Origin of the sequence: Agromyces sp. S2-1-8 (assembly GCF_021129215.1) — a bacterium.
Taxonomy (GTDB): domain Bacteria; phylum Actinomycetota; class Actinomycetes; order Actinomycetales; family Microbacteriaceae; genus Agromyces; species Agromyces chromiiresistens.
The window spans coordinates 1,139,469-1,252,397 of record NZ_JAJOLP010000001.1 but is presented as its reverse complement, the minus strand read 5'-3'; the positions used below and the strand labels follow the sequence as shown (position 1 = coordinate 1,252,397).

Genomic DNA, 112,929 nt, shown 5'->3' with positions numbered 1-112,929 from the left:
CACCGCCGCCATGCTCAACAGCACCTGGCCCGACGGCGTTCGGCTCTGGGACTACCCGGCGCAACCGTTCATCGCGCTCATCATGGCCTTCGCCGCGATCGCCGCCGCGATCATCCGCCAGCGCGTGACGTCGGTACTGCTCGTGAGCGTGACCGGGTACGGACTCGTGCTGCTGTTCGGCATGTCGGGCGCGCCCGACCTCGCGCTCACGCAGGCGCTCGTCGAGACCATCACGATCGTCGTGTTCGTGCTCGTGCTGCGTCGCCTGCCGAAGCAGAGCGCCGTGCACCCGACGGCGCTCGGTCGCGTCACGCGCACCGTCATCGGGGTGCTCGCCGGTCTCGTCATGGCCGTGATCGGCCTCGTCGCCCTCGGCGCCCGCATCGAGCCGACGATCGCCGGCGGGCTGCCCGCGCTTAGCCTCGAGGCGCACGGCAAGAACATCGTCAACGTCATGCTCGTCGACATCCGCGCGTGGGACACCCTCGGCGAGATCTCCGTGCTCGTCGCCGTCGCGACGGGCGTCGCGAGCCTCATCTTCGTCTCGGGCCGCACGGGCGGCGCACCCCGGCTCGACGAGCCCGATCGCCGCAACCGCCTGCAGCCGGTGCTCGAGCCGGCGTCGAGCATCCGCGCGGCGAAGCCGCGGCTCGCCGACGTCGACGACGAGACCGACGCGCGAGCCGAGGCCCACGAGAACCGGCAGACGTGGCTGCTCGCCGGCCGCACGCTGTCGCCGCGCAACCGGTCGATCCTCATCGAGGTGCTCGTGCGGCTGCTGTTCCACCCCGCGATCATCGTGTCGGTGTACCTGCTCTTCGTCGGGCACAACGCGCCCGGCGGCGGCTTCGCCGGCGGCCTGCTCGCGGGGCTCGCGCTCGTCGCCCGCTACCTCGCGGGCGGCCGCTACGAACTCGGCGAAGCGGCGCCCGTCGACGCCGGGCGGCTGCTCGGCACCGGCCTGCTGCTCGCGGCCGGCACCGCGACGTCCTCGTTGCTGTTCGGGCTCACCGTGTTCGAGTCGACGTGGTTCGAGGCCGACGTGCCCCTGCTCGGCCACCTCTCGATCGGCACGTCGACGCTCTTCGACATCGGCGTGTACCTCGTGGTGGTCGGGCTCGTGCTCGACATCCTGCGTTCGCTCGGGGCCGAGGTCGACCGGCACCAGGAGGAGTCGGAGGCCGACCCCGAGGCATCCGACCCGACCGCCGCCGACCGCGAGGGGGCCCCCGCGTGACCGCCTCCCTGACCCTCGTCCTCCTCATGGCGGTGCTCTTCGGCGCCGGCATCGCCGTCATGCTCGAGCGCAGCCTGACGCGCGTGCTCATCGGGTTCCTGCTCGTCGGCAACGCCGTGAACATCCTCATGTACCTCATGAGCGGCGCCCCCGGCCTCGCGCCGATCCTCGGCGAGGGCGTCGACGAGGGCGAGATCTCCGACCCGCTGCCGCAGGCGTTCGTGCTCACCGCGATCGTGATCAACCTCGGCATCACCGCCTTCATGCTCGCCCTCATCTACCGCTCGTGGTGGCTGGCGCAGCTCGGCGCGAAGGGCGACCTCGTCGACGACGAGGCCGAGCTGGCCGAAGACGCCGAGGAGGCGGCCGACCTCATCCGCTCCTCCGCGGCCGACGACGAGGCGATCCAGTCGCTCATCGACGCGAGCGACGAGGAGTTCGACGAGCTCGTCGCCGCCATCGACGACGAAGAGCTCGAGCGCGAGGCATCCGCCCGCGACCGAGACGACGAACGGGGCCGCCCGTGACCGCGACCCTCGTTCCCCTCGTCGTCCTGCTGCCGATGCTCGGCGCTGCGGTCACGCTCATGCTCGGCCGTCGGCGCCGCGCGCAGATGGCCGTCGGCGTCGCCGTGCTCGCCGCGGTCACGGTGATCGCCGCGGTGCTGCTCGTCGCGGTCGACACGACCGGCCCGGCCGTCGTCTACATCGGCGCGTGGGACGCCCCATGGGGCATCACCCTCGTCGTCGACCGGCTGTCGGCCATCATGCTCGTGATCTCGGCGATCATGCTGCTCGTCGTGCTCGTCTACTCGGTCGGGCAGGGCATCGCCGACCAGCACCGGGAGACGCCGGTGTCGATCTTCCACCCGACGTACCTGATCCTCGCGGCGGGCGTGTTCAACGCGTTCATCGCGGGAGACCTGTTCAACCTCTACGTCGGGTTCGAGATCCTGCTTGCCGCGAGCTACGTGCTGCTGACCCTCGGCGGCACGGGCGAGCGCATCCGCTCGGGCGTCACGTACATCATCACGAGCCTCGTGTCCTCGCTCTTCTTCCTCAGCGCGATCGCGCTCATCTACGGGGCGACGGGCACGGCGAACATCGCCCAGCTCTCGGTGCGCATCGCCGAGCTGCCGCAGGACGTGCAGCTCATCCTGCACCTGCTGCTGCTCGTCGCGTTCGGCATCAAGGCGGCCGTGTTCCCGCTGTCGTTCTGGCTGCCCGACTCGTACCCGACGGCGCCCGCACCCGTGACGGCGGTCTTCGCCGGCTTGCTGACCAAGGTCGGCGTGTACGCGATCATCCGCACCGAGACCGTGCTGTTCACCGAGAACGACCTGTCGACGCTGCTCATCGTGATCGGCGGGCTGACCATGCTCATCGGCATCCTCGGCGCGCTCACGCAGGCCGACATCAAGCGACTGCTCTCGTTCACCCTCGTGAGCCACATCGGCTACATGATCTTCGGCATCGGGCTGTCGAGCGTGCTCGGCCTGACCGCGACGATCTACTACGTCGTGCACCACATCACGGTGCAGACGGCGCTGTTCCTCACGACGGGGCTCATCGAGCGATTCGGCGGTGCGACCTCCATCAACCGGCTCGCGGGGCTGCTCAAGGCCTCGCCGCTGCTCGCGATCCTGTTCTTCATCCCGGCGCTGAACCTCGGCGGCATCCCGCCGTTCTCGGGGTTCCTCGGCAAGGTCGGCCTGTTCGTCGCGGGCGCGCAGGGCGCAGCACCCGACGCCTCGACCGCGCCCGACTGGCTCATCTGGGTCGTGATCGCGGCCGGCGCGGCGACCTCGCTCATCACGCTCTACGCGCTGACCCGGTTCTGGAACATGGCGTTCTGGCGCCGGCGCGACGAGCTCGAGGGCTACGAGTCGGTGCTGCTCGGCTCGGTGCTCGAGGCCCCCGAGGGCGCGACGGTCACCGCGACCCGGACGACGCCGGTGCTCATGGTCGTCGCGACGGCGGCGCTCGTCGCGGTCACCGTCTGCCTCACGGTGTTCGCGGGCCCGCTGTTCGAGTTCGCGGGGCGCGCGGCCGAAGGGCTCAGCGACCCGTCGGTGTACGTCTCGATCGTGTTCCCCGGAGGCACCCGATGACGCACACGAACGAACCCGTGTCGCGCTGGCGGTCGGTGTGGCGGCAGCTGCCGCTGCTCGTCGGGCTGCTCGTGCTGTGGCTGCTGCTGTGGGACCACATCGACGTGCTGAGCATCGTCACGGGCGTGGTGCTCGCGATCGCCGTGACCCGCCTGCTCTACCTGCCCCCCGTGCTGCTGAGCGGCCGGTTCAACCCGTGGCGGGGGCTGCTGCTCGGCCTCCGCATGATGTTCGACGTCGTGCACGCGTCGCTGCAGGTCGCCGTGCTCGCGATCTGGCCGTGGTGGAAGCCGATGAACTCGATCATCGTCGTGCAGCTGCACACCCGCTCCGACCTCGTGACGACCCTCACCGCCGAAGCGATCTCGGTCGTTCCCGGCACGGTCGTCGTCGACATCGACCGCGAGCGCGGGCTGCTCTACCTGCACGCGCTCGGCACCCGCACGCAGGCCGACATCGACCGCACCCGGCGACAGGTGCTCGGCACCGAGGAGCGCATCGTGCTCGCGATCGGCACCCGGGAGCAGGCCGAGGTCGTGCGCGCCGAGCGGCGGGCCCGCCGGGCGGGCGCCGGCCACGAGGCATCCGGCACGCGTGGATCGAACGGAGGCACTGCATGACCTTCCTCACCGTCGTCTCGATCGCCGCCGGCGTGATGTTCGGCATCGGCGCGATCGCCGCCGTGGTGCGCATCATCAAGGGGCCGTCGATCCTCGACCGGGCGCTCGCGACCGACGTGCTGCTCGCGATCGCGATGTGCGCGCTCGGCGCCGAGATGGCGATCAACCGGCACACCGACACGCTCGTGGTGCTGCTCATCCTCGCGATGTTCGCGGTCGTCGGGTCGATCTCGATCGCCCGGTTCATGGCGAAGCAGGATGCCTCGTGAGCGGCGTCGACGTCGCGCGAGATGCGCTGCGCGCTGAGCCGGGAGGTGGGCGATGACCGGCGCGGACGTCGCGGTCGGGCTGCTCATCCTGGTGAGCGCCTTCCTCTCGATGGCGGCCGGGCTCGGCATCCTGCGGTTCCCCGACGTGCTCACCCGGCTGCACGCCGCGACGAAGCCGCAGGTGCTCGGGCTCGCCGCCGTGCTGCTCGCGATCGCGCTGCGCGCGCCGACGTGGGGCGTGATCTCGACGGTCATCGTGATCATGACGTTCCAGCTGCTGACCCAGCCGATGACCGCGCACATGCTCGGTCGCTCGGCCTACCGCACCGACCACGTGCGCCGCGACCTGCTCATCGAGGACGACCTCGGCCGCGACATCGCCGAGCACGACGAGCACCCGGCGGGTCGCTGAGCTCGGGCGCAGGTCGATGAGCGGTCGAGCGCCCGTCTCGAGATCCGCCGATACGATCGGCGGATGAGCGAGAAGGCCGCCGACCGCGCCCCGTCAGACTTCGCCCCGCTGTCGGGCCCGGTCGACCGCGGGGCGGTGCGCGCATACGAGTCCGACAACGGCTTCGCGCCGACCGACGGCCGCTCGGGGGGCTTCGGCGTCGTCGTCGGGGTCGTGCTCGGCGGGGTCGCGGCCTTCGTCATCGCCCTGCCGCTCGCGCTCGTGGTGATGCTCGCCTCCCCCGTGCTCGAGCAGCTCGGCGTCGACATGTCGTCCGACCGCGTGTTCCAGATCGCGTTCCTCGGGGCCGCGACCCTCATCGCGTGCCTCGCCTGGTTCATCGTGAAGGACCGCCGCCGCGCCGGCGAGGAACGCTACCGGGTGAGCCGATTCGCCGCCGCCAACGGGCTCGAGTTCGTGCCGCGCATCGCCGACCCCGAGTCCCCCGGCATGATCTTCGGCATCGGCGGCGACCGCGTCGCGAGCGAGGTCGTTCGCCTCACTCGCCCCCGCCCCGTCGAGATCGCGAACTACCGCTACGTGCAGAAGACCGCGAAGACGCACGAGACGTTCTCGTGGTCGTACGTCGAGATCACGCTCGAACGCCGGCTGCCGCACATCGTGCTCGACTCGAGGCGCAACAACTCGCCGGCACTCGGCTCGAACCTGCCGGTACCGCTCGCGACCGCTCAGCGGCTGTCGCTCGAGGGCGACTTCGATCGCTACTTCGACCTGTACTGTCCCGAGGGCTACGAGGCCGACGCCCTGTACCTGTTCACTCCCGACGTCATGGCGCGGTTCGTCGACACCGTCGCGGAGTTCGACATCGAGATCGTCGACGACCGGCTCTACCTCTACTCGCACGGCTCGCGCCCGCTCTCCGGCACCGACCCCGCGACGTGGGAGTGGGTCTTCGCGACGATCGACGTGCTCGACGCGAAGCTCGAGCGCTGGGAGCGCTGGCGCGACGACCGGCTCGCCGAGCCGGACGACGGCGTGTCTGCCTCGACGGCGAACCCGACGCCCGGCATCCCCAGGGGCGTGGCGCCGCAGGGTCGACGGCTGAAGCACCGCATCCCCGTGCTCGCCGTGCTGCCGCTCGTCGTCATGGTCGGCATCTGGTTCGTCATCCCGCTGCTCGAATCGCTCACGGGCGGCGACTGAGCTGACGAGCCGCGCCGCGGCGCGCCCGACCTCCGCCGAGTGTTGCCGTTCGCACTGAGCGTGTCGGTTCTCCGGGCAACGTTCGGTGCAAACGGAAACCGTCGACGAGCGACTCAGCCGCGACCGGTGAACTGCGGCTTGCGCTTCTCCTGGAAGGCGGCGAAGCCCTCACGGTAGTCGGCCGTGTCGCAGAGGGCGGCCTGCGCGCGGTTCTCCTCGGACATCGAGGCCCAGAGCCCCAGCCGGTCGTCGCGCAGCGACGCCACGAGCATCTTCGAGGCGACGAACGCCTGGGTCGCTCCCGTCGCGGCCGCCCGGGCCGCCGCGCGGGTGGCATCCAGCACCTCGGTGGCTTCGAAGACGCGGCTGAACAGGCCCGAGGCGACCGCCTCGTCGCCCGTCATGAGCCGGCCCGTGACGATGAGGTCCATCGTCTTGTGGGCTCCGAGCCGCTCGACGAAGAGCGCGTGGCCGCCCGAGTCGAGCGTGGCGCCGAGGTTCGCGAACGGCGAGCCGATCTTCGCGGTGTCGGCGACGTACACGATGTCGCTCGCGATGAGCAGGCCCAGCCCGACGCCGAGGCACGCACCGTGCGCGACGGCGAAGGTCGGCACCGGCAGGCCGGCCATCGTGTGCAGCAGCGGCTCGACCCGGCCGCCGAGGTAGCCGAGCACGTCGTCCTCACGCGGGTCGACGCCCGAGATGTCGCGGCCGGCGCAGAACGCACGCCCCTCGCCGCGCAGCACGAGGGCGCGCAGGTCGCCGGACTGCGCGAGCCGGCCCGCCTCGGCGTACGCCGCCGCGAGCTCGCCGAGCGCGTGCTCGTCGAGCGCGTTGAGCTTGTCGGGCGCGTTCAGCACGACCTCGCCGACCCGGGTCGTCCCGTCGACCGTGAACTCGATCATCGCTGCTCCACTCCTTCGTGCTGGTGTCGCCGAGCGTTGCCGTTTGCGCCGAACCGGGCTGTTCGCTCGGCCACATTCTGCGCGAACGGCAACACTCGGCGGGCGTCGACGCCGGTGCGGGCGAGCCCGACCGCACCGCTACACGTCATAGTCGACCACGACGCGCTCGGACTTCGGGTGCGACTGGCAGGTGAGCACGTATCCGCGCTCGAGCTCGTCGGGCTCGAGCGCGTAGTTCTCGGTCATGTTCACGCTGCCCTCGACGACCCGTGCGCGGCACGTGCCGCAGACGCCGCCCGCGCACGCGAACGGCACGTCGGGGCGCACGCGCAGCGCCGCGTTGAGGATCGACTCGTTCGCCGACACGGGGCTCTCGACCGTCGACGACTGCCCGTCGAGGGTGAACTCGATCGACACCGTCTGCTCGCCCTGCTGCACGACGACGGGGCGACCGTGCCGCGGCTCGACCTGGTCGGCGTCGGTCGTGAAGAGCTCGTAGCGGACGTGGCCGACCGGCACCCCGCGCTCGGCGAGGGTGTCGCGAGCGAGCTGCACGAGCTCGAACGGCCCGCACAGGAACCACTCGTCGACGGTCTCGGGGCGAATCAGCACGTCGAGCATCGTGCCGAGCTTCTCGGCGTCGATGCGGCCCGAGAGCAGCGGCGCGGTGCGCTGCTCGCGCGAGAGCACGTGGTGCAGGGCGAGCCTCGACGGGTAGCGGTCCTTGAGTTCGGCCAGCTCTTCGAGGAACATCACGTCGAGCGTCGACCGGTTCGTGTAGACGAGCTCGAACTCGGATGTCTCGGAGCGGGCGAGCACGGCCTGCGCGAGTGCCATCAGCGGGGTGATGCCGGAGCCGGCCGCGATGCCGACGACGTGCTTGCCGTCGAGCGCGTCGAGGGTCGAGGTGAAGGTGCCCTGCGGGCTCATCACGTCGAGCGTGTCGCCGGCCCGGAGCTCGGAGTTCGCCCACGTCGAGAAGACCCCGCCGAGGTCGCGCTTGATCGCGACCGACAGGCTGCCCCGCTCGGGGGGACGGCAGATCGAATAGCTGCGGCGGCGCTCGTAGCCGTCGAGCTCCTTGCGCAGCGCGACGTACTGGCCCGGCAGGTACGAGTACTCGTCGGCGAGCTCGTCGGGCACGGCGAAGGTGACCTCGACCGAGTCGCTCGTGAGCGGACGCACCTCGGCCACCTCGAGCGAGTGGAAGCGAGCGCGGCGCCGCTTGGGCACGTGCTCGCCGCCCACCGTCGACGCGAGGAACGCCTCGGCGACCTGCTCGGGGCGGGTGGAGCCGAGGTTCTTCGCCGCCATCAGAGCACCTTGAAGTAGTCGAAGGGCTCGAGGCAGTCGCGGCACTCGTAGAGCGCCTTGCACGACGTCGAGCCGAAGCGGGCGAGCTCGCGGGTGTTGAGCGAGTCGCAGCGGGGGCACTTCACGCCGAGCTGCACGCGCACGGGCCCCGCATCGCGGGCCGCTGCGCGGCCGGTCGGCGCCTGGATGCCGTATCGGCGGAGCTTCTGCTTGCCGGCTTCGCTCATCCAGTCGGTGGTCCAGGCGGGGGCGAGCACGAGCTCGACGCGCACGTCGTCGTAGCCGGCGTGCGTGAGCGCGAGCAGCACGTCGTCGCGGATGGCGTCCATCGCGGGGCATCCGCTGTAGGTGGGGGTGATCTGCACGCGCACCGCACCGTCGTCGCCCACCTCGACCGAGCGCAGCACGCCGAGGTCCTCGATCGTGAGCACGGGGATCTCGGGGTCGGTCACCGTCGCGGCGACCGACCAGGCGTGGTTCTCGGTCGAGCGAGTGGCGCCCGACGTAGGAGGACGCGTATCGAGACCATCGGTGACAGCCGCAGTCACCACGACGCACCCCGATGCTGCCGGGCGAGCACCTGCATCTCGGCGAGCAGCGGCCCGAGTCGTTCGGTGTGCGATCCGCCGCGCCCGCCGCCCGACGCGGTGTACGCCGTACGCCCGCTCGGCCGTTCGAGCTCTGCCTCGGCGAACACGGCGTCGATCGCCGCCTCGAACGCGGGTCGCAGCGACGAGGGCAGCACGGCGACGCCGTCGGCGGCGAGGCGCTCGACGAGGTCGTCGTCGGCGAAGAGCTCGTCGACGTACGGCCACGTGACCGTGACGCCCTCGATCATGCGGCGGCGCGACTCGTCGGTGCCGCCCGCGAGGCGCAGGGTCCACTGCACGGCGTGGTCGCGGTGGTAGTCGACCTCCTTCACGGCCTTCGCGGCGATCGCGGCGAGGGTCGGGTCGGTCGACTCGGTGAGCGCGCCGTACAGTTCGAACCAGTACAGGGATGCCACGAGCTGCCGCGCGATCGTGCAGGCGAAGTCGCCGTTCGGCTGTTCGAAGAGCCAGGCGTTGCGCCACTCGGGCTCGTCGCGCCAGTAGGCGAGGTCGTCCTCGCTGCGGTCCGACGCGGTGCCCGCGTAGTGCAGCAGCGAGCGGGCGTGCCCGAGCAGGTCGAGCCCGATGTTCCCGAGTGCGACATCTTCTTCGAGCTCGGGCGCACGGGTGATCCACATGCCGAGCTGCTGGGCGTTGACGAGTGCGTCGTCGCCGAGGCGCAGGGCGTACTCGGCGACCTCGGGCGAGGCGACGCGGGCGATGCCGTCGGCCGCCGATCCGGCGAGCTCGTCGGCGAGCGCGAGCCGATCGACGGTGACGTCGCCATGGGCGGTGTCGCTCACAGGTGCTTCACCCCCTCGCTCTTCGTGTAGTAGACCGCGTGGCGGTAGTTCTTGCCAGCGGGGCTCTCGAAGAAGGCGCCCTTCGCATCGGGGTCGCTCGTCGTGATCGCCACGGCCGGAACCACCCAGATCGACACGCCCTCGTTGCGGCGCGTGTAGAGGTCGCGCGCGTTGCGCACGGCCATGTCGGCGTCGGGCGCGTGCAGCGAGCCGACGTGCACGTGGCTCAGGCCGCGGTTGGCGCGCACGAAGACCTCCCACAGGGGCCAGGCCTCGGTTCCGGTCTCACCGGGAGTCGACATCACGCCACCGCCTTCTGCTTCAGCGCCTGCTTGCGGGCGTACTCGGCGGCGGCCTCGCGCACCCAGGCGCCCTCCTCGTGGGCCTCGCGGCGCCGGCGCAGCCGCTCGGCGTTCGCGGGACCGCGACCGCCGAGCACCTCGTTGAACTCGGTCCAGTCGATCTCGCTCATGTCGTAGGCCTGCTTCTCCTCGTTCCAGGCGAGGTTCGGGTCGGGGAGGGTGACCCCGAGCACCTCGGCCTGCGGCACGAGCATGCCGACGAAGCGCTGGCGCAGCTCGTCGTTCGAGAACCGCTTGATGTTCCACGCCATCGACTGCGCCGAGTTCGGCGACTGGTCGTCGGGCGGGCCGAACATCTGCAGGCTCGGCCAGTACCAGCGGTTCACGGACTCCTGCGCCATCTCGCGCTGCGCCTCGGTGCCCTGCATGAGCTCGAGCAGGATCTCGAACCCCTGCCGCTGGTGGAACGACTCCTCTTTGCAGATGCGCACCATCGCCCGCCCGTACGGGCCGTACGAAGCGCGGCACAGCGGCACCTGGTTGCAGATCGCGGCACCGTCGACGAGCCAGCCGATGGCCCCCATGTCGGCCCACGTCGGCGTCGTGTAGTTGAAGATCGACGAGTAGCGAGCGCGCCCCTCGATGAGCTGCTGCATCATCTCCTCACGCGAGATGCCGAGCGTCTGCGCCGCCGAGTAGAGGTACAGGCCGTGGCCCGCCTCGTCCTGCACCTTCGCCATGAGGATCGCCTTGCGCTTGAGGCTCGGCGCCCGCGTGATCCAGTTCGACTCGGGCTGCATGCCGATGATCTCGGAGTGCGCGTGCTGCGAGATCTGGCGGATGAGCGTCTTGCGGTAGGCCTCCGGCATCCAGTCGCGGGGTTCGATGCGCGAGTCGGCGGCGATGATCGCGTCGAACGCGGCCTGGCCGTCGGCATCGGATGCCTCCCCGGTCACCGGGCGGAGGTCTGCTGGTGCGGTCATCATCGACTCCTGGGTTCTGCGGCGGTCGGCGCCGATCGGGCCGCGGCGCGTGCCGGGGCATCCCGATATTACCAACCGATCGTTCAGTTAGTATATATTCGATCTCGGCGCCGCAGCAACGGCGCCGCCGACTCGATGAGGAGTGCGAGATGACCGATGCCGACGCCGACACCCTCAACCGCGCGATGATGCAGCGCGACCGCGCCTCGGCCTGGCTCGGCCTCGTCGTCGAGCGCGACGACCCCGGCCACGCCGTCGTGAGCATGGTCGTGCGCGAGGAGATGACGAACGGCTTCGGCATCACCCACGGCGGCCTGGTGTTCGCCCTCGCCGACACCGCCTTCGCGATCTCGTGCAACGAGGACGACCGGGTCACCGTCGCCGCCGGCGCCGACATCACGTTCCTCAAGTCGACGCATGCCGGCCAAACTCTCACCGCCACCGCCGTGCGACGAACCCGTTCGGGCCGCACCGGCCTCTACGACGTGTCGGTCGTCGACGAAGACGGCGACGCGGTCGCCGAGTTCCGCGGCCGCTCGATCTCCACCAACCGCACCTTCTGATCCCCCGCACAGGAGCCACCGTGTCGACGACGACCAACGCCCCCACCACCAGCGTCTCCGTCTCGGGCCTGCAGCCGCCGGCGCTCGACGAGCTCGACCCCGAGGAGCGGCTGAGCCGCGCCGAGATCGAGACGCTGCAGCTCGAACGGCTGCAGCAGACCGTGGCGCACGCGTACGAGCACGTGCCCCTCTACACCCGCAAGTTCGACGAGGCGGGAGTGCACCCGCGAGACATCCGGTCGCTCGCCGACGTCGCGAGGCTGCCGTTCACGACCAAGGCCGACCTGCGCGAGACCTACCCGTTCGGCATGTTCGCCGTGCCGATGTCCGAGGTGGCGCGCATCCACGCCTCGAGCGGCACGACCGGCCGGCCGACGGTGGTCGGCTACACGAAGGGCGACCTGGAGCGCTGGGCGTCGCTCGTCGCCCGGTCGCTCCGGGCGAGCGGCATCCGCGCCGGCATGAAGGTGCACAACGCCTACGGCTACGGCCTGTTCACCGGCGGGCTCGGCGCCCACGCCGGCATCGAGGCCCTCGGCGCGACCGTCATCCCGATGTCGGGCGGGCAGACCGCTCGGCAGGTGCAGCTGATCATGGACTTCGAGCCCGACGCGATCCTCTGCACGCCGAGCTACCTGCTGACGATCGCCGACGCGATGGCCGAGCAGGGCATCGACCCGCGCTCGACGTCGCTCAAGGTCGCCGTGCTCGGCGCCGAGCCGTGGACGAACGAGATGCGCCACGAGCTCGAGCAGCGCCTCGGGCTCGACGCGCTCGACATCTACGGGCTCAGCGAGGTCATGGGCCCGGGCGTCGGCAACGAGTGCCTCGAGACGAAGGACGGCCCGCACCTCTGGGAGGACCACTTCCTGCCCGAGATCATCGACGGCGACACGGGCGCGGTGCTCGCCGACGGCGAGATGGGCGAGCTCGTGTTCACCTCGCTCACCAAGGAGGCGTTCCCGGTCATCCGGTACCGCACCCGCGATCTCACGCGCCTGCTGCCCGGCACCGCGCGCCCCGGCATGCGCCGCATGGAGAAGATCACCGGGCGCAACGACGACATGATCATCCTGCGCGGGGTCAACCTCTTCCCGACGCAGATCGAGGAGCTCGTGCTCGGCATCGAGCAGCTCACGCCGCACTTCGTCCTCGAGCTGACGAAGGAGGGGCGCATGGACGCGCTCACGGTGCGCATCGAGCGCCATCCCGACCTCTCGGTCGAGACGTGCGAGGCCGCAGCGGTCGTGCTCGCCCAGCGCATCAAGGTGCACGTCGGCTCGACGGTGGTCGTGCAGCTCGAAGAGCCGGGGGCACTGCCGCGCAGCGAGGGCAAGTACAAGCGGGTCTACGACCTGCGCAACGGGTGACGTCGGCGGGTCGGGGAGCGCGCGGCGAAGGAGCACGCGTCTCGGAACCCGAGGTGCGAGGATGGGGGCGATGAGCGAGAACGGAAGCCTGCGACGGGGCCGCCCCGGCTACGACCGGCAGGGCATCCTCGACGTCGCCGTGGCGGCGTTCAACGAGTTCGGGTACGACGCGACCTCGATGGGCGTGCTCGCCGAACGGCTCGGACTGTCGAAGTCGGCGATCTACCACCACTTCGCCTCGAAGGACGAGATCCTCGACCAGGCGCTCGAGGCCGCGCTCGGCGGGCTCGAGGGCGTCGTCGACGAGAACGACGCGGCGGGCGGCCGCGCGGCCGACCGGCTCGACCGGGTGCTGCGCGGTGCCGTGCACGTGCTCGTCGACGAATTGCCGTCGGTCACGCTGCTCCTGCGCGTGCGCGGCAACACCGACGTCGAGCGCCGAGCCCTCGCCCGACGGCGCGACTTCGACAAGCGCGTGACCGCGATCGTCGCCGAGGCCCAGGCCGAGGGCACCCTGCGCAGCGACATCGACGCGAGCGTCGTCTCGCGCCTCGCGTTCGGCATGATCAACTCGATCGTCGAGTGGTACCGCCCGGGCGGCCGCGAGAACGCCGACCGCCTGGCCGACGACGTCATCGCGATCGCGCTCGACGGCCTGCGCATGCCGACCGAGAACCGGGTCGAAGAGCTGCTGGGCTGACCCGAGGCATCCATCGGCGGTGATCGCCGCCGACCGGCTCACGCCGTCGCGGCGAGCGGCGAGTGCGCGGGCACGGCCGAACGCTGGAACCACGCCCGCCGGGTGCCCCGCCCGAGGCGGCGGGAGTGCTCGCCCGTTTCGGCGAGGCGCTCGGCGATCACGCGACGCCGCTCGAGCTCGCGAGCGAGGCGCGCGTCGGCTTCGGCGGCGAGGTGCGGGAATGCGGTCTCCGAGATGTACATGGTGTCGACTCCTTCGATCGACACCCAGCCTCCGCCCTGAGGTGGGGGCGCGACATCAGGACATCGCCCTAACTTCGGCGAGGGCGGGCACTGAGGTGCCCGCCCTCGCCCGCCGTCAGCCCGTGACGGGGGCGGATGCCTCGGTCTCGGCCTTCTTCGCGGCCGTGATGCCCTTGCGCAGCGCCATCATCAGCAGGATGAGTCCCGCGGTGACGATGATGTGCCCGAGGCCCGCGACGCCGGCGATCGCGGCGTTCGACTCCTCGCCGAGCACGGTGAGCGAACCGTGCCAGACCATCATCGCGCTCGTCAGCAGCACGCCCGCGTTGTAGACCCAGAAGAACCAGCCGAACAGCGGGCTCGCGCTGAGGGTGAACGACTTCTCGAGCGCGAGCACGATGAGCATCACGAGCAGCCCGAGGGCGAGCAGGTGCGTGTGCACGACGGAGAGCTGCGTCGGGGCGCCCTCGAGGAAGTCGTTCGCCTTCGTGAACTCGCGGTAGTACAGGCCCGATCCGAGCCCGAGCACGACGTAGACGACGGCGGCGGTGAAGAGACGGTTCATGGATGTCGCTCCTTCGGTCGCGCCCGGTCGGCGCGTTCGCGCCCAGTCTGGCGCAGGCGCGCCGTCCGCCGCATCGTTCGAAGGTTCGAACCGGTCGCGCGACCTACGCGGGCTGCGGCTCCGTCCGCTCCTTCGCGACGAGCGTCAGCACGTCGTAGGTCGCGACGAGCTCGTCGTTCTGGTTCTTCAGCACCGCGTCCCAGCGCACCTCGCCGTACTCGTCGGTCTCGCGCGGCGAGATCTGCTTGGCCGTGAGTTCGACACGGATCTCGTCGCCTGGCGACACGGGCGTGATGAAGCGCAGGTTCTCGAGGCCGTAGTTCGCGAGCACCGGGCCCGGCTCGGGGTCGACGAAGAGGCCGGCGGCCCACGACACGAGCAGGTACCCGTGGGCGACCCGGCCGGGGAAGAACGGGTTCGCGGCCGCCGCCTCCTCGTTCATGTGGGCGTAGAACGTGTCGCCCGTGAAGTTCGCGAACGTCTCGATGTCGTCGAGGGTCACGACGCGCGGCGCCGACGCGACCTGGTCGCCGATGCGCAGCTCGGCGAGCGACTTGCGGAACGGGTGCGGCTCACCGCTCGCCTCGTACGGCCGGGCCGCGGCGCCCGCGTGCCACACGCCGGTGAGCGCGGTCAGCATCTCGGGCGAACCCTGCACCGCGGTGCGCTGCATGTGGTGCAGCACGGCGCGGATGCCGCCGAGCTCCTCGCCGCCACCGGCCCGCCCGGGCCCGCCGTGCACGAGGTTCGGCAGCGGCGACCCGTGACCGGTCGAGCTGCGCGCGTCGTCGCGGTCGAGGAAGAGCACGCGCCCGTTGTAGGCGGCGATGCCCGACGCGAGCGCGACGGCGACGTCGGGGTCGTGCGTCGCGACGCTCGTCACGAGGGATCCGCCGCCCCGCGCCACGAGCGCGACCGCCTCGTCGAGCGAGTCGTAGCCGACGATCGACGACACCGGGCCGAAGGCCTCGACCTCGTGCAGCGCCGGGCTCGAGGCATCCGCGAACCGCAGCAGCACCGGCGAGACGAAGGCGCCGTCGGATGCCTCGCCGCGCGTGCCGTCGGCGAGGGTGACGGTGGGTGTGCCCGTCGACCCGACGACGACCTCGCCGCCGGCCTGCTCGAGGCGGCCCACCTGGCGCAGCACCTCGTCGCGCTGGGCGAGCGACGCGAGCGGGCCCATGGTGACGCCCTCGGTGCGCGGGTCGCCGACGACGACGCGCTCCGCGATGCGCGCGCGCACCGCGTCGATGACGGCGTCGATGGATGCCTCGGGCACGATCGCCCGGCGGATGGCCGTGCACTTCTGCCCGGCCTTCGTCGTCATCTCGACGACGAGCTGCTTGACGTACGCGTCGAACTCGGGGGTTCCGGCGACGGCGTCGGTGCCGAGCACCGAGGCGTTGATCGAGTCGGTCTCGCTCGTGAAGCGCACCCCGCCGGTCTGCACGGAATCGTGCGCCCTCAGCCGCTCGGCGGTCGACGCCGAACCGGTGAAGCCGACGAGGTCGCCGAGGCGCAGCTCGTCGAACAGGGTGGGCACGCTGCCCGACACCAGCTGCAGCGAGCCGTCGGGCAGGAGGCCCGACTCGACGAGGATGCGCACCATGTGCTCGGCGAGGTAGCCGGTGGGCGTCGCGGGCTTCACGACCGTCGGCATGCCGGCGAGGAACGCCGGGGCGAACTTCTCGAGCGACCCCCAGACCGGGAAGTTGAAGGCGTTGATCTGCACGGCGACACCCGGCAGGCGGGTGTAGATGTGCCGGCCGAGGAATGAGCCGTCCTTCGAGAGCGGCTCGACCGCGCCGTCGACGTAGACCTTCGCGTTCGGCATCTCGCGGCGGCCCTTGCCCGAGTAGGTGAAGAGCACGCCGATGCCGCCGTCGATGTCGACCCACGAGTCCTGCTTCGTGGCGCCGGTGCGGCTCGAGATCTCGTAGAGCTCGGCCTTGCGCTCGGTGAGCGCGAGCGCCATCTGCTTGAGCAGCACCGCCCGCTGGTGGAAGGTCAGCTCGCCGAGGCTCGCCTGCCCCACCGTGCGCGCGTAGTCGAGCGCGCCGCCGAGGTCGAGGCCCTCGGTCGAGACCCGGGCGACGACCTCGCCCGTCGAGGCGTCGCGCACCTCGGTCGCGCCGGCCGCGGCATCGGCGTCGGGCGTCCACCACTCGCCGCGGACGTAGCTCGGCAGGATCTCGGTCATCAGTGAATCCTCTCGGGGGTCGGGGAGCGACGATGGAGCGTGTCGAGACCGCTCACGAGGCATCCCATCGGTAGAAGCCCTCGCCGGCCTTGCGGCCGAGCTTGCCCTCGGCGACCAGGCGGCGCAGCAGGGCGGGCGGTTCGAATCGGTCGCCGAGCGTCTCGGCGAGGTACTCGGCGATGCCGAGCCGCACGTCGAGTCCGACGAGGTCGGTGAGCCGCAACGGCCCGACCGGGTGCTTGTAGCCGAGCGTCATCGCGGCGTCGATGTCCTCGGCGCTCGCGACCCCCGCCTCGAGCATGCGGATCGCCTCGAGCCCGAGCGCGACGCCCAGGCGCGACGAGGCGAACCCCGGGGCGTCGGCGACGACGATCGGCGTCTTTCCGATGGCACGCACCCAGTCGCGCGCGTCGTCGACGAGCGAGGGGTCGGATGCCTCGCCGCGCACGATCTCGACGAGGGTCGAGGCCGGCACGGGGTTGAAGAAGTGCAGGCCGACGAACCGGTGCGGGCGCTCGAGCAGAGCGGCGAGCTGGTCGATCGAGATCGACGACGTGTTCGACGCGAGGGCGGCGCCCGGTGCGAGCACCGCCTCGACCCGGGTGAGGGCGTCGATCTTGAGCTCGAGGTCCTCCGGCACCGCCTCGACGACGAGATCGCAACCGGCGAAGGCGTCGACGGCGGTGCTCGTCGCGAAACGGGCGGCGTACGCTGCGACATCCTCGTCGGCGGTGCCGCGCGCGATCGAGGCGTCGACCGACTCGAGCACACGGGTCGCGGCGGCCGTCGCGGCATCGGCGTCGCGCTCGACGACGGTGACCCGCGAGCCCGCGAGCAGGAAGGCGTGGGCGATGCCGGCGCCCATGCGACCGCCGCCGAGCACGCCGACACGGCCGGGGGCACCAGAGGCGGTGCTCGACGAGGGAGTCGTCTCGGGACCGCGGGACTCGTCGTTCACTGCTTCCTCTCCAGGAACTCGGTCATGCGCCGCATCTTCTCGGGGCTCTCGAAGAGCACGGCCTGCTCGTCGAGGTCGACCGCGGGGTGCGCCGAGCGCGGAGCGCGGAAGACGCGCTTCGTCGCCATCGTCGCGGCCCGGTCGTTGCGGGCGATGCGGTCGGCGACCTCGTGCGCGGCCGCGAGCAGGTCGCCGGCCGGGTGCACCGACGAGACGAGCCCGATCGAGAGCGCCTCGGCCGCGTCGATCGTGCGCCCCGTCAGCAGCAGCTCGGCGGCGCGGGCGTCGCCGACGATCTCCTTGAGGCGCCAGCTGGCGCCGGCCGCGGCGATGATGCCGAGCCCGGTCTCGGGATTGCCGATCTTGAGCGACGGGGTCGCGATGCGGATGTCGGCGGCGTACGCGAGCTCGGCGCCGCCGCCGAGGGCGTACCCGTCGAGGGCGGCGATGACCGGCATCGGCAGGTCGGCGATGCGGATGAAGGCGTTCGCGTTGATGCCGCGGCGGGCGTCGTGCGCGCGACGATCGCGGAGCTGGGCGATGTCGGCGCCCGAGGCGAAGACGCCGCCGGCACCGGTGATGACGAGGATGCGCGGCTCGGCCTCGAGCTCGGCGCACAGCGCGTGCAGGGCGTCGATCGTGGCCTGGTCGATCGCGTTGCGCTTCTCGGGCCGGTCGAGCGTGGCGACGACGCGATCGGCCGACCGCTCGACGCGGAGCGGCCCCTCGGCGACGCCGTTCGTCGAGTCGCCCATCACACGCGCTCCACGATGAGGGCCGAGCCCTGGCCGACGCCGACGCACATGGTCGCGAGGCCGTAGCGAGCGCCCTCGCGCTCCATGCGGCCGAGCAGGGTCACCACGAGACGCGACCCGCTCGACCCGAGCGGGTGCCCGAGCGCGATGGCGCCCCCGTCGGCATTGACGAGCTCGTCATCGAGCCCGAGCCGGCGGATGCAGGCGATCGACTGCGTCGCGAACGCCTCGTTGAGCTCGATCGAGCCGATCTCGTCGAGGTCGATGCCGGCCCGCTCGAGCGCCTTCTCGGTGGCCGGCACCGGTCCGAGCCCCATGATCTCGGGGGCGATGCCCGCGCTCGCGCCGACCACGATGCGGGCCCGCGGGGTGAGCCCGTAGCGCTCGACCGCGGCGGCGCTCGCGACGACGATCGCCGAGGCGCCGTCGTTGAGCGAGCTCGAGTTGCCGGCCGTCACGACCTCGCCGCCCGGCACGACCGGGCGCAACCGCGCCAGAGCCTCGAGCGTGGAGTCGGGCCGCGGTCCCTCGTCGACGAGCACGTCGCCGCGATGCGTGGGCACGCCGACGATCTCGGCCTCGAACCGGCCGGCGGCGATCGCCGCGGCGGCCCGATGCTGCGAGCGCAGCGCGAAGGCGTCGGCCTCTGCACGGGTGATGCCGTCGACGCGCGCGACCTCTTCGGCCGTCTCGGGCATCGAGTAGGTCGCCTTGTCGCGGGCGACGAGTTCGGGGTTCGGGAACCGCCAGCCGATCGACGTGTCGTACGCCGCGCCGGGCTTCGCCCACGCCGAGCTCGGCTTCTGCTGCACCCAGGGCGCGCGGGTCATCGACTCGACGCCGCCGGCCACGATGAGGTCGGCGTCGCCGGCACGGATCGCCTGCGCGGCCATCGTGATGGCCGACATGCCCGAGGCGCAGAGCCGGTTGACGGTGACGCCCGGCACCTCGTCGGGCAGGCCGGCGAGGAGCACGGCCATGCGAGCGACGTTGCGGTTGTCCTCGCCGGCCTGGTTGGCGGCGCCGAGGATCACCTCGTCGATCTCGGCCGCCTCACCGGGTGCGAGGCCCGAACGGCGCACCGCCTCGCCGACGACGAGTGCGGCGAGGTCGTCGGGACGTACCGTCGCGAGGGCGCCGCCGTAGCGACCGACGGGCGTGCGCGCCCCTCCGACGAGATAGGCCTCGGCCATGCGGCTCTCCTGACTACGTTGTCCGACGGGGCACCGTGAGCACGGTATCGCCCGGTCGAATTCCTGACCGAGCGTTCGGGAAGTAATTATGTCACGTCGCGGCATCCGCCGCGACCTCGCGACCGCTCCGGCGAGCCTCGAAGACGACGGATGCCTCGGGGCGGCGATCACCCCGAGGCATCCGCGCTCATCGACGGTTCAGTCGAGCAGGTCGACGTCCTTCGTCTCCTTCACGAGCGAGACGCCCACGAGCGAGATGACGGCGGCGATCGCGATGTAGACGCCGATCGTCCACGAGGCGTGGAACTGGTTCATGAGCGCCTCGGCGATCATCGGGGCGAACGCGCCGCCGAGGATCGCGCCGAGCGCGTACCCGATCGAGACGCCCGAGTACCGCACGTTCGCCGGGAACATCTCGGCGTAGAGCGCCGCCTGCGGCCCGTACGAGAGGCCCAGCCCGAACGTCATCACGAACAGCGCGACGAAGTACCAGAGGATCTCGCCCGTGTCGATGAGGAACCACATCGGCACGGCCCAGAGCGCGAGGAAGACGTAGCCGATCTGGAACGTGCGCACGCGACCCAGCCGGTCGGAGACCCGGCCGCCCCAGAGCGTGAAGATCAGCCAGCCGAACGAGGCGAGGGTCGTCGCGAGCAGCACCGTCGGGCGGTCCATGCCGAGCGCCGTGACCGCGTAGGTCGCGAAGTACGCGATCAGCAGGTAGCCGGCCGCATTGTTCGCGATGAAGATGACCGCCGTGAGCACGACCTGCTTCGTGTTCTTGCGGAACAGCTGGCCGAGCGGGGCCGAGGCCTCCTTGCGGCGGCGCAGCAGCTCCTCGAACACCGGGCTCTCCTCGACGGCCTTGCGGATGACGTAGCCGACGATGATCAGCACGATCGAGAGCAGGAACGGGATGCGCCATCCCCACGCCATGAACGCCTCGGGCGACATCGAGCTCGTGAGCACCCACAGCGTGAAGGTCGCGAGGATCATGCCGATCGGCACGCCGATCTGCGGGAAGGCGCCGAAGAACCCGCGCTTGCCGTTCGGCGCGTGCTCGACGGCCATGAGTGCGGCGCCGCCCCACTCGCCGCCCGCCGAGAAGCCCTGCAGGATGCGCAGCAGGATGAGCAGGACGGGCGCCGCGATGCCGATCGCGGCGTAGGTCGGCAGCACGCCGATGAGCGCGGTCGACAGGCCCATCATGACGAGCGTGAAGACGAGCATCTTCTTGCGGCCGAGCTTGTCGCCGAGGCGACCGGCGACGACGGCGCCGAGCGGCCGGAACAGGAACGAGATGCCGATCGTCGCGAACGAGAGCACCTGGGCGAGGCCCGGGTTCGACTCGGCGACGGGGGCGAGGAAGAGCGGCGCGAGCACGAGGCCGGCGGCCTGCGCGTAGATGAAGAAGTCGTACCACTCGATCGAGGTGCCGACGAGGGTGCCGGCGAGGACCTTGCGTTCTTCGGCCGTGGTGCTTCCGGCCCGGGGGCGGTCGGTGACAGCGGTCATGCGAACTCCGTTGTTCAGGGGGCGGGCGGGGACAGGCCGGCCGGCGCGACCGGGACGCGTCGCGCCGGAGACCTATTTCCTGACCGATTGTTCGGTAGGGAATCCAGAGCGTATCGCATCCGGCCGCCCGTGCGGAAGGCTGTCAGCGGCATCGGGCAGGCTTGAGGGCATGAGCGACCTGCGTCCGTCCGCCCTCGAAGCCCTGCGCGAGCTCGTCGGCCGCGACGACGCCGTCTTCCACGACGGCCAGTTCGAGGCGATCCAGGCGCTCGTCGAGGGGCGGCGTCGCGCCCTCGTGGTGCAGCGCACCGGCTGGGGCAAGTCGGCGGTCTACTTCGTCGCGACGCTCCTGCAGCGGCGCGCCGGCGCCGGCCCCACCCTGCTCGTCTCCCCGCTCATCGCGCTCATGCGCGACCAGATCGCCGCCGCCGAGCGAGCAGGCGTGCGCGCAGTGGCCATCAACTCGACGAACGCGCACGAGTGGCGCGACGTCGAGCAGCAGCTCGCGGCCGACGAGGTCGACGTGCTGCTCGTCTCCCCCGAGCGCCTCAACAACCCGGCGTTCCGCGAGACGCAGCTGCCGGCGCTCGTCGAGCGCATCGGCCTGCTCGTCGTCGACGAAGCGCACTGCATCAGCGACTGGGGGCACGACTTCCGTCCCGACTACCGCCGGCTCCGCGAGCTCATCGCCCGGATGCCGGCCGACGTGCCCGTGCTCGCGACCACGGCGACCGCGAACAGCCGCGTCGTCGCCGACGTGGCCGAACAGCTGGGGGCGACGACGGGCGGTCCGGCGCCCGCCTCCGGCCCTGATGCGGATGCCGCGGCCGGCGTGCTCACCATCCGCGGTCCGCTCGCCCGCGCCTCACTGCGGCTCGGCGTGCTGCGGCTGCCCGATTCGCCGAGCCGGCTGGCGTGGCTGCTGAACCACCTCGACGACCTGCCGGGCTCCGGCATCATCTACACCCTCACGGTCGCCGCGGCGAACGACACCGCACGCCTGCTGCGCGAGCACGGCCACGCCGTGCGCGCCTACACGGGCCAGACCGACCCCGACGAACGCGCCGAGTCCGAGACGATGCTGAAGCGCAACGAGGTCAAGGCGCTCATCGCGACGAGCGCGCTCGGCATGGGCTTCGACAAGCCCGACCTCGGTTTCGTGCTGCACCTCGGCGCTCCATCGTCACCCGTCGCCTACTACCAGCAGGTCGGCCGCGCGGGGCGGGCGACCGAGTCGGCCGACGTGCTGCTCATGCCCGGCACCGAAGATCCCGACATCTGGCACTACTTCGCCACCGCGTCGATGCCCGATGAAGAGCGCGCGAGCCGCGTGATCTCGGCCCTCTCCTCCGACGCCCCGACCTCGACGCCGTCGCTCGAGGCCATGGTCGACATCCGGCGGACCCCGCTCGAGCTCCTGCTCAAGGTGCTCGACGTCGACGGGGCGGTGCGCCGGGTGCAGGGCGGCTGGGTCGCGACCGGTGCGCCATGGGTCTACGACGCCGACCGATACCGCCGCATCGCCGCAGAGCGCCTCGCCGAGCAGCAGCACATGCTCGAGTACGAGACGACCGACGGCTGCCGCATGGAGTTCCTGCAGCGCTCGCTCGACGACGACACGGCGACCCCGTGCGGCCGGTGCGACAACTGCGCGGGCGCCTGGTACCCGACGAGCGTCGGCGGCGAGGCATCCGCCGCCGCCCGGGGAGCGCTCGACCGGGTGGGCGTTCCGATCGAGCCGCGTGCGCAGTGGCCCACCGGCGCCGACCGCCTGGGCGTACCGGTGAAGGGCCGCATCGCGCCCGAGGCGCGAGCCGCCGAGGGGCGGGCGCTGGCCCGGCTCACCGACCTCGGCTGGGGCGGCACGCTGCGCGAGCTGTTCGCGGCCGGCGCCCCCGATGCACCGGTGCCGCCCCGCGTGCTCGACGGCTGCGTGCGGGTGCTCGCCGAGTGGGGTTGGGCCGAGCGCCCGGTGGCCGTGGTCGCGATGCCGTCGCGCTCGAAGCCGCAGCTGGTCGATTCACTCGCGCGCGGCCTCGCCGAGGTGGGGCGGCTGCCCTACCTCGGTGCGCTCGAACTCGTCGACGGCGGTCCGACCGGCCAGCCGGGCGGCAACAGCGCGTTCCGGCTCGCGGGCGTGTGGCAGCGCTTCAGCGCCGGCGGGCTCGGTGTGCCGGCTGGGCCGGTGCTGCTCGTCGACGACCAGGTCGACAGCCGATGGACCCTGACGGTCGCCGCACGCGAACTCCGCGCAGCCGGGGCGACCGAGGTGCTGCCTTTCGCGCTGGCTGTGCGAGGGTAGCGGGCGCGCTGCGTCAGTACGTCTGGTGCACGATCGCCTGCGCGACGGCGGACGCGCCGTCGCCCTGGATCCGGTAGAGGCTGTCACCCACGACGAGGTAGGCGGGCGACGACGGTCCGTCGTCGTATCCACGGACGACCGCCTCCGCCGTCGACCCCGCGGGTACGTCGGCGAGCTCGATCGGCTCGAACGCCACGTCGCCGTCGGGCTCGCGCAGGCGCTCGAAGAGCGGCCCGAATCCGCGGGCGGTCGTGATCGAGACGAGCGGCACGGCTCCGCCATCCACGACGACGTCGCAGTCGAAGGCACGGGCCGCCGCCTCGACGGCGCCCGTGAAGCCCTCGACCGGCGCGGTCGTCGCGTCGACCGCCGTGTATTCGACGGCGCTGCCGTCGGGAAGCTGCTCGGCCGCGACGATGCCCTGCTCGTCGAGCCCTCCGGTGCAGGCGGCCTCGCCCTCGCGCGACGGCATCGCCGGCCAGGCGAGCTGCTCGGGCGACGCGCCCGCGATGCTCGTGAAGACCGGCTCTGCTGCGGCGGCGAGGCGGTCGAGCATGTCGCCACCGGGCACGCCGAGGAAGCGCGATCCCGCACCGGTCAGTCCGGCGGCGCTGATGCTCAGCCGCACCCACGCGTCGCCCACCGGAGCCGACAGCCGCCACCCGCTGTCACCGGCGGCGATCGATGCGGTGATCCCGGCCACGTCACGGGTATCGGTCGACGGGGCGTCACCGGCCCACTCGGGTTGCCACTCGCCGGCCGCCTCGGGGAGCACGTCGACGCGCAGGTACGCCCAGTCGGAGCCGTTGCCGTAGTCCGGCATCCCGCTGCCGACCCGCCACGAACAGGGCAGGCCGCCGACGCCCTCGAGCAGGACGCCGGTGAAGACGTCGTGCTCGTACGCCGCGGCGACGGGCTCGACCGGGTTGCCGTCGCCGCCCTCGAGGGTCGCCGCGACGAGCTCGGGCGCGACGAGGTCGTCGCACTCGAGCGGCGTCGCGACGGGCTCGGGAGATGCGGCGGCCGTCGGGTCGGGAGAAGCCGCGGGTGCCGGCTCGGGGGTGCATCCGGCGAGGCCGGCGACGAGGACGGCGGTCGCGACGACTCCGGCGAACAGTTCGAGACCCGATGAGCGCATGGGTCCGAACATAGCGCGCCGGTGGGGTCGGCGGATTAGTGTGTGCACGGTGACGGGCGCGGCATCCTGCCCTCACCGCCCGTCTTCCCGCCGTCCGCGACGGCTCACTCCCCGGTGGAGTCCTCAGGGGCGGCGGGCGTCTCCGTCGGAGCGGGCTCCTCGGTCGGGACGGGCGCCTCGGTCGGAGTCGGCGTGCTCGGCGGCCCGAAGAGCCGCCACGATCCGGCGGCGCATTCGTAGAACTGCACGGTCGAGGTGTCGATGTAGACGTCGCCGTTCGTCGTGCACGTGTCGGCCGCCGGAGCGCCGACGCCGAGCAGGACCTGGGTCCCCGGAGTGCCGGCTTCGCCTTGCGCTCCCTGCTCGCCCTGCTCGCCCTGTTCGCCCTGTTCGCCCTGCGCGCCGGTCGCACCCGTCTTTCCGGTGGCGCCCGTCAGGTTCTCGGCGGCCGACTCGCGGATGTTGCCGACGAGCGTCCACTCGCCGTCCTCGAAGAGGTACACGTCGGAGGTGGTGATGTCGATGTAGACGTCGCCCTCGTAGCCCTTGCCGGCCTCGGGCGCCCCGCTGCCGGCGCGAACGGCCGATCCCGCGGGCAGGATCTCCTCGAGCGCCTCTTCGTAGGCGGCCTCGTCGACCGTCGCCGTCGGCGTCGGGCTGGGAGCCGCGGCCGTCGAGTCACCGGATCGAGCGAGCCACGAGCCGAGGAACGCCGCGACGAACGACAGCACGACGATGACGACGCCGAACCAGATGAGCATCGAACGCGTCGCGGCCGCGGGTGGAGCTGCAGTCGCGGCACCGGCGGGCGCGCCGGCCGGTGGCGCACCACCCTCGGACGGAGCAGGGGTCGAGGTCGGTTCGTCGGTCATGCGGTTGCGCCTCCCCAGCGCGCTCCCGCCCGAGCCCGGGCGGCCGCGCCGGGGAGTCGCGTCGCGCTCATGCTAGCGCCGCGACTCCCGCGGGCTCAGGAGGCGGGCTCGACGTCAGTCGTGTCGGCCACTGACGCGGTCACGTCGGACGACTCGACCTCGACGACCTCGACCGTCTCGACCTCGACCGCGGCGGCACCGCGCTCGAGCTCGCCGTGCAGGTCGTCGCCGAGGCGCACGTCGACGAAGTCGACGTCGATCTCGGCGCGACCGAGCAACTCGCTCATGCGACGCTGACGGTTGCGCGGGATGAGGGTGACGACGCGACCCTCCTTGCCGGCGCGGCCGGTACGGCCCGCACGGTGCAGGTAGGTCTTGTACTCGTCGGGCGCGTCGGCCTGGATCACGAGGTCGATGTCGTCGACGTGGATGCCTCGCGCCGCGACATCCGTCGCGACGAGCACGTCGACGCGACCGCTCGTGAGCTGGTGCAGGTTGCGCGTGCGCTTGGCCTGGTTGAGGTCGCCGTGGAGGGCGACCGCGCGGATTCCGTAGTCCTCGAGGTGGTCGGTCAGGTCCTCCGCGAAGGCGCGGGTGCGGCTGAACACGAGGGTCTTGCCCTCGCGCTGCGCGAGCTGGGCGACGATGTCGCGCTTGTCGCGGTTGTCGATGACGAACACGCGGTGGTCGATCGTCGACGAGGCCTGGTCTTCACCGGCGACCTCGTGCACGGCCGGCTCGACGAGGAATTCGTCGACGAGGGCGGCGACGCCCTTGTCGAGGGTCGCCGAGAACAGCAGCTTCTGGCCGCCGGGGGCGGTACGACGGATGATGCGCTGCACCGGCTCGAGGAACCCGAGGTCGCACATGTGGTCGGCCTCGTCGAGCACCGTGATGACGACCTCCGAGAGGTCGAGGCGGCCCTGCTCGATCAGGTCCTCGATGCGACCGGGGGTGCCGATCACGATGTCGACGCCGCGCTGCAGCGCACCGACCTGGCGCCCCTGCGGCACGCCGCCGTAGATCTGGGTCGTGAAGAGGCCGACACTCTGCGCGATCGGCTGCACGGTGCGGTCGATCTGCAGCGCGAGCTCGCGGGTCGGGGCGAGGATGAGGGCGCGGGGCTTGCGGCCCATCTGGCGGCGTCCGCCGGCCTTGCCCGACTCGGTCCAGAGCTGCATGAGCCGCTCGACCGCGGGGGCGCCGAACGCGATCGTCTTGCCCGAGCCGGTCTTGCCCCGGCCGAGCACGTCGCGGCCCTCGAGCACGACGGGGATCGTCGCGGCCTGGATCGGGAAGGGCGACTCCGCCCCGAGCTCGCGGAGCGCGCGGACGACGTTGCCGCCGAGGCCGAGATCGGCGAAGTCCACACCCTCGACGGCGTCGGCCTGGATGGCCTCGGCCTCGAGGCGCTCGAGCACGACGTCGTCGTTCGACGAGAAGCGCGGCGCCGCGTCGCGAGCGGGGAAGAAGTTCGAGGGCCGGCGACCGGAGTCGCGGAAGCCGGGCCGGTCGAACTCGCGACGCTGGCCGCGATCGTCGCGGCCATGGACGCGCGCGGGGCGGTCGTCGCGGTCGAAGCGGCGCGGTGCACGATCGTCGCGATCGTGCGAGCGGGCCGGGCGGTCGTTGCGGTCGTACGAACGCGGGGCGCGGTCGTTGCGGTCATGCGAGCGCGGCGCACGGTCGTCGCGATCGAAGCGGCGCGGAGCCCGATCGTCCCGATCGTAGGAGCGGGCCGGACGGTCGTTGCGGTCGTTGCGGTCGAACGAACGCGGGGCGCGGTCGTCACGATCGTAGGAGCGGGCCGGACGGTCGTTGCGGTCGTTCCGGTCGAACGAACGCGGAGCGCGGTCGTCGCGATCGTACGAACGAGCCGGACGGTCGTTCCGGTCGTTCCGGTCGTTCCGGTCGAACGAACGCGGAGCGCGATCGTCACGATCGTACGAACGGGCCGGACGGTCCTCGCGGTAGTGGGGGCGCGCGGGGCGGTCGCCGTATCGACGGTCGTCGCGCGAGCGCGGGTCCCGGGACGCACCGCTGCGCTCGGCTCCCCAACCGGCCGAGGAATCGGCGCGGCCCTCGCGGTCGGCACGGTGCGGTGAGCGGCCCGAGGCGACGCGCTCGTCGCGCGACCAGCGCTCCTTGCGGGGCGCCTCCTCCTCGGGACGGTAGCCACGGTGGCCGGGGCTGCGCGATCCGGCCTTCTGCGTTCCGCGACCCTTGCCGCCCTTCGCGTACGACGGGTCGAAGTTGGCGGCGGGACGGCCGCCCTTGGGCTTCTTGTTCTTGGGCATGGTGATGACTTCCTGGGTTGTACGAGAGGTACATGGCGGCGCAGCTGCGAGCGCAGCACGCCGAGAACCCGGAACATCGTCGACCGGGGCCGTTCACATACGGTGACTATCCGAGACCAGTCGCCCCGGAACCGGCCCTTTTGACTCACAAACCCATCCGCGCGAACGCGGTGTCAAGAACCGACCCGTCGAGAATACCGGAATCCGGCTGGGAAACCTCCGTGCAGCGCGCGAAACCGGGATCGACCACCGGTTCCGCCTTCGCCAGTGGGCCGAAAGGAGGACTATCCCCCGAACGGGGGCGCTGGCAGACTCGGCCACGGGCCGCCCCCCGTGGCCTGTTCTGGAGGGAACTGTCCAATGAAGCACACCGAACTCCGTCTGACACGCGCGACCGCGCTGTTCGCGAGCGCCCTGCTGATCCCCGCCGTCGCGGTGGTCCCAGCGGCGGCCGCAGCGGCCTCGCCGCAGACCTCCGCCTTCGCCGCGGCATCCGCGACGGCCGACTGCTCGGCCGACCCGAACGCCCGGCTCGATTCCGTCCCGTCGCCGGAGGACGCGCTCGGCACGCCGCTCGGCCTCGGCCAGGCCGAGCCGGTCACGGTCGACCAGATCCAGGCGTACGTCGCCGCGATCGACGCCGCCAGCGACCGGGTCGTCTCGGGCACCGTCGCGACGAGCAACGGGGGCGAGGAGATGCCCTACGCGATCGTGTCGAAGTCGGCGAACGTCACGAAGCCGGCGCTCGACAAGATCGCCAGGCAGATCCGCGAACTGCGCGATCCGCGTGCGCTGAACGACGCGAAGGCGGCCGAGTACGCCGACGAGCTGCCCGCGATCGCGTGGATCGCCGGCAACGTGCACGGCGGCGAGAAGTCGGGCGCCGATGCTGCGCTCAAGACGCTCTACGAGCTGTCGTCGGGCCTGTCGTGCGACGTCGAGAACCGGCTCGACAACCTGATCACGGTCATCATGCCGACGCAGAACCCCGACGGTCGCAACGCGAACCGCCGCCAGAACGACTTCGGCTTCGACCTCAACCGCGACTGGTTCGCGCGCACCCAGGTCGAGACCGACGCCAAGCTCGAGCTGCTGCGGGCCTTCCCACCGCAGGTCTTCATCGACGCCCACGAGATGGGCGGCCGCCAGTACTTCTTCCCGCCGAACGCCGACCCGATCCACCACGAGATCGCCGACCAGCCGGTCGACTGGATCAACCGCATCGGCGCCGAGAACGCCGAGACGTTCACGGAGAACTACAACGGCATCTGCACCGACACGGTCACGACCGAGTGCTACTTCAACTACCGCTCGTACGACATGTTCTACATGGGGTACGGCGACACGGTGCCCGCGACCGGGTTCGGTGCGGCCGGCATGACCTATGAGAAGGGGTCGGCGTCGGCCACCGAGGACCGGGTGCAGCAGCAGTTCCTCACGCAGTGGGCGACGACCGGTTGGGCTGCCGACAACCGGCACGAGATCCTGTCGAGCTGGTACCAGATCTGGAAGACCGCGCTCGCCGAGGGCGAGGCCGGCACGCTCGAGCCCAACGAGGTCGTGCAGCCGACGAACACCGTGCAGTTCCCGGTGCCCGACCTGACGGTGCGCAGCTATTTCCTGCTGCCCGACCGGCAGCTCGGCGACGTGCGCGAGCTCGTCGACCGGCTGCGCCGCATGGACGTCGAGGTCTACGAGGTCCAGAAGCCCCTGACCCTCGACTCCGCGCGCCTGTTCGGCGGCCGCGACGCCTCCGAGGTGACGGTGCCGGCCGGCTCCTACTGGATCCCCATGGCCCAGCCGCAGAAGCACTGGATCCAGGCGACGCTGGGTGAGGACCCGTACGTGCCGTTCCCGTACTTCTACGACGTCTCGTCGTGGAGCAACCCGCTGCTGGCGGGCATGAACGCCCTCTCGACGGGCGACGAGGTCACGCCCAAGGCGAAGCGCGTGACCGACACCTCGGGCGGCATCGCGAACACGGCGAAGAAGGGCGAGGCGTACGCCTACCCGCTCGACTCCTCGAAGGCGGCCGACCTGACGTTCGCCCTGCTGGGCGAGGGCGCCGAGCTGCAGCGCACGGCCGACGGGCTCGTCGTCGTGCCGCCGTCGGCGATGCGCTCGGTCGACCTCGACCGTCTGGCGCGATCGTTCGGCATCAGCCTCACGAACACGACGGCGCCGACGGATGCCTCGCCGCTCGGCCTGCCCGACGTCGGCCTGTTCGGCGGCACCGGCATCTCGCTCACGGCGGGATCGCACGGCGAGACGCGGTTCGTGCTCGGCGAGCGCTGGGGGCTCGACCTCGCGCCGGTGACGACGGCCGACATCAACGACAACACGGCGGCGTTCACCGACCGCGACGTGCTCGTCGTGCCCGACGGCTCGAACGCGACGGGCGGGCTCACCGCGACCGGTCAGGCGAACCTCAAGGCCTGGGTCGAGAACGGCGGCGTCTACCTGGGCTTCCGCAACGAGGGCACCCGCGTGGCGCGTTCGGCGGGGCTCACGAGCACGACCGAGCGGGCGAAGCCGGCGGGTTACCAGGTCGTCGGCTCGCACTTCCGGGTCGACACGGATGCCTCGAGCACGATCGGCCTCGGACGCCCCGACGAGGACTTCGCGTTCAACAACGGCGACCCGATCCTCGAGCCGTCGACGACGGGCACGAACGTGGTGACCTACCCGACGGGCGACACGTTCTGGACGAACGGCTACTCGGTCGGCGCCGACGCGCTCCGCGGTTCGGCCGCCGTCGTCGACGAGCCGGTCGGGTCGGGGCACGCGGTGCTCTACGCCTTCAACCCGCTGTTCCGCGCGTACAACGACTCGGGCATGCAGCTCGTCGCGAACGCGCTGCTCATGCCGGCGGGCGAGACCGCGGCGTCGTCGAACCGGGCGACCGCCGCCCGTGAGGCCGCGCAGGCGGCACCGGTCGCAGCCGACCTCGGCGGCGAGTGGCGCCCGATCTCGATCACGGTGGCGCCGAACGACGCGAAGAAGGTCGCCGCGCTCGTCGCGGAGTACGCCGACGACGCGACCAGGGCGACCGCCGGGGGCAGCACGGTGTTCACGATCGCGAACCCCGACGGGCTGAGCGCCGACGAGCACCCCTTCCTGCGCGAGCTCGTGCAGCGCATCCACGACGCGGGCGTCACCCCCCAGGCGATCGTCGGCTGAGGCCGCAGCCGCCTGTTCGGACGGCGTCGGCTCCGCGATCCGGTATCGCGGAGCCGACGCCGTGCAGCCGGGCGTCCGCCGTGAAACGTGCGCGAAACGCGCGGTCCGTACGCTCGTCGCATGCCGGCCGAACGACCCAGCACCGAAGCATCCGTCGCGATCTCGATCGAGCCGCCCCGACAGCCCGAGGTGGAGCGCCTGCTCGAGGGCAGCACCGAGTATTCGCGCAGCCTGTACCCGCCTGAAGCGTGCTTCCTGCTCGACGTCGCCCAGCTCGAGCGACCCGAGGTGCGGCTGTACGTCGCGCGCGACGCGCTCGGCGCCGCAGTCGGCATCGCGGCACTCGTCGACGAGACGCCGGGCGATGCCGCGGGAAGGCGCGGCGAGCTGAAGCGCATGTTCGTCGATCCGGCCGGACGCGGACTCGGCGTCGCGGGCGCCCTGCTCACGCGAATCGAGGCCGACGCGGCCTCCCGCGGCCTCGGCGAGATCGTGCTCGAGACGGGGCCGCGGCACCTGCCCGCGCTCGCCCTCTACGAGAAGCACGGGTACCGGCGGATCGAGCAGTTCGGCCAGTACATCGGCGAGGAGTTCAGCGTGTGCATGGCGAAGGAGCTCACCCCGGCCTGAGCATCGCGCCGCGGGCGAATGAGCAATCGCTACCCATCCGCGCTCGAGGCGCGCCGGGCCATCGTGGGAGCCGAACCCGCGAAAGGACCCGCACCATGCTCCGCCTCCTCTCCGCCATCGGACTCGGCGCCGCCGCCGGCGGCCTGATCGGCTGGATCGCGACCGGCGACCCGCGCTACTCGATGTTCTGGGGCATCGCCCTCACGATCGGGCTGCTCGCCGGCACCGCGTCGGTCTTCACGACGAGCCGCCGTGCGGTCGCCGCCGCGACCGACCCGACGGGCGAGCTCGCCCTCGCCCGGGTCGAACGCATCCGCCGGACCGGCATGACGATCAACGACCAGCCGCAGTGCGTGCTCGTGCTCACCGTGGCGCCTCGTCACCGCGCGGCCTATACGACCGTGCACCGCGAGATCGTCGACCTCGTCGCGCTGCCGCGCCTGCAGCCGGGCTGCGTGGTCGTGGTGCGCCGGCCGGTCGAGTCGAAGGCGAACGTCGTGCTCGTGATGGACCCGCCCGACGACTGGGAGCGGCTGCGGGAGGCCGAGCGGCTGCGCGCCGGCGCCGATCGCACCATCCCGCTCGCCGCCACCGCGCAGGCCTGGCCGAGCGAGCCCGAGACCCTGCTCGGCGTTCCGAAGGCGACGTCGAATCCGTTGCACGCCGTCGTGTTCGCGCTCGTGCTCGTCATCGCCGCCGCGGCGACGCTCGTGCCCGCGTACGGCACGATCGGCCGATCGATCACGGCGATCGCGGCAGGCGACCCGGCCGCCGCCGGAGTCGTCGAGGGCGACCGGCACGACGAGATCGTCGACGCGCTCGTGCGCGAGGTCGGCGGACCGCAGTTCACGAGCGTCGGCTTCTACGACGGCTACGCCCTCGCGACCGCGCCGTCGACACCCGGTGCGCTCACGATCGACGACTACCAGTACCGGTACGACCGCACCGAGCACCAGGGGCCCGAGCTCATCCAGCCCGATGATCCGGCCGCCGAGCTGTTCGACGTCACCGCCGTCGACTTCACGCAGGTCCGGGAGCTCATCGCGGCGGCGCAGCACGAGAGCGGCATCGCCGACCCCGAGTCGGTGATCGTGCGGTTCCAGCGGGCCGGGGTCGCCGACGAGTCGGGCAGCCGGCCGGTGCAGGCGATGGTCCTCCTCGACTCCGCGTACGAGGACGCGTCCGTGACGTTCGACGCGACGACGGGAGCGGTGGTCTCACGGTCGTGAGCAAGCGTTTCCAGATCGGCCGATCGTGGGTTAGCATCGCTCCACCCCTGAATCCCGGAGCCCGGTGTGACCTCGACCCGACGCACAGGCGGCTCCGGCGTCCGCCGCAAGCGGGTCGCGGTGGCCGCAGCGGCCGTGACGGCCGCGATCGTGGGCATCGTCGCGCTCTCCGGCTTCCACCAGCAGCTGCGCGAGATCGACCCGCCCGGCCCCGATGCCGCGAGCGAGGTCGTCGGTGACGAGATCATCGGCATCCGCACGTTCACGCCGCCCGAGGGGCTGCAGGTCGACGCCGATCTCGAGTACGGCGTCCGCGAGGACGGCACGCTGCTGACGCTCGACGTGTGCCGGCCGGCCGCCCCGGTCGAAGGACCCGAGCAGGCGGCCGCCACGACGGCGACGTCGCTGCTCCCGGCCGTCGTCTCGATCCACGGCGGCAGCTGGACCCGCGGCGACAAGGCGAACACCGACTGGCGCAACGTCTGCATGTGGCTCGCCAGCGAGGGCTTCGTCGCCGTCTCGGTGAACTACCGGCTGGTGCCCGACACCGTCTTCCCCGGGGCGATCGACGATGTCGCCCTCGCCGTCGAGTGGCTGCGCGCACCCGAACAGGTCGAGCGGTTCGGCATCGACCCGGCTCGCATCGGCGCGTTCGGCGGTTCGGCGGGCGGCAACCTCGCCGCGCTCCTCGGCACGACCGGCGACGGCGCGCTCGACGCGGGGTCCCGCGTCGCCGCGGTCGCCGAGCTCTCGGGCCCGGTCGGACTCGGCTCGGCCGCGCTCGACGCCGACGGGGCATCCGCCTGGTTGCGGGGCATCGTCGCCGACTACCTGGGGTGCGAACCTCGCGCCGCCGACGCGCACTGCCCGCAGGCGATGGATGCCTCGCCGGCGATGCACGTCGACCCGAGCGACCCGCCCGTGTTCATCGGGCACTCCGAGCACGAGATCGTGCCGCTCGGGCAGTCGACGCGGTTCGCCGCCGTGCTCGAGGCCGCCGGCGTGCCCGTCGAGCTCGCGGTCGTGCCGGGCGGCGAGCACTCGATCGGCATCCTCGACGAGGCGCTGCGGGTGCGGGTCGCGGCGTTCCTGCACGCGCACCTGGGCTGAGCCGAGCGCCGCGCGCAACCCCCTCCCTCCGCGACCGACCGCGCCGTAGGCTCGGATCCGATCGGAGGCCGCATGCCCGACTCCCCCGTGCAGCTCTCGCGCGACGACTGGCGCGTCATCCTCACGCGCACCGCGCATGAGTACCGCATCAACCAGGTGCAGGATATCGCCGCCGCGCTCACCTTCTACGCAGTGCTCGCAGCGCTGCCGGCCCTGCTCGCCGCACTCGCCGCGATCGGGGTGTTCGGCAGTGCGGAGGCGGTCGTCGCGCTCGCACTCCGCGTCGTCGAGGAGCTCGGGGGCGCCGAGACGGTCGACGCCGTGCGCACCCCGCTCGAGCAGCTCCTGGATGCCTCGCACGCGGGCCTCGCGCTCGTGACGGGCCTGCTCGGTGCGCTGTGGGCGACGTCGGGCTACGTCGGCTCGCTCGGGCGAGGGCTGAACCGCATCTACGGGGTCGAGGAGGGCCGCCCGTTCTGGGCGATGCGCCCGGCGATGCTCGCCGTCTCGGCGGCCCTCCTGCTGCTCGCGGCCCTCGCCGTGGTCGGCCTCGTCATCACCGGCCCGATCGCGACCGCGACGGCACGGGCGCTGGGGTTCGACGAGGGCGTCGCCTTCTGGTGGGACCTCGGCAAGCTGCCGCTGCTCGCCGCGATCGGCATCGTCGCGATCGCCCTGCTCTGCTGGGCGGCGCCGAACGTGCGACGACGCCACCTGCGCTGGTTCAGCGTCGGCGCAGTCGGGGCGCTCCTCGTCTGGGTCGCGGTGAGCGCATTGTTCGCCATGTACGTCTTCGGCGTCGGCTCGTACTCGCGCACCTACGGTGCGCTGGGCGGTGCGATCGCCTTCCTGCTCTGGGTGTGGCTGTCGAATCTCGCCCTGCTCTTCGGCGGGGTGCTCGACACCGAGGTCGAGCGCGCCCGGCAGCTGCGAGCCGGCGTCGTCGCCGAGGAGCAGGTGCAGCTGCCGCTGCGCGACGACCGCCTCATCGCGAAGAACCGCGAGGAGCGGCTGAACGACATGCGGGCGTCGCGGCACCTGCGGCTCGATTGAGCGGGCGCCCGACGAGGCCGGTGCTCGGGCACCCGTCGACGGCGCGGCCATGCCAGCGGAAGTCACCGCCCCCTACCGGAGTATCGCCCTGAGACCCCTCCGCCGAGGGATGTGCACCCCGACCGGCCGTGACAGGCTGGCTGGCACCATGAACCTCTCGCTGTCCACCACCCGGTCCGGCGGCGCGCCCGCGCCGACCGACGCCGATCGGCGCCTCCGCGCTTGGGCGTGGCTCGCGACATCCGCGCTCGCCCTCGTGCTGTTCGCGGTCTCGGTGCCGCTCGCCGCGACCATCTACGGGGTGCACCTGCTCGGCGCCTTCGCGACCTGCCTCGCGCTCGCGGGGGCGCTGCCCCTCGCGATGCGGTTCCCGAGGACCGCCGCGGTCGTCGCGACCTGGGGCATCCTGATGTTCGCCCTGCTCTCGGCCGGGTCGGAGGGTGCTCCATGGCCGTGGCCGGTGACGACGATCATCGGCCAGACCGCCCTGCTGCTCGTGCTCGGCATGAACGGCATGAGCTGGTTCGGCATGTTCGTGGTCTGGCTCGCCGGCGTGGTCGTGACGGTGCCGTTCGCGTTCGTCGACGCCGGCGCGACCGCGAACGAGATCGCCGCGGCGAGCCTCACGGCGGTCGCGCTGCCGATCGCGCTCCTCATCGCGCAGCGACGGGTGATCGCGGGGGAGCTGTTCCGCGAGCGCGCCGTGTCGGCCGCCGAGCAGGAGCGGCGGGTGCTCGTCGAGGAGCGCAACCGCATCGCCCGGGAGCTCCACGATGTCGTGGCGCACGGGCTCTCGATCATCCACGTGCAGGCGACGAGCGCGCCGTACCGCGTCGACGGGCTGAGCGACGCGGCCCGCGCCGAGTTCGCCGAGATCGCCGAGTCGGCTCGCGTCGCCATGACCGAGATGCGGCAGCTGCTCGGCGTGCTGCGCAGCTCGGACTCGACCGCCGAGACGGCACCGCAACCGGGTCTCGACGACCTGCCCGCCCTCGTCGCCTCGGTCGAACGCGGCGGGGTGCCCGTGACCCTCGAGCTCGGCGACCGACTGCCCGAAGGCGGGCTCGCCGCGACGGCCGCCTTCCGCATCGTGCAGGAGGCGCTGAGCAACGTCGTCCGCCACGCGCCGGGGGCGTCGACCCATGTCTCCATCGAGGTGCTCGCCGACGAACTCGTCGTCGGCGTCGAGAACGAGGCGCCGCCCGCCGCGTCGCCGACCGCGGGCCCCGGATCCGACGCCGGCTCCGAAGCCGATTCCGCGGGCGCGGGCGCTCACGGCGGGCACGGCCTCGTCGGCATCGACGAGCGCGCCGCCCTGCTCGGCGGGCGTGCCGAGCACGGACCGCGCCCGGGCGGCGGCTACCGTGTACTCGCGACCCTTCCGCTCGGGTCGGACGGAGGCCCGTGGTGACGATCTCGGTGCTCATCGCCGACGACCAGGCGATGGTACGCGCCGGATTCGCCGCGGTGCTCGGCGCCCAGCACGGAATCGAGGTCGTCGGCCAGGCCGCCGACGGCCGTGAGGCGGTGGCGCTCGCGCACGAGCTGCGACCCGACGTCGTCGTCATGGACGTGCGGATGCCGCAGCAGAACGGCATCGAGGCCACGCGCGCGCTGCAGTCGCCGCCGCGGAGCTCCGACTACGTTCCGAAGGTGCTCATGCTCACGACGTTCGACATCGACGAGTACGTCTACGACGCGCTGCGGGCGGGCGCGAGCGGATTCCTGCTGAAGGACGCGACGCCCGAAGAGCTCGTCGCCGCCGTGCGCGTCGTCGCCGGCGGCGATGCACTGCTCGCACCGAGCGTCACCCGTCGGCTGATCGAGGACTTCGCCCGCTCGGGCCCGCCGCCGAAGCCCGCCGGCAACCGGCTCGCCGCGCTGACCGAGCGCGAGCTCGAGGTGCTCACGCTCGTGGGGCGGGGCATGTCGAACACCGAGATCGCGGCGGCGCTCTTCATCGCCGAGCAGACCGTGAAGACGCACGTCTCGAAGATCCTGCAGAAGCTCGGCCTGCGCGACCGCGTGCACGCCGTCGTGCTCGCCTACGACACCGGCCTGGTCACCCCCTCGGCAGGCTGAGCCCCGCCGTACCCCGGTAGGGCCCGCGAACCGCTCCGCGGGGTGATGCCCCGGCGCCGACCGCGTTCGTAGCCTGCGGCACATGACCGACACGCTCGAACGCCAGCACGCGAGATCGACCCGCCCCGAGGCATCCACGAGGCCGCGCACCGGGGTGCGGCGCGATGCGAGCGTCGACGCGATCCGGGTGGTGCTGCTCGGCATGGTGTTCGTGCTGCACGCGATGATGGTCGGCGTCGGCGTCGGCCCCGACGGACCGGTGCTCGAGAACGCCCTCGAGCACCAGGCGTGGTTCGGCCCGGTCAGCTGGGTGGTGCAGATCATGCCGCTCTTCTTCATCGTCGGCGGATTCTCGAGCCTCACCCATTGGCGGTCGATGCGCGCCCGCGGCGCGACGCCCGCCGAGTACGTGGTCGCCCGGATCGAACGGCTGGTGCGCCCGGCCGTCGCGCTCGTGGCGGTCGTCTCGGGCTCGCTCGTCGCGCTCTCGCTCGCGGGCATGCCCGCCGAGCTCGTCGGCATCGCGGGGTTCCGCATCGGCCAGCCGCTGTGGTTCCTCGGCGTGTACCTCGCGGTGTCGGCGCTCGTGCCGGCCATGGTGCGGGCGCATGAGCGCGCCCCCGTGCTGGCGCCCCTCGCCCTGCTCGCCGGCGTCGTCGCGGTCGACGTCGTGCGGCTCTCGACCGGTGTCGACGCGATCGGCTTCGTCAACCTGCTGCTCGTGTGGCTGCTCGTGCAGCAGCTCGGATTCCACCTCGCCGACGGCGCCCTCGACCGGCTGGCCCGGCCGACGCTCGCGGGCATCGCGGGCGCCTCGCTCGCGCTGCTCGCGGTGCTCACCGTGGCCGGCCCCTACCCGGTCGACATGCTCGTGAACCTCAACCCGCCGACCGTCTGCCTCGTCGTGCTCGGCGTCGCGCAGCTCGCCCTCTTCCAGCTCGCACGCCCGCGCATCCGCGCGTGGGTCGAACGGCGGGATGCCGCGCGGCCGATCTCGTTCGTCGGGGAGCGGGCCATGACCGTGTACCTCTGGCACATGCCGGTGCTCGTCGGGCTCGCGGGCCTCGCCCTCATCGCGAACGCCGCGGTCGGGCTGCCGCTGCCCGAGCCGCTGAGCTTCGGCTGGTGGGCGAGCCGGCCCCTCTGGCTCGTCGTCGCCGCGGCGGTCGTCGCGATCGTCGTGCTCGTGTTCTCCCGCTTCGAGCGGACGAGCCGGCCGCGGGCCGGCGGGCGGAGCACTCGTGGCGCTGCGCCCGGCAACGGGGCGACCGCGATCGCGGCGGTCAGCGCCGTCGCGGGGGTCGCGGTGCTGCTCGTCGCCGGATTCGGCCCGCTGCCGGCGTTCCTCTCACTCGTGCTGCTGTGGTTCGCGAGACGGGCTCCGTCGCGGCCCGTGCGCCGCCCGGCGGTCCGCGTGTCACGGGCGATTCCGTAGGCGCCGAGCCTCTCGTGCGGGCGGCGGTCCCGCTGCCGACGATGTGGTCGAGTGGTCATGTGGTCGCGGCCGCCGACCGAGGACCGAAGACCGAAGACCGAAGACTCAGCCGACGAGCAGAACGCCACCGAGCGCGATGGCCGAGACGACGAGGGTCGACGCTCCGGCGAGTACGAAGGGCTTCACGCCGACCCGGCGGAACATGCTGAACCGCACGCCCGTGCCGAGCGCGAACATGGCCGCGGCGAGCAGCACGGTCTGCGCGACGCCGGCGCCCGCGACCACCTGGGGCGGCACGACGCCGAGGGACCGGATCGCCACCATGGCCACGAAGCCGACGACGAACAGGGGGACGAGCGGCGGCAGCTTGCCGCCGCGTGCGCCCGAGGCATCCTCGCCCGCCTTCGCGAGCGCACGGCGGCGCTGCAGGCCGATGACCGCCATGACCGGGGCGAGCATGAGCACGCGTGCGAGCTTCACGACGACCGCGACGCCGAGCGCGGTGCCGCCGAGGGCCCCGCCGATCGCGACCACCTGCGCGACCTCGTGCACCGACCCGCCGGCCCACATCCCCGCCTCGTCGGCGTCGAGGCCGATGAGCCCCGCGACGAACGGCACGATCGGGATCATGAGGGTGCCGAAGATCACGACGAGCGCGACGGCGGTGACGACCTCCTCCTCCTCGGCCTCGACGACGCCGTCGACCGCGGCGACCGCCGCCGCACCGCAGATCGAGAAGCCGCACGCGACGAGCAGTCGCTGCGTCGAGCCGATGCCGAGCCACCGGCCGATGAGGATCGTCGCGGCGATGCCGCCGACGACGATCGCGATGACGACGACGACCATGCCGGGGCCCAGGGCGAGGATGTCTCCGACGACGAGCTGCAGGCCGAGCAGCACGATCCCGAGGCGCAGCAGCGGCTTCGCCGCGAACGCGATGCCGGGCTCGAGGCGCCTGGGCAGGCGCATCGTGTTCCGCACGACGACGCCCACGACGATGGCGACGAGCAGGGCGCTGATCGTTGGCACCACGAGGGTGACGGCGAGCGCGAGGCCGGCGACGACGGCGCAGAGCGCGAGGCCGGGCGCGAGCGTCGCGACCCGGGCGCCGAAGCGGCCGGCGAGGCGGCGACGGGGCACGGGGGCTGACCGGGGAGCGGGGGTGGGGCGGTACATCTCCTCCACGGTCGCAGGCGGACCGGCGGCGCGGTAGCCGTGATTCCGGCATCGAGGCATATCATTCCGATATGCCGACTCGCTGGCCCGACCTCGCGGTGCTCGAACTGCTCTCGGCGATCGGCGAGCACGGCAGTCTCGGTGCGGCGGCACGCGCGGTCGGGATGGCGCAGCCCAACGCGAGCCGCGCGATCGCGACCCTCGAGCGAAACCTCGGGCTCTCGCTCGTCGAGCGCCACCCGCGCGGCTCGCGACTGACCGCCGACGGCGTCGTGGTGGCCGAGCTGGCCGCCCGCCTCGTCGACGGGGCCGGCGAGTTGCTCGCCACGAGCCGCGCGCTTCGCGAGCGCCACGAGGCCCGGCTCGACCTGGCGGCGAGCCTCACCGTCGCCGAGTACCTGCTGCCCGCCTGGATCGCCGGCCTCCGGCACGCGCACCCCGAGCTCGACGTGCGGGTGCGGGTCGAGAACTCGACGCAGGTCTTCGACCTGCTCGCAGACCGGGCGATCGACCTCGGCTTCGTCGAGTCGCCCTCGGTGCCGCGCGGCCTGCACAGCCGCACCGTCGCGCGCGACCGGCTCGTCGTCGTCGTGGCGCCGTCGCATCCGTGGACGCGGCGCACCCACGTCACCGCGCACGAGCTCGCGACCACCCCGCTCGTCAGCCGCGAGCCGGGCTCGGGCACACGCTCGACCCTCGCCGAGGCGCTCGGCGCGGGCGGCGTCGACGGCGCGGGCGTCCCGGAGCTCTCGCGGCCCGCGATGGTCGTCTCGAGCAATGCCGCCGTGCTCATCTCGGCGGCCTCGGGCGCCGGGCCAGCCGTGCTGAGCGAGCTCGCGGTGCGCCCGTGGGTCGCCCGCGGCGAACTCGTCGAAGTCCCCGTCGAGGGGCTCGACCTCCGACGGCGGCTGCGAGCGGTGTGGCGGGGCGGCGAGCCGCTCGCCGCCCCCGCGGCCGCGCTGCTCGGCGAGCTGCAGGGGTAGGGCCCGCGTCGCGACGACGCGGGCCCGGTGCCGGGATCACCTCACATCGCGACGGAGCGGCACCGCCACCGCGACGACGGCGGCGATCGCCGCGTATCCGAGCAGCACGAGCGCACCGCCGATCGGCGAGATCGCGACGGGCATCGAGATCGGGAGCTGCGCGCCGATCGCGTCGCTCAGGAAGGTGAAGTCGGTCAGCGCGGCCGTCGCACCGCCCGGGAGGAAGGGGTGGATGACGTTCACCCCGGGAATGAGGAGCAGCACGTGCTCGAGGAAGTAGAAGTACCCGAGCACGATGCCGACGGCGACGAGTTGCTGCCGCGCCAGCGCCCCGATCGCGACACCGAGCACCGCGTAGACCGCGGCCGCGAGGGCGAGCTGGGCGAGCATCGCGACGAGCGCACCGGCGGGCACGCCGAGCGCGACGCCGCGGAGCGCGGCGCTCCCGACGAGCGCGACCGCGGTTCCGACGGCGGCGACGGCGCCGTACGCGAAGCCCAGCCCGCCGAACACGACGAGCTTGGCGACGAGCGCGCGGCCTCGGCGCGGGACGGTCAGGAACGTCGTGCCGATCGAACGGTGCCGGTACTCGCCCGTGACGGCGATGGTGCCGATCAGCGCGGGCACGAACAGCAGCAGGCCGCCCATGCCGACGACGAGGCTCACGCCCTCCGGCGTCTCGATTCCGGGCAGGGGCGGGGTCGAGTTGCCCGGCCCGGCGAGCGCGAGCAGTGCGGTGAACCCGAGACCGCAGCCGAGCGCCGTGAGCAGGGTCGCGACCGGCAGGCGGGTCGCGAGCAGTTTGGCGAGTTCGCCTCGAACGAGTGCGATCACGGGTGCACCTCCATGGTGTGGGCGAGGAAGGCCGACTCGAGGCTCGAGGCGGCACCGGTGAATTCGTCGAGCGGACCCGACCAGGCGACGCGTCCCCGGTCGATGAGGACGAGGTCGTCGATGCTGTGCTGCAGCTCGGTGAGGACGTGGCTCGAGAGCAGCACGGTGCCGCCGCGGCCGGCGAAGGCGCGGAGGAACTCGCGCAGCCACACGATGCCGGCCGGATCGAGGCCGTTCGACGGTTCGTCGAGCACGAGCACCGAGGGCTCGCCGAGCAGGGCCGTCGCGAGCGCGAGCCGCCGGCGCATGCCGGTCGAGTAGCCGCGGATGCGTCGATCGAGGTATTCGGTGATGCCGGTGGTGAGGGCGACGTCGTCGACCCGACGGCGCGCATGCCCGCCGAGCTCGGCGTAGGCCCGCAGGTGGCCGCGGCCGGTCATCGAGGGGTGCGCGCCGGTCGAATCGAGGACCGCGCCGACCGTCCCGGTCGGGTCGTCGAGATCGCGATAGGCGGCTCCGCCGATGCGGGCCGTTCCCGCGTCGGGCCGGCTGAGACCGAGCACCATCGCGAGCGTCGTCGACTTGCCGGCGCCGTTCGGGCCGAGGAAGCCGGTGACCCGGCCCGGCTCGGCCCTGAAGCTCGCGGCTCGGACCGCCTCGACCTCGCCGAACCGCTTCGACAGCCCCGTGACCTCGATCGCATGGGAGTTCATGTGGACATCCTTCGGTGGGATACTTCGTTGGGAGTTTGAGAATGTTCTACTAGTGCGAATGTTCGCACGCTGAGAATAATGGAAGGAGTCAGCGATGCGCAAGACCTCGCCGATCGCCGACGTCGTCATGCACCCGGTTCGGCTGCGGATCGTCCAGCAGCTCGGCGAGGGCCGACGGGTCACGACCTCCGACCTCCGGGACGCACTGCCCGACGTCGCGCAGGCGACGCTCTACCGCCACATCGCCGCGCTCGTCGACGCCGGGATCGTCGCCGTCGTCGACGAACGCCGGGTCCGCGGTGCCGTCGAGCGCACCTTCGCGCTCGGCGATCGCATGGCCCACGTCGACCACGACGAGCTTCGCGAGATGGGCGAACGCGAGCTGCAGCAGTCGTTCCTCACCTTCCTCGCCCACCTCGGCGAGGACTTCGACCGCGCGTCAGCCGGTGCCGACTTCCGCGAGTTCCTCGGATTCGGACAGGTTCGGCTGCACGTCGGAACCGACGACCTGTCGCGCATCCAGGCCGGCCTCGGCGAGCTGCTCGCCCCCTACCTGGCTCCGCAGGTCGATGACGAGCAGGGCGGGGCGAGCGGCCGGCGCACGGTGATGCTCTCGACGGTGCTCATGCCCGATCCGGCCGATCAGCCCGCGCCGTTCTCCGCCTCGTAGCTCGCCGACCCCGGCGCCCCGCCGCGCATCGAGACGACCTCGCCCTCGAGGGAGAACGTGATCCAGGCGTCGTAGTACTCGCCGTAGACCGGCACGTCGAGGACGACGGGCGGCGGCCCGCTGTCCGATGACCCCGAGCGCGAGACGTACACCCACTGGTCGGTGCGCGTCGGGTCGGGCTCAGACAGGCCGCTGAGCTCCTTCGCCTGCGCGATGAGATCGGGCATCAGCGAGGTGTCGACCGACCTCGCGTCGAAGAGCTGCAGCTCGAGCGCGGCGGGGTCGGGCTGGCTGCCCGCCGGACCGCTGTTCGTCACCTCGCCGGCGACGACGTCCCAGCTGTCGAGCGTCGCCGCACCGGGGCCGCTCGGCGCGATCGCCGAGAGGTGCTCGCCCCAGAACGAGAGCTGCACGACCTGCCCGGCGCCGATCGCGTCGACGAGCGCGTCGACGGCTCTCGCCGCGTTGTCGCCGACGAACATGCTCGCCGCCGCCGCGGCCTCGGCTTCGGCGGCCTCGGCGTCGGCCCGCGCCTGCTCGTCGGCGGCCATCCGCCCCTCCCACGAGTTCGCGTAGCGGACCTCGCCGAGCGTCGTCTCGCCCGACGCGATCGCAGCGATCGTCGGATACGCCGGGATGAGCGCGAGCGCCGCGCCGACGAGCACCGCGACGACGTAGAAGGCCGGATGGATGCGACGCAGCCCGCCCGCGGCCTTCCCCGCCGCAGCGGGCGCCGGCGTGAAGGGCGCGGCGGTCCGCGTCGAGCGCACCCGCTCGTCGCGTTGCGCGAGCTGCACCCACTCGTCGGGCGGGTCCAAGACGATCGAGACCGGCGACGGCGCGGCCTCCTGCATCACGACGACCACGACGCACTCGGGCTGCAGGCGCGGGATCTCGACGAGATCGACCAGCCGGCGGGTGCGCACCTCGAACGGAGCGCCGAACCGCGGCACGACGACGAGGTCGAGGTCGCAGATCGGCTGGTCGTTGATCATCGTGCCCGTGCGCCGGATCGACCGGACGCGCGCGAGGGCGAGCCGCCCCTCCGAGTCGGCGCGCTGCAGCTCTTCGGCGCTCAGGGGGCCGGCGAGCGCGCCCCCGAGTCCCGCGCACGCGAGGCTGCGCACGACGAGCACGATCGGGCCGAGGACGCTGAGCGCGACGACGCACGGCACGAACATGCCGACCCATGCTTCGTCGGCCGAGAGGGCCCATGCGGCGGCGCTGGCGATCACGGCGCCGAGCAGTGCGAAGCAGAGGAGTCGGATCACGCGACCACGCTATCGGCGGGTGGACCGCCCGCGCGGCGCACGACACGATCTCGAAACATCCTCGAACTACACTCGACTACCGGCGCGACCGCACCCCGTCGTCGCCGACCGACCCATCCCACCCCGGCCAGAAGCCCGCGAGGAACCAGCAGCATGTCCGAACCCATCACCGTGTCGATCCGGCGCGAGGTCGACCCGTCGCGCATCTCGGAGGCGACCGCCTGGGTGCAGACCGGCGTGAACCTCGCGAACAAGTACCCGGGCTTCCTCGGTTCCGGATGGGTGCGCGCCGGCGAGTCGTCGCAGGTCTGGCACATGCTCTACCGCTTCGCGAGCGAGGAGACCCTCGAGTCGTGGGAGCGCTCGGACGAACGCGCGTGGTGGCTCTCGATGGGCGAGGGCTTCGTGCGCAGCGAGCGGTCGAAGCGCCGCACGGGCATCGAGGGCTGGTTCGACGATCCGGCCACCGGCTCGATTCCCGCGACGGATGCCTCGGGCGGCATCGACCTCGAGGCCGCCGTGCCGTTCGCACCGCCGCGCTGGAAGCAGGCCGTCGCCATCTGGGTCGGCTTCTTCCCGGTGAACCTCGTCTTCTCGTACCTCGTCGCACCCCTGCCGGGCTTCGACGGGTTGCCGATCTGGCTCCGATCGCTCGTGTCGACGCTCATCCTGACGCCGATCATGACGTACTGGGTGCTGCCGTGGGTCACCCGCATGCTGCACCGCTGGCTGCACCGGCAGCGCCCGTCGACCGAGTAGCCCGAAGCGCGCATCGAGACCATCGGCACGTCCGTGGTCCCGATGCGCTCCGCCACTCGACCGACGGCCGGGTCAGTCGCCCCAGGGCATCGGCTTCTCGGGCAGCCGCGCCGAGTCGTCGGGCAGGTGCGGCAGTTCGGAGCCACCGGCGCGGATGCACAGCCAGCGCAGCTGCTCGGTGCCGTCGGGCGCGCAGCGCCACGTGCGGGCGACGTCCTGGCCGACGCGCACGACCGTGCCGGGGCCGACCTCGACGACCTCGTCGTCGAGACCCATCTGCCCGCGCCCCGAGAGGAAGACGTAGAGCTCCTCGATGCGCGCGTGCGTGTGCCAGTAGCCGGCCTCCTCGCCGGGCTCGAGGGCGTTCGCCGTGAGCCCGATGTACTGCATCTCGAGGTCGTGGTCGACGACCCGGCGCCCGTCGCGCGAGCTGTCGGGGCGGAATCCGCCGTAATGCGAGCGCCATTCGTCGAGCGCGCCGATCTCCAGTACCTCGTATGCCGTCATACCGCCACGCTACCGAGGTTCAGCCACGCCGCTTCACGACCTCCGAGGTGAGGGCGGTCAGGTTGTCGACGGTGTCGATCTCGTCGGCGACGGGCACCGCCGTGACGTCCGTCGTGACCGAGCCCGGTCTCGTGATGACCCGCACGTCGAGCTCGAGCGTCGCGACCGCGCCGGCCGCGACGTCGCCCTGGCGGGTGCAGGTCACGACCTGGCGCGCGCTCGTGCAGCTCCAGCCGCTGCTCGCGAGGCCGACGAACCGGAGCCCGCGGTCGAGGGTCGTCCTGACCACGACGGGCGCCTTCGCCACAGCGTTGCCCGCATTCTCGACGGCGACGGCGTACCGCGCCGTCTGCCCCGTGACGAGGCGGCCGACCGAGAGGCCGACCTCGAGGTCGGGCCGCGGCTTCGGCGCGAGGACGAGCTCGAGCGCGATCGAGTCGGTGCCCCCGAGCGCGTCGGTGACGTGCAGCACGACCTCGGTCGCGCCCTCCGCCGTCGTCGATCCGGTGATCGCGCCGGTCGAGGCGTCGAGCACAAGGCCGTCGGGCAGTCCATCGGCCGACCAGGCGAACGGGGCGAGCCCCCCGCCGGCCTCGGCGAGCGCCTCGTACGGCAGCGTCGCGGTGCCGCCCGGCAGGGCGGTCGTGGTGATCGCCACGGCCGGGTGCACGGTGAGCGACAGCGTCGCGTTCGCGGAGCCGAGCGCGTTCGTCGCCGTCATCGGCGACTCGGTCGTTCCCGCCCCGGTCGGCGTGCCGGTCACCTCGCCCGTCGAGGCGTCGAACGACAGCCCGTCGGGCAGGGTGCCGACCGAGATGGTCGGGGCGGGCACGCCCTCGGCGCTCAGCGCGCGAGTGAAGGGCACCCCGACCTCGGCCGCGGCATCCGCGTCATCGACCATCGGGATGCTGCCGTAGAGCACCGTCGCCGAGCCCAGCCCGGTGGCGGACCCGGAGTCGACCGTGTACGTGACCTCCCCGATCTCGTCGGACGTGACCGAGACGCTCGCGACGCCGTGTGCGTCGGTCGTCACGGTGTGCCCGCCGGGCGACACCGTGACGGGGGCACCGGCGAACGGATCGCCGAGCTCATCGAGGAGGGTGACCGACAGGTCGACCTGCGACCCGGCGAGGACCGTGCTCGAGGCCGGGTCGACGGTCGCGCTCGTCGCGACGGGGAAGCGGATCGGCGTCACGCCGCTCACGGCCTCAGCGAAGTTCTGGTCGCCGAGGTACCGCACGGCGAGCGAGTTGACGAACTTCAGCTCGACGTCGGTCAGGGTCGCGTTGCCGGCCGAGTCGACCGTCACGGGCGGCGCAAGCGGGGCGAGCGAGTTCCCCTCGAGGAACTGCACCGTGCCGGTCGGCACGCCCCGGGAGCCGTCGGCCGCCTGCACCTTCGCGGTCAGCGTCACGGGCGTGTCGGGGCTCGGGTACGTCGATCCCGAGGTCAGCGTCACGACCGGCGTCGCCTTCACGATCGCGAGATCGAGCGTCTGGCTCGTCGCGCCGACGAATTTCTCGTCGCCGTAATAGACGGCGGTCACCTCGTGGGTGCTTCCCGTCGCCATGCCGGTCGTCGGGAGCGCGATGGCCGGGGCGTAGGCGACGTTGTCGCCCCACGTCCACGGGCACCCGCCGCCGGTGAAGCACGGTTCGAGGTAGTTCTGCGTGACCTGCACCGGGTCGCCGAGGGGACGCCCGTCGACGTAGAACTGCACCGCACCGGCGGGACTGGTGCACCCGAGCTCACCGGTCTGCTGGTTCCACGTGCACTGCGTGCCCTGCGCCTTGAGCGGACTGATCGCGGCCCACACCTGCCGGGTGCCGCCGTAGGGAACGTCGCCGGCCGGCCACGTCTTCACGGTCACGGTCGTCTTCTGCGCCGCGAGCACGGGATAGGTCTGTGCGGTCGTGTTGCCCTGCGCGTCGGCCACCTCGAGGTAGACTGCCACATTGCCCGCGTACTGCGAAGAGACCGACACCGCGGGTCCGAGGCGCTGACTGCCGGCGACGACCCATCTGTAGGTGAAGGGCGGCGTGCCGAACGTGGCCTCGGCGGTGGCCGACAGGGCGAACAGCTCACCGGCGATCACCCGGGCGGGCACGACCGCGCTCACCTTCGGCCCGGCCGCACCGGCGGCGACGATGCGCGCCGAGACCTTGGCGCCGTCGGGCTGCACGTACCGGAGCGTGTCGGTCAGGCAGAGGGGCGTCCCTCCGTCGGCCGGTGCGGTCGTGCACCCGCCGACGTCCGCGCTGTCGAGCGAGGAGATCGCGAACATGGGGGCGCCGTCCACCACGACCCGCTCGGCGACCTTGCCTGCGCCGTCCCAGTCGCGGTAGTAGAGCCGCAGGGTCTGCAGCGTCGCTCCGGGAGTCGTCGGCGCGTCGACGTTCTCGGGCAGGCTGCCGTCGTACTTCGTCACCACGAACCAGCCCTCCCCCGACGCCCTCGACCGCTCGTTGAGCGTGAACGAGTCCTGCGAGTCGAGGGGGTTCACCGTGTAGATCATGTCGGCGAAGCGGCCCGAGGTCACCCCGTCGGCCTCGGTCGAGACCCAGAAGGCGGCATCGTCCTCTGCGGGCGGCGCCGGATCCGGGGCGTTCGCACACGGGAAGGCCGAGTAGGGGTTCCAGTCGTTCTCGAGCTGGCAGTCGAAGTCGACGTCGATCTGCGTGGTCGAGAGGAACGTCGTCATCAGCGCGCCGACGCCGGACTCCTTCGAGGCCACGGCGGCGAGGTCGGGCGGGGTCGCCTTCGCATCGGCGAGCGACTTCTTGAGCGTGATCGGGATCTGCTGGTGCTCGTAGATCGTGTACGACTCGAGTGCGATCGTGATGAGGGCGGTGATGATCGTGCCGACGACGAACGCCACCCCGCCGGCGCGGATCACTCCCGCTGAGGTGCGAGCCGCCGTCGTCGCGAACTTGGGCACCTGCTTGAGCCCTTCCGTGGTCGCCTTGAGACCCGCTCGCCCGGCGTATGGGAACACCTTGGCGAACAAATTGGTGGAGCTCTCGGTCGCCGCCATGTAGGCGCGTGCGGCGGCCGTCGTCGCTCCGGTCGCCACCATCCCCGCGGCGAGACCGACGCCGACCGACGACTCCAGCGCGAGGTTCGGGAACACCGGGTCCTCCCACAGGTCCTCCTGCGAGAGGTAGCGACCCCATTGCTCGAACTGCTCGACCGTCGGCCACGGCACGGGGCATCCGGTGGGCCCGAGCTGGCAGGCGACCGTGGTGCCGCTCGAGTCCTGGCACTGCGGCAGCAGGCTCGGGTCATAGACGCCGCCGAACTCGCCGGTGCCCTCCTCGAGCGCTTTCGGCGGGTGGAAGTCGCAGTACCCGCCGCCGTCGGGCAGGAGCGGCACGGGGTCGAGCGAGATCGTCTCGAGCGTCAGGCCCGACCACTCGAGGTACTGGTCGAGCGCGGCCTGGGCCTGCGCGACGAGCTGCTGCTGGTAGACGCCCTGGAACCATTCGTGGACGAGCGCCTCGCCCGCCGTCCGCTCGGCGGCCGGCTTCGCGATGATGCCCAGCAGGTTCATGAACTCCTGCGCGCGCACGGCGTCGCGACCCCACGCGCGCACGGCGTTCGCATCGCCGTCGGGCAGCGAATGGGTCTCCAGCACGTCGGCGATCGCCTGGTTCTCGAAGTCCTCGACGGCCTGGTAGTACTTCGTCGGCAGGTCCCGCAGGATGCCGCTCTCGGTGTTGGCGATGATCGGCGGCACCAGGTCACTGGCCTGCGGCGGCATCGCCGACGCGATCGAGGCGGGCGCGAGGCCGACGCCGGCGAGGAGGGCGACCGCCGCGACGATCGCGAGAAGACGATGCTTGGGGCTCATGCCCCAACGCAACTGCTCCGGTACCTGTCCGGCAATCGGGCGTTTGCCCTATCTTTGGGTCAGGGGTGCTGAGGATGCCTCGACTGACCGGCGACGCCGCAGCGGCGCTCTTCGTCACGACTGCGACCGCGAGCGGTCGCGCGTTCGATGCCGATGCGGACGCCGCCGACATCGCCACGCTGTGCGAGCTGCTCGAGTACTGGCCCCCCGCGATCGAGCTCGCCGCCCACCGCACGGCCGCACTGTCGCTGCCCGACCTCATCGGCGCCCTGCGCGACCGCCCGGTGGCAGAGGTGCTCGACGCGCCCGGGCGCGATCCAGACCGGGCGACCGTCCGCGCAGACGTCGTCCACAGCCTCGACGGCCTGAGCGCGACCGAGCTCGGCCTCGCCGAGCGCTTGGCCGGGTTCGTGGACTGGTGCACGCTCGCCGAGCTCTCCGACGCGGTCCCTGCCAGAGTCGTCGGCGGCCTCCCGGGTCTCGTCGATCGCGACCTCGTCGATGCCGACCGGGCTGCCCCCGAGACGCTCTTCCGCCTGCGCCGACCGCATCGCGAACTGCTCGAGGAACGCGGCGCAGGCCCGGGCGCCGACCATCTCGCCGCGCTGCGCGCCTGCGCGCGCGATGCGTCCGCCGCGCTCCTGATCGGCCTCGCCGACGACGCGTCTGCCGAGCACTGGCACGCGGTCCTCGCCCGCCGCGAGCGCGATCTCCGCGCGGCCGCATGGCGACTCGCCGGTGACGGCGCCGAGGCGACGACCGCTGCCGACCCGGCGACGGGAGCCGGTGAGCTGGTGCTCGCCCTGTCGATGCACGGTGCCGAGTACGGAGGCCTGAACGCCGACGGCGGGCTGCTCGATCTGGTCGTCGAGGGAATGGACTGGGACGCGCTCGGCGCCACGGGCGCTCCCGCGCGACTGCTGCTGCTCCTCGAGGCGTATCGGCTCCGCCGTCGCTTCGAGTCGGTCGATCCCGGAACCGACGCCGACGCGATCGCCGCCGACCTGCGGGCGCTCGTCGACGCCGCCGCCGAGCTCGGCGATGTCGACGTCAGTCTCGAATGCCTGTCGCAGTCGATCGGTTCGGCGAGGACGATCGGTCATCTCGACCAGGCCCGGGCACACGCCGACCAGGCGATCGCGCTCGCGACACGGCACGGCCGCCCGATCGCGCTCGCCCATTTCGAGCTCCTCGCGGCGATGATCGCGCACGTCGAGGGCCGTTTCGACGAGGCTGGGCGGCTCGCCGCGCGCGCGTACAGCGTGGCCCGTCGCCACGACCTGCTCCTGCCGGCCGTACAGTCGGCGCTCATGTTCCATCAATTGCCCGCCGGCACGGCGAACGTGCCGGCGATCCGGCCCTCGGCGCAGGATCTCGCGCTCCTCGTCGACCGGTTGCCGCGCCGTCGATCGCTGCTCGGCCCCGCCTACGGCGTCGCGGCGCAATGCCTCCTCGAGCACGACCCGGCGACGGCGGCGCGGACCACGGCCGCGGGCCTGCGCGCCGCAGCGGCGATCGGGCTGCCCGCAGGCCTCGGCATCGGCGTGATGACCACCGTCGTGATCGCGGCGGTCGGCGGTGAACCGCAGCTCGCCGCCCGGCTGCACGGGGCGATCGCGGATCACGCCGAGCTGGTGCGGCGGGCGATCATCGGCGCCAATCGCGCGCTCTACGACGCCACGATCGAACAGGTGCGCGCCGTACTCGGCGACGAAGCGTTCGCCCGCGCCTGCGGCGAGGGGGCGGCGTGGAGCTGGGCGCGCATCACGAAGGAGTCCCTGGACTTCGCCGACGCGACGGCGAACCCGCAGCCGCCCGAGCAGACCCTGCTCACGCCGCGACAGTTCGAGATCCTCGTACTGCTCGCCGCCGGCATGAGCAACAAAGAGATCTCCGAGCGGCTCGTCGTCGCGCCGAAGACGACGATGCACCACACCTCGAACATCTACCGGCGCCTCGGGGTGCGCGGGCGTGGCGAGGCCGTCGCGTGGGGACGCCGGGCCGGGCTCATCTGACGGCCCGCCCCGTCACTCGCCAGCCCCAGTTGCCAGAAGATGCGCTTCGCGCCGCGGTTTCCGACACTTTCCGGCGACTCGCGGAGGTCGGCGGTCGAACGGCCGGCTCAGCGGGCCGCGCCGATGCGGCGCGACAGCTCCCCCGCGGCCGCACGGACGGCGCCGGTGATCTCCTCGGCTCGCGCCGCGGCATCCGAGTCGGCCCGGTAGGTGACCGCGATCGCCGCGGCCGGCCAGCCGACGTGGTCGAGCACGGCCACGCCCACCGAGGCGAGGCCCTCGGTGACCTCGCCGTCCTCGCCGGCGAACCCCGCCTCGCGCACGCCGTGCAGCACCTGCTTGAGCAGCGAGTACCGCCACGTGCCGGATGCCTCGGGGTCGCCGCGCCACGCGAACGCCGCCCGGTCGGGGTAGAGCGCGCGCAACTGCGCCGGCGGCAGCGCCGCGAGCATCGCGCGGCCGGTCGCGGTGAGGTGCGCCGGGAGGCGCACGCCCACGTCGGTGACGAGCGAGGGGCGACGGGGCGCCCGCTCCTCGACCAGGTAGAGCACGTCGCGCCCGTGCAGCACGGCGAGGTGCCCGCTCTCGCCGATGCGGTCGACGAGCGACGCGACGAGCGGGCCGCCGAGCCGGGCGAGCGGCTGCTGCCGGCTGAAGCCGCTCGACAGCTCGAACGCGGCGATGCCGAGGCCGTAGCGCCGCTCCTCGGGCAGGTGCACGACGAAGCCGCGCTCCTGCATGACGGCGAGCAGGTGGTAGACGGTCGAGCGCGGCAGTTCGAGCGCCTGGGCGATGGTCGCGGCGGGCACCGGGCCGCGTTGCGACGCCAGATGGGCGAGGATCGCGAGCGTCTGGTCGGCGGCCGGCACCTTCGAAGTCGCCATGCGCCCAGCGTATCGTCCGGGATGCCAGACAGCCACCCTCGATCGGGCCTCCCGCGCGCGTCGTCCCCGTTGTGGAATATGAGCATGAGCAGCAACGCGTCCTCGACCCCCACCGCCGTCACCGTCGGCATCGCCGGCCTGAGCATCGACGACGTCGTCGCGGTCGCCCGCCACGGTGCCCCCGTCGTGCTCGACCCGGCCGCCCTCGCCGAGGTGGCCGCGAGCCGCGAGATCATCGACGGCCTCGCCGCCGACCCGAACCCGCACTACGGCATCTCGACGGGCTTCGGTGCGCTCGCCACGACCTTCATCGCCGCCGACCGCCGCGCCCAGCTGCAGGCGAGCCTCGTGCGCTCGCACGCCGCGGGCTCGGGCGCCGAGGTCGAGCGCGAGGTCGTGCGCGCCCTCATGCTGCTCCGCCTCTCGACCCTCATGACCGGCCGCACGGGCGTGCGCCGCGAGACCGCGGAGACGTACGCGGCGATCCTCAACGCGGGCATCACCCCCGTCGTGCGGGAGTACGGCTCGCTCGGCTGCTCGGGCGACCTCGCCCCGCTCGCCCACTGCGCGCTCGTCGCGATGGGCGAGGGCGACGTGCGCGACGCGTCGGGCGAGCTCGTGGATGCCTCGGCAGCGCTCTCGGCGGCGGGCATCGCCCCCCTCCACCTCGGCGAGAAGGAGGGCCTCGCCCTCATCAACGGCACCGACGGCATGCTCGGCATGCTCGCCCTCGCCATCACCGACCTCAAGATGCTCCTCACCACGGCCGACATCTCAGCTTCGATGAGCGTCGAGGGCCTCATGGGCACCGACGCCGTGTTCGCGGCCGACCTGCAGGCCCTCCGCCCGCAGCGCGGCCAGGCGATCTCGGCGTCGAACTTCCGCAAGCTCCTCGCCGACTCGCCGATCGTGCACTCGCACAAGGGTCCCGAAGACGGCCGCGTGCAGGACGCCTACTCGCTGCGCTGCGCCCCGATCGTGCACGGCGCCGCACGCGACACCGTCGCGCACGCGGTCGGCGTCGCCGAGGCCGAGCTCGCGAGCGCCGTCGACAACCCCGTGCTCACGAAGGACGGCCGGGTCGAGTCGAACGGCAACTTCCACGGCGCCCCCGTCGCCTACGTGCTCGACTTCCTCGCGATCGCCGCGGCGGATGTCGCGTCGATGTCGGAGCGCCGCACCGACCGCTTCCTCGACCGGGCGCGCAACCAGGGGCTGCCGCCCTTCCTCGCGCACGAGGTCGGCGTCGACTCGGGCCTCATGATCGCGCAGTACACCGCGGCGGGCATCGTCTCGGAGATGAAGCGCCTCGCGGTGCCGAGCTCGGTCGACTCGATCCCCTCGTCGGCCATGCAGGAGGACCATGTGTCGATGGGCTGGGCAGCGGCTCGCAAGCTGCGCCGCGCCGTCGACGGCCTCGCCCGCGTGCTCGCGATCGAGGTCATGACGGCCGCCCGCGGCCTCGCCCTGCGCGCTCCGCTCGAGCCGGGCGCCCCGACCGGCGCGGTCATCGCGCTCACCGAGTCGCTCGGTGCGGGCCCGGGCCCCGACCGCTTCCTCTCGCCCGAGATCGAAGCCATCGCCGCCGCGGTGGCGAGCGGCCGCGTCGCGGCCGAGGCGGCGTCGGTCGCCGGTCACCTCGACTGACCGGAGTCCCCGCCGACGCCGGAGGGCCGGCGCGGTCGCATCAGTTCCGGATGCAGCCGCGTCGGCCCGTTCTGCGTTCGCCCGCATGCCCGGCCCTTCAGGCGGCCCTCGTCGGTTCAGGACCGGTGCGGCGACGCGCCGTCACCGCTGCAAGGAGGGGATGAAAACGTCGCCCGCGCCCGCGCTCCGCCCTGAGAAGGGTGCGAAGTCTCCCCCGAAGAGGGCACGAAGCTTGTGAACTGACCGGTTGTGCCCCACCCGGACGGATGCGAGACTGGGGTTCGTCGGCCCCGAAACCGACGACCGGACGGAACCCTGATGCCCCACCGCTTCGCCTTGATCCAGCACGACCCGCTTCGCGCGCGACGTACGCGCCCCAGCGGTACTGCGATCGCGGCCGCCGCGGTGGCGGTGCTGATCGGGGTCGGGGGCATGACCCCGGCGATCGCCGAAGAGGCGGCTCCGGTCGAGGCGACCAGCACGACCACCGACGCGACGGGCACCGACGCCACGGGCACCGACGCGACCGGTACCGCCGACGCGACGAGCACGGTCGAGGCGACGACCGACACGACCGCGGCGGAGGGCGACCCGGCGAGCGATCCCGCGCCGGCCGATGGCGGCACGACCGAGACCGGCGACGGCACGAGCGGGGGCGACACCGGGGCGACCGACGGCGAGGGAACGCCGACGGACGACCCGACCACCACGCCCACTCCCACGCCGACGCCGACCCCCGAGCCGACGCCCACCCCGACGCCGACTCCCACGCCCACCCCGACGCCGACTCCCACTCCGACGCCGACTCCCACTCCCACTCCCACTCCGACGCCGACGCCCACTCCGACCGACACGCCGACGCCGACCGGCACGCCGACGCCGACGACTCCCACGACCGGCGCCCCGACGACGTCGCCGCGCGCGCCCGTCGTGCTCATCGGCGACGGACCGTTCGCCCGCATCTCGAGCGGGGTCGACTCGAGCGTCGGTCCGATGCTGCAGGCACGGGCGAAGCTCGACCGGGCGGTCGCCGCGCTCCGCGACGCAGAGGCCGACCTCGCCGCGGTCCGCTCCACGCGCGAGGTCGCGCGCGGCATCGCCGAGCACATGCAGTCGCTCGCCGAGCAGGCGCGCGAGAAGGCCGACGCCGCGGCGGCCGTATACGTCGCGGCGTCGAAGGGCGGCAACGCCTCGCTGAACTCCATGGAGGCCGCGTTCGGCTCGGGGCACGACCTGCTCGCCGGGCTCGGCGGCGTCGCCCGCGTCAGCGAGATCGCCGGCGACACCGAACAGCTGCTCGAGATCACCGCGAAGCGCGACGCCGAAGCCGATGCCGCGCAGGAACGCGCCGACGAGGCCTGGGCCGACGTCGAGGCGATCGACGTCGAGGCGGCCGAGCGCAAGGTCGAGCGGGCGCAAGACGCCGTCACCGCTGCGCGAGCCGCGCTCTCCGGCCTGAAGACGCGCGTCGCGTCGTCGAGCGTCGCGTTCATCGAGACGCTGCCGACGGACTCGGGCCAGCTGAGCGACCAGGGCTGGTCGCTGCCGGTCACGGGCAACCTCACCGACGGGTTCGGCCCCCGCCCCGACAAGCCGTTGGCGGGCGTCAACGACTTCCACCGCGGCACCGACCTCGCGACGGGCTGCCGCAACCCCGTCTACGCGGCGACGAGCGGCACGGTCGTCGAGGCCCGCGCGAACGGCACGTACGGCAACTGGGTGCTCATCGACCACGGGTCGGGCATCTCGACCGGGTACGCGCACCTCATCGACGGCGGCATCCTCGTGACCCCCGGCCAGAAGGTCGAAGCAGGCGAGCTCATCGGTGCCGTCGGCTCGACCGGCGCATCGACCGGTTGCCACCTGCACTTCGAGGTGCGCATCGACGGCAGCGCGGTCGACGCGATCCCGTTCATGGCCGCACGCGGCATCGAACTCGGCTGATCCTCGGGCTTCGGTCGTCGAGGCCGGCCACGCAGGCTCGCCGACGGCGTCGACCGGCGACAGCGCCGCGCGTCCGAGAGCCGCACGACCGGGCCCGCGGCATCCCGCACCACCGAACAGCCCCCGGGCCGACCAGGCCCGGGGGCTGTTCCCATCCCGCACGCCGGCCCCCGCCGACGGCGAGGCCTTCACGCCGTCGCGAGCGCCTCCGTCGGCGAGAGCCGGGACGCCCGGATGGCCGGGTAGAGCCCCGCGACCACGCCGACGACGACGGTCGCGAGCAACCCGCCGACCGAGGCCCAGATCGGCACGAGCGTCGGCCAGCCCTGCAGCAGCGAGTACACGGTCGTCGCGACTACGCCGACGATCACCCCGGCCGCCCCGCCGACGAGCGCGAGCAGCAGCGACTCGGTGAGGAACTGCGCGCGGATGTGCCCGCGCGTCGCACCGAGCGATCGGCGCAGGCCGATCTCACCACGGCGTTCGAGCACCGAGATCACCATCGTGTTCGCGACGCCGACGCCGCCGACGAGCAGGGCCACCGCCCCGAGCCCGACGAGCAGCCCCGTGAACGCCTGGTCGGCCGCCGCCCGCGCCACGAGCGCATCGGAGGGGCGCGAGACCTGCACCTCGTTGGGACTCGTCGGGTTCGCGGTCGCGGCGAGCACGTCGCGCACGGCGTCGACGGCGTCCTCGTCGGTGCGCACCGTGACGGCCGTCGGGTGCCCGTCGAAGTCGAGCAGCGCCTCGGCGACCGGCCAGCCGATGAGCGCCGCGGTGTCGAGCTCGGTCGCGAGCGGCACGGGCGCGAGGATTCCCGCGACCGTGAACCACTCGCCGCCGATGAGCACCCGCACGTCGGCGCCGGCCCGGTCGATGCCGAGCAGCTCGGCGGCGGCCGACCCGAGCACGACGACCGGATGGCGCTCGGTCGCGGCGTTGAGCCAGTCGCCGTCGGCCAGTTCGGCGCCGACGGTCTCGGGCATGTCGAGGTCGACGGCGTAGGTGGCGATGCCGCCCGACTCGTTCGGGTCGATGAACTCGTTGCGGTACACCTTCGCCTCGACGGTTCCGAGCGCCGAGACGTCGGTCACCGGTCCGATGCGCTCGATCATCGCGGGCGCCTCGTCGGGCAGCGTGGCGGCCTCGCCGAAGAGGTCGTTGCCCGGCGCCACGGCCAGGAGGTTGGTGCCGAGCCGGTCGAGCTGCCGCTCGAGCTCGGCGCGGCTCGAGCTCGAGATGCCGACGACCGCGATCATCGCGGCGATGCCGATCGCGATGCCGAGGGCCGACAGCACGACCCGCAGGGGCCGTGCCCGCAGCCCCGCGCCGCCGACGCGGAGCACGTCGCCCGCGCGCAGGCGCGCGGGTGCGGGCAGCTCCGCGGGTGACCGCGGTTCCGCGGGTGCGGGCGGCACCTTCCGGCCGGATGCCTCGGGCGCACGCCGGCTCACGGCTGCACCTCCCCGTCGCGCAGGGCGATGCGTCGCCGCGCCCGGGCCGCGATGTCGTGGTCGTGCGTGATCACGACGACGGTCGTGCCCTCGCGGTTGAGTCCCTCGAGCAGGCCCATCACCTCGCCGCCGGAGGCCGAGTCGAGATTGCCCGTCGGCTCGTCGGCGAGCACGATGCCAGGGCGCCCCGCGATCGCACGGGCGACCGCCACGCGCTGGCGCTCACCGCCCGACAGCTCGTGCGGACGATGGCGCAGCCGGTGCCCGAGGCCGACGCGTTCGAGCGCCTCCCCCGCCAGCTCACGCCGCTTCGCGGTGCCGACGCCCTGGTAGAGCAGGCCCTCGGCGACGTTGTCGATCGCGGGCACGCCGGCCGCCAGGTGGAACTGCTGGAAGACGAACCCGATGCGGTGCGCCCGCAGGCCCGACAGCTGCCGGTCGGTGAGTTGCGCGGTGTCGTGGCCGTCGACCCGCACGACGCCCTCGGTCGGGCGGTCGAGCGTGCCGATGAGTTGCAGCAGGGTCGACTTGCCCGACCCCGAGGGCCCGACGATCGCCGTGAACTCGCCCGCGTCGATCGAGAGGCTCGCGCCACGGAGCGCGGTGACGCCGTCGTACGACTTGCCGACGGCCTGAAGCTCGACGATCGCGCTCACGACGCCACCACCACCGTGTCGCCCTCGGCGATGCCGGCGCCGGCGACCTCGACCCGCCCGTCGGCGAACAGCCCCGTCTCGACGCCGACGAGCTCGGTGCCGTCGCCGCGCACGACCTCGACGGCGTAGCCGCCCTCGGCGAGCGCGAGCAGCGCCGTCACGGGCACGCTGAGCACGCCCTCGCGGGTCTCGGCGGTGAAGGCCACCTCGGCGGTAGACCCGCCGGCCGCACCGACGGCGGCCGGGTCGTCGGGGGTCGCGGTGACCCGGAGCGCGGTCGTGTCGCCGTTGCCCATGGGCGGGTCCTCACCGGGGATCACGACGGTCTCGACCGAGGTGACCGTGGCGGGGAACGTCGTTCCGTCGGGCAGCGCGACCTCGACGACCGCGCCGACGACTGCGTATGCGGCATCCGTCTCGTCGAGGTCGACCTGCACGACGCGGTCGGTGCTCGCGGTCGTGAGCACCTCGCCTGCGGCCGCGTCGCCGACGGCGGCCGCGACCGAGGTCACCTGCACCGATCCGCCCGCGTAGTGGATGCGCGACGGCTCGACCGTGCCGGTCTCGTCGACGCCGAGCGCCTCCTGCCAGTCCTCGACCGCGTCGGCGGTGGCCCACGTGTAGTCGTCGTCGACGTCGAAGCCCGTGTAGCCGAGCGCGGCGAGGTTCTCCTCGAACTGGCGCACGTCGGCGCCCGAGGTTCCCGGCGCGAGCACCCGGTAGGCGGGCATCGCCCCGACGAGCAGCACGACGGGTGCGTCGTCGACCCGGTAGAGCTGACCGCCGCGCTCGACGACGGCGCCGGCCGCGGGCAGCCACGTGAGGGTGCCGCCGTCGGCGCGCAGCACGGTCTCGCCCGCGTTCGCGAGCTCGCCCGATTCCGTCGTCGTCGCGATGAGGTCGCCCCGCGTGACCTCGCCCGTCTCGGGGGCGGCCGGCGCGGGCGTCGCGGCGGCCGGGGCGAACCCGAACCCGCTCGCGGCCGCCGCGGTCACTCCCACGCCCGCCACGGCGAGCAGGCCGAGCCCGATCCAGCCGAGTCGTGCCCGCGTGCTCACGACTCGCCGCCTTCGCTCGTCGCCGGCCCGCCGTCTTCGCCCTTGGGCTTCGGCATCGACTCGCCGCACTTCTCCTGGGCTTCGCGGAACTCGTCGCTCTCGGGGTCGAAACCCATGTCCGAGTCGATCCGGAGGCCGCCGTCGGCGCTCGGGTCGGGGAATCCCTCGATGCCCTCGTCGCGCATGCACTCGGAGAACTCGCGCATCTGGGCGAGCTGCTCGGCGTTCGGCTTCGGCATCTCGCCGCCGTTCGGCATGAACTCCTTGCAGGCCTCCATCGCCGCGTCGACCTCGTCGGGATCGGATCCCTCGGGGATCGCGATCGCGAACCCGCCGTCCTCGGTGTCGGGGTCGGGCATGTCGATGCCGTGCTCGCGCATGCACTCGGCGAACGCCACCTGGTCGCCGTCGCCCCCGCCGCCGCCGTCACCGTCGTCGCCGCCCGGTGGCGACGACTGCTGCGCCTGCGGGTCGCCGTCGAGCGAGGCGACCCCCGACGCCGCGGGTGTGCAGCCGGCCAGTGCCAGCGCGGCCGCGAGGGCGATGACGACCGAGAGGGATGCCTCCCGCCGATGTGTGCGGAACATGTCGAGTCCTTTCGTGTGGGCGTGTCAGCGGTCGCTGTGCACGCAGGCCGCCTGGGCGGCGAGGTAGTCGGGGGCGGTCGGATCGATCGGGCTCCCGGGCGGGATGTCGATGACGCCGTCGGGACGCGGATCTGGGTAGTCGTCGACCCCGTGCTCGCGCATGCACTCGGCGAGCTCCCGCAGCCGTGCGAGCTGCTCGGGGTCGTGCTCGGGCGGGGCGCCGGCGCCCGGCATGAAGCGGGCGCAGGCGGCGAGCGCCTCGTCGACCTCCTCGATGGGCACGCCCTCGGGGTACCGGTACGTGAACGAATGTCCGTCCTGCGTCGGCATCGGGATCGGCACCCCCTGCTCGGCCATGCACTCGCTGAGGCCGCGGGGGTCGCCGTCGAGATCGAGCGCCGGTTCGGTCGTCGACGCGAGGCCGGCGATGCCCGGGGCATCCGGGTCGTCGAGCGACGCGACCGACGGCGGCGCGTCGGCCGTGCACCCGGCGAGCAGGAGTGCCGCGGTGACGACGAGCACGCCGAGCATCGGGGTCGCGAGCCGGCTGGGGCGAGGCATCCGAGGTCCTTCCGTCGAGCGGGGCCGCCGCGGCCCCGGGTCTGCCCAGCACACCCCAGCCGCCGTTTCCCGGTCGTGACCGTGCGCGCTAACGCCCCGGTAACGCGCCGACCGGCGACAATGGGCAGATGCGCATCCTGGTCGCGGAGGACGAGCCGCTGCTCGCCGGTGCCGTCGCCGAGTGGCTGCGGAACGCGGCGCACGCGGTCGACGTGGTCGGCGACGGCGGCAGCGCGCTCGAACGGGTCGACGTCAACGACTACGACCTCGTCGTGCTCGACCGCGACCTGCCCGTCGTGCACGGCGACGACGTGTGCCGCCACATCGCCGCCGCCGAGATGCCGACGCGCGTGCTCATGCTCACCGCGGCCGGCACGGTCGACGACCGGGTGGCGGGCCTCGCGATGGGCGCCGACGACTACCTGCCGAAGCCGTTCGCGTTCGCCGAGCTCGGCGCGCGCGTCGAGGCGCTCGGCCGGCGTTCTCGGCCCGCCGCGCCGCCCGTGCTCGAGCGCGCCGGCGTGCGGGTCGACACCCACCACCGCGAGGTCGTGTGCCACGGCCGGTACGTGCCGCTGTCGAAGAAGGAGTTCGCGGTGCTCGTCGAGCTGCTGCGCGCCGACGGCGCATACGTGTCCGCCGAGCAGCTGCTCGAGAAGGCGTGGGACGAGAACATCGACCCGTTCACGGGCGTCGTGCGCATCACCATCCTGAAGCTGCGCCGCAAGCTCGGCGATGCCTCGATCATCGAGACCGAGGCCGGCGTGGGGTATCGCATCCGATGAGACGGTTCCGGCTCACCCTGCGCGCCCGGCTGACGGTCGTCTACGGCCTGCTGTTCCTCGTCGCGGGCCTCGTGATGCTCGTGCTCACCTGGGCGCTCGTGCAGCAACGGCTCATCGGCGACGCGTCGATCGTGAGCAGTTCCTACTGCTGCACCGCACCGGGCGAGGAGGCGCCCTCGTTCGACCCGGCCGCGCCGACGCCGCCCGCCGGCGCCGAGCAGAACTACCTGTACACGGTGAAGATCGTGGGCGCGGCGCGCGACGAGGCGCTCGGCGCCCTCATCACCCAGGGCGCGATCGCGGTCGTCGTGGTCGGCGCGATCGCGGCATGGATGGGCTGGCTCGTCGCCGGGCGCATGCTGCGCCCGCTCTCGACGATCACCGAGACCGCGCGCCGCATCGCCGACGCGCCCGACGCCGACCGCCGCATGCACGAGCGCATCAACCTCACGGGTCCGCGCGACGAGGTCACCGAGCTCGCCGAGACGTTCGACGGCATGCTCGCGCGCCTCGACACCGCGTTCGACGCGCAGCGGCGGTTCATCGCGAACGCCTCGCACGAGCTGCGCACGCCGCTGACCCTCAATCGGGCCCTCATCGAGGTCGCCGCCGAGCGGCCCGACGCCTCGCCCGACCTGAAGCTCCTCGGCGAGACCCTGCTCGAGGTGAACGCGCGGCACGAACGGCTCATCGACGGGCTGCTGCTGCTCGCCCGCTCCGAGCGCGAGCTCGGCGAACGGCGGTTCGTCGATCTCGCCGACGTCGCCGAGCACGTGGTCGACGAGGTGCGGGCTCGCACGACGGGCGACCCCGCTGCCCCGCCGATCGAGCTCATCGCCGACGAGGCCCCGACGGCGGGCGACCCGGTGCTGCTCGAGCAGCTCGTGCGCAACCTCGTCGACAACGCGGTGCGGCACAACCTCGCCGCCGACGGGTGGGTGCGGGTGACGACGCGCACGGATGCCTCGGGCAGGGCCCTGCTCGAGGTGACGAACACCGGCCGGCCGATCGCCCCGTACGAGCTCGACCGCCTGGTCGAGCCCTTCCGCCGGCTCGACGGCGAGCGCACGGGCAACGGCTCGGGCGCCGGGCTCGGCCTCTCGATCGTGCGGGCGATCGTCGAGGCCCACGACGGCGAACTCGCCCTCGTGACCCGGCCGGGCGGCGGGCTCGTCGTGACCGTGCGCCTTCCCGGCGAGTCGTACGCCACCACGGGCTAGTTCTGGGATCCCAGACGCCCGCCCCGCGGCATCCGTTGTCGCAGTGCCGCACGTGCGCGACCATCGAATCATGACCGACGCAACGACCACCACGCGCACCGTCCGCGCGCCTCGCGGCACCGAGCTCTCCGCGAAGAGCTGGCAGACCGAGGCGCCGCTGCGCATGCTCATGAACAACCTCGACCCCGAGGTCGCCGAACACCCCGAGGACCTCGTCGTCTACGGCGGCACGGGCAAGGCCGCCCGCAACTGGGAGGCGTTCGACGCCATCACGAAGACGCTCGAGCGCCTCGAGGCCGACGAGACCCTGCTCGTGCAGTCGGGCAAGCCCGTCGGCGTCTTCCGCACCAACGTGTGGGCCCCCCGCGTGCTCATCGCGAACTCGAACCTCGTCGGCGACTGGGCGACGTGGCCCGAGTTCCGCCGCCTCGAGGCCGAGGGCCTCACGATGTACGGCCAGATGACCGCCGGCTCGTGGATCTACATCGGCTCGCAGGGCATCCTGCAGGGCACCTACGAGACCTTCGCGGCCGTGGGCGAGAAGCTCAAGCGCGAGGGGCGCGGCAGCGCGCTCGGCGGTGCGGCGGCTCGCGACGGCGAGGGTCCCCTCGCCGGCACGCTGACCCTCACCGGCGGCTGCGGCGGCATGGGCGGTGCCCAGCCCCTCGCCGTCACCCTCAACGACGGCGCCTGCCTCATCGTCGACGTCGACGAGACGCGCCTGCGCCGACGCGCCGGCAAGCGCTACCTCGACGAGGTCGAGACCGACCTCGACACCGCGATCGCCAAGGTGCTGAAGGCCAAGGAGGAGCGCCGCGGCTGGTCGGTCGGCTACGTCGGCAACGCCGCCGAGGTCTTCCCCGAGATCCTGCGCCGCCACCGCGCGGGCGAGCTGACCGTCGACGTCGTCACCGACCAGACGAGCGCGCACGACCCGCTCGCCTACCTGCCCGAGGGCATCTCGGTCGCCGACTGGAAGCAGGCCGCGCAGGACGACCCCGAGGGCTTCACCCGCAAGGCGCAGACGTCGATGGCGCACCACGTGCAGGCCATGGTCGAGTTCCAGGACGCCGGCGCCGAGGTCTTCGACTACGGCAACTCGATCCGCGACGAGGCGCGCAAGGGCGGCTACGACCGCGCGTTCGAGTTCCCGGGCTTCGTGCCGGCGTACATCCGTCCCCTGTTCTGCGAGGGCCTCGGGCCGTTCCGCTGGGTCGCGCTCTCGGGCGACCCCGAGGACATCCGCGTCACCGACGAGGCGATCAAGGAGCTGTTCCCCGAGAACGCGCACCTGCACAAGTGGCTCGACGCCGCCGCCGAGCGCGTGGAGTTCGAGGGCCTGCCCGCCCGCATCTGCTGGCTCGGCTACGGCGAGCGCCACAAGGCCGGCCTGCTCTTCAACCGGCTCGTCGCCGAAGGCAAGGTGAAGGCGCCGATCGTGATCGGCCGCGACCACCTCGACTCGGGCTCGGTCGCCTCGCCGTACCGCGAGACCGAGGCCATGAAGGACGGCTCCGACGCGATCGCCGACTGGCCCCTCCTCAACGCCCTCACCGCCGCGTCGTCGGGCGCGACCTGGGTGTCGATCCACCACGGCGGCGGCGTCGGCATCGGCCGCTCGATCCACGCGGGCCAGGTCTCCGTCGCCGACGGCACCGAGCTCGCCGCGGCGAAGCTCACGGCGCTGCTCACGAACGACCCCGGCATGGGCGTGATCCGTCACGTCGACGCCGGCTACGAGCGGGCGATCGAGGTCGCGCGCGAGCGCGGCGTCGACGTGCCGATGCTCGAGGGCTGAGCGGCTCCTCCTCCGCTCCCCTCCTCCGTCGAGTGGGCGATCCCAGCGCATCGCACCGCGATCGCGCCGCCGAGATCGCCCGCTCGATTGAGAGACTCGAACTCAGCACGACGATCGAAAGGCGACCAGGATGCCTCGGGCCACGCTCATCACGAACATCGGCGAGCTCGTCACCAATGACGAGCAGCCCGGCCGCGAGGGCGGCCCCCTCGGCATCGTGCGCGACGCCGCAGTGCTCGTCGAGCACGGCGAAGTGACCTGGGTCGGCGCCGCCGCCGATGCATCCGCCCACACGCCCGAGTCGGGCGTCGAGCTCGTCGACGCGGGCGGGCGCGCCGTCATCCCAGGCTTCGTCGACAGCCACACGCACCTCGTGTTCGGCGGCGACCGCGCCGAGGAGTTCGCCGCCCGCATGGCCGGGCGCCGTTACGAGGCGGGCGGCATCAGGTCGACCGTCGCCGCCACCCGCGCCGCGACCGACGACGAGCTGCGCGCCCGGCTCACGGGCTTCGTCGCCGAGCTGCACGCGCAGGGCACGACGACGTTCGAGGTGAAGTCGGGCTACGGGCTCAGCGTCGCCGACGAGGAGCGCCTCGTACGCCTCGCCCGCGAGGTCACCTCAGAGGTCACCTTCCTCGGTGCGCACGTCGTGCCGTTCGAGTTCCGCGAGGACCCGCGCTTCGACGGCGACCCCGTCGCGGCGGGCGATGCCTACGTCGACGTCGTCATCGGCGAGATGCTCGACGCGTGCGCGCCGCACTCGCGCTGGATCGACGCCTTCTGCGAGCGGGGCGCGTTCTCGCCCGAACAGTCGCGCCGGGTGCTCGAGGCCGGACGCGACGCCGGGCTCGGCATCCGCGTGCACGGCAACCAGCTCGGCGAGGGCGGCGGCGTCCGCCTCGCGGTCGAGCTCGGCGCCGCCTCGGTCGACCACTGCACCTTCCTGAGCGACGAGGATGTCGCGGCGCTTGCCTCGTCCGACACCGTCGCGACGCTCCTGCCGGGCGTCGAGTTCTCGACCCGGCAGCCGTACCCCGATGCGCGCAGGCTCATCGAGGCCGGGGTGACGGTGGCGCTCGCGAGCGACTGCAACCCGGGGTCGTGCTTCACGAGCTCGATGCCGTTCTGCATCGCGGTCGCAGTGCGTGACATGAACATGACCCCTGCCGAGGCGCTCTGGGCCTCGACGGCCGCCGGTGCGAAGGCGTTGCGCCGTTCCGACGTCGGCGCGCTCCGCCCAGGCATGCGCGCCGACCTCGTCGAGCTCGACGCCCCCAGCTACCTGCACCTCGCATACCGCCCCGGCGTGCCCATCGTGCGCCGTGTCTGGGCCGCCGGCGCACCGATCGCCTGAGCCGCGCCGGCGGGCCCGGCGCGTCGGCGCGAGTCATCCCGGCCGTCGACCGCTCGCCGGATCGCGCGGGCACCCCGATGTCAGCGGAGCTGGCCCTTGGGCGTGTCGACCGCTGCCAGGTCGCCCGTGCCCTCGATGAGCTCGGCCCATGAGTCGACGTCGACCAGGCACTCGACGACCGCGCACGTCGGCAGCTCGACCCACTCGCCGGTGAGCTCGCCGACGGCGTCGCTCATGCCCGGATTGTGTCCGACGAGCATCGCCGTGCCGATGGCGTCGTCGAGCCCCGAGGCGATGTTCAGGATGCGGGACGCCGTCGCCCCGTAGAGCCGGTCGTCCTCGACGACGTGGTCGTCGCCGATGCCGAGGGTCCGTGCGAGGAGCCGAGCGGTGCTGCGAGCGCGCACGGCGGTGCTCGTCACGATGCGGTCGGGGTTCACGCCCCGCTCGGCGAGGCGGTGCCCCATCGCCGGGGCGTCGCGCAGGCCGCGTTCGTTGAGCGGACGGTCGTGGTCCTCGAGCAACGGGTCTCCCCAGTCCGACTTGGCATGTCGCACGAGGTAGAGCGTCTTCATGCGTCGTCCCTTCCTGCCGTGGTGATCTCGATCGCGCCGGTGCCGGTGAAGTTGACGAAGCGGCGGCCGTCGCCCTCGACGAGGCTGAGCAGCACGGCGCCGCAGCCTCGGCAGCGGGCGACGCTGCCCGCGCCGCTGCGGTAGACGAGGGCGGTCGCGAGCTCGGCGACGGCCCCGCAGCCGTTGCAGCGCGCCCGCGCCGTCGTCGGGTCGAACGCGAACACCTCGGCGAGCGGGCCCGCGAGCAGATTGCCGTCGAAGTGCTGCATCAGGTTCCTCCGTAACGCTCGGTGCGGATGGCCGCCTGGTCGTGGCCGAGCTCGATCAACCACGCGGCGACGCGCTCGACGAACCCGGTCGACCCGCACACGTAGACGATCGGCGCGGCATCGGCCCCGATCACCGCGGCCGCCAGGCGCTCGCGCGTGATCCGGCCGACGGGGCCGCCCGAGCCGTCGGGGGCGCTCCGCGTGTAGACGAACTCGACCTCGAGCGGCGCCGGCCCGCGCCGCGCCGCCTCGAGCTCGGCGGCGAAGAAGACGTCGTCGGGCGTGCGCACCGAGTAGAGCAGGCGGAACGGCGTGGCATCGCCCGCGTCGGCATGCGCGCGGGCGATGGCGACGAGCGGGACGACGCCCGAACCGCCCGCGATGAGCTGCACGGGTCGCCCGACCGCGCCGGAGGCCGGGGGCCGCCAGACGAAGAACGCACCGAGCGGGCCGTGCACCTCGAGCCGGTCGCCGGCGCGCAGTTCGTCGACGAGGAACGGAGAGACCTCGCCGTCGGGCAGCCGATCCACCGCGAGCACCACCCGCTCGCCGTCGCCCGACGAGGCGATCGAGTACGAGCGGGTCGCGGTGTACCCGTCGGGGGCGGTGAGGCGCACGTCGAGGTGCTGGCCGGCGAGGTTGCCCGGCCAGCCCACGACGTCGAGCGAGATGCGCGCGGCCGTGGGCGTCTCGCGCCGCGTCTCGGTGACCTCGGCGACGTGCCACGCGGTGCGGGGCGCCGCCTGGAGCTGCTGCACCTCGCTCACCAGTAGCGCTCCTCCTTCCACGGGTCGCCGTGGAGGTGGTAGCCGTTCTGCTCCCAGAATCCGGGGTCGTCGGTGGGCATGAGCTCGAGCCCGCGCACCCATTTCGCGCTCTTCCAGAAGTACAGGTGCGGCACGAGCAGCCGGGCCGGGCCGCCGTGCTCGGGGTCCAACGGCTCGCCGTCGAACTCGAAGGCCACCCAGGCCCTGCCGCCGAGCAGCTCCTCGAGGGGCACGTTCGTCGTGTAGCCGCCGTAGCTGTGCGCCATCACGTAGTCGTACTCGGTCTCGACCTCGGCGAACAGGGTGTCGAGCGAGACACCGCGCCAGTTCGTGCCGAGCTTCGACCAGTGCGTGACGCAATGGATGTCGGTCGTGACATCCTCGATCTCGAGCTGCATGAACTCGTCCCAGCTCCACCGCCGGCCGCCGTGTTCGGTGCGGATCGTGAACTCCCAGTCGGCGGTGTCGACCTCGGGGGTCGGCCCGGCCGACAGCACCGGGAAGTCGTGCACGAGCGTCTGCCCCGGCGGCAGCCGATCGTCGCGCTCTCGGCTGCGGCCGGTGAAGCCCCGGGTGATGAACGACATCGCGACTCCCTTCGAGGGAACCGCCGCCCGCGCGGCGGTCGAGTACAGGCTCAGCCTGTCACTCCTCGGCGCGACGCGCTACGGCCGGATGTCGGGCGACGCCGGCCCGCTCAGCGCGAGGCCACGCCGGCGAGGAACTCGAGCACGCAGAGCGCCGTGAGCCGCACCGTGCGGCCGTCGGGTGCGTCGGCGCTCGCGTCGACCTCGGCGAGGTCGGCGCTGACGACGCGGGCATCGCCGCCCGCGGCGCGCACGAGGGCGCGCAGCTCCCACGCGGCGAGTCCGCCGGGCATCGACGCGGGGCATCCGGGCACGACCGAGCGGTCGCAGGCGTCGACGTCGATGTCGAGGTGCACCGGGCCGCCCGCGGCGCCGGCGATCTCGAGCGCCTCGGCCATGACATCGGCGGGCCGGCGGCCGTGCAGTTCGTCGCGGTGGACGACGGTGATGCCGAGCTCGGCGGCGCGGCGTGCGTACACGGCGGAGTTCGCGAAGTCGGCGATGCCGATCTGCACGATGCGTCGCGGATCGAGGCCCGCCTCGACGAGGCGGCGCACGGGCGACCCGTTCGAGACGCCGTCGCGCAGGTCGTAGTGCGCATCGATCGTGATGAGGCCGGCGGTGTCGAGCCGGTCGCCGTAGGCGCCGAGCGCGGTCGCGACCGTCACCGAGTTGTCGCCGCCGAGCGCCATGACGGTCTCGGCGCGCTCGAGCAGTTCGGCGACCCGGGCGCGCGTGCGCGTCTCCCCCTCGGGGCCGTCGGGCTCGACGATGTCGCCGGCGTCGACGACGGCCTGCTCACCGAGGTCGACGGCGTCGCGGCCCTCCTGCCGGCTCGGCACGAGCGCCGGGCTGTATCGGCGCAGCGCCTGGCGAACGGCGGCGGGGGTCGTGTGCGCGTCGGTCGGCGAGAGCGAGGTGCGCCACGCCGGCACGCCGAGCAGGGCGAGGCGAGCGGATGCCTCGGGCGCGAGCGACTCGGGCGCGGGCCAGTCTCCCGCGCGGGGCCAGAGGGGATCGTTCGAGAGTGCGACGTCGGCCATGCCCCCACGCTACGAGTCGGCCGCGTCCGCGCCCAGCCCTCGCGCGGTCACGCCGTCTGTCATCCCAGACGGCCCGGCCGCAGGGCGGGAGGCCCGACCCGTCGGGAAGACGCGCACGCCGGCGGGGCGATGCGCCCCTCGAGCCCCGTCGTCGAGCGCCCGTCGCTCCCAGCCTCGAGACGGGACGAGCGGCGCGGCGCACCCGTACTCGAGTGCGCCCCGCCGGTTCACTCCTCGACGAGCCGATCCGCTCGCTCGGCACGCAGCACCGCGACGAGCTCGCGCTCGCGTGCGGCGCTGAGTCCGGCACCGCGCGACCGATCCAGTCCCTGTTCGCGCTCCCATGCGAGCAGGTCGGCGAGCGTCTCCTCGACCGGGCGCAGCTCGAGGCCCTCGGCACGGGCCGCGGCGTTCGAACGATCCTGGAACGACGCCCACGTCGGAGCGATGATCCAGAGCGGCAGCGACTCCTCGCCCGACCACTCGGCGACGCCCTGCCGCTCGAGCCACGCGCTGGGTGCGGACAGCACCTCGCCGCGGTGACCGCCGACCGACCGCGACGCGTCGAGGAACGCACCGAACGTCGAGCGATCGCCGACCGCGTTGAACGCACCGGTCAGCCCGCGCTCGACGGAGTCGATCGTCCAGCCGACGAGGTCGCGCACGTCGATGAACTGCGCCGAGGCATCCATGATGTCGGGCACGAGCATCGGCTCGTCGTCGCGCGCCGAGCGCGCGACCCAGTAACCGGTGCGGCCCGAGGCGTCGCCCGGGCCGCCGATGAGGCCGGGCCGGATGACGAGCAGCCGGTCGCCGAGCGCCTCACGGTAGGCCGATTCGATCGCCGACTTCGCCTCGCCGTAGGTCTCGGGCGTCGACTCGTCGGGTTCGAGGGGCGGCATGAGCTCAGCCGTCTCGTCGGCACCCGGTTCGTCGTGGTGCGCGTACACGTTGCCCGATGAGATGAACGTCCAGTGCCGTGCCCGCTGGGCGAGCGCCGCGGCGGCGCGACGCGCGAATCCCGGCTGTCGCGTGACGTCGATCACGGCGTCCCACTCGGCGTCGCCGAGCGCGTCGTAGGCGTCGGCCCGCGACCGGTCGCCGACGACGAGCCGTGCTCCGGGTGCGACCTCGCCCGCCTCGCCGCGCGCGAGGCAGGTCACCTCGTGTCCGCGCCGGAGCGCATCGCGGGCGAGCTCACGACCGAGCCATTGGGTTCCACCGAGGATCAGGATCTGCATCTCGCCATCACAGCAGACCTTCCCGGAACGGCGCCATCGTGTTCGCCGAGCGCTGATGCACTCCGATGCGGAATAGTGGGAATCGGGTTGCGGTTCCCTCTTGCAGATACCCCCTAGGGGTATTAATCTGAGGGAACGACCACAGGAGGACGCGATGGGCGCCGGCCAGAACGAGACGCACACCGAGCACGACGCGCACGAGGGCCACGCAGGCCATCACCACGCGCAGCATGCGGGCCACGCCGAGGGCGCCGCGGCCGTGACCCACGATCCGCACGCCGGGCACGAGGGCCACGCCGGGCACGACCCGCACTCAGGCCACTCAGGCCACGAGGGCCACGCAGGGCACGACCCGCACTCAGGCCACGACATGCACGCCGGCCACGGCACGAGCACCGCGACCGAGGCCCCCCACGCCGCGCACGCCGGTCACTGCGACGCCCACGCGGGCCACGACATGCACGCCGGCCACGCCGGGCACGACATGTCCGGCCACGGCGGCCACGGCGATCACGTCGGCCAGTTCCGCCGCCTGTTCTGGATCATGCTCGTCATCGCGATCCCCACGATCGCGTTCAGCCCGATGTTCGCCTCGATCCTCGGCTACTCGCTGCCCGACAACGCGATCGTCCCGTGGATCTCCCCGGTGCTCGGCACCGTCATGTACTTCTGGGGCGGCAAGCCGTTCCTCACCGGCGCCTGGTCGGAGCTCAAGGCCCGCAAGCCCGGCATGATGCTGCTCATCGGCCTCGCGATCACGGTCGCCTACTTCGCGAGCCTCGCGGCGAGCCTCATGCTCGTCAGCCATCACCTCGACTTCTGGTGGGAGCTCGCGCTCCTCATCGTGATCATGCTGCTCGGCCACTGGATCGAGATGCGCTCGATCATGCAGGCCTCGAGCGCACTCGACGCCCTCGCCGCACTCCTGCCCGATGAGGCCGAGCGGGTGGTCGAGCCTTCGACGGGCTCGGCGGGCACGGAGACCGAGACGGTCGCCCCGAGCGAGCTGGGCGTCGGCGACCTCGTGATCGTGCGCCCCGGCGGGCGCGTGCCGGCCGACGGCGAGGTGGTCGACGGCACCGCGGCGATCGACGAGTCGATGATCACGGGCGAGTCGGCCACGGTGAGTCGCGGCCCCGGCGACCACGTCGTCGCAGGCACCGTCGCGACCGACACCGCGATCCGCGTGCGGGTCGGCGCGGTCGGCGACGACACCGCGCTCGCTGGGATCCAGCGCCTCGTCGCGCAGGCGCAGGCCTCGAGCTCGCACGCGCAGCGCCTCGCCGACCGCGCCGCGGGCTGGCTGTTCTGGTTCGCGCTGGGCGCCGCCGTCATCACGGCGATCGCCTGGACGCTGCTCGGCGACCCCGACGACGCCGTCGTCCGCACCATCACGGTGCTCGTGATCGCGTGCCCCCACGCCCTCGGCCTCGCCATCCCGCTCGTCGTGCAGATCGCGACCGAGCGCGCGGCCCGCGGCGGCGTGCTCGTGACCGACCGCCTCGCCCTCGAGACGATGCGCACGGTCGGCGCGGTGCTCTTCGACAAGACGGGCACCCTCACGAAGGGCGAGCCGGCCGTCACGGATGCCGCGGCGGCCCCCGGCTTCGACCTCGACGCCGTGCTCGCCGATGCCGCCTCCGCCGAGATGGACTCCGAGCACCCGCTCGCGAAGGCGATCGTCGCCGACGCGTTCCACCGCGGCCTGGCCGTGTACGGCGCGACCGAGTTCGAGGCATCGGCCGCCATCGGAGTGCGCGCGAAGGTCGGCGACCGCGTCGTGCAGGTGGGCGGCCCCGGGCTGCTCCGGCGCGAGGGCCTCGACGTGCTCGAGGCATCCGTGCCCTGGGCCGAGGCCGGCGCGACCGTGCTGCACGTCGTGATCGACGGCGTCGTCGCGGGTGCGATCGCCCTCGCCGACGAGATCCGTCCCGAGTCGCGCGAGGCGGTCGACGCGCTGCACGCGCTCGGCGTGCAGGTCGTCATGATCACGGGCGACGCCGAGCCGGTCGCCCGCACGGTCGCCGCCGAGCTCGGCATCGACCGGGTCTACGCGGGGGTCCGTCCCGAAGACAAGTCCGCCAAGGTGCAGGAGCTGCAGCGCGAGGGCCTCTCGGTCGCGATGGTCGGCGACGGCGTGAACGACGCGCCCGCGCTCGCCCAGGCCGACGTCGGCATCGCGATCGGCGCCGGCACCGACGTCGCGATCGCCTCCGCCGGGGTCATCCTCGCGTCGAGCGACCCGCGCTCGGTGCTCTCGGTGATCGAGCTGTCGCGGGCGAGCTATCGCAAGATGAGCCAGAACCTCTGGTGGGCCGCCGGCTACAACCTCGTCTCGGTGCCGCTCGCTGCGGGCGTGCTCGCCCCGATCGGGTTCGTGATGCCGATGTCGGTCGGCGCGATCCTGATGAGCCTCTCGACCGTCATCGTCGCGGCGAACGCGCAGCTGCTGCGCCGCCTCGACCTGCGCCCCGAGGCCTCGACGCGAGCGGTCCTCGAGCGCACGCGCTGACCCTCCCGTCGCCCGTCCGGCCCGCCGTCCGCATCAGCGGTCGACGGGCCGGACGGTCGCGTTCGGCCGGCCCTCGCAGGCGCCGGGCGTCCCTCCGGGAGAACGGCTCGGTCGGAACTTCCGCGCCTGGCCCCGCGTGTCGCCCGCTCGCCGCGGCGTGCCGGGCGGTTCTTCCTCCCGAACCGCGTGCACCCGGGCGGTCGCCCCGCCGACGGGGCGCGCCGTCACCACGGCAGGCGAAGGGCGAGGGCGGATGCCTCGGCGGCGACCCCCTCGGCCGGCACGACGGCGATCGCGTCGGCGTCGGCGAGGCCGCGCAGCATTCCCGTGCCGAGGTGCGCGGCGGGCGCTGCCCGGCCGTCGCGGACGATGACCGGGACGAGACGCGTCGCGCCGGGGGCGCCGTCGAGGGCCTCCGAGACGACGACCTCGGTGAGCGCCTCCCCCACTCCGGTCCAGCGCTCGAGCAATGGGCCGCCGACCGCGACGAGTCCGAGCACGGCCGCGAGGGGGTTGCCCGGGAGCCCGAGCACGAGCCGGCCCCCGGCTCGTGCGAGGAAGGTCGGCCCGCCGGGGCGGATCGCGACGGACGGCACGAGCCACTCGGCGCCGAGCCCGTCGACGGCGGCGCGCACGACATCGACGCCCGACCCGCCGGTGCCGCCCGTCGTCATGACGAGGTCGGCGGCGTCGGCGGTGACGGCGGTCTCGGTCGCGGCGAGGTCGTCGCCCGCGCGGTGCACCGCCACGACCTCGGCACCGAGGGCGTCGAGCATCGCGGGCAGCATCGTTCGGAAGCTGTCTCGTACGCGCCCGGGCGCCGGCACCCCCGACTCGATGACCTCGTCCCCGGTCAGCACGAGTGCGACCCTCGGCCGTCGTCGTACGACCAGGCGGTCGACACCGGTCGCGGCCGCGAGTGCGATGCGCGGCGGGGTCAGCGGCATTCCGTCGGGCAGCACGACCTCCCCCGCCCTCGCCTCGGCGCCGGCCGCCCTGAGGTGGCGTCGGCCCGCGACATCGCGCCGGCCGAGGTCGCCGACCGCTTCGAGTCGCCCGTCGACGACGCGACCGGCCTCGCGCCGCAGGACCGCCTCGGCGCCTGCGGGCACGAGCCCACCCGTCACGATGACGACGGCGCCGCCGGGAGCGAGCTCCGTCTCGGAGGACGGCGCGGCGGCCGCGGTGTCGGCCTCGACGACCCGCCACGGGCCGGGACCCCGCACCGCCCAGCCGTCCATCGCCGACGAGGTGTAGTGCGGCAGCGGGATCGGCGTGACGAGGTCGCCCGCGAGCACCCGGCCGATCGCGGCATCCAGCGGCACCTCCTCGACGACGAGGTCGGGCGCCGCGGCAGCGGCTCGCGCCCGCGCGGTCACGAGGTCGAGCCCGGCCCGGTGCACCGTCACGACGACGCGAGCCGTCGCACCCGGTCGAGCGCGTCGCGAGCGGCCGCCTCGGGGTCCGCGCCGCGCGCGGCGGCGACGCCGGCGGCGTAGCCGGCGAGGTACGTGGTGATCGGCGCGGCCGGCCGCACGACCGCGTGCGCCGCGACACCGGCGACGCCGAGCACGGCGTTCACGTCGAGCGGCACGTCGGGCAGGTCGAGCTCGGCGCGCACCCGGTCGGCCCACTCCTGCAGGGTGCGGTCGAGGTCGTCGTCGTTCGCGGTCATGGGGTCTCCCCTCGGGTCGCACCGGTCGCGCCGACGGATTCCGCGTCGGCCCAGGTGTCCACATCCATGGTGGCAGTCCCCGGCACCCCGAGATCGACGAATCGCAGCGGCGCGAGGAGGGACCGCATCGAACTGCCCTCGAGCGGCCCGCGCGCCTCGAGCTCGGCGATCGCCCGTTCGAGCGGGTGCCGCCGCACGACGCACAGCAGGTGCTGCGCCCGGCCCTCGGCATCGACCGCCCGCACCCCGTCGGCCGCGTCGCGCGCTCCGCGCTCGGCCCCCTCGATTCCGGGGCCCTCGCCACCTGCGTCGCCCGCCCCGCGCATGCGGCCCGCGACCACGCCGAACTCCGCGAGCAGCCCCGGCACCGCGTCGGCCGCGAACGGCAGGTCGCCGGCGAGCAGCAGCACGGCCGAGGCATCCGATCCCAGCGCGCGCACCCCCGCGGCGACGGCCGCGGCGGGGCCGCCGAACGGCGGGTCCTCGCGCACGACCAGGACCGCGGCGGGCAACCGCGATCGTCCGGCCTCGCCGACCACGACGATCTCCCCCGCGGGCGCCGCCGCGTCGACGGCGCGTTCGAGCAGGGTCCGTCCGTCGATGCCGAGGTCGCCCTTGACGATGCCGCCGAGCCGTGAGGCACGGCCGCCCATGAGCACCACGGCACCGAGCTCGATCATGCGTTCATGCTAGGCAGTCGGGCGGGGGCGCGCTGCGGCATCCCGGCGAAGCGGGCATCTCGATCGGTGATGCCGGGCATCTGAATCGGTGGACGTCCGGCGCTTTGCGCGGGCCACCGATGCTGATACCAAGGAGGGATGGGCAGGATCACCGCGAGGAAGCGGATCACACGCGTCACGGTCGGCGGGTCGGTGAGTCGGCGCGACGACCTGCTCGCCGTCGAGGAGCCCCTCGAGATACGGGTCGGCGGGTCGCAGCTCGCGGTCACGATGCGCACGCCTGGCCACGACGTCGACCTGGCGATCGGCTATCTCGTCTCCGAGGGCGTCGTGGTGCACGGCACCGACGTCGCGGGTGCGATCCACTGCGCAGGCGCCGACGGCGTCAACACCTACAACGTGCTCGACGTGACGCTCGCCCCCGGGGTCGCCCCACCGCACGCCTCGCTGCACCGCGACCGGCTCACGACGAGCGCTTGCGGTGTCTGCGGCAAGGCCAGCATCGACGCGGTGCGCACGCGCTCGGCCTTCGCCGTCGACGACGACCCCGTGCGCATCGACCCCGAGCTCGTCATCGCGCTGCCCGGCCGGCTGCGCGCCGCCCAGGACGTGTTCGACCAGACCGGCGGCCTGCACGCCGCGGCCCTCTTCGACGGCCGAACGGGCGAGCTGCTCGTGGTGCGCGAAGACGTGGGCCGCCACAACGCCGTCGACAAGGTCGTCGGGTGGGCCGCCCGCGAAGGCCTGCTGCCCCTGCGCGGCATGGTGCTGCAGGTCTCGGGGCGCGCGAGCTTCGAGCTCGTGCAGAAGGCGGGCATGGCCGGCATCCCGGTGCTCTCGGCCGTGTCGGCGCCGTCGTCGCTCGCCGTCGACTTCGCGAACGAGGTCGGCCTGACCCTCCTCGGCTTCGTGCGCGACCCGTCGCTGGTGGCGTACTCGCGACCCGACCGGCTGGTCGAGCCGGCCGCGACGGCTCGCCCGGATGCCTCGGCCGCGGCATCCCGCAGCGCCCGACCCGACCGCGGCGGCAGGCACGGCCGCGCGACCGCACCCGACCGCCCGGGCGAGCCCGCCCGCGTGCCCGCACCCACACAGCCGAGGTGACCGTGAACGAACAGCGCGCGACCGACCCCTACCCCGACCTCCACGTCGGGCACCTGGAGGACGCCGCGGTCGGCGTGCCCGCCATCGTGCACGCGATGGTTCCCGCGCTCGACGACATGGGCCTCGGCCGAACGGCGAAGCTGTCGCTCACGATCAACCAGGACGGCGGCTTCGACTGCATGAGCTGCGCCTGGGCCGACCCGCCCGAGCACCGGCACACGCTCGAGTTCTGCGAGAACGGCATGAAGGCCGTCACGTGGGAGGCGACGCCCGTCACCGTGCCGACCTCGTTCTGGGCCGAGCACTCGTTGACCTCGCTGCTCGACAGGAGCGAGTACTGGCTCGGCCAGCAGGGCCGGCTCGTCGAGCCCGTCCACAAGCCGGCCGGCTCCGACCACTACGAGCCGATCTCGTGGGAGGCCGCGTTCGCGCTCATCGGCGAGCGCCTGGGTGCACTCGAGAGCCCAGACCGGGCCGCGTTCTACACGAGCGGCCGGGTGTCGAACGAGGCCGCGTTCCTCTACCAGCTGTTCGTGCGCGCCTACGGCACGAACAACCTGCCCGACTGCTCGAACATGTGCCACGAGTCATCCGGCACCGCGCTCACCGAGTCGATCGGCGTCGGCAAGGCGACCGTCGTCTACGACGACTTCGAGCAGGCCGACCTCATCATCGTGATGGGGCAGAACCCGGGCACGAACCATCCGCGCATGCTCTCGGCGCTCGAGGACCAGAAGCGGCGCGGCGGGCGCATCGTCGCGGTCAACGTGCTACCCGAGGCCGGGCTCATGCGCTACAAGAACCCGCAGCGACCGCGCGGCGTCATCGGACGCGGCACGAAGCTCGCCGACCAGTTCATCCAGATCCGCTCCGGCGGCGACATGGCGCTGCTGCAGGCGGTCTCGAAGCGGGTGCTCGACGCCGAGGACGCCTCGCCCGGCACCGTGCTCGACCACGAGTTCCTCGCCGCCTGCACCGATGGGCTCGCCGACTTCCGCACGCACCTGGCCGGCCTCGACGAGGCGGAGGTGCTCGCGGCGACCGGCATCAGCTCGGCCGAGATCGACGAGCTCGCCGACGCGTACCTCGCGGCCGACCGGGTGATCGTCACGTGGGCGATGGGCCTCACCCAGCAGAAGAAGTCGGTCGACACCATCAAGGAGATCGTCAACCTCCTGCTCCTGCGCGGCAACATGGGCAAGCCGGGCGCCGGCGCGGCCCCGATCCGCGGGCACAGCAACGTGCAGGGCGACCGCACGATGGGCATCTGGGAGCAGATGCCCGAGCGCTTCCTCGCCGCCCTCGAGGCCGAGTTCGGATTCCCCGTGCCGCGCGAGCACGGCCGCGACGCGGTGAAGACCGTGCAGGGGCTGCGCGACGGCGAGATCGACGTGTTCGTCGCGATGGCCGGCAACTTCGTCGCCGCCATCTCCGACACGGAGGTCGCGGAGCAGGCCATGCGGCGGGCGAAGCTCACCGTGCAGGTGTCGACCAAGCTCAACCGCTCGCACGTCGTCACGGGCGAGGAGGCGCTCATCCTGCCCGTGCTCGGCCGCACCGAGGTCGACCTGCAGGGCGGCGTTCCGCAGTTCGTCTCGGTCGAGGACACGGTGTGCTCGGTGCACGGCAGCCACGGCGCGATCCCGCCGGTGGCGCCGGGCCTGCTCTCGGAGGTCGCGGTCGTGTGCCGCATGGCGCAGGCGACGCTCGGCGGCACCGGTGCCTCCGCTGGAGCGGAGCGTCTCGAGGCGCCCGACATCCCCTGGTCCGAATTCGAGCGCGACTACGACCTCATCCGCGACCGGATCTCGCGCGTCGTGCCGGGATTCGAGCGCTACAACGACGACGTCCGCAGGAAGAACGGCTTCGAACTGCCCATCTCACCGCGGGTGCGCCGGTTCGACACCCCGACGGGCAGGGCGCAGATCACGGTCAACGAGCTCGAGCACCTCGAACGGCCGGCCGGCCGGCTCATCCTGCAGACGCTTCGCTCGCACGACCAGTTCAACACGACGATCTACAGCCTGAACGACCGCTACCGCGGCATCAGGAAGGGCCGCGACGTCGTGTTCGTGCACCCCGACGATCTCGCCGAGCTCGGACTCGCCGACGGGCAGCGCGTCGACGTCGTGAGCGAGTGGCCCGGCCAGGCCGACCGGGTGCTGCCCGCCCAGCGCCTCGTCGCGTACCCGACCGCGCGCGGCTGCGCCGCCGCCTACTATCCCGAGGCGAACGTGCTCGTGCCCCTCGAGAGCGCCGCCGACGGCAGCAACACCCCCGTCTCGAAGGCCGTCATCGTGCGCCTCGAGCCGGTCGCAGGCTGACGCCCTCCCGCGCTCAGCGCGGGACGACCTCGTAGCCGGCCTCCTCGACGGCGGCGGCGACCGCGGCGTCGGCGAGCGGCGAGCTGCTGCGCACCGTGACGGTCGAGACGCCGCCGGCGACGAGCTCGACCTCGACCGCCTCCACGCCCTCGATGGCGGCGAGCTCGGCGCTGACGTGGCGCACGCAGTTGCCGCAGGTCATGCCGGCGACGGCGTAGTGGGCGCTCACGAGTCCGTCGAGTTCGGCGGGCGCGGTCGACGTCGCCGCGGCGTCGGGGATCGCGCAGCACGCGCACGAGGCATCCGCAGCGGCGGCCTGGTCGACCAGCTGGAGTTCGGTGGCGCCCTCGGGCACGGTGGTGGCGGCGTGGCTGTGGGTCATGTCGGTCATCCTTCCCTCGATATTCAGAACTATACCCCGGTGGGGTATCAATCACCAAGCCGATCGGCGTCTGAGAACATGGCCGAAACAGTTCCGAACTTTTTCCGCCCGGATGTCGATCCGGCCCCCGCCCCGTTCGACGCATGAGTGAGGCGGGCACTTCGGCCCCGCATCGACATCGATCCGAACAAGGAGAACACCGTGAAGTACATGCTGATCATGCGATCGAACGACGCCGCCGTCGAGGCCTACGAGCAGCTCGATTTCAACGAGGTCATCGCCGCGATGGGCGCCTACAACGAGTCGCTCATCAAGGCCGGCGTGCTGCTCGCGGGCGAGGGACTGACCGACGCGAAGGAGGGTTTCGTCGTCGACTTCGACCAGACCCCGCCCGTGGTGACGGACGGCCCCTACGGCGAGACGAAGGAGCTCTTCAACGGCTTCTGGATCATCCAGGCGCAGAGCCCCGAGGAGGCCGCGGAGTGGGCCAAGCGCTGCCCGCTCGGCCCCGGCTCGAAGCTCGAGGTGCGTCGCGTCACCGAGCTCGAGGACTTCCCGCAGGACAACGAGTGGATCCAGAAGGAGGCCGGCTGGCGCGAGGAGGCCGAGGGTCGCCTGGGCACGGCGGGGGCGTGACCGCACCATGAGCGAGACGGATGCCTCGGGCTCGGCCGGTTCGGCGCACGCCGACGCCGACCGGGCCCGGCATTCCGGCGGCGGCACCTCCGGCCCGGCCGACGCCGACCGCGCCCGGCGCGAGATCGCCGCGGTCTGGCGCATCGAGTCGGCTCGCATCGTCGCGACGCTCGCCCGCTTCACCGGCGACGTCGGCCAGGCCGAGGACCTCGCGCAGGAGGCGCTCGTCGAGGCCCTCGGGCAGTGGCCCGACGAGGGCGTGCCGCGCAACCCCGGCGCATGGCTGACGGCGGTCGCGAAGCGCCGGGCCATCGACGGCTGGCGCCGGCGCGAACGGCTCGACGAGCGGTACGCCGCGATGGCGCGCGATCTCGAGCAGCAGGGCGGCGAGGCATCCGACACCTTCTGGGACCCCGACACGATCGACGACGACGTGCTGCGGCTCGTCTTCGTCTCATGCCACCCCGTGCTGTCGCGCGAGGCCCAGATCGCGCTGACGCTGCGCATCGTCGGCGGCCTCTCGAGCGAGGAGATCGCCCGCGCGTTCCTCGTGCCGACCGCGACGATCCAGCAGCGGATCGTGCGCGCGAAGAAGACCCTCGCCGCCGCGAACGTGCCCTTCGCCGTGCCCGAGCCGAACGAGTACCCCGAGCGCCTCGCCTCGGTGCTGCACGTGCTCTACCTGATCTTCAACGAGGGCTACCTGCCCGCGTCGGGCGAGGAATGGCTGCGGCCGGACGTCTCGGCCGAGGCCCTGCGGCTCGCCCGGATCGTGGCGGGCCTCATGCCCCGCGAGCCCGAGGCGCAGTCGCTCGTCGCGCTCATGGAGTTCACCGCCGCCCGCTTCCCGGCGCGCACGGCGCGCGACGGCAGTGCGATCCCCCTCGACAAGCAGGACCGCTCGCGCTGGGACCGCGCGCAGATCGCCCGCGGGCGGGCGGCGCTCGACCGGGCCGACCGCATCGGGCGCGGGCGCGCCGCGTACGGCCTGCAGGCCGCGATCGCCGGCTGCCATGCGGTCGCCCCCTCGGCCGACGAGACCGACTGGGCCCAGGTCGTCGTGCTCTACGAGGCGCTCGGTCGCATCGCCCCGTCGCCCGTCGTGGAGCTCAACCGCGCCGCGGCGATCGCGATGGCGACGGGGCCGGCGTCGGCGCTCCGGGTCGTCGACGAGCTCGTCGCCGGCGGGAGGCTCGCCGGGTATCCCCCGCTGCCGGCCGTGCGCGGCGAGCTGCTCGCTCGCCTCGGGCGCACCGGCGAGGCGCGCGGCGAGCTCGAGACGGCCGCCCGGCTCACGGGCAACGCACGGGAGCGCGAGGCGCTGCTCGCGCGGATCGCAGAGCTCGGCGGGCCCCCGGCGGTCGAGTAGCGCCGACGGAGCAGGACGTGCATCGATCCCCGCAGCGGGGGCTCCGCGCCTACTCGACCGGCGCGGCGACCTCGGGGGCCGCCGGCGTCGCTCCCGCACCCGCCGCCTTGGCCGCCTTCCTCGCCCGCCGGCGCTCGCGACCGCCCTCGACGAGGTCGTAGAGCACGGGCAGCACGACGAGCGTGAGCAGCGTCGACGACAGGAGGCCGCCGATCACGACGATCGCGAGCGGCTGCGAGATGAACCCGCCGTGACCGGTGATGCCGAGCGCCATGGGCAGCAGCGCGAAGATCGTCGCGAGCGCCGTCATCAGGATCGGGCGCAGACGACGCGACGCACCGTGCATGAGCGCGTCGCGCACGTTCATGCCGCGGTCGCGGTACTGGTTCACGAGGTCGACCAGCACGATCGCGTTCGTGACGACGATGCCGACGAGCATGAGCACGCCGACGAGCGAGGCGACGCCGAGCGGGATGCCCGTGACGACCTGCAGTGCGATCGCGCCCGTGGCCGCGAACGGCACCGAGACGAGCAGCAGCAGCGGCTGCAGCAGCGAGCGGAACGTCGCGACCATGACGATGTAGACGATGAGGATCGCCGCGAGCAGCGCGAGGCCGAGCTGCGAGAACGACTCCTGCTGGTCGGCGGTGACGCCGCCGATCGACGCCGTCGTTCCCTCGGGCAGGTCGACCGTGTTCACGGCCGCCTGCACCTGACCCGACGCCGTGCCGAGGTCGTCGCCGGCGGGAGTGGCCGACACGGTCGAGCTGCGCAGCCCCTGCACGGTCGTGACCGAGGCGGGACCCTCGACCTGCTCGACCGTCGCGAGGGTGTCGAGGCGCACGACGCCGGCCGGGGTCGGCACCTCGAGCGCCGAGAGCTCCTCGACGGTGACCGGCGGGTTCTCGCTCGCGAGGTAGATCGTCAGCGTCTTCTCGTCGATCACGACCGATCCGGCGCTCTGCGGCTGCATCGCCGCCGACACGAGCCCGCCGAGCGCGACCTCGGAGTAGCCGGCCGCCGCGGCATCCGCCCGGTTCACCTCGACCGCCACGTACGGGCGCGACTCGGAGAGGTTCGACGTGACCTGCGACACCGAGTCGACGCCGTCGAGCTCGTCGACGACCGCGTCGGTCGCGTCCTGCAGGTCCTCCGCGTTCGAGGCGGTGATGTCGACCTCGATGTCGTTCGAGGCGCCGAAGCCGCTCGATGCGGCGAGCGAGACCTCGCCCACCTCGTCGGCGTCGAGCCCGTCGAGCTCGTCGCGCACCTCGGCCTGCAGGGCGTCCTGGTCGGCGTCGTCGTCGGTCGTGACCGAGTAGGTCACGTTCGCGCCGCCGCCGCCGAACGCCGCGGCGAGCGGGTTGGAACCGGTGCCGATCGAGGTCTGCACGGTCTCGACGCCATCGGTGTCGCGCAGCACCTGCTCGACCGGCTTCGACGCCGCGTCGAGCGCGTCGAGGCTCGTGCCGACGGGCAGCTCCTGCGACACGCGGAACGTGTTCTGCCCGCTCGACCCGAGGAAGTTGGTCTTCATGAGCGGCGTCATCGCGACCGTGCCGGCGAGCACGAGCACCGCGATGATGATCGTGACGACGCCGTGCTTGAGCGTCCAGGCGATGATCGGCAGGTAACCGCGCTGCAGCCGCGACGGGTGCTCGAGCTCGTCGACCACCGGGTGGGCGACCGAGGGGGATGCCTCGGCGGCGGCCCGCTCGGCCGTCGCGACGCCCGACGGGCGCGAGACGGGCAGCCCGGTCGCGCCGCTCTCGTCTCGCAGCTCGGGTGCGAGCCACACGTCGTCGACGAATGCGGCGGCGGCCTCCTCGGCCTCGAGCTCCGCCTCGTCGGCGGTGTCTTCGGAGCCCTCGACCTTGCGCAGCTTCGCGGGCTTCAGGAACCAGTACGCGAGCACGGGCACGATGGTGAGCGAGACGAGCAGCGACGCGAGCAGGGCGATCGTGACCGTGAGCGAGAACGGCCGGAACAGCTCGCCCGTCACGCCCTCGACGAGCGCGATCGGCAGGAAGACGGCGACGGTCGTGATCGTCGACGCGGTGATCGCGCCGGCGACCTCGCGCACGGCGCGCACGATGGTCGACGCCTTGTCGACGCCCTCGACGAGGTGCCGCTTGATGTTCTCGATGACGACGATCGAGTCGTCGACCACGCGCCCGATCGCGATCGTGAGCGCGCCGAGCGTGAGGATGTTGAGCGTGTAGTCGGCGACCTGCAGGCCGATGAAGGTGATGAGCACCGACGTGGGGATCGAGATCGCGGTGACGAGGGTCGCCCGCACCGACATCAGGAAGATCAGGATGACGAGGACCGCGAAGGCGAGGCCGAGCAGTCCCTCGGTCGCGAGCGACTCGATCGACTGCTCGATGTAGGGCGCCTGGTCGAAGACGACGGTGAACGTCGCCCCCGGGTTGGTCGTGTCGAGCGACGCCTCGAGGTCGGGCAGCAGCGCCGTCACCGCGTTCGACACCTCGACCGTGTTCGCGGCCGGGAGCTTCGTGACCGAGATGGTGAGGGCCGGCTCGCCGTTCACGCGCGAGATGCTCGTCACGGGGTTGTCGGTCAGGGCGACGGTCGAGACATCCGCGATGGTCGCCGCGACGGGCACGCGCACGACGTCGGTGCCGTCGGCGAGACCGTCTCCACCGTCGGTCGGCGGCGTCGTGACGTCGTCGGGCACGAACTCCGAGTCGTCCGGCACCTGCACCTCGGTCGCGCCGAGCACCGGCAGCGCCGCGATCTCGTCGACGCTGCCGATGCGGGTGCCCGTCTGCACCGCGAAGGTCGAGTCGCCCTCGGTGATCGTGCCGGCCGGCACGAGCAGGCCGTTCTGGGCGAGCGCGTCGCGGATCGTCTGCTGCGTCAGGCCGTGGGCGGCGAGCTTCTCGGGGTCGGGCGTGATCGTCACGCGCTGGCCGATCTCGCCCACGAGGGTCGCGTCGCGGACGCCGTCGACGTCGGTGATCTCGCCGAGCGTCGTGCGCTCGATCTCGTCGGAGAGGGCGCTGACGTCGTCGGCGCCGGTGACCGCGATCTGCAGCACGGGGAAGTCGTCGAGCGAGAGCGCGATGACCTGCGGGTCGACGTCGTCGGGCAACTGATTCTGGATGCGGTTGACCGCCGACAGCAGCTTCTGCTCGGCGAACGCGAGGTCGGTGCCGTACGTGAAGCTCGCCGTGACCCGGCTGAGTCCGGTCGAGCTCGTCGTCGAGGTCGACTCGAGGCCCGTGATGCCCTGGATCGCGGTCTCGATGGGCGTCGACACGTCGTTGTTGACGACATCGGGTGAAGCGCCCGGATAGCTGGAGACGATCGACAACTGCGGGAACTCGATCGAGGGCGCGAGCTCCTGCTTGAGGCTCGTGAGCGAGATGCCGCCGAAGATCGCGACCACGATCGTGACGAGCGCGATGAGGGCGCGGTTCTTCATGCTGAGCGCAGCGAGCAGGTGCATTGCTCGATTCTCGCAGCAGGGTCGACGACGGATGTCACCGAGTGTCGAATTCGAGGTGAAGAAGATCCGATTGACCCCCGAACGGGGGTCGTCGCGCGGCGAGCACCCTCGGTAAGGTGGCGCTCGACGTGAGGTGGTGGGCCATGGCCACAGCGGTTGCCGAGCGGCAGGTGCCGTGGCTCCGCGCTGCGCTTCTTCGATATGGCCTCCTGGCCCTCGTGTGCTCGGCGATCTGGCTCGCGTTCTCGCTCTTCTCGAGCGCATCGAGCGCATCGGCCGAGGAGTCGAAGCCGGGCGGACTGCTCGGCGGCGTGACCTCGCTCGTGGGCGGCGTGACCGATGCGACCGGTGCGGTCGGCGACACGCTCGGCGGGGTCGTCGACGCGGTCACCGAGCCGGTGAACCAGCTCGTCGAGCCCGTCGTCGACGTCGCCCCGGCACCTGTCGGCGACGTCGTCGAAGCGGTCGTTCCGAACGTCGTCGACACCGTCACCGACACCACGAATGACGTGGTCAGCACCGGAAACGGCACCGTCGGAACGGTCGTCAACGAGGTCACGGGCACGGTCTCCGACATCGCCGGCGGCGACACCGTCGGCTCGATCACGACCCCTGTCACCGGTGCTGTCGACGGACTCGTCGGATCGCTCCCGATCGTCGGCGGCCTGCTCGGCGACGACACCGTCGGAGGCGTCCTCGACCCCGTCGTCGGCGCGGTCGACGACACCCTCGGCACGGTCGTCGGCACGCCCGGCGAGCTGCCGACCGACGGCACCGGCGTCATCCCCGAGATCCCCTCGATCCCCGTGCTTCCGGGCGACGGCGGTTCGGCCGGCCCGGGCATCCCGGGGGTCGACCCGGGTGTTCCCGGCGAGCAGCCCGGCACACCGGGCGTTCAGGCGCCGAACGCGCCGCTGGCGCCCGTGCTTCCCGGCGCATCGGCTGCGGTGCCCTCGTCGGGCATCGCACTCGGACCCGAGGGGTCCGGACGGGTCGCCGAGACGGTGGGCGGCCTCGGTTCCGGCGCCGCACTGCCGGGTGGCGGCGGAGCCCCGCCCGGCGACCATTCACCCGTGGCGACACCGCCTGCCGGCGGCTCCGGCGGAGCCGGTTCCGGCTCGGGCGCTTCCGGCGCGGGCTCGGGCGGCGCGTCGAGCGCCGCCGACACGGCCCACGCCGCTCTCGAACTCGACGCACTCACGTCGCTCGTGCTCCACTCCGTCGACGACGAGCTGCCGTCGTCGCCGGTGTACGACACCGATTCCACCCCTGACTGACCGGGGACCGGTCCGCTCGCACGCGCCTGCGTGCCCCCGCGGACACGGTCATCGCTCCCTGCCCGGGAGCGAAATCACCCATCAGTCAGGAGGACTGGATCATGAAGAGAATGGCATTGAGGGCGCTGTACGCGACCCTCTTCGCCGGGGGGCTCACGCTCCTCGGGGCCGGCGTCGCCCACGCGGACACGGGTGGCGACGACGGCATCGCATCGGGAACCCAGGCGGGGATCTCGATCGACCTTCCCGTGACGATCGGCGGCAACGCGATCTCGCTCATCGGCGACTCGTCGTCGTCGGATGCCGCGACGGAGGTCTCGACCGCTGACGCCGAACCGGTCGCCGTCACCTCCGGCGACGACGGCATCGGGTCGGGCAGCCAGGCGCTCATCGACGTGGACATCCCGGTGACCGTGGGCGGCAACGCGATCTCGGTGATCGGCGACTCGTCGTCGTCGGATGCGACCACCGAGGTCGCGACCGACGACGGTGCGAGCGAAGCGGGCAGCGCCGAGACCAGTGGCGACGACTCGCTGCTGGGCGGCACCCAGGGGCTCGTCGACGTCGACGTGCCGGTCACCGTGAGCGGCAACGCGATCTCGGTCGTCGGCGACTCGTCGTCGAGCGACGCGACGACCGCGGTGGCGACCGAGGCCGGCGGCTCGGACGAGGGCGCCGGCGAGGCGGTGACGTCGGGCGAGGACAGCCTGCTCGGCGGCACCCAGATCCTCGGCGACCTGGATCTGCCGATCACGGTCGGCGGCAACGCGATCTCGGGCATCGGCGACTCGTCGTCGAGCGACGCCGTGACCGAAGTGGGCACGGGCGGGTCGGGCTCCGGCACGGGCGAGGCGGTGACGTCGGGTGAGGACAGCCTGCTCGGCGGCACGCAGGTGCTGCCCTCGCTCGATGCACCGATCACCGTCGGCGGCAACGCGATCTCGGTGATCGGCGACTCGACCTCGTCGGATGCGACCACCGCGGTGCTCACCGGGGGCGGCTCGGGCGAGGCGACGACGTCCGGCGAGGACTCGATCCTCGGCGGCACGCAGGTGCTGCCGGCGCTCGATCTGCCGATCACGATCGGCGGCAATGCGATCTCGGGCATCGGCGACTCCACGTCGACGAATGCAGAGACGGTCGTTCTGCCGGGAACCGGGGGCGGTTCGGCGACGACGGACGGTGACGGCGGGCTGCTCGGGGGAACACAGCTGCTGCCTGACCTGTCCCTGCCCATCACGATCGGCGGCAACGCGATCTCGGTGATCGGCGACAGCGAGACGGACGGCTCGACGACCATCGTCGACCCGACGGACCCGACCGACCCGACGGACCCGACGGACCCGACGGACCCGACGGACCCGACCGACCCCACGGACCCCACGGACCCGACGAACCCCACCGACCCCGGTGACGGTTCGAACGGCGGCTCCGACGACGGTTCTGACGGCTCTTCGGTCGCCTCCGACGGTGACATGGTGATCGCGGCCGGCGACGGCGCGCTCGCCTCGACGGGCGCCGACGTCTCGGCGCTCGGCCTCGCAGCGCTCGCGCTGACGGCCGGCCTCGTGCTCGTCGGACTGCGTCGGTTCACGGTGCGGCGGTCCACGCTGCGCCGATAGCGGGTCATCCCGGCGCCGCCCTGCCGGCGCCGGGCCCCGACCGGCTCAGCGGGTCGTGCCGGTCGAACGACTCCGTGCCTCAGACCCGTGCGGCACGGCCGGCCGCGCTCGTCCATGGCGTGGCCGGGTCGGGGCGGCGTGCGTTTCGCAGTCGCACGTCGCCCCGCACCCTCATGGATGCGAAGGGGAAATCAGGGGGAAGCAACACGAACGACGGCGGCCCGAGCCGCGAGGCCCGGGCCGCCGTCACCTGCCCGAAGACGGGCTCAGAACAGGTCGCCGGCTGCGCCGAGGCGGAGGAAGACCGTCTCGCCCGTGGCATCCTTGAGCCCGTCGTTGTCGGTCACGGCGTAGACGTCGCCGTCGGCCCCGATCGTGAGCCCCTCGAGCTTCTCCTGCGTCCAGCCGTTGCCGGCCCGGAGCGCCGGCAGCACGTCGACCGCGAGCGACTTCTCGAGCACCGGCAGTTCGCCGGGCGCTCCGACGCCGGCCACCCCGGCGACGCCGCCGACCTCGACGGTGGAGACGCGCTTGACCGCCGCCGCCGGACCGTTGAGCTTGTCGCGCTCGATGACGGCGAGCGTGTCGGCGTCGACCGCCACGATCTCCGAGAGGCCGAGCCAGTCCCCGGCGACCGAGGTCTGCTCGAGCCGGTAGCCGAACCAGGTCCACGTCTTCGATGCGGTGTCGTAGCGCCCGACGCGGGTCACGCCCTCGCCGTCGATCGGGCCCGCCGCCGCCGCCGGGTCGGCCCACAACGGACGTTGCAGGGCGACGAAGACGACCTCGGCGCCCGCGGCATCGGTCGTGGCGGTGACGCCCTCGAAGCCCCACTTGCCGACGTGCGCCGCGATATCGGCGGGCAGCGCGACGGTCTCGACGACGGCGCCTGCGCCGTCGGTGCGCACGAGCGAGTTCGCGGCTCCCGTCGCGCCCTCGTTCGCGAGCCAGAACCCGCCCTGGGGGCGGGCGTACACGCCCTCGACGTCGAGCGCCTGCGGGGCGCCGCCCTTCGTGACGACGAGCCGGTCGGTGACGCGTGCGGGCTCGGCCGCGACATCCACCGTGAAGATCGTCGACGGGCTGAGCGCGTTGTCGCTCGCGGCGTAGATCGCCGACGCTTCACCGGGCTTGGCCGACAGCGCGCCCAGCGCGAGCCAGCCGATCGCCCGGCCCTTCGCGTCGTCGCCGCTCACGACGGACGGCCGCGCCGCCTCGTCGCCGAACCGGTACACGTTGACGCTCGCACGCACCGAGACCGAGGCGGCGTCGGTCTCGCTCGAGACGACGAGGAGGTCGCGCGAGGGCACCGGAAGGATGCCCTCTGGGCCGTTCGTCGAGAAGAACGTCTGCACGAAGCGCGGCGATGCGGGCTCGGTGAGGTCGTAGACGGCGACGAAGTTCGAGCGCTCGCTCGCGACGAACCCGTAGCGGATGCCTCGGATCGTCGCGACCGCGAGGCCCTCGGGCTCCGGGCCCTTCTTGCCGGCCCGGTCGTCGTTGTAGAGCCCGCGCGAGATCGCGAGCTGCTCGAACGAGTCGCCCGCGTCCCAGACCACGTCGCCCGTGCGCACGTCGAACACCGACCAGCCGCGGGTGCCGCCGCGCAGGTCGCCCTCGTTGGCGGTCGCGACGTGCCGGTCGTCGACCCAGGCGATCGCATCGGGCTCGCGCGGCACGTCGGTGATCGACCCGGTCGCGTCGACCTTCTTGTCCTTCTTGACGTCGAAGCCCGATCCGGTCACGGTGCCGGCCGAGAAGGCGCCCGTGACCCGGCGGCTCTGCACGTCGACGAGCGCGACGGCGTTGTTCTCCTGGAGGGTGACGGCGAGCTGTCCCGACGGCGAGAACGCGACGTACTCGGGCTCGGGGTCGCCCGCGGCGTACACGCCGGCCGCGGCGAAGGCCGCCTTCGCCCAGCGGTCGTCGAACGCGACCGGCCGGGCCTTCCAGCTCGACGGTTTCGCCGGGGTGAGCTTCACGGTCTGCACGAAGCCGCCGGGCGCCTGCGGCAGGCCGCCCTCGACGCCGTCGACCTCGAGCTCCTCGTCGCGCTGGTTCTCGATCGCGATCGCGGCGGTCCTGCGGTCGGGAGAGACGGCGATGGAGTCGGGCTGGCCGCCGAGGTCGATCGAGGCGAGCCGCTCGCGGGTCGTGAGGTCGAGCACGTCGAGACGGCCGCGCGGGTTCGGGAAGTCGCCGCCCGTCTCGTCGATCACGACGAGCACGCGGTCGCCGACGATCGCGACCGAGGTGGGCTGGTCGTCGGCGTGGCCGAGCTCGGCGAGCTCGACGGTGCCGGTGCCGACCGGGTGCTCGGGGTCGCCGAGGTCGACGAAGCCGATGCGCTTGCCGAGGGCGTCGGTGTAGACGACCGTGCGGCCGTCGTCCGAGACGGCCGAGATCTCGGCGACGGCGGCCTCGGCCGGATCGACGCCCGCGGCCGCGTTCTGGAAGACGGGGTAGGTCGCGGTCCGCGAGAAGCCGGGGCCCGCGGTCTCCTCGCGGTCGGCGGCGATCGCGGCGGTCGCGGTGTCGTTCGAGCGGGGCGCGGCGACGGCTGGGGCGGCGAGCGCGCACCCGGCGACGACGGATGCCACCGCGAATGCGGTGAGGGACAGCGGGCGTGCGGGCATGAGGGGGCTCCTGGGGTCGACGGGCGAGTCGGGCCCAGAGTCCCGCCGACGGCTGTCGCCGGGGTTCCGCGCCGGTGACGCGATCGTGACCGGTACGTGAACGGCCGGTGCGCGCCCCGAGCTAGACGACGGCGGGCAGCAGCCCGGCGTCGGCCGCGGCGACTCCGGGCATCGACTCCCAGGCACGGCGCAGTGCGTGCACGGCGGCCTCGGTCTCGGCCACCGGCTGGCAGATCGGCAGACGCAGGAACCGTTCGAACGCCCCGTCGATGCCGAATCGCGGACCCGCGGCGATGAGCAGCCCCTGCGCCCGGGCCGCGAGCGCGAGCTGCGAGCTGATCGGTGCACCGAGGCCGATCCAGACGGCGATGCCCCCGTCGACGTGCGGCACGCGCCAGTCGGGGAACAGCTCGGCGATGAGCGTCTCGACCCGATCGCGACCCGCACGGAGCTCGGACCGGCGCAGCTCGAGGATCTCGTCCATCCGCCCGATGAGCCGGGTCGCGATGAGCTGCTCGAGGATCGGCGTGCCGAGGTCGCCCGGCAGTCGGGCCGCGAGCAGTCGGCGGATGAGCGGGGGCTCCGCACGGATCCAGCCGATGCGCACCCCGCCCCACACCGTCTTGCCGAGGGAGCCGATGAGCACCGCGGTGCCGGGCGGCCCGTAGGCCGCGAGCGGCAGCGGCGCGCGGTCGCGGTCGATGTCGAGCTCGGCGGTGGTCTCGTCGGCGATGACGACCGTGCCCTGGCGTGCGGCGACGTCGAGCAGCCGGCGTCGCGCCTCGGCGTCGAGGCTGCGGCCGGTGGGGTTCTGGAAGTCGGGCATGAGGTACGCCGTCGACGGGTTGGTACGGGCGAGCGCGCGCTCGAGCGCCTCGACCTCGTCGCCGTGCGGCGGGACGCCGCTGTCGAACCGCGGGTCGTGGGGCGCGACCGGCACGGGCACGAGCCGTGCGCCCGCGAGCTGCAGCGCCTCGTACGCGTGCGGGTAGGTCGGCGCCTCGATGACGGCGCGATCGCCCCGGCCGACGAGCACCCGCGCGAGCAGCCCGATGGCGTGCTGCGCCCCGATCGTCACCATGATCTGCTCCGACCGGGTCGGCAGTCCGCGCACGCCGTAGCGGTCGGCGATCGCCTGGCGGAGGGCGGGCATGCCGATCGGGTCGAACCCCGAGTCGCCGAGATGCGCAGGCAGTTCGTCGGCCGCGTCGCGGGCCACCTCGGCGAGCCACGGCAGTGCGGGCGGTGCCGCCTTCGACAGGTCGAGGTGCGTGGCGGCCGGTGGGACCGGCAGCACCACGGGCGCTCCAGGGATGCGGGCGACGCTCCCCGACCCGCGCAGGCTCCGCAGGTAGCCCTGCTCGCGCAGGTGCCGGTAGGCGGCGGTGACGGTCGTGCGGCTGACGCCGAGCCGTTCGGCGAGCTCTCGCTCGGCCGGCAGCCGGGTGTCGACGCTGACCCTCCCGTCGAGCACGAGCAGCCGAACCCGGTCGGCGAGCGCGAGGTACGCGGCGCCGGGAAGGCCGCCCCGCCAGTCTCCGAGGAGGTTCTGCAGGGCACGGGCACTCAGCGAGGCATCCGACATAATGCCACTTCAGACGAATTGGCTATAGATGTCAAGGCCAATCATCGAATTGGATGGATGTTATGGCCCGCCGGATTCCCCAACTGCTCATCGGACTCGTGCTCTACGGCATCGCCGACGCGATGATGATCCGCGCGGCGCTCGGGGTCGACCCGTGGACGGTGTTCGCCCAGGGGCTCTCGCACCTCACGGGCATCGGCATCGGCTGGCTCACGAACATCATCGGCGCGCTCGTGCTGCTGCTCTGGATCCCGCTGCGCCAGCGCCCCGGCGCCGGGACGGTGCTCAACATCCTGCTCATCGGCCCGAGCATCGAGCTCGGCCTGTGGTTCATCCAGACGCCGCCCGAGCTGTGGCAGCGCATCCTGCTCTTCGCGGGCGGCCTGCTGCTGCTCGCCGTCGCGAGCGGCCTCTACATCGGCAGCCGCTTCGGCCCGGGACCGCGCGACGGCCTCATGACCGGCATCCACGCCCGCACGGGCTGGCCGATCTGGGTCGGCCGCACCCTCGTCGAGGTGACCGTGCTGCTCGTCGGCTGGCTGCTCGGCGGCGACGTCGGCTTCGGAACCGTGGCGTTCGCGCTGCTCATCGGGCCGCTCTGCGGCGTCACGCTGCCGCTCTTCCGGGTGCCCGAGAAGGCGCGGACGCCCCGAACCGATGCCGTCGGCACCGGGACCGCCGCGACCCCCGTGGCCGCCGCGGCGGACTAGACGGCTGCGGCCTCCGAGGCCGGGACACCTCGGAGGCCGCAGCGACCATCGTCGGTCGAGGGGCGAAGCGCATCGAGACGACGCGGGTGGTGTCGATGCGGCGCCGCGCGCCTCCTCGACCGCCCAGCCCCTAGAGCTCGCGGTCGGCGTACGCCCGCAACGCATCGCGCACGAACTCGGCGCCGTGCGGACCGCCGTAGTTCACGCCGAAGCGCGGGTCGGCCACGTACATCTCGCCGAGGCCGATCACGTACGCCTTGACGTCGCCGCCGGGCGCCGCCGCGGGCGTGCCGGGAATGCCGGTCAGCCACTCGACGTGGCGCTTCGCGAGCGCCTGCCCCTCGGGGCCGCCGGGCTGCACGCCCGACTCCGCCGCCGCGATCCAGTCGCGACCGAGCGCCTCGGCGCGAGCCTTCCACTCGCGCCGGCCGGCCTCGCCGAGGCCGCGCCACCAGCGGTCACCGCTCGCGTACGCCTCCTTGCCCCAGCGCTCTTCGACCTCCTCCTTGTACCGGGTGTGGTCGAAGCCGTCGAACATCTCGTCTGCCATGAGTCGTTCACCTCCTTCCAATGCCTCGATGGTCTTCTCGACCGACGCGATCTGACGCGCCAGCCGGCCCTGCTCCTGCCGGAGCCAGTCGAGGTGCGCGCCGAGCGCATGCGCCTCGTCGGCGTCGCCCTCGAGCACCTCGCCGATGGCCGGCAGTCCGAGCCCGAGCTCGCGCAGCAGCAGGATGCGCTGCAGGCGCACGAGTGCGCGCTCGTCGTAATGGCGGTAGCCGTTGCCGGCCACGCGGCTCGGTTCGAGCAGGCCGATGTCGTCGTAGTGCCGCAGGGTGCGGCTCGTCGTGCCGGCGAGCTTCGCGATCTCCTGGATCGACCAGTCCACGGCGCCGCCTCCTCTCGCGTTCGGTTCGTGTCGTGCTGCACCGTTGCCGGTACGGGTTCCACCGTAGAACTTGACGTAACGTCAAGGTCAAACGAAACAGGTTGAGATTCTCAGGAACGCGATATATCGTGTTGCACATCAAGACGCGATATATCGCGAAACCCCGGATTTCAGGGCCGGATGCCTCGCGGCACTCCGCCCGCACAGAAGGAGCACGACATGACGATCGAGAAGTGGGTCATCACCCCGGGCGAATCGCGGGTCATCGACCTCGAACTCGTCCGCAAGCTCAAGGTCAGCCTCATCGGCGGCAAGGTCGACCTCATCGCCCACGACGAGCCAGGCGCCCGCATCGAGGTCTCGAGCGTGACCGGCAAGGACCTGCTCGTGACGATCGACGGCGACGCCCTCGAGATCGACCACCCGCAGCTGCGCTGGGACAACTTCATCGATGCCTTCAAGGGCTGGGCGAACAACGCCAAGGCCGACGTGTCGATCCTCGCGCCGCGCACGGCGCTGGTGAAGCTCGGCGTCGTGTCGGGCGACGCGCTCGTCTCCGGCTTCGACGGCGACGCCAAGCTCAGCACCGTCTCGGGCGAGCTCGTGGTCGACGACCACGACGGCGACCTCGAGCTCTCGACCGTGTCGGGCGAGCTCTCGGTCGGCAACCACACCGGCCGGGTCACGGCGCACTCCGTGTCGGGCGACATCATCGCCACCGGCGCGATCACGGTCTTCAATGCCGACACCGTCGCGGGCAACATGATCGTCGACGCGCACGGCACCCCGAGCCGCATCGACACGAACACCGTCTCGGGCGACCTCACCGTGCGCTTCGACGCCGGGGCCGGGGCCCGGTATCGCGTCAACACCGTCGGCGGCACCGTGCTCATCGACGACGTGACGATGAAGGGCGTGCTCGGCAAGGGCTTCGAGCGGGTGACCGGCGAGCTCGCCGGGCGCTGGCTCGACTTCGGCGCGAACAGCGTCTCGGGGTCGATCTCGGTCATGCGACGCGAGCCCGTCCCCGGGGATGCCTCCGGCGCGGCCGGCGACGCAGCGACCGGCTCCGGCTCCGGCTCCGGTTCCGGTGCGGGCGCCGACGACGAGTCGTCCCGCACCGAGGTCGGGGGCGCCGCGTGACCCCGCCCGTGTTCGCCCATGGCAGCCTGCGGCTCTACCTGCTGGCGCTCCTCGACGAGCAGCCGCGGCACGGCTACGAGCTGATCCAGGCCCTCTCCGACCGATTCGGCGGCACCTACTCGCCGAGCGCCGGCACGATCTACCCGCGCCTGTCGAAGCTCGAGGAGGAGGGGCTCGTCACGAAGACGAGCGACGGCCGCAAGTCGGTCTACGAGATCACCGACGCCGGGCGCACCGAGCTCGAGGCCCGCCGCCCCGAACTCGACGCGATCGAGGACGAGGTGACCGACTCGATCCGTCGCCTCGCCGACGGCGTGCGCGCCGAGGTCAACGACGCGATGCGCTCGCTGCGCGCCGAGCTCGCGAGCGCCGCCCGCGACGCGAAGCGCTCGGCGAAGGACGCGGCGAAGGCGACCGCCGAGAGTGCCCGGTCGGCGACGGTCGACGCCCAGGTGGAGTCGCGGCGCGCGCTGCAGGAGGCCGAGCTCGTGCTCAACGAGTTCCGTCGTCAGGTGCGCACCGACCTTCGCACCCGCACGCAGGCCGACCACGTGCCCCATGAGGCGGTCACCCTGCTGAAGGCGCGGCTCGCGCAGGTGCGTGCCGACGTGCTCGCGGCACTCGACCGCTGAGCCCGGTGCCGGCCGTCGTCGCTGTCGGCGGCCGGTGGTTCGATGGTCGCATGGACGACGTCGAGGTGCATCCGTGGTCCGAGGGCGACCTCGGGCTGCTCCGTCGGGCGAACACCCCCGAGCTGATGGACTGGGTCGGCGGCGTCGAGACCGACGAGCAGGTCGTCTCGCGGCACGCCCGCTACCTCGCGCTCGCGCGCGACGGCACGGGGCAGCAGTTCCGCATCACGATCCCCGGGCATCCCGAGGGCGTCGGCATGGTCGGCTACTGGCAGCACGAGTGGCACGGCGAGCCGGCGCTCGAGAGCGGCTGGTCGGTCGAGGCCCGGTACCGCGGGCGCGGCATCGCCCCGGCCGCCGTCATCGCCATGCTCGAGTTCGCCCGCGCCGCCGGCGAGACGCTGCCCGTACACGCCTACCCGAGCGTCGACAACCCCGCGTCGAACGCCGTGTGCCGCAAGGCGGGGTTCACCCTGCTCGGTGAAGCGGACTTCGAGACGGGCGGCGGCGTGCTCCGCACCAACGACTGGGTCGCGACGCTCGTCCCGCCCGGCGCGGCGTAGCCTTCAGGGGTGCGCGCGTATCTCGCGGTCGCCGTCGGCGGCCTCATCGGAACCGGCCTCCGCCTCGCCTTCGACCTCGCGTTCGCACCGCCCGCGGGTGCATTCCCCCTCGAGACGCTCGTCATCAACCTCGCCGGCACGTTCGCGCTCGGCTGGCTCGTCGGGGGCCTCTGGACGAGGCCGGCGACGCCCATGTGGCTCAAGGCGGGCCTCGGATCGGGGGTGCTCGGCTCGTTCACCACGCTGTCGGCCGTGATGGCGGCCGTCGTCGTACTGACGAGCGACGGCGCGTTCTGGGTCGGCGCGGGCTACCTCCTGGCCTCGGTCGTCGGCGGGATCGGCCTCGCCGCACTCGGGCTCGAGCTCGGCTCGCACCTCGCGCACCGTCCGATGCCGCACGAGGTCAGCGACGACGGGGCGACGCTGTGACCGGCTCGCTCAGCCCGATCGTCGTCACGGCCGTGCTCGTGGCGGGCGCGGTCGGGGCCGTCGCGCGCTACGCGCTCTCGCGCGCGCTGCCGGTGCGGCCCGGGCACCTCCCCGGCGGCATCCTGATCGTCAACGTCGTCGGCTCGGGCGTCGCCGGCGCGCTCATCGGCCTCGCGGAGCGCGCCGCGCTCGACGGCGACCTGCGGCTCATCCTCGTGACGGGATTCTGCGGCGGCCTCACGACGTTCAGCACCTGGAGCGTCGAGACGATCGAACTGGTCTCGGGCGGCCGGTGGCGGGCGGCCGTGCTCAACGTCGTCGTCACCCTCGCCGTCGGCCTCGCGGCCGCGGCCGGCATGTACCTCGCGTTCCGGTGACGGGCGGCGGATGCCGCGACCCGGGCCGCGACATCCACCGTGCTCGTCGTCAGACGAGCGAGTCCCCCACGTACCCGTCGGGGCCGCAGCCCGGCGGGATCGCGAACACCGCCGAGCCCACGGGCGTCGTCCACTCGTTGAGCAGGTCGAGCTCGTCGAGGCGGCGCTGGATCGGCACGAACTGGCGATCGACGTCGGCCTGGTACGAGGCGAACAGCAGCCCCGCGTCCGAGACGGCGCCGCCGGCGGGTGCCTCGTCGTAGTTGTACCCACGACGGAAGATCCGCTCCCCCGGGACGTCGCTGCGCGAGCGCCGCAGGTGCGAGTAGTCCGCGATGACGGGGAAGCCGACCGGGGTCAACGCTGCGAAATCGGGCTCGTCGTGCTCGCGTGCACCGGTGAGCGGCGCCCCGTCGCGGAGGCGTCGACCGACCGCGGCCTCCCGGCCCGGGCGGTCGACCCGATCCCAGCCGTCCAGGTCCATCGCGATGCGCCGCAGCACGAGGGACGTGCCGCCCGCCATCCAGCCGGGACCGCCATTCGACCAGACGAGCTCGTCGAAGTCGGCGCTCCCGGGCACCGGGTTGACGGTGCCGTCGAGCTGTCCGAACAGGTTGCGCATCGTCGATCCGGAGGCCTCGGCCCCGGCCGCCCTGCGGAAGCCCTGCTGCGACCAGCGCACGTTCGCGAACGAGCGCGCATCCTTCAGCAGCATCCGGGCGGCGTGGGCCACGGTGACCGGATCGTCGGCACCGAGGTGGATCAGCAGGTCGCCGTCGCTCCACTCCGGGCGCAGACGGTCGACGCCGAAGGGCGGCAGGGGGCGGAGCCAGTCGGGTGCGATGCCGCCGGCGCGGGCCACGAGCCCTGGGCCGAACCCGAACGTCACCGTCAGCCGCGCCGGTGCGAGCGCGAGTTCCGGTTCGGAGTCGGCCAGCGGCGCTCGGCCCTGCGTGACCCGTGCTGCGTCGTCGCTGAGCACGCGCAGCATCCGCCGCAGGGCCGCAGCGTCGACGTCGGAGCGGAGATCGAGCGCGATGAAGCGGGCATGCGTTTGCGGCGGGGTCTCGACGCCGGCCTGGTGCGCACCGTGGAAGGGGACGAGGGCGTCGCCGACCGCCGTCGCACCCACCCCTCGCGCCGACGCCGCCGTGCCGTCCTCCGTGGGGGCGAGCGCGCCGGCCAACGCCTGGGCGCCGAGCACCGCAGCGGCGCCGGCTCCGGCCGCGGCGGCGCCCCCGAAGAGGAGGTGCCGCCGCGAGAACCCGGAACCGCCGGGTTCGCCGGCCATCAGTCCGACCCGTGTCCGTCGTCGTACTGCTCGTTCGCGCCCGCGTAGTCCTTGACGGGCGCCGTGACCTCGAGCGTCGAACCGTCATCGAACTCGAGGGTCACCGTGACCTCGTCGCCCGCGAGCAGCGGTCCGCCGAGGCCCATGAGCATCACGTGGTCGGCGCCCGGCTCGAGCGTCAGGGTCTCGCCGGCGGGGATCGGGAAGCCGCCGTCCTTCTCGCGCATCAGCATGGCGCCGTCGGATCCGACCGTCTCGTGCAGTTCGGCCGACTCGGCGGCGTCGGTCACGGCGCCGACGAGCACCAGGTCGCCGTCGCCGCCGTTGACGACGTCGCCGAAGAGTGCGGTCATGCCGTCGTCGGCGGCTTTGATCCAGGCCTCCTCGACGACCACCGACGACGCGCCGGGAGCGGCCGCCGCGACCCGGGCGTCGGGATCGGCGGAGCCGCCGGTGACCGTGCTGCAGCCGGACAGGAGGAGCAGCGCGGCCAACGCCGCTCCGAGGGCAGGGGTGATCGCGGTGGAACGCATCTCGATCGCTCCCGCCCGGTCAGGCGTCGGTGCCGGTGCCGGAGGCCGGGCCGTCGCCGGCACCCGGGCCTGCGCTCTTGCGGCGCGCGCTCACGATGATCGCGACGATGAGCGCGATGATGCCGAGCCCGCCGACGATGAAGCCCGCGACGGCCCATCCGTCGGGACCGTTCGCCGCGGCGTCGTCGGCGTCGTCGGCGTGGTCGCCCTCGTCGCCGTGGTCGTCCTCGTCGGCCGCGGGAGCGTCGTGCGGCGCCTCCTCGGTCCAGGTGCCCGTCGCGTCGGCGCCCACGCCGAAGTCGATCGTGCCCTCGATCGGGTGGCCGTCGCTCGACACTGCGCGCCAGCGCACCTGGTACTCGCCTTCGAGGTCGGCCGGCAGCGTCGCGGTGACGTTCGGCCCGTCGATCACGGGCTCGCCGACCTCGACCTCCTCGCCGTGGTGGTCGACGACCTCGACGGCGGTGCCGACCTCGATGATGTCGTCCGAGAACTGCAGCGAGACCTCGGCGGGCGGCGTCTCGAGCACCTGTCCGTTCTCGGGGGTCGAGCCGACGAGCTCGTCGTGGGCGAGGGCGGCGGTGCCGCCCGAGAGCGCGATCGCGCCCGCGAAGGTGAGCGCGGTCGCCGCGACGACGACGGTGCGCAGGGGGTTCGTGGTGCGACGGAGCGCGATGGAAGTGGTGTGCATTCGGGAGTCCTTCTCCTCATGCTCCGGACGGCATGCATCGATGCGTGCGCCGATCGTCGGCGCGAGGCATCCGGAGTCTTCGATGGTTCCGCCCCGAGGGCGGAGGGTTCACGCGAAGGCGGGGAGGAGCGGCGGGCCGCGATAGCGGAGTGCCGCGAAGCGCAGGCGCGAGCGCAGTGCGGGCGGAACGAGGGTCGCGAGGCGCGGCGTCGGCGGGGCGATGATCGCGACCGGCTCGCCGGCACGACCGGCGAACACGAGCGCGAAGCGGCGGGTCGCCGTCGCGAGCGCCGACCAGGCCGTGCGCTCGAGCACGAGCAGGTAGACGATGGTGGCGACCGCGGCGAGCGCGTGCCCGATGAGCATGGCGGCGCCGTGCCCGTCGTGCGCCGCGGTCGAGGCGGCGCCGGCCGACTCGACGAAGGCCATCGTGGCGTGGTGGCCGCCGCCCGTGGTGACGAATTCGCCCGATGCGGGGCCCGAGCCGACGCCGAAGAGGAGGTGGAAGGCCGCCTGGCTCGCGATCACGGCGAGCGCCGTGCGCACGGGCGTCGTTCGCCGGCCGACGAAGGCGACCGAGGCGCCGAGCGCGACGATCGCCGCGAGCGCGAGCCCGACCGAACCGGGCGCCTCACCGCCGGCGACCCCGTGCGAGAAGGCCGCGAGGAAGAGGGCCACCGAGGCGGTCGCAGCACCGCGCGCGAGCTGCGTCGCACGATTCACGTCGGGGCTCCCCGGGCTCGATGGAAGAAATGCGCCTCGAGTCTAGCAAGCCGACTTGACATGCACGCGCGCAGGTGTAGTGTCATCCGCCGTGACGAACGACGCGGGCGAGCCGCCTGCCGAACTGAAGTCGCCGAAGCACTGGATCATCGGCGACCCCCTGCCCACCGAGAAGCTCGAGGGGCAGCTCCTCCCCAAGCGCATCGCCCTGCCGGTGTTCGCGAGCGACGCCCTGTCGTCGGTCGCGTACGCGCCGCAGGAGCTCCTCATGGTGCTCACGGTCGGCGGCCTCGCGTTCCTGGCCTTCGCGCCGTGGGTCGCCGCGGTGGTCGTGCTGCTCATGGCCACGGTCGCACTGAGCTACCGCCAGCTGATCCGCGCGTACCCCTCGGGCGGCGGCGACTACGAGGTCGCGCACAAGAACCTCGGCGAGAAGGCCGGGCTCGTTGTGGCCTCGGCCCTGCTCGTCGACTACGTCATGACCGTCGTCGTGTCGGTCGCATCTGGCGTCGACAACATCATCTCCGCCTTCCCGGCGCTCAACCCGTGGCGGGTCGAGCTCGCGGTCGTGTTCGTCATCATCCTCGCCGCGATGAACCTCCGCGGCGTGAGCGAGTCGGGCAAGGCCTTCGCGGTGCCCACCTACTTCTTCGCGGCGAGCGTGCTGCTGCTCGTCGGCACCGGGCTCGTGCAGATCGCGATGGGCAACCCGCCCGTGGCCGAGTCGTCGCAGTACTCGGTCGAGGGCGAGGACCTCACGCAGGCCGCGATCATCCTGCTGCTGCTCCGCTCGTTCGCGAGCGGCTGTTCCGCGCTGACCGGCGTCGAGGCCGTCGCCAACGGCGTGCCCGCGTTCCGCGCACCCAAGGTGCGCAACGCGCAGAAGACGCTCTCGCTCATGGTCGGGCTCGCGATCGTGATGTTCGTCGGCCTCACGGCCCTCGCGCTCGTCTCCGGCGTGCACTACGCCGAGGACCCGTGCGACCTCATCGGCTGGAACGACTGCCTGACCGCGCCGCAGCCGAGCCTCATCGCGCAGATCGCCGCCGCGGTGTTCGGCAACGACTCGATCCTCTTCTTCGTCGTGCAGGCCGCCGCCGCCCTCGTGCTGCTGCTCGCGGCGAACACCGCGTTCAACGGATTCCCGCTGCTCGGCTCCGTGCTCGCCCGCGACGGCTACGCGCCGAAGTCGCTCTCGACGCGCGGCGACCGCCTCATCTACTCGAACGGCGTCATCATCCTCGGCCTCGCCGCGATGGTCATCCTCGTCGCGTTCCAGGCCAACCTGACACTGCTCATCCAGCTCTACATCATCGGCGTGTTCGTGTCGTTCACGCTCGGCCAGAGCGGCATGGTGCGGCACTGGATCGGCCTCCTGCGCGCGGGCCGCGCACGGACCGGCGCGAGCGCGGCCGGCGCCGCGAAGCAGAAGGCGGCCAAGCCGGGTCGCCCCGGCCCCGCCGACGACGACCACCGCCCGATGACCCGCGGCGCGATCATCCGCTCGCTGTGCATCAACACGTTCGGCGCCACGCTCACCGCGGTCGTCCTCGTCGTCGTCACGATCACGAAGTTCACGCACGGCGCGTGGATGGTGTTCCTCATGATGCCGATCCTGTTCATCCTCATGATGGGCGTGCACCGGTACTACCGCGACGTCGAGAAGGAGGTCGAGGTCGACCCGACCACGACGTTCGGCGCCTCGGGCGACCACGCGATCGTGCTCGTCGGCCGCATGCAGAAGCCGACCCTCAAGGCGCTCGACTACGCCATCGCCGCCCGGCACGACTCGATCGAGGCGGTGCACGTCTCGCTCGACGACGCGCAGACGAAGCAGCTGAAGAAGGACTGGGTGAAGATGAACATCCACGTCAAGCTGCGCATCCTGTCGTCGCCCTACCGCGATCTCAGCCACCCGCTGATCCAGCACATCAAGCAGCATCGCGAGGAGCACGGCTCCGAGGTCGTGACCGTGTACATGCCGCAGTACATCGTCGGCCACTGGTGGGAGAACATCCTCCACAACCACAAGGCTCGGCGCATCCGGCAGAAGCTCATGCTCGTGCACGGCGTCACGATCGCCCTCGTGCCGTGGCTGCTGGACTCGTCCGACCTCATCTACGGCCGCCGTTCGCGCCCCCTGCCCGGCCAGGACCGCCGCGGCGAGCCGGTGCGGGCGGTGCCGCGCCGGCCGATCGCCGAGACGACGGGCAAGCGCGGGCGGTAGGCTCACGGCATGGCGACCGGTCGCACGGATGTCCCGGTGGAGGTGTTCCTCGACTCGGTGACGCATCGCGTGCGCCGGCGCGACGCCGACACCCTGCTCGCCCTCATGCAGCGCGTGACCGGCGAAGAGGCGTACATGTGGGGCCCGTCGATCGTGGGCTTCGGCGAGTACCGCTACCGGTACGACAGCGGTCGCGAGGGCGTCACGCCCGCGGCCGCCTTCTCACCGCGCAAGGCTGCGTCGACGGTGTACCTGCTGCCGGGGTTCGCGGAGGACTCCGAACTGCTCGAGCGCCTCGGGCCGCACACCACCGGGGTGGGATGCCTCTACCTCAAGGATCTCGCGGTCGTCGATCTCGACATGCTGACCGACCTGGTGCGCGAATCGTACGACTTCGCCGTCCGTTCCGCCGGTTGAGCAGCGAGGGCTCGCTCCTCGCTACAGCATCGCCATGATCTGGCGGGCGATCATGCGCCCGGCCCGGCTGGCACCGATCGTCGAGGCCTGCGGTCCGTAGCCGGCGAGGAACACCCGCGGGTCGCTCCACGCCGCACCCTGCCCGACCGTCACTCCGCCGGCCTTCTCGCGCAGCTTGAGCGGCGCGAGGTGCCGCAGCTCGGGTCGGAACCCCGTGGCCCAGATGATCGCGTCGGCGCGCGCCGACCCCTGCTGCTCGCCGTCCCAGACGACGCGGTCGCCCTCGATGCGGTCGAACATCGGGCGCGCGACGAGGAGTCCGCGCTCGATCCCCGCGGCGATGCGGCGGCTCTTCGGCACGCCCGTTCCGCTCACGATCGAGGGCAGCGCCCGCCCGGAGCGGGCAGCCTCGTCCTGCATGGCGACGGCGGCCGATGCGCCCTCGAGGTCGAGCTCCTGCCGGTCGATCCAGTCGATCGGGCGCCGGGAGACCCAGGTGAGCCCGGCCGCGACATCCTCGAGCTCGAGCATGAAGCCGATCGCGCTCGTGCCGCCGCCGACGACGACGACGTGCTGGTCGCGGAAGTCCTCGGCGTCGGTGAAGTCGGAGGTGTGCACGTGGCGTCCCTCGAACTCGCCCATGCCCGGGTAGAACGGCACGAACGGCGAGCCCCACGTGCCGGTCGCGTTCACGAGGAACTGCGTCGCGAGCGCGTGCTGCGGCATGGTGGGCGTGGCGGGCGCCGAGAACGTCTTGCGGCGTCGGCCGAAGAGGCCGCGCGTCGTGAGCTCCTCGACGGGCTGGGGGCTGAGGTCCTCGTAGCGCACGAGCAGGTCGGCGCCCTCGTTCGACACCGAGCGCACGTTCATCGGGCGTCGCACCTGCAGGTCGAAGTGCTGCTCGAACCGGCCGTAGTAGTCGGCGACCACGTCCTTCGCGGGCAGTGCCCGGTCGGCCGTGTCGAAGCTGAGGCCGAGTTCGGCCATGCCCGGCAGGTCGTTCACGCGATGCGCGGTGCCGAGCCTGAGCGACGACCAGCGGTGCTGCCATGCGCCGCCGGGGCCGGGCGCGCGGTCGAGCATCACGAAGTCCTGCCCGGCGACGAGCTCGAATCGACGCAGGTAGTACGCGACCGAGAGCCCGGCCTGGCCGGCACCGATCACGACCACCTTCACGCGTTCGGGGCTCGTCGTCACCTGACAATCTCAGCATGTCTTGCTGTGTGCTCGCAGCACGTCGCCCGAGCGCGATCGGCAGGCTGTGGCGACCGGCGATCGGCGTCTTCGGCGGTGCTAAACTGGCGGCTGGACGAATTTCTCAAGGGAGCGCCGGGTGAAGACCATCCCACCCGGCCAGATGTCGTAAGGGGGTCACGCATGGGGCGCGGCCGTCAGAAAGCCAAGCACACCAAGGTCGCTCGGGAGCTGAAGTACTTCAGCCCCAACACCGACTACAACGCGCTTGAGCGCGAGCTCACCGGCTCGCAGCATGACGAGTACAGCGATGAGGCGTCGAAGTGGGCAGAGTATGCCGACGATGACGACGACACGTACGCTGACGACGACACCTACGCCGACGACGAGCAGCGCGAACAGCGCGCCTGATCGTCGCTCCGTCGAAGACACGCTCCCCGCGAACCTCCGCCGCTCCTGCTGAGCGCGCGCTCCCGTTCGTCGGTGCGCCTGCGGCAGGAACCGACGACGGCGCTTGCGCACCGATACCCTCGACGCATGGCCGCCGCCCACCGCAGCACCGATCGCGTGGTCGCGGGCCTGCGCGCGCAGCTCGAGCGTTCGAAGCGGTTCGAGGACACACTCGACCTCGCCGCCGCCTACGCGGCGTACGCACGGGTCGTGCGCCTGCTCGCGCCCAGCTCGCCGACCTCCGCCGTGCCGCCGGCCTGCCGGCGACGCCGCCGAGGTGGGCGCGCTGGCGTGCGCGTCGCGCCGCCCGCGCGTACGGGGGGATCGCCATGCCGACCGACCGGGTGTACACCTACTGGAACGCACCGGTCGAGACCGCCCCGCCGCTCGTGCGGGCGTGCATCGCCCAGTTGCGGCGGGTGCACCCCTCACTGCGCGTGCTCGACGGCGACTCCGCTCGTGACCTCGTCGAGATTCCCGACCGCGTCGCCGCACTCCTCGAGCACGACCGGCCCGCCCATTTCTCGGACTACGTGCGCACCGCCGTGCTCGCCGAGCACGGCGGGGTCTGGGTCGACGCGACGGCCTGGGTCGATCGTCCGCTCGACGACGAGCTGCGGCGGTGCCTGCGCGCCGGCACGGTGTTCCCGCGGTGGACGCGGCGGCAGATCGGCAACTGGTTCATCGCCTCGCATCCGGCGACCCCGATCATCGCACTGCAGCGCCTCGCCCTCGACGCGTGGTGGGCGGCGAACGACGACCTGCCCGACTACTTCCTCTACCACCGCGTCTTCGAGGTGCTGCAGGTACTCGTGCCCGAGGCTCGTGGGCAGTGGGACGCCGTGCCCACGCTCTCGTCGACGGCGGCGCACCTGCTGCAGCTCGAGATGATGCAGCCCTGGCGACCCGGAGTCGTGCGCCAGATCCTCGACGTGTCTCCGCTGCAGAAACTGAGCTACAAGTACGACGCGGTGCCGCCCGGCTCCGTGCTCGAGCGGCTGCTCGAGCACGGCCTCGCCGACTGAGCCGCCCGCACGGGCGATCGCTCGGCGCGACTCACGCCGAGCGCACCCACGCGGCGGTCGTCTCGACGAAGCGCTCGAGCTCGTCGAGCGCGTTCGACGGCGTGATCGCGCGCAGCACGAGCTCGTCGGGCGCGCCCTCGTACGCGGCGAGCGCGTCGGGGTCGCCGATCGTCGCGTCGATCGCGCGGAAGCCGAGCCGGGCGAAGTTCGCCGCATAGGCCGGAAAGCCCTCGTACGCGGCGGCCTCGCGCTCGAGCGCGGGGCGTGCGGCATCGTCGACCGTCGTGCGCGTGTAGAGGATGCCGCGCACCGAGCGGGCTCCGCCGGCGTCGTGCAGCTCGGCGGTCGTCGTGGCCGCGGCGTCGGGGGTGAGCCAGTTGAAGAGCGCCCCGTCTCCGCGCTCGGCGGCCAGCCGCCGCATGCGCGGGCCGAGCGCCCCGACGACGATCGCCGCCTCGGTCGCGTCGCGCAGCGCCGCGATCCCCTGCTCGACGAGCGCGAGGGGTCGCTCGGCGCGCCCGGACCCGACGCCGAGCACGAGCCGGTCTGCGGGGATGCCGCCGAGCACGAGCGTGCCGGCCGGCCGGCGGTCGAGCGGGATCACGCCGGTCGCGAGGCCGATGCGCTCGGTGACCGACGCCGCCGCCCGGAGACCGTCGAGCGAGTCACCGCCCGGCAGGTCGTTGATCCACAGCGCGTGGAAGCCGAGCCGCTCGACGCGCGGCGCGAGCGCGCGCACCGTCTCGAGCGGGGTGAGGCTCGTGATGCCGATCGAGACGGGCGTGCGCATGTCGCCGCGGTCGCCGTCGCTCAGCTCGCGTAGCTGCCGACGAGGCGCACCGCGCCGCCGTCGACGCCCTTCGCGCCCTGCTCCCAGCGGTCGGCGCCCGCGACCTGCGGCGGCTCGCCGAGGCCCACGGTGCCGACCTGCCAGGCCGGCAGGCCGAGGCGGTCGAGTTCGGCGATCACGGATGCCGCGGCGCCGGGCTCGACGACGGCGAAGAAGCCGATGCCGAGGTTCCAGGTGCCCTCGGTCGATTCGAGGCTCGTGCCGGCGAGCTCGTTGAGCACGCGGAACACGGGCGCCGGCGACCAGGTCGAGCGGTCGACCTCGGCGAACGAGCCGCGGGGCAGCACGCGCGCGAGGTTCGCGGCGATGCCGCCGCCCGTGACGTGCGAGAGCGAGTGCACGGCGTCGCCGTGCGGGCCTGCGAGCAGCTCGACGAGCTGGCCCGAGTAGAGGCGGGTCGGCTCGAGGAGCGCCTCGCCCCACGTCATGCCGAGCTCGGCCGAGGCGTGCCCGTAGGCGACGCCCTGGCCGGCGAGGATGTGGCGCACGAGCGAGAAGCCGTTGGAGTGCAGGCCGCTCGACGCGATCGCGATGACCGCGTCGCCCGACTGCACCTTCTCGGCGCCGAGCGCCTTGTCGGCCTCGACGACGCCGACCGCCGCGCCCGCGACGTCGTAGTCGTCGGCGCCCATGAGGCCCGGGTGCTCGGCGGTCTCGCCGCCGACGAGGGCGGTGCCGGTCTCGGCGCAGGCACGGGCGATGCCCGTCACGATCGAGGCGATGCGCTCGGGCACGACCTTGCCGCACGCGATGTAGTCGGTCATGAAGAGCGGCTTCGCACCGACCACGACGATGTCGTCGACGACCATGCCCACGAGGTCCTGGCCGATCGTGTCGTGCTTGTCGAGCGCCTGCGCGATCGCGATCTTCGTGCCGACGCCGTCGGTCGAGGTCGCGAGGAGCGGCCGCTCGAAGTCCTTCGCGAAGGAGAGGTCGTAGAGGCCGGCGAAGCCGCCCACCCCGCCGAGCACGTTGGGCCCGTGGGTCTTGGCGACCGCCTCCTTCATGAGTTCGACGGCGAGGTCGCCGGCTGCGGTGTCGACTCCGGCAGCGGCGTAGGACGAGTTCGCGCTCACCCGTCAAGGGTACCGGGCCGCGTCGCTGCCGCCGACTGGGGTGCGCGAGCGTAGAATTCGGGGTATGCAGCCAGGGGCGGCACCGTCGTGGGTGATCCGTGAGAATGCGAGTCGCCCGGTTCTGCTCGCGCTCTATCTGCGCGAGGTGCTCGCGATCTCCTCCCCCGTCGAACTGCCGCGACTGCGCGACGTCGGCCCCGTCGGCGAACGGCTCGAGATCGACGAGCACGACCTGCTCGAGCGCCAGTGGCGCGCGTGGTGGGCGATGACCGTCGAGCCCGAGGCGCATCCGTCGCCCGTGCCGCTCGAACTCGTCGAGGCGTTCGACACCGACGTCGCCCTGCCGGTGAAGGGCGCCGAGATCCTCGCGCGAGAGATCGTCCCGCACGCCGAGGCCGCCCGCGCATGGACGGAGTGGGCGCACGACGCGTATCGCAACGCCTCCGCGGCCCGCCGCGGCGACTCGTACCGCGCGTACGCCGGCACCATCGCCGAGCACGAGCGCGAGGTCGGGCGCCGCGCCCACTCGTTCGAGCTCAACGTCGAGGTGCTGCCGCTGTCGGGCACCGGCGTCTGGTGGATCGGCGCGATGACCGTCGGCGTCACCGATTCGCTGCGGTCGGACGCCTCGGCCTTCGACGACGCGATCCACCCGATCATCGCCGAACTCGCGTAGGCGGGCGTGACAGACTCTCTCGCATGAGCATCTGGTTCGGCGAGCCCTCCCTCGAGTGGGCGAACTCCCGCCGCGACGGCACCGCGATCCACGCACTCGGCATCGAGATGACCGAGGTCACCGACGAGTCCCTGAAGGGCCGCATGCCCGTCGACGGCCGCACGCGCCAGCCCGGGGGCGTGCTGCACGGCGGCGCCTCCGTCGCCCTCGCCGAGACCCTCGCGAGCTGGGGCGCGACCTTCACGGTCGACCCGGCGCAGTTCTACTGCGTCGGCATGGAGATCAACGCGAACCACCTGCGCCCGATCGCCGAGGGATGGGTCTACGGCGAGGCGCGCCCGATCACCCGCGGCCGCACGACGCAGGTGTGGGACATCCGCATCACGCAGGAGGACGGCAAGCTCGTGTGCATCTCGCGGTGCACGATGGCGGTGCTTCCGAAGCCCTCGGAGTACTGAGCCCGGTCATCGGTCGAGCACGCGCGGATGCCTCGGCGCCGGCGCACCGCCCGGATCAGCCGGTCGGTGCCATCGGTCGCGCCCGCTCGACCGACGCGATGACCGCGGCGATCGCCCGCTCGAACCGGTGCTCGGGCGGGGCGCCGTACCCGACCACCATCGTCGGCGGACGCGACGCGACGGTCGCGGCATCCGCGGCGTACGAGGCGAGCCCGCCGTAGCGCAGGCCGATCGCCGAGGCCGCGCGCTCCACCTCCGCCTCGGCGGTACCGCCCGGCAGTTCGAGCAGGCAGTGCAGGCCGGCCTCGAGCCCGGCCACCCGGGCACCGGGCAGTCCGTCGGCGATGAGCCGCTCGAGCCGCTCGCGGCGGGCCCGGTAGCGCAGGCGCGCACCGCGCACGGCCCGGTCGTAGTCGCCCGCCGAGATGAGCGCGGCGAGCGCGAGCTGCGACAGCGCATCGGTCGCAGCCCCGCTCAGCCGTCGTTGCTCGAGCACCGCGTCGCGCAGCGTCGGCGGCACGACGCCCCAGCCGATGCCGAGCGCGGGCGCGAGCGCCTTGCTCGCGGTTCCGCCGTAGACGGTCTGCGCGGGGGCGAGCGCCTGGAACGCGCCGATCGCCCGCCCGTCGAAGCGGAACTCGCCGTCGTAGTCGTCCTCGATCACGATCGCGCCGGCGTCGCGCGCCCAGTCGGCGAGCGTCGTGCGTCGTGACGCGGAGAGCGGAACCCCGGTGGGGAACTGGTGCGCGGGCGTGACGAGCACGGCGTCGACGCCCGTGGCGGCCAGCCGGTCGACGACCATGCCGTCGGCGTCGAGCGGGACCGGCACGGGCTCGAGGCCCGCCGCGGCGAGCACGTCCCGGTGCGAGGAGTGCCCGTACGCCTCGACCGCGATGCGCCGTCCGCCGCGGGCGGCGATCGCCCGGGCCACGAGCGAGAGCAGTTCGCCGAAGCCGTGGGTGACGACGAGGCCGTCGGCGCCGGCGACGACGCCGCGGGTGCGCGCCAGGTACCCGGCGAGCGCCGTGCGCAGCCCGGCCGCGCCTTCTGGCGCGCCGTAGGCGAAGGCGGCTGCGGGCGCGTCGGCCAGCGCCCGTGCGACGGCGCGACCCCACGCCGACCGGCCGAAGCCCGAGGCGTCCGGCAGCCCGCCGCGAAGGTCGAGGTCGAACCGGGTGGATCGGTCGACGCGCGCTCCCGGTGCGGGCTCGGGCACCCCGCGCACCCAGGTGCCCGAGCCGACCCGCGCCTCGAGCCGCCCCTCGCCGACGAGCCGGGCGTAGACCTCGGCCACGCTGTTGCGCGCGAGGCCGAGGTCGGCCGCGAGGGCACGGCTGGGCGGCAGCCGGATGCCCGGCGCGAGCCGGCCGTCGACCACGGCAGCGCGCAACGCCTCCTCGAGCGACGCGGCCTTGCGCCGCGGGTCGACCTCGAGATGCAGATCCAATCCGGAATTGGCCCAATCCTGTGCCACGGCATTGGACGTTACCAGCGCGGCGGTCGATCCGTAGCGTGACTCCCATGACCACGACGACCATCGACACCGCCCCGCCCACCGCTCCCGTCGCCCCGACCCGGCGACTCGACCTCGACGGGGTCGCGCCCGCGTTCGTCCGGGCGGTGAGCGCGCTCGACGACGCCGCCGAGGCCGAGGCCGACCGCGCCGGCATCGAGAAGGGGCTGCGCGAACTCGTGCGCCTCCGCGCCTCGCAGCTCAACGGCTGCTCGTACTGCGTCGACCTGCACTCGCGCGACGCGGCCACGGCCGGCGAGCACGTGCAGCGCCTCTACGCGGTCGCCGTCTGGCGCGAGTCGAACTTCTTCACGGCGCGCGAGCGCGCGGCGTTCGAGCTCGTCGACGCCGTCACCCGGCTCTCGGAGACCCACGTGCCCGACGACGTCTGGCACGAGGCATCCACCGCGTTCACCGACGACGAGCTCGCGGCGCTGCTCGCCCTCGTCGTCTCGGTGAACGCGTGGAACGAACTCGCCGTCTCGACGCGCGGATGGCGCCCCAAGCTGCGCATCTGAGCAACCCCCCGCACTCGGCGGGCTCACCCGCGCGGTGTGGGAGAATCGACGAGGCCGGTTCCGGTCGTTCACCACACCCCCACGAGGAGCCATCGCTCGCATGTGCGGCATCGTCGGCATCGTCTCCACCGAGCCCGTCAACCAGCAGATCTACGACAGCCTGCTGCTCCTGCAGCACCGCGGCCAGGATTCGACGGGCATCGCGACCGCCGACGGCCCCGTCTTCCACATGGCGAAGGCGCGCGGGCAGGTGCGCGAGGCGTTCCGCACCCGCGACATGCGCTCGCTCATCGGCAACATGGGGCTCGGGCACGTGCGGTACACGACGAAGGGCGCCGCCGAGCGCGAAGAGGAGGCGCAGCCGTTCTACGTGAACGCGCCGTACGGCATCATCCTCGTGCACAACGGCAACCTCACGAACACGCGCGAGCTCTCGAGCGACCTGTTCTCGATCGACCGCCGCCACGTGAACTCGACGAGCGACACCGAGATGCTGCTCAACGTGCTCGCGACCGAGCTGCAGGGCCAGATCAAGGGCCTCGAGCTCGACCCCGACCAGGTGTTCGAGGCGGTCTCGCAGGTGCACGAGCGCGTCGAGGGGTCGTACGCGGTGATCTCGATGATCGCCGGTTACGGCCTGCTCGCGTTCCGCGACCCGTTCGGCATCCGCCCGCTCATCCTCGGCAAGCGCGTCACCGAGTCCGGCCGCGACGAGTGGATCGTGGCGAGCGAGTCGCTCGTGCTCGAGAACGGCGACTACGAGATCGTGCGCGACGTCGAGCCCGGCGAGGCGATCTTCATCACCCTCGACGGCGAGATGATCTCGCGCCAGTGCGCGAAGAACCCGGTGCTCGTGCCGTGCTCGTTCGAGTACGTCTACCTCGCCCGACCCGACTCGGTCATGAACGGCATCTCGGTCTACGAGTCGCGCCTGCGCATGGGCGACCGCCTCGCCGACACCGTGGCGACGCACATGCCGCTCGGCGACGTCGACGTCGTCATGCCCATCCCCGACTCGTCGCGCCCGTCGGCGATGCAGGTCGCCCAGAAGCTCGGCATCGAGTACCGCGAGGGCTTCTACAAGAACCGCTACGTCGGCCGCACCTTCATCATGCCCGGCCAGTCCGAGCGCAAGCGATCGGTGCGCCAGAAGCTCAACGCCATGGGTACCGAGTTCCGCGGCAAGAACATCCTCATCGTCGACGACTCGATCGTGCGGGGCACCACGTCGCAGCAGATCGTGCAGATGGCCCGCGACGCCGGCGCCAACAAGGTGACGTTCGCCTCGGCCGCCCCGCCCGTGCGCTACCCGCACGTGTACGGCATCAACATGCCGAGCCGGCAGGAGCTCATCGCCCACGGGCGCAAGATCCCCGAGATCGCGGCCGAGCTCGGCGCCGACCACATGATCTACCAGGAGGTCGCCGACCTGCAGGCGGCGATCACCGAGGGCACCTCGATCGACCGGCTCGACCTCTCGTGCTTCACGGGCGAGTACGTCACCGGCACGGTCACCGAGGAGTACCTCGGCTGGGTGGAGCGCACGCAGCTCAGCTGAGCGGCGCGACGAGCCGACGCCTCCGCTCCGACTCCTCCGACACTGAATCGCGAGCCGACTCGGTGTCGGAGTCGCCACGCGCGTGCGCCGGCGGGTCGGCCGAACGACGACTGGATGCCGCGCGGCGACGTCGATGCCATGCCGCAGGGACCCGAGCCGACGGGGAACCCGATCGACGGGTGTCGGGAGGCGTCTCAGCCGTCGACGCGGTGCGTCTCGTCGTGCTCGGCGACGGCGTGCGTGACGCGGCGCGACATGGCGCGATCGACGACGAGGGCGACGAGGGCGCCGAGGGCGACGCCGACGGCGACGCCGCCGAGCAGCAGGAAGCCGAACACCTGGCCCTGGTCGTACGTGAAGTCCTCTTGCACGCGCTCGGCGATCTGCGCCTCCGTCGGCGCGAAGGCGAACGAGAGCACGAACGCGACGATCGCACCGACGACCGCGCCTGCGAGCATCCACACCCCGTAGCGCGGAGACCGCCGGACCACGACCTCGTCGCGGGTCGCCTCGGTCTCGTACTGCGGTTCGGGCCGTTCGTGGGTGTCGCTCACCCTTCCATTGTCGCGCACCGGCGGCCGGGGAGCGCCGCTCGCGCTCAGACGACCGGCAGCAGCCCCTCGAGGTCGGCGCGCTGTCCGGAGGCGTGCACCGTGCCCGACGTTCGGGCGTCGGCCCACGACCGCGCGCCCGTCGCGAGGGCGAGCCAGGTCGCGGCGTCGGTCTCGATCACGTTGGGCGGCGTGCCGCGGGTGTGCTTCGGCCCCTCGACGCACTGCACGGCCGCGAACGGCGGCACCCGCACCTCGAGCGTGCCGCCCGGCGCCTGCTCGGCGAGCAGCTGCAGCGAGTACCGCACCGCGAGGGCGAGCGTCGCACGGTCGACCGAGGACGTCGCGGCCGCGACATCCCCCTCGTGCCGTGCCGCGATCGCGACGATCGTCGCGACCGCCGCCCGCCCGATCTCGTCGCCGATCCTCGCTCGTGCCATGTGGGCGATTCTGCCACCGACGGGCGACGTGCCTGCGCGCGTCAGGCGTCGCGCGTGCGCCCGCCCTTGGGCGAGACGCCCATGAGCGTGAGGACGAGGATCATCACCGCGCCGGCGAAGATCGCGATGTCGGCGACGTTGCCGATGAACCAGTCGCCGTACCCGATGAAGTCGACGACGTGGCCCCGGCCGAATCCGGGCTCCCGGAACAGTCGATCGCCGAGGTGCGTCACGGCGCCGCCGAGCAGCAGCCCGAGCGCGATCGTCCAGCCGACCGAGCGCACCCGCCACGCGTACCACGCGACGGCGACGGCGCCGACGCCCGCGAGGATCGCGAAGATCCACGTGTGCTCGGTGCCGATCGAGAACGCGGCGCCCGGGTTGTACACGAGCACGAAGCGGATGAGATCGCCGATCACGGGAACGGCGGTGCCGTCGCCGAGTTCGGCGACGGCCCACCACTTGCTGGCCTGATCGACGACCACGACGACGACGGCGATGGCGATCACCCACCAGAACAGGCGCCGGCCGGATGCTGCGGGCTCGCGCGCGGCCGCGGGGCCGGCGTCGGTCGGTGCGTCGCCGGGAGCGGCCGGGTCTGAGCTCATCCGGACATTCTCGCACCGGCGCGCGTTCGCGGCCGCCGCCGTCGAAGCGGAGGGCGACGGCCCGAAGCGGTAGCCTGATCCGGTGAGAATCCTCGTCCTCGGCTCGGGCGCGCGCGAGCACGCCATCATCCTCGCGCTCCTCGATGAGGAGGCCGGCCACGAGATCATCGCCGCTCCCGGCAACGCCGGCATCGCGGCATCGCCGACCTCGTCGGCCCGCGGCAGCGTGACGACCGTCGGCATCGACGCGACCGACGCCGATCTCGTCACCGGGTACGCCGCCGACAACGGCATCGACCTCGTCGTCGTCGGCCCCGAGGCGCCCCTCGTCGCCGGCGTCGCCGACGCGCTCCGCGCCCGCGGCATCCCGGTGTTCGGGCCGGGCAGGCAGGCGGCAGCACTCGAGGGCTCGAAGACCTTCGCGAAGCGCATCATGGACGCCGCTGGCGTCCCGACCGGCCGCGCGACGCTCGCCACCACCATCGACGAGGTCGCCGCGACGCTCGACGAGTTCGGTGCGCCGCACGTCGTGAAGGCCGACGGCCTCGCCGCCGGCAAGGGCGTGCTCGTCACCGAAGACCGCGACGCCGCGCTCGCGCACGCCGCCCACTACCTGCAGCAGGGCCCCGTGCTCGTCGAGGAGTTCCTCGACGGCCAGGAGGTCTCGCTCTTCCTCCTCTCCGACGGCGAGCACGTGCTGCCGCTCTCACCCGCCCAGGACTACAAGCGCCTGCGCGACGGCGACCAGGGCCCGAACACGGGCGGCAT

The 112,929-nt window shown here is 72.7% G+C and carries 104 protein-coding genes (2 of these 104 running past the window's edge); 51 read left to right on the top strand and 53 right to left on the bottom strand.

The window, feature by feature from the left end:
* The 7 genes from LR269_RS05715 to LR269_RS05685 all read left to right on the top strand — a co-directional run.
* On the top strand, positions 1-1,237 hold the final stretch of the coding sequence (locus tag LR269_RS05715) for a Na+/H+ antiporter subunit A (RefSeq protein ID WP_231429803.1). It extends 1,724 nt beyond the left edge of the window; only the last 1,237 of its 2,961 coding nucleotides appear in the window; the start codon falls outside the window, past its left edge; its stop codon occupies positions 1,235-1,237.
* Positions 1,234-1,764: a sodium:proton antiporter gene (locus LR269_RS05710; RefSeq protein WP_231429802.1), complete on the top strand. Its 531-nt coding sequence runs from the start codon at positions 1,234-1,236 to the stop codon at positions 1,762-1,764. The genes LR269_RS05715 and LR269_RS05710 overlap by 4 nt, the downstream gene beginning before the upstream one ends.
* A complete protein-coding gene (locus LR269_RS05705) occupies positions 1,761-3,347 on the top strand; it encodes a Na+/H+ antiporter subunit D (protein ID WP_275505272.1) in 1,587 nt (528 codons plus the stop codon). The genes LR269_RS05710 and LR269_RS05705 overlap by 4 nt, the downstream gene beginning before the upstream one ends.
* Positions 3,344-3,967, top strand: a complete 624-nt coding sequence (locus LR269_RS05700) for a Na+/H+ antiporter subunit E (protein WP_231429801.1) — start codon at positions 3,344-3,346, stop codon at positions 3,965-3,967. Before LR269_RS05705 ends, LR269_RS05700 begins: the two co-directional genes overlap by 4 nt.
* Entirely contained in the window at positions 3,964-4,236 is a 273-nt protein-coding gene (locus tag LR269_RS05695) for a monovalent cation/H+ antiporter complex subunit F (RefSeq protein ID WP_231429800.1), read from the top strand. Before LR269_RS05700 ends, LR269_RS05695 begins: the two co-directional genes overlap by 4 nt.
* Before the next feature lie 52 nt (positions 4,237-4,288).
* Positions 4,289-4,648, top strand: a complete 360-nt coding sequence (gene mnhG / locus LR269_RS05690) for a monovalent cation/H(+) antiporter subunit G (RefSeq protein WP_231429799.1) — start codon at positions 4,289-4,291, stop codon at positions 4,646-4,648.
* Positions 4,649-4,711: 63 nt separating this feature from the next.
* Entirely contained in the window at positions 4,712-5,851 is a 1,140-nt protein-coding gene (locus LR269_RS05685) for a DUF3137 domain-containing protein (protein ID WP_231429798.1), read from the top strand.
* A 113-nt stretch (positions 5,852-5,964) separates the two neighbouring features.
* Here LR269_RS05685 and LR269_RS05680 read toward each other — a convergent pair whose 3' ends face one another.
* From LR269_RS05680 to paaA, 6 genes are all read right to left on the bottom strand, one after another.
* Positions 5,965-6,756, bottom strand: coding sequence for an enoyl-CoA hydratase/isomerase family protein (locus LR269_RS05680; protein ID WP_231429797.1), 792 nt, complete (start codon positions 6,754-6,756; stop codon positions 5,965-5,967).
* A 138-nt stretch (positions 6,757-6,894) separates the two neighbouring features.
* Positions 6,895-8,070, bottom strand: a complete 1,176-nt coding sequence (paaE, locus tag LR269_RS05675; protein WP_231429796.1) for a 1,2-phenylacetyl-CoA epoxidase subunit PaaE — start codon at positions 8,068-8,070, stop codon at positions 6,895-6,897.
* Complete coding sequence (gene paaD, locus LR269_RS05670) at positions 8,070-8,618, bottom strand: 1,2-phenylacetyl-CoA epoxidase subunit PaaD (protein ID WP_374201159.1); 549 nt, start codon at positions 8,616-8,618, stop codon at positions 8,070-8,072. The genes paaE and paaD overlap by 1 nt, the downstream gene beginning before the upstream one ends.
* Positions 8,615-9,463 carry a 1,2-phenylacetyl-CoA epoxidase subunit PaaC gene (paaC, locus tag LR269_RS05665; RefSeq protein ID WP_231429795.1) on the bottom strand — a complete coding sequence of 283 codons (849 nt, stop codon included), beginning with the start codon at positions 9,461-9,463 and terminating at the stop codon, positions 8,615-8,617. Before paaC ends, paaD begins: the two co-directional genes overlap by 4 nt.
* Positions 9,460-9,765 carry a 1,2-phenylacetyl-CoA epoxidase subunit PaaB gene (gene paaB, locus LR269_RS05660; RefSeq protein WP_231429794.1) on the bottom strand — a complete coding sequence of 102 codons (306 nt, stop codon included), beginning with the start codon at positions 9,763-9,765 and terminating at the stop codon, positions 9,460-9,462. Before paaB ends, paaC begins: the two co-directional genes overlap by 4 nt.
* Entirely contained in the window at positions 9,765-10,748 is a 984-nt protein-coding gene (paaA, locus tag LR269_RS05655) for a 1,2-phenylacetyl-CoA epoxidase subunit PaaA (RefSeq protein ID WP_231429793.1), read from the bottom strand. Before paaA ends, paaB begins: the two co-directional genes overlap by 1 nt.
* Positions 10,749-10,897: 149 nt before the next feature.
* Here paaA and paaI point away from each other — a divergent pair, with 149 nt between their 5' ends.
* The 3 genes from paaI to LR269_RS05640 all read left to right on the top strand — a co-directional run bounded on the left by paaI (position 10,898) and on the right by LR269_RS05640 (position 13,381).
* Positions 10,898-11,311 (top strand): hydroxyphenylacetyl-CoA thioesterase PaaI, encoded by a 414-nt coding sequence (paaI, locus tag LR269_RS05650; RefSeq protein ID WP_231429792.1) that lies wholly within the window; start codon positions 10,898-10,900, stop codon positions 11,309-11,311.
* A 20-nt stretch (positions 11,312-11,331) separates the two neighbouring features.
* Positions 11,332-12,681 (top strand): phenylacetate--CoA ligase PaaK, encoded by a 1,350-nt coding sequence (paaK, locus tag LR269_RS05645; protein ID WP_374201087.1) that lies wholly within the window; start codon positions 11,332-11,334, stop codon positions 12,679-12,681.
* Between the two features lie 70 nt (positions 12,682-12,751).
* Positions 12,752-13,381 carry a TetR/AcrR family transcriptional regulator gene (locus LR269_RS05640; RefSeq protein WP_231429791.1) on the top strand — a complete coding sequence of 210 codons (630 nt, stop codon included), beginning with the start codon at positions 12,752-12,754 and terminating at the stop codon, positions 13,379-13,381.
* Between the two features lie 38 nt (positions 13,382-13,419).
* Here the strand turns inward: LR269_RS05640 and LR269_RS05635 are convergent, their stop codons facing one another.
* The 7 genes from LR269_RS05635 to LR269_RS05605 form a co-directional block, all read right to left on the bottom strand.
* Positions 13,420-13,647 carry a hypothetical protein gene (locus LR269_RS05635; protein WP_231429790.1) on the bottom strand — a complete coding sequence of 76 codons (228 nt, stop codon included), beginning with the start codon at positions 13,645-13,647 and terminating at the stop codon, positions 13,420-13,422.
* 91 nt (positions 13,648-13,738) lie between these two features.
* On the bottom strand, positions 13,739-14,188 hold the full coding sequence (locus LR269_RS05630) for a DUF2871 domain-containing protein (RefSeq protein WP_231429789.1): 450 nt from the start codon (positions 14,186-14,188) through the stop codon (positions 13,739-13,741).
* 103 nt (positions 14,189-14,291) lie between these two features.
* A complete protein-coding gene (paaZ, locus tag LR269_RS05625) occupies positions 14,292-16,388 on the bottom strand; it encodes a phenylacetic acid degradation bifunctional protein PaaZ (protein WP_231429788.1) in 2,097 nt (698 codons plus the stop codon).
* Between the two features lie 52 nt (positions 16,389-16,440).
* Positions 16,441-17,346: a 3-hydroxyacyl-CoA dehydrogenase family protein gene (locus LR269_RS05620; protein ID WP_374201086.1), complete on the bottom strand. Its 906-nt coding sequence runs from the start codon at positions 17,344-17,346 to the stop codon at positions 16,441-16,443.
* Positions 17,343-18,101, bottom strand: a complete 759-nt coding sequence (locus LR269_RS05615) for an enoyl-CoA hydratase/isomerase family protein (RefSeq protein WP_231429787.1) — start codon at positions 18,099-18,101, stop codon at positions 17,343-17,345. The genes LR269_RS05620 and LR269_RS05615 overlap by 4 nt, the downstream gene beginning before the upstream one ends.
* Positions 18,101-19,294, bottom strand: coding sequence for an acetyl-CoA C-acyltransferase (locus LR269_RS05610; RefSeq protein ID WP_231429786.1), 1,194 nt, complete (start codon positions 19,292-19,294; stop codon positions 18,101-18,103). The genes LR269_RS05615 and LR269_RS05610 overlap by 1 nt, the downstream gene beginning before the upstream one ends.
* Positions 19,295-19,492: 198 nt before the next feature.
* On the bottom strand, positions 19,493-20,809 hold the full coding sequence (locus tag LR269_RS05605) for an MFS transporter (protein WP_231429785.1): 1,317 nt from the start codon (positions 20,807-20,809) through the stop codon (positions 19,493-19,495).
* Positions 20,810-20,978: 169 nt separating this feature from the next.
* On the opposite strand from LR269_RS05605, the gene LR269_RS05600 reads away from it, so the two are divergent.
* A complete protein-coding gene (locus tag LR269_RS05600) occupies positions 20,979-23,111 on the top strand; it encodes a RecQ family ATP-dependent DNA helicase (RefSeq protein WP_231429784.1) in 2,133 nt (710 codons plus the stop codon).
* 13 nt (positions 23,112-23,124) lie between these two features.
* On the opposite strand, the gene LR269_RS05595 is transcribed toward LR269_RS05600, so the two are convergent.
* From LR269_RS05595 to LR269_RS05585, 3 genes are all read right to left on the bottom strand, one after another.
* Positions 23,125-24,249 carry a hypothetical protein gene (locus LR269_RS05595; RefSeq protein WP_231429783.1) on the bottom strand — a complete coding sequence of 375 codons (1,125 nt, stop codon included), beginning with the start codon at positions 24,247-24,249 and terminating at the stop codon, positions 23,125-23,127.
* A gap of 104 nt (positions 24,250-24,353) precedes the next feature.
* Positions 24,354-25,121: a hypothetical protein gene (locus tag LR269_RS05590; protein WP_231429782.1), complete on the bottom strand. Its 768-nt coding sequence runs from the start codon at positions 25,119-25,121 to the stop codon at positions 24,354-24,356.
* A gap of 95 nt (positions 25,122-25,216) precedes the next feature.
* Positions 25,217-27,418, bottom strand: a complete 2,202-nt coding sequence (locus tag LR269_RS05585) for a DEAD/DEAH box helicase (protein WP_231429781.1) — start codon at positions 27,416-27,418, stop codon at positions 25,217-25,219.
* Between the two features lie 360 nt (positions 27,419-27,778).
* Here LR269_RS05585 and LR269_RS05580 point away from each other — a divergent pair, with 360 nt between their 5' ends.
* The 8 genes from LR269_RS05580 (at position 27,779) to LR269_RS05545 (ending at position 38,137) form a co-directional block, all read left to right on the top strand.
* The gene (locus tag LR269_RS05580) at positions 27,779-30,598 is read left to right on the top strand and encodes a M14 family zinc carboxypeptidase (RefSeq protein ID WP_231429780.1); all 2,820 of its coding nucleotides are present in this window, start codon (positions 27,779-27,781) and stop codon (positions 30,596-30,598) included.
* 120 nt (positions 30,599-30,718) lie between these two features.
* On the top strand, positions 30,719-31,228 hold the full coding sequence (locus tag LR269_RS05575) for a GNAT family N-acetyltransferase (protein WP_231429779.1): 510 nt from the start codon (positions 30,719-30,721) through the stop codon (positions 31,226-31,228).
* Between the two features lie 95 nt (positions 31,229-31,323).
* Positions 31,324-32,457 (top strand): hypothetical protein, encoded by a 1,134-nt coding sequence (locus LR269_RS05570; protein WP_231429778.1) that lies wholly within the window; start codon positions 31,324-31,326, stop codon positions 32,455-32,457.
* Between the two features lie 66 nt (positions 32,458-32,523).
* Positions 32,524-33,567 (top strand): alpha/beta hydrolase, encoded by a 1,044-nt coding sequence (locus tag LR269_RS05565; RefSeq protein ID WP_231429777.1) that lies wholly within the window; start codon positions 32,524-32,526, stop codon positions 33,565-33,567.
* Positions 33,568-33,639: 72 nt separating this feature from the next.
* Positions 33,640-34,620, top strand: coding sequence for a YihY/virulence factor BrkB family protein (locus LR269_RS05560; RefSeq protein WP_231429776.1), 981 nt, complete (start codon positions 33,640-33,642; stop codon positions 34,618-34,620).
* Positions 34,621-34,768: 148 nt separating this feature from the next.
* Positions 34,769-36,031 (top strand): sensor histidine kinase, encoded by a 1,263-nt coding sequence (locus LR269_RS05555; RefSeq protein WP_231429775.1) that lies wholly within the window; start codon positions 34,769-34,771, stop codon positions 36,029-36,031.
* Positions 36,028-36,702, top strand: coding sequence for a response regulator transcription factor (locus tag LR269_RS05550; RefSeq protein ID WP_231429774.1), 675 nt, complete (start codon positions 36,028-36,030; stop codon positions 36,700-36,702). Before LR269_RS05555 ends, LR269_RS05550 begins: the two co-directional genes overlap by 4 nt.
* An 82-nt stretch (positions 36,703-36,784) precedes the next feature.
* The gene (locus LR269_RS05545; RefSeq protein WP_231429773.1) at positions 36,785-38,137 is read left to right on the top strand and encodes an acyltransferase; all 1,353 of its coding nucleotides are present in this window, start codon (positions 36,785-36,787) and stop codon (positions 38,135-38,137) included.
* 105 nt (positions 38,138-38,242) lie between these two features.
* Here LR269_RS05545 and LR269_RS05540 read toward each other — a convergent pair whose 3' ends face one another.
* Positions 38,243-39,313, bottom strand: a complete 1,071-nt coding sequence (locus tag LR269_RS05540) for a YeiH family protein (RefSeq protein ID WP_231429772.1) — start codon at positions 39,311-39,313, stop codon at positions 38,243-38,245.
* 71 nt (positions 39,314-39,384) lie between these two features.
* Between LR269_RS05540 and LR269_RS05535 the strand changes: the two genes are divergently transcribed.
* Positions 39,385-40,296, top strand: a complete 912-nt coding sequence (locus LR269_RS05535; RefSeq protein WP_231429771.1) for a LysR family transcriptional regulator — start codon at positions 39,385-39,387, stop codon at positions 40,294-40,296.
* A gap of 36 nt (positions 40,297-40,332) precedes the next feature.
* Here the strand turns inward: LR269_RS05535 and LR269_RS05530 are convergent, their stop codons facing one another.
* A complete protein-coding gene (locus tag LR269_RS05530) occupies positions 40,333-41,130 on the bottom strand; it encodes an ABC transporter permease (RefSeq protein WP_231429770.1) in 798 nt (265 codons plus the stop codon).
* The gene (locus LR269_RS05525) at positions 41,127-41,843 is read right to left on the bottom strand and encodes an ABC transporter ATP-binding protein (RefSeq protein WP_231429769.1); all 717 of its coding nucleotides are present in this window, start codon (positions 41,841-41,843) and stop codon (positions 41,127-41,129) included. Before LR269_RS05525 ends, LR269_RS05530 begins: the two co-directional genes overlap by 4 nt.
* Before the next feature lie 94 nt (positions 41,844-41,937).
* Between LR269_RS05525 and LR269_RS05520 the strand changes: the two genes are divergently transcribed.
* Positions 41,938-42,513: a helix-turn-helix domain-containing protein gene (locus LR269_RS05520; protein ID WP_231429768.1), complete on the top strand. Its 576-nt coding sequence runs from the start codon at positions 41,938-41,940 to the stop codon at positions 42,511-42,513.
* On the opposite strand, the gene LR269_RS05515 is transcribed toward LR269_RS05520, so the two are convergent.
* Entirely contained in the window at positions 42,486-43,784 is a 1,299-nt protein-coding gene (locus LR269_RS05515; RefSeq protein WP_231429767.1) for a hypothetical protein, read from the bottom strand. The two genes, LR269_RS05520 and LR269_RS05515, sit on opposite strands and share 28 nt — an antisense overlap.
* A 153-nt stretch (positions 43,785-43,937) precedes the next feature.
* Between LR269_RS05515 and LR269_RS05510 the strand changes: the two genes are divergently transcribed.
* Positions 43,938-44,543 (top strand): antibiotic biosynthesis monooxygenase, encoded by a 606-nt coding sequence (locus tag LR269_RS05510; protein ID WP_231429766.1) that lies wholly within the window; start codon positions 43,938-43,940, stop codon positions 44,541-44,543.
* A 72-nt stretch (positions 44,544-44,615) separates the two neighbouring features.
* On the opposite strand, the gene LR269_RS05505 is transcribed toward LR269_RS05510, so the two are convergent.
* Both LR269_RS05505 and LR269_RS05500 read right to left on the bottom strand, forming a co-directional pair.
* Positions 44,616-45,050, bottom strand: coding sequence for a cupin domain-containing protein (locus LR269_RS05505; RefSeq protein ID WP_231429765.1), 435 nt, complete (start codon positions 45,048-45,050; stop codon positions 44,616-44,618).
* A gap of 19 nt (positions 45,051-45,069) precedes the next feature.
* A complete protein-coding gene (locus tag LR269_RS05500) occupies positions 45,070-48,900 on the bottom strand; it encodes a putative Ig domain-containing protein (RefSeq protein WP_231429764.1) in 3,831 nt (1,276 codons plus the stop codon).
* A 74-nt stretch (positions 48,901-48,974) separates the two neighbouring features.
* On the opposite strand from LR269_RS05500, the gene LR269_RS05495 reads away from it, so the two are divergent.
* The gene (locus LR269_RS05495) at positions 48,975-50,915 is read left to right on the top strand and encodes a LuxR C-terminal-related transcriptional regulator (protein WP_231429763.1); all 1,941 of its coding nucleotides are present in this window, start codon (positions 48,975-48,977) and stop codon (positions 50,913-50,915) included.
* Positions 50,916-51,022: 107 nt separating this feature from the next.
* On the opposite strand, the gene LR269_RS05490 is transcribed toward LR269_RS05495, so the two are convergent.
* A complete protein-coding gene (locus LR269_RS05490; protein ID WP_231429762.1) occupies positions 51,023-51,799 on the bottom strand; it encodes an IclR family transcriptional regulator in 777 nt (258 codons plus the stop codon).
* An 84-nt stretch (positions 51,800-51,883) separates the two neighbouring features.
* On the opposite strand from LR269_RS05490, the gene hutH reads away from it, so the two are divergent.
* Together hutH and LR269_RS05480 are read left to right on the top strand one after the other, a co-directional pair.
* Positions 51,884-53,446 (top strand): histidine ammonia-lyase, encoded by a 1,563-nt coding sequence (gene hutH / locus LR269_RS05485; RefSeq protein WP_231429761.1) that lies wholly within the window; start codon positions 51,884-51,886, stop codon positions 53,444-53,446.
* 432 nt (positions 53,447-53,878) lie between these two features.
* Positions 53,879-55,390 (top strand): M23 family metallopeptidase, encoded by a 1,512-nt coding sequence (locus tag LR269_RS05480; protein WP_231429760.1) that lies wholly within the window; start codon positions 53,879-53,881, stop codon positions 55,388-55,390.
* Between the two features lie 188 nt (positions 55,391-55,578).
* Here LR269_RS05480 and LR269_RS05475 read toward each other — a convergent pair whose 3' ends face one another.
* The 5 genes from LR269_RS05475 to LR269_RS05455 are packed head-to-tail and all read right to left on the bottom strand — an operon-like array spanning position 55,579 to position 59,706.
* Entirely contained in the window at positions 55,579-56,844 is a 1,266-nt protein-coding gene (locus LR269_RS05475; RefSeq protein ID WP_231429759.1) for an ABC transporter permease, read from the bottom strand.
* The gene (locus LR269_RS05470; protein ID WP_231429758.1) at positions 56,841-57,500 is read right to left on the bottom strand and encodes an ABC transporter ATP-binding protein; all 660 of its coding nucleotides are present in this window, start codon (positions 57,498-57,500) and stop codon (positions 56,841-56,843) included. Before LR269_RS05470 ends, LR269_RS05475 begins: the two co-directional genes overlap by 4 nt.
* Positions 57,497-58,558, bottom strand: a complete 1,062-nt coding sequence (locus LR269_RS05465; RefSeq protein ID WP_231429757.1) for a peptidoglycan-binding protein — start codon at positions 58,556-58,558, stop codon at positions 57,497-57,499. Before LR269_RS05465 ends, LR269_RS05470 begins: the two co-directional genes overlap by 4 nt.
* The gene (locus tag LR269_RS05460; protein ID WP_231429756.1) at positions 58,555-59,145 is read right to left on the bottom strand and encodes a hypothetical protein; all 591 of its coding nucleotides are present in this window, start codon (positions 59,143-59,145) and stop codon (positions 58,555-58,557) included. Before LR269_RS05460 ends, LR269_RS05465 begins: the two co-directional genes overlap by 4 nt.
* A 24-nt stretch (positions 59,146-59,169) precedes the next feature.
* Positions 59,170-59,706, bottom strand: coding sequence for a hypothetical protein (locus LR269_RS05455; RefSeq protein ID WP_231429755.1), 537 nt, complete (start codon positions 59,704-59,706; stop codon positions 59,170-59,172).
* Between the two features lie 128 nt (positions 59,707-59,834).
* On the opposite strand from LR269_RS05455, the gene LR269_RS05450 reads away from it, so the two are divergent.
* From LR269_RS05450 to hutI, 4 genes are all read left to right on the top strand, one after another.
* On the top strand, positions 59,835-60,491 hold the full coding sequence (locus LR269_RS05450) for a response regulator transcription factor (protein ID WP_231429754.1): 657 nt from the start codon (positions 59,835-59,837) through the stop codon (positions 60,489-60,491).
* Entirely contained in the window at positions 60,488-61,711 is a 1,224-nt protein-coding gene (locus LR269_RS05445) for a HAMP domain-containing sensor histidine kinase (RefSeq protein WP_231429753.1), read from the top strand. Before LR269_RS05450 ends, LR269_RS05445 begins: the two co-directional genes overlap by 4 nt.
* Before the next feature lie 70 nt (positions 61,712-61,781).
* Positions 61,782-63,509: a urocanate hydratase gene (locus tag LR269_RS05440; protein WP_231429752.1), complete on the top strand. Its 1,728-nt coding sequence runs from the start codon at positions 61,782-61,784 to the stop codon at positions 63,507-63,509.
* A gap of 130 nt (positions 63,510-63,639) precedes the next feature.
* Positions 63,640-64,863 (top strand): imidazolonepropionase, encoded by a 1,224-nt coding sequence (hutI, locus tag LR269_RS05435; protein WP_231429751.1) that lies wholly within the window; start codon positions 63,640-63,642, stop codon positions 64,861-64,863.
* 80 nt (positions 64,864-64,943) lie between these two features.
* Here the strand turns inward: hutI and LR269_RS05430 are convergent, their stop codons facing one another.
* The 6 genes from LR269_RS05430 to LR269_RS05405 form a co-directional block, all read right to left on the bottom strand.
* Positions 64,944-65,438, bottom strand: coding sequence for a histidine phosphatase family protein (locus LR269_RS05430; RefSeq protein WP_231429750.1), 495 nt, complete (start codon positions 65,436-65,438; stop codon positions 64,944-64,946).
* Positions 65,435-65,707: a DUF6510 family protein gene (locus LR269_RS05425; RefSeq protein ID WP_231429749.1), complete on the bottom strand. Its 273-nt coding sequence runs from the start codon at positions 65,705-65,707 to the stop codon at positions 65,435-65,437. The genes LR269_RS05430 and LR269_RS05425 overlap by 4 nt, the downstream gene beginning before the upstream one ends.
* On the bottom strand, positions 65,707-66,474 hold the full coding sequence (locus LR269_RS05420) for a ferredoxin reductase (RefSeq protein WP_231429748.1): 768 nt from the start codon (positions 66,472-66,474) through the stop codon (positions 65,707-65,709). The genes LR269_RS05425 and LR269_RS05420 overlap by 1 nt, the downstream gene beginning before the upstream one ends.
* Positions 66,471-67,061: a sulfite oxidase-like oxidoreductase gene (locus LR269_RS05415; RefSeq protein ID WP_231429747.1), complete on the bottom strand. Its 591-nt coding sequence runs from the start codon at positions 67,059-67,061 to the stop codon at positions 66,471-66,473. The genes LR269_RS05420 and LR269_RS05415 overlap by 4 nt, the downstream gene beginning before the upstream one ends.
* A gap of 110 nt (positions 67,062-67,171) precedes the next feature.
* Positions 67,172-68,104, bottom strand: coding sequence for an arginase family protein (locus LR269_RS05410; RefSeq protein ID WP_231429746.1), 933 nt, complete (start codon positions 68,102-68,104; stop codon positions 67,172-67,174).
* 227 nt (positions 68,105-68,331) lie between these two features.
* A complete protein-coding gene (locus LR269_RS05405; RefSeq protein ID WP_231429745.1) occupies positions 68,332-69,345 on the bottom strand; it encodes an NAD-dependent epimerase/dehydratase family protein in 1,014 nt (337 codons plus the stop codon).
* Positions 69,346-69,499: 154 nt separating this feature from the next.
* Here LR269_RS05405 and LR269_RS05400 point away from each other — a divergent pair, with 154 nt between their 5' ends.
* Positions 69,500-71,857, top strand: coding sequence for a copper-translocating P-type ATPase (locus tag LR269_RS05400; RefSeq protein ID WP_231429744.1), 2,358 nt, complete (start codon positions 69,500-69,502; stop codon positions 71,855-71,857).
* Between the two features lie 224 nt (positions 71,858-72,081).
* On the opposite strand, the gene LR269_RS05395 is transcribed toward LR269_RS05400, so the two are convergent.
* The 3 genes from LR269_RS05395 to LR269_RS05385 are packed head-to-tail and all read right to left on the bottom strand — an operon-like array spanning position 72,082 to position 74,212.
* Positions 72,082-73,266, bottom strand: a complete 1,185-nt coding sequence (locus tag LR269_RS05395) for a molybdopterin-binding protein (RefSeq protein ID WP_231429743.1) — start codon at positions 73,264-73,266, stop codon at positions 72,082-72,084.
* Entirely contained in the window at positions 73,263-73,532 is a 270-nt protein-coding gene (locus LR269_RS05390; protein WP_231429742.1) for a DUF6457 domain-containing protein, read from the bottom strand. Before LR269_RS05390 ends, LR269_RS05395 begins: the two co-directional genes overlap by 4 nt.
* Entirely contained in the window at positions 73,529-74,212 is a 684-nt protein-coding gene (locus LR269_RS05385; RefSeq protein WP_231429741.1) for a molybdenum cofactor guanylyltransferase, read from the bottom strand. The genes LR269_RS05390 and LR269_RS05385 overlap by 4 nt, the downstream gene beginning before the upstream one ends.
* Positions 74,213-74,350: 138 nt before the next feature.
* Here LR269_RS05385 and fdhD point away from each other — a divergent pair, with 138 nt between their 5' ends.
* A complete protein-coding gene (gene fdhD / locus LR269_RS05380) occupies positions 74,351-75,316 on the top strand; it encodes a formate dehydrogenase accessory sulfurtransferase FdhD (RefSeq protein WP_231429740.1) in 966 nt (321 codons plus the stop codon).
* Complete coding sequence (locus LR269_RS05375) at positions 75,313-77,640, top strand: FdhF/YdeP family oxidoreductase (protein WP_231429739.1); 2,328 nt, start codon at positions 75,313-75,315, stop codon at positions 77,638-77,640. Before fdhD ends, LR269_RS05375 begins: the two co-directional genes overlap by 4 nt.
* Positions 77,641-77,653: 13 nt before the next feature.
* Here LR269_RS05375 and LR269_RS05370 read toward each other — a convergent pair whose 3' ends face one another.
* Complete coding sequence (locus LR269_RS05370; protein WP_231429738.1) at positions 77,654-78,022, bottom strand: heavy-metal-associated domain-containing protein; 369 nt, start codon at positions 78,020-78,022, stop codon at positions 77,654-77,656.
* A 201-nt stretch (positions 78,023-78,223) separates the two neighbouring features.
* Here LR269_RS05370 and LR269_RS05365 point away from each other — a divergent pair, with 201 nt between their 5' ends.
* The gene (locus LR269_RS05365; protein ID WP_231429737.1) at positions 78,224-78,658 is read left to right on the top strand and encodes a YciI family protein; all 435 of its coding nucleotides are present in this window, start codon (positions 78,224-78,226) and stop codon (positions 78,656-78,658) included.
* Positions 78,659-78,665: 7 nt separating this feature from the next.
* Positions 78,666-80,027 (top strand): RNA polymerase sigma factor, encoded by a 1,362-nt coding sequence (locus tag LR269_RS05360; RefSeq protein ID WP_231429736.1) that lies wholly within the window; start codon positions 78,666-78,668, stop codon positions 80,025-80,027.
* Between the two features lie 49 nt (positions 80,028-80,076).
* Here the strand turns inward: LR269_RS05360 and LR269_RS05355 are convergent, their stop codons facing one another.
* Positions 80,077-83,499, bottom strand: a complete 3,423-nt coding sequence (locus LR269_RS05355) for an efflux RND transporter permease subunit (RefSeq protein WP_231429735.1) — start codon at positions 83,497-83,499, stop codon at positions 80,077-80,079.
* Positions 83,500-83,642: 143 nt separating this feature from the next.
* Between LR269_RS05355 and LR269_RS05350 the strand changes: the two genes are divergently transcribed.
* Entirely contained in the window at positions 83,643-84,776 is a 1,134-nt protein-coding gene (locus LR269_RS05350) for a hypothetical protein (protein ID WP_231429734.1), read from the top strand.
* A gap of 101 nt (positions 84,777-84,877) precedes the next feature.
* Positions 84,878-86,398: a chaplin family protein gene (locus LR269_RS05345; protein WP_231429733.1), complete on the top strand. Its 1,521-nt coding sequence runs from the start codon at positions 84,878-84,880 to the stop codon at positions 86,396-86,398.
* A gap of 266 nt (positions 86,399-86,664) precedes the next feature.
* On the opposite strand, the gene LR269_RS05340 is transcribed toward LR269_RS05345, so the two are convergent.
* Both LR269_RS05340 and LR269_RS05335 read right to left on the bottom strand, forming a co-directional pair.
* Positions 86,665-89,034, bottom strand: coding sequence for an esterase-like activity of phytase family protein (locus LR269_RS05340; protein ID WP_231429732.1), 2,370 nt, complete (start codon positions 89,032-89,034; stop codon positions 86,665-86,667).
* 121 nt (positions 89,035-89,155) lie between these two features.
* Positions 89,156-90,619, bottom strand: a complete 1,464-nt coding sequence (locus LR269_RS05335; protein WP_231429731.1) for a PLP-dependent aminotransferase family protein — start codon at positions 90,617-90,619, stop codon at positions 89,156-89,158.
* A gap of 62 nt (positions 90,620-90,681) precedes the next feature.
* On the opposite strand from LR269_RS05335, the gene LR269_RS05330 reads away from it, so the two are divergent.
* On the top strand, positions 90,682-91,329 hold the full coding sequence (locus tag LR269_RS05330) for a YitT family protein (RefSeq protein WP_231429730.1): 648 nt from the start codon (positions 90,682-90,684) through the stop codon (positions 91,327-91,329).
* 130 nt (positions 91,330-91,459) lie between these two features.
* Here LR269_RS05330 and LR269_RS05325 read toward each other — a convergent pair whose 3' ends face one another.
* Entirely contained in the window at positions 91,460-92,218 is a 759-nt protein-coding gene (locus LR269_RS05325) for a MerR family transcriptional regulator (protein WP_231429729.1), read from the bottom strand.
* A gap of 219 nt (positions 92,219-92,437) precedes the next feature.
* Between LR269_RS05325 and LR269_RS05320 the strand changes: the two genes are divergently transcribed.
* Genes LR269_RS05320 through crcB form a run of 5 tightly spaced genes read left to right on the top strand, consistent with a single transcriptional unit; the run spans position 92,438 to position 95,362 of the window.
* Positions 92,438-93,361: a hypothetical protein gene (locus tag LR269_RS05320; protein WP_231429728.1), complete on the top strand. Its 924-nt coding sequence runs from the start codon at positions 92,438-92,440 to the stop codon at positions 93,359-93,361.
* Complete coding sequence (locus LR269_RS05315; protein WP_231429727.1) at positions 93,358-93,993, top strand: PadR family transcriptional regulator; 636 nt, start codon at positions 93,358-93,360, stop codon at positions 93,991-93,993. The genes LR269_RS05320 and LR269_RS05315 overlap by 4 nt, the downstream gene beginning before the upstream one ends.
* Positions 93,994-94,043: 50 nt before the next feature.
* Positions 94,044-94,556, top strand: coding sequence for a GNAT family N-acetyltransferase (locus LR269_RS05310; RefSeq protein ID WP_231429726.1), 513 nt, complete (start codon positions 94,044-94,046; stop codon positions 94,554-94,556).
* 9 nt (positions 94,557-94,565) lie between these two features.
* A complete protein-coding gene (locus tag LR269_RS05305; protein ID WP_231429725.1) occupies positions 94,566-94,985 on the top strand; it encodes a CrcB family protein in 420 nt (139 codons plus the stop codon).
* On the top strand, positions 94,982-95,362 hold the full coding sequence (crcB, locus tag LR269_RS05300) for a fluoride efflux transporter CrcB (protein ID WP_231429724.1): 381 nt from the start codon (positions 94,982-94,984) through the stop codon (positions 95,360-95,362). The genes LR269_RS05305 and crcB overlap by 4 nt, the downstream gene beginning before the upstream one ends.
* A 49-nt stretch (positions 95,363-95,411) precedes the next feature.
* Here crcB and LR269_RS05295 read toward each other — a convergent pair whose 3' ends face one another.
* The 4 genes from LR269_RS05295 to LR269_RS05280 form a co-directional block, all read right to left on the bottom strand.
* On the bottom strand, positions 95,412-96,653 hold the full coding sequence (locus LR269_RS05295; RefSeq protein WP_231429723.1) for a Dyp-type peroxidase: 1,242 nt from the start codon (positions 96,651-96,653) through the stop codon (positions 95,412-95,414).
* Complete coding sequence (locus LR269_RS05290) at positions 96,653-97,186, bottom strand: copper chaperone PCu(A)C (protein WP_231429722.1); 534 nt, start codon at positions 97,184-97,186, stop codon at positions 96,653-96,655. Before LR269_RS05290 ends, LR269_RS05295 begins: the two co-directional genes overlap by 1 nt.
* Before the next feature lie 19 nt (positions 97,187-97,205).
* Positions 97,206-97,877: a copper resistance CopC family protein gene (locus tag LR269_RS05285; protein WP_231429721.1), complete on the bottom strand. Its 672-nt coding sequence runs from the start codon at positions 97,875-97,877 to the stop codon at positions 97,206-97,208.
* Positions 97,878-97,985: 108 nt separating this feature from the next.
* On the bottom strand, positions 97,986-98,600 hold the full coding sequence (locus LR269_RS05280) for a hypothetical protein (RefSeq protein WP_231429720.1): 615 nt from the start codon (positions 98,598-98,600) through the stop codon (positions 97,986-97,988).
* Between the two features lie 91 nt (positions 98,601-98,691).
* On the opposite strand from LR269_RS05280, the gene LR269_RS05275 reads away from it, so the two are divergent.
* Positions 98,692-100,827, top strand: a complete 2,136-nt coding sequence (locus tag LR269_RS05275; RefSeq protein ID WP_231429719.1) for an APC family permease — start codon at positions 98,692-98,694, stop codon at positions 100,825-100,827.
* 9 nt (positions 100,828-100,836) lie between these two features.
* Positions 100,837-101,244 carry a DUF1801 domain-containing protein gene (locus LR269_RS05270; RefSeq protein ID WP_231429718.1) on the top strand — a complete coding sequence of 136 codons (408 nt, stop codon included), beginning with the start codon at positions 100,837-100,839 and terminating at the stop codon, positions 101,242-101,244.
* A 21-nt stretch (positions 101,245-101,265) separates the two neighbouring features.
* Here the strand turns inward: LR269_RS05270 and LR269_RS05265 are convergent, their stop codons facing one another.
* Entirely contained in the window at positions 101,266-102,441 is a 1,176-nt protein-coding gene (locus LR269_RS05265; RefSeq protein WP_231429717.1) for an FAD-dependent oxidoreductase, read from the bottom strand.
* 180 nt (positions 102,442-102,621) lie between these two features.
* Here LR269_RS05265 and LR269_RS05260 point away from each other — a divergent pair, with 180 nt between their 5' ends.
* Positions 102,622-102,849, top strand: coding sequence for a DUF3073 domain-containing protein (locus tag LR269_RS05260; protein WP_231429716.1), 228 nt, complete (start codon positions 102,622-102,624; stop codon positions 102,847-102,849).
* Between the two features lie 368 nt (positions 102,850-103,217).
* Positions 103,218-103,913: a capsular polysaccharide synthesis protein gene (locus LR269_RS05255; RefSeq protein ID WP_231429715.1), complete on the top strand. Its 696-nt coding sequence runs from the start codon at positions 103,218-103,220 to the stop codon at positions 103,911-103,913.
* A 31-nt stretch (positions 103,914-103,944) separates the two neighbouring features.
* Here the strand turns inward: LR269_RS05255 and LR269_RS05250 are convergent, their stop codons facing one another.
* Positions 103,945-104,703 (bottom strand): LLM class flavin-dependent oxidoreductase, encoded by a 759-nt coding sequence (locus LR269_RS05250; RefSeq protein WP_231429714.1) that lies wholly within the window; start codon positions 104,701-104,703, stop codon positions 103,945-103,947.
* Between the two features lie 20 nt (positions 104,704-104,723).
* The gene (purM, locus tag LR269_RS05245) at positions 104,724-105,839 is read right to left on the bottom strand and encodes a phosphoribosylformylglycinamidine cyclo-ligase (protein ID WP_231429713.1); all 1,116 of its coding nucleotides are present in this window, start codon (positions 105,837-105,839) and stop codon (positions 104,724-104,726) included.
* 64 nt (positions 105,840-105,903) lie between these two features.
* Here purM and LR269_RS05240 point away from each other — a divergent pair, with 64 nt between their 5' ends.
* Together LR269_RS05240 and LR269_RS05235 are read left to right on the top strand one after the other, a co-directional pair.
* The gene (locus LR269_RS05240) at positions 105,904-106,515 is read left to right on the top strand and encodes a zinc-binding alcohol dehydrogenase (RefSeq protein WP_231429712.1); all 612 of its coding nucleotides are present in this window, start codon (positions 105,904-105,906) and stop codon (positions 106,513-106,515) included.
* A 23-nt stretch (positions 106,516-106,538) separates the two neighbouring features.
* Positions 106,539-106,973, top strand: a complete 435-nt coding sequence (locus LR269_RS05235; RefSeq protein WP_231429711.1) for a PaaI family thioesterase — start codon at positions 106,539-106,541, stop codon at positions 106,971-106,973.
* 55 nt (positions 106,974-107,028) lie between these two features.
* On the opposite strand, the gene LR269_RS05230 is transcribed toward LR269_RS05235, so the two are convergent.
* The gene (locus LR269_RS05230; protein ID WP_231429710.1) at positions 107,029-108,420 is read right to left on the bottom strand and encodes a PLP-dependent aminotransferase family protein; all 1,392 of its coding nucleotides are present in this window, start codon (positions 108,418-108,420) and stop codon (positions 107,029-107,031) included.
* A 74-nt stretch (positions 108,421-108,494) separates the two neighbouring features.
* Between LR269_RS05230 and LR269_RS05225 the strand changes: the two genes are divergently transcribed.
* Together LR269_RS05225 and purF are read left to right on the top strand one after the other, a co-directional pair.
* Positions 108,495-109,004 (top strand): carboxymuconolactone decarboxylase family protein, encoded by a 510-nt coding sequence (locus tag LR269_RS05225; RefSeq protein ID WP_231429709.1) that lies wholly within the window; start codon positions 108,495-108,497, stop codon positions 109,002-109,004.
* A gap of 100 nt (positions 109,005-109,104) precedes the next feature.
* Complete coding sequence (purF, locus tag LR269_RS05220; protein WP_231429708.1) at positions 109,105-110,562, top strand: amidophosphoribosyltransferase; 1,458 nt, start codon at positions 109,105-109,107, stop codon at positions 110,560-110,562.
* Positions 110,563-110,756: 194 nt separating this feature from the next.
* Here purF and LR269_RS05215 read toward each other — a convergent pair whose 3' ends face one another.
* Genes LR269_RS05215 through lspA form a run of 3 tightly spaced genes read right to left on the bottom strand, consistent with a single transcriptional unit; the run spans position 110,757 to position 112,161 of the window.
* A complete protein-coding gene (locus LR269_RS05215) occupies positions 110,757-111,116 on the bottom strand; it encodes a potassium transporter Trk (protein WP_231429707.1) in 360 nt (119 codons plus the stop codon).
* A gap of 44 nt (positions 111,117-111,160) precedes the next feature.
* Entirely contained in the window at positions 111,161-111,553 is a 393-nt protein-coding gene (locus LR269_RS05210) for a sterol carrier family protein (protein WP_231429706.1), read from the bottom strand.
* A 41-nt stretch (positions 111,554-111,594) separates the two neighbouring features.
* A complete protein-coding gene (gene lspA, locus LR269_RS05205) occupies positions 111,595-112,161 on the bottom strand; it encodes a signal peptidase II (protein ID WP_231429705.1) in 567 nt (188 codons plus the stop codon).
* A gap of 82 nt (positions 112,162-112,243) precedes the next feature.
* On the opposite strand from lspA, the gene purD reads away from it, so the two are divergent.
* Positions 112,244-112,929, top strand: the 5' portion of a protein-coding gene (purD, locus tag LR269_RS05200; RefSeq protein WP_231429704.1) for a phosphoribosylamine--glycine ligase. 658 nt of this gene lie beyond the right edge of the window; the window shows 686 of its 1,344 coding nt (coding positions 1-686); the start codon lies at positions 112,244-112,246; its stop codon lies off the right edge, out of view.

Excerpts from the sequence above, each read along its gene's own strand:
- LR269_RS05575 (WP_231429779.1), top strand. The coding sequence starts at position 30,719 with ATGCCGGCCGAACGACCCAGCACCGAAGCATCCGTCGCGATCTCGATC.
- LR269_RS05460 (WP_231429756.1), bottom strand. The coding sequence starts at position 59,145 with ATGTTCCGCACACATCGGCGGGAGGCATCCCTCTCGGTCGTCATCGCC.
- LR269_RS05350 (WP_231429734.1), top strand. The coding sequence starts at position 83,643 with ATGGCCACAGCGGTTGCCGAGCGGCAGGTGCCGTGGCTCCGCGCTGCG.
- LR269_RS05615 (WP_231429787.1), bottom strand. The coding sequence starts at position 18,101 with ATGGGCGACTCGACGAACGGCGTCGCCGAGGGGCCGCTCCGCGTCGAG.
- fdhD (WP_231429740.1), top strand. The coding sequence starts at position 74,351 with ATGGGCAGGATCACCGCGAGGAAGCGGATCACACGCGTCACGGTCGGC.
- LR269_RS05335 (WP_231429731.1), bottom strand. The coding sequence starts at position 90,619 with ATGTCGGATGCCTCGCTGAGTGCCCGTGCCCTGCAGAACCTCCTCGGA.
- LR269_RS05235 (WP_231429711.1), top strand. The coding sequence starts at position 106,539 with ATGAGCATCTGGTTCGGCGAGCCCTCCCTCGAGTGGGCGAACTCCCGC.
- LR269_RS05480 (WP_231429760.1), top strand. The coding sequence starts at position 53,879 with ATGACCCCGGCGATCGCCGAAGAGGCGGCTCCGGTCGAGGCGACCAGC.
- LR269_RS05540 (WP_231429772.1), bottom strand. The coding sequence starts at position 39,313 with ATGTACCGCCCCACCCCCGCTCCCCGGTCAGCCCCCGTGCCCCGTCGC.
- hutI (WP_231429751.1), top strand. The coding sequence starts at position 63,640 with ATGCCTCGGGCCACGCTCATCACGAACATCGGCGAGCTCGTCACCAAT.
- LR269_RS05700 (WP_231429801.1), top strand. The coding sequence starts at position 3,344 with ATGACGCACACGAACGAACCCGTGTCGCGCTGGCGGTCGGTGTGGCGG.
- LR269_RS05570 (WP_231429778.1), top strand. The coding sequence starts at position 31,324 with ATGCTCCGCCTCCTCTCCGCCATCGGACTCGGCGCCGCCGCCGGCGGC.
- LR269_RS05390 (WP_231429742.1), bottom strand. The coding sequence starts at position 73,532 with ATGACCGCGAACGACGACGACCTCGACCGCACCCTGCAGGAGTGGGCC.
- LR269_RS05400 (WP_231429744.1), top strand. The coding sequence starts at position 69,500 with ATGGGCGCCGGCCAGAACGAGACGCACACCGAGCACGACGCGCACGAG.
- LR269_RS05445 (WP_231429753.1), top strand. The coding sequence starts at position 60,488 with ATGAGACGGTTCCGGCTCACCCTGCGCGCCCGGCTGACGGTCGTCTAC.
- LR269_RS05360 (WP_231429736.1), top strand. The coding sequence starts at position 78,666 with ATGAGCGAGACGGATGCCTCGGGCTCGGCCGGTTCGGCGCACGCCGAC.
- LR269_RS05385 (WP_231429741.1), bottom strand. The coding sequence starts at position 74,212 with ATGATCGAGCTCGGTGCCGTGGTGCTCATGGGCGGCCGTGCCTCACGG.
- LR269_RS05610 (WP_231429786.1), bottom strand. The coding sequence starts at position 19,294 with ATGGCCGAGGCCTATCTCGTCGGAGGGGCGCGCACGCCCGTCGGTCGC.
- LR269_RS05285 (WP_231429721.1), bottom strand. The coding sequence starts at position 97,877 with ATGCACACCACTTCCATCGCGCTCCGTCGCACCACGAACCCCCTGCGC.
- lspA (WP_231429705.1), bottom strand. The coding sequence starts at position 112,161 with ATGAGCTCAGACCCGGCCGCTCCCGGCGACGCACCGACCGACGCCGGC.
- LR269_RS05605 (WP_231429785.1), bottom strand. The coding sequence starts at position 20,809 with ATGACCGCTGTCACCGACCGCCCCCGGGCCGGAAGCACCACGGCCGAA.
- LR269_RS05425 (WP_231429749.1), bottom strand. The coding sequence starts at position 65,707 with ATGCAGCACTTCGACGGCAATCTGCTCGCGGGCCCGCTCGCCGAGGTG.
- paaA (WP_231429793.1), bottom strand. The coding sequence starts at position 10,748 with ATGACCGCACCAGCAGACCTCCGCCCGGTGACCGGGGAGGCATCCGAT.
- LR269_RS05630 (WP_231429789.1), bottom strand. The coding sequence starts at position 14,188 with ATGAACCGTCTCTTCACCGCCGCCGTCGTCTACGTCGTGCTCGGGCTC.
- LR269_RS05270 (WP_231429718.1), top strand. The coding sequence starts at position 100,837 with ATGGCGACCGGTCGCACGGATGTCCCGGTGGAGGTGTTCCTCGACTCG.
- LR269_RS05560 (WP_231429776.1), top strand. The coding sequence starts at position 33,640 with ATGCCCGACTCCCCCGTGCAGCTCTCGCGCGACGACTGGCGCGTCATC.
- LR269_RS05685 (WP_231429798.1), top strand. The coding sequence starts at position 4,712 with ATGAGCGAGAAGGCCGCCGACCGCGCCCCGTCAGACTTCGCCCCGCTG.
- LR269_RS05580 (WP_231429780.1), top strand. The coding sequence starts at position 27,779 with ATGAAGCACACCGAACTCCGTCTGACACGCGCGACCGCGCTGTTCGCG.
- paaI (WP_231429792.1), top strand. The coding sequence starts at position 10,898 with ATGACCGATGCCGACGCCGACACCCTCAACCGCGCGATGATGCAGCGC.
- mnhG (WP_231429799.1), top strand. The coding sequence starts at position 4,289 with ATGACCGGCGCGGACGTCGCGGTCGGGCTGCTCATCCTGGTGAGCGCC.
- LR269_RS05525 (WP_231429769.1), bottom strand. The coding sequence starts at position 41,843 with ATGAACTCCCATGCGATCGAGGTCACGGGGCTGTCGAAGCGGTTCGGC.
- LR269_RS05545 (WP_231429773.1), top strand. The coding sequence starts at position 36,785 with ATGACCGACACGCTCGAACGCCAGCACGCGAGATCGACCCGCCCCGAG.
- LR269_RS05600 (WP_231429784.1), top strand. The coding sequence starts at position 20,979 with ATGAGCGACCTGCGTCCGTCCGCCCTCGAAGCCCTGCGCGAGCTCGTC.
- paaB (WP_231429794.1), bottom strand. The coding sequence starts at position 9,765 with ATGTCGACTCCCGGTGAGACCGGAACCGAGGCCTGGCCCCTGTGGGAG.
- LR269_RS05370 (WP_231429738.1), bottom strand. The coding sequence starts at position 78,022 with ATGACCCACAGCCACGCCGCCACCACCGTGCCCGAGGGCGCCACCGAA.
- LR269_RS05260 (WP_231429716.1), top strand. The coding sequence starts at position 102,622 with ATGGGGCGCGGCCGTCAGAAAGCCAAGCACACCAAGGTCGCTCGGGAG.
- hutH (WP_231429761.1), top strand. The coding sequence starts at position 51,884 with ATGAGCAGCAACGCGTCCTCGACCCCCACCGCCGTCACCGTCGGCATC.
- LR269_RS05430 (WP_231429750.1), bottom strand. The coding sequence starts at position 65,438 with ATGAAGACGCTCTACCTCGTGCGACATGCCAAGTCGGACTGGGGAGAC.
- paaE (WP_231429796.1), bottom strand. The coding sequence starts at position 8,070 with ATGGCGGCGAAGAACCTCGGCTCCACCCGCCCCGAGCAGGTCGCCGAG.
- LR269_RS05440 (WP_231429752.1), top strand. The coding sequence starts at position 61,782 with ATGACCGACGCAACGACCACCACGCGCACCGTCCGCGCGCCTCGCGGC.
- LR269_RS05455 (WP_231429755.1), bottom strand. The coding sequence starts at position 59,706 with ATGCCTCGCCCCAGCCGGCTCGCGACCCCGATGCTCGGCGTGCTCGTC.
- LR269_RS05490 (WP_231429762.1), bottom strand. The coding sequence starts at position 51,799 with ATGGCGACTTCGAAGGTGCCGGCCGCCGACCAGACGCTCGCGATCCTC.
- purF (WP_231429708.1), top strand. The coding sequence starts at position 109,105 with ATGTGCGGCATCGTCGGCATCGTCTCCACCGAGCCCGTCAACCAGCAG.
- LR269_RS05415 (WP_231429747.1), bottom strand. The coding sequence starts at position 67,061 with ATGTCGTTCATCACCCGGGGCTTCACCGGCCGCAGCCGAGAGCGCGAC.
- LR269_RS05405 (WP_231429745.1), bottom strand. The coding sequence starts at position 69,345 with ATGCAGATCCTGATCCTCGGTGGAACCCAATGGCTCGGTCGTGAGCTC.
- LR269_RS05450 (WP_231429754.1), top strand. The coding sequence starts at position 59,835 with ATGCGCATCCTGGTCGCGGAGGACGAGCCGCTGCTCGCCGGTGCCGTC.
- LR269_RS05295 (WP_231429723.1), bottom strand. The coding sequence starts at position 96,653 with ATGGCCGGCGAACCCGGCGGTTCCGGGTTCTCGCGGCGGCACCTCCTC.
- LR269_RS05330 (WP_231429730.1), top strand. The coding sequence starts at position 90,682 with ATGGCCCGCCGGATTCCCCAACTGCTCATCGGACTCGTGCTCTACGGC.
- LR269_RS05500 (WP_231429764.1), bottom strand. The coding sequence starts at position 48,900 with ATGAGCCCCAAGCATCGTCTTCTCGCGATCGTCGCGGCGGTCGCCCTC.
- paaZ (WP_231429788.1), bottom strand. The coding sequence starts at position 16,388 with ATGACCGAGATCCTGCCGAGCTACGTCCGCGGCGAGTGGTGGACGCCC.
- LR269_RS05585 (WP_231429781.1), bottom strand. The coding sequence starts at position 27,418 with ATGCCCAAGAACAAGAAGCCCAAGGGCGGCCGTCCCGCCGCCAACTTC.
- LR269_RS05250 (WP_231429714.1), bottom strand. The coding sequence starts at position 104,703 with ATGCGCACGCCCGTCTCGATCGGCATCACGAGCCTCACCCCGCTCGAG.
- LR269_RS05410 (WP_231429746.1), bottom strand. The coding sequence starts at position 68,104 with ATGGCCGACGTCGCACTCTCGAACGATCCCCTCTGGCCCCGCGCGGGA.
- LR269_RS05505 (WP_231429765.1), bottom strand. The coding sequence starts at position 45,050 with ATGACGGCATACGAGGTACTGGAGATCGGCGCGCTCGACGAATGGCGC.
- LR269_RS05310 (WP_231429726.1), top strand. The coding sequence starts at position 94,044 with ATGGACGACGTCGAGGTGCATCCGTGGTCCGAGGGCGACCTCGGGCTG.
- LR269_RS05520 (WP_231429768.1), top strand. The coding sequence starts at position 41,938 with ATGCGCAAGACCTCGCCGATCGCCGACGTCGTCATGCACCCGGTTCGG.
- LR269_RS05240 (WP_231429712.1), top strand. The coding sequence starts at position 105,904 with ATGCAGCCAGGGGCGGCACCGTCGTGGGTGATCCGTGAGAATGCGAGT.
- LR269_RS05225 (WP_231429709.1), top strand. The coding sequence starts at position 108,495 with ATGACCACGACGACCATCGACACCGCCCCGCCCACCGCTCCCGTCGCC.
- LR269_RS05290 (WP_231429722.1), bottom strand. The coding sequence starts at position 97,186 with ATGCGTTCCACCGCGATCACCCCTGCCCTCGGAGCGGCGTTGGCCGCG.
- LR269_RS05590 (WP_231429782.1), bottom strand. The coding sequence starts at position 25,121 with ATGACCGACGAACCGACCTCGACCCCTGCTCCGTCCGAGGGTGGTGCG.
- LR269_RS05595 (WP_231429783.1), bottom strand. The coding sequence starts at position 24,249 with ATGCGCTCATCGGGTCTCGAACTGTTCGCCGGAGTCGTCGCGACCGCC.
- LR269_RS05680 (WP_231429797.1), bottom strand. The coding sequence starts at position 6,756 with ATGATCGAGTTCACGGTCGACGGGACGACCCGGGTCGGCGAGGTCGTG.
- LR269_RS05695 (WP_231429800.1), top strand. The coding sequence starts at position 3,964 with ATGACCTTCCTCACCGTCGTCTCGATCGCCGCCGGCGTGATGTTCGGC.
- LR269_RS05555 (WP_231429775.1), top strand. The coding sequence starts at position 34,769 with ATGAACCTCTCGCTGTCCACCACCCGGTCCGGCGGCGCGCCCGCGCCG.
- LR269_RS05640 (WP_231429791.1), top strand. The coding sequence starts at position 12,752 with ATGAGCGAGAACGGAAGCCTGCGACGGGGCCGCCCCGGCTACGACCGG.
- LR269_RS05345 (WP_231429733.1), top strand. The coding sequence starts at position 84,878 with ATGAAGAGAATGGCATTGAGGGCGCTGTACGCGACCCTCTTCGCCGGG.
- LR269_RS05355 (WP_231429735.1), bottom strand. The coding sequence starts at position 83,499 with ATGCACCTGCTCGCTGCGCTCAGCATGAAGAACCGCGCCCTCATCGCG.
- LR269_RS05210 (WP_231429706.1), bottom strand. The coding sequence starts at position 111,553 with ATGGCACGAGCGAGGATCGGCGACGAGATCGGGCGGGCGGCGGTCGCG.
- LR269_RS05340 (WP_231429732.1), bottom strand. The coding sequence starts at position 89,034 with ATGCCCGCACGCCCGCTGTCCCTCACCGCATTCGCGGTGGCATCCGTC.
- LR269_RS05255 (WP_231429715.1), top strand. The coding sequence starts at position 103,218 with ATGCCGACCGACCGGGTGTACACCTACTGGAACGCACCGGTCGAGACC.
- LR269_RS05535 (WP_231429771.1), top strand. The coding sequence starts at position 39,385 with ATGCCGACTCGCTGGCCCGACCTCGCGGTGCTCGAACTGCTCTCGGCG.
- LR269_RS05510 (WP_231429766.1), top strand. The coding sequence starts at position 43,938 with ATGTCCGAACCCATCACCGTGTCGATCCGGCGCGAGGTCGACCCGTCG.
- LR269_RS05320 (WP_231429728.1), top strand. The coding sequence starts at position 92,438 with ATGACGATCGAGAAGTGGGTCATCACCCCGGGCGAATCGCGGGTCATC.
- LR269_RS05495 (WP_231429763.1), top strand. The coding sequence starts at position 48,975 with ATGCCTCGACTGACCGGCGACGCCGCAGCGGCGCTCTTCGTCACGACT.